The following is a 115343-nucleotide window of genomic DNA, read 5'->3' on the forward strand; positions in this document are numbered from 1 at the left end:
CCAGCGCTAACGCGCTGAACTGCGTGGTCGACGCCGACATCGACAAGGTGATGAAGCGCACCGCGCGCCGTCCGCTGGCTCGCGACGCAGTGCCGACCCGCAACGCCCTGTTGTTCAGCCTGACGCTCGGTGCCGGCTCGTTCATGTGGCTGTGGCGTACCACGAACTTGATTTCGGGCCTGCTGGCCACGGCCACCATCGCGTTTTACGTGCTGGTCTACTCAATGATGCTCAAGCGGCGTACCTCCCAGAACGTGGTCTGGGGCGGGGCGGCCGGCTGCATGCCGGTGGTGATCGGCTGGTCCGCGGTCACCGGCACCATCGGCTGGCCCGCGCTGGTGATGTTCTTGGTGATCTTCTTCTGGACGCCGCCGCATACCTGGGCGCTGGCGATGCGCTACAAGGAGGACTACGCGGCGGCGGGGGTGCCCATGCTGCCGGTGGTCGCCAGCGAGCACGTGGTCACCCACCGGATCGTCGTCTACACCTGGGCGACAGTGCTGGCCACGTTGGCGCTGGTGCCCGCCGCAGGCTGGCTGTATGCGGCGGTGGCCGTGCTGGCCGGCGCCTGGTTCCTGGCTATGGCCCACCAGCTGTACGCGGGCGTACGTCGCGGTGAACCGGTCAAGCCCCTGCGGCTTTTCCTGCAGTCGAACAACTACCTCGCGCTGGTCTTCTGCGCGCTGGCGGTGGACTCGGTCATCGGCCTGCCCACGCTGTTCTAGAACCCCTCGCTCCATTCGAAGCGGGTTTCCCGGCCTGCGCCGAACGCCGCGCTGATCCGCATCCGCATCCGCTCCGGCATCTCGGGCAGCGCGGTGCGCAAATACCAGCGCGCGTCGGTGCTCTCGTCGTCGGCGGGGTAGGGCTCGCCCGCTACCCAGCGCATCACGAAGACGTGGTCGAGGTACTGCGCCTGGTCGCCGTTGACATGCGTGACGGGCGGAGTGGCGTGCACCCAGGCCAGTCGCTCGGGCGCCGCGATGACAGCGGTCTCCTCGGCGACCTCACGCACGGCGGCGTCAGCCGGCTCTTCGCCGGGGTCGACGATCCCGGTCACCGGCGCCCAGATGCCATTGTCGGCGCGTTCGACCAGCAGCACCTCGTCGCCGCGGATAACCACTGCCGTCACTCCGATCAGCCACAGCGGGGAGTGGCCGACGTGCGCCCGGAGATCGACGATGAATTGCGGAATCGGCATGTGATCGATGGTGCCAGCCGCCTCGGTTCACCTCACAGCATTAGCGCAGGTAACGCGAGGGTGACACACCTTGTGCCGTGCTGGCAGCGGGTATTCAATCGACGATAATGACAATCATATTCAACAAGCTGGCGGACGTCCGGTCGTGACAGCCGCGTTGCCGGTGTGGATGGCATCTCCGCCGGAGGTGCACTCGGCGTTGCTGAGCGCCGGAGCGGGGCCGGGTCCGCTGCTGGCCGCCGCTTCCGCGTGGTCGGCGCTGGGAGTCCAGTACGCCGACGCCGCTGACGAACTGCGGGCGCTGCTGGGGTCCGTGCAGGCCGGGGCGTGGCAAGGTCCGAGCGCGCAGGCGTACGTCGCGGCTCATTCGCCCTACTTGGTGTGGTTGACGCAGGCGAGCGCCGACAGTGCGGCGGCCGCAACCCAATACGAGACGGCCGCCGGGGCATACGTCAGCGCGCTGGGCGCCATGCCGACGTTGCCGGAGCTGGCCGCCAATCACGCCACCCACGGCGTACTGGTGGCCACGAATTTCTTTGGGATCAACACCATTCCGATTGCGCTCAATGAGGCCGACTACGTGCGGATGTGGGTGCAGGCCGCGGCGACGATGGCGACGTATCAGGCGGTCAGTGGTGCGGCGGTGGCTTCGGTGCCACACACCGCGGCGGCACCCCCGATCCTCAAGGTCGATGCGCAACCCGCCGATGACGACGAGGGCACCGATCCCACCGTCAATGATTGGCTGGATCAGCTGATCGCCAAGATGCTGCAGACCGCTAGCAACGGGCAGATCAACTGGGACCCCGCTCACGCGATGATGAACGGGATTCCCTATGACGAGTACGTCGATCCCAATCAGCCGATGTTCTGGCTGGTGCGAGCGCTGGAGCTGTTCGAGGACTTTCAGCAGCTCGGCGTGAATTTCCAGCAGAACCCCGCACTGGCGTTCCAGTATCTGGTTCAGCTCGCCGAGTTCGACTGGCCGACGCATCTGGCCGAGATCGGTTCCTGGCTGGCCCAGTCGCCCCAGTTGTTCGCCGCCGCGGTCGGCGTGCTGGTCGCCCCGGTGGGCGCGGTGGGAGGTTTCGCCGGGCTGGCCGGATTGGCCGGCCTTCCGCAGCCGCTCGCGCCGCTGCCGCTGGACGCCGCTCCCAATGCCTTTGCCGGGGTCGGATCGGCCTCAGCGGGAGCGTCCGCGCCGGCGATGCCGACCGCGCCGGCCCCGGCGCCGGCTCCAGCGCCGGCCCCCGCGACGGCGGGTGTCAGCGGCCCCGCGCCGGCGCCGCCGCCCCCGCCGCCAGGTGCCACGCCGTTCTTCCCGCCGTATCTGCTCGGCCCGCCCGGCATCGGTACCGGCTCCGGCATGCCCGCCGGCGCGGGAGCGTCGCGCAAGGCCTCCGAGCCGCGCGGTTCGGAGGCTGCCGCTGCGGCAACCGCGCCCGAGCGCGACCAACAGCGGGCCCGACGTCGCCGGCGCGCCAAGCTGCGCCGGCCCGACGACGCCGTCATGGACCTCAACGTCGAGGTGACACCGGATTGGGCTGATCCGGCCGACCCGGGCGTGACGGCGTCGGCGCGCGGCGTGACCGGATTCGCCGGGACGCTGGCTCGCGACCACGCACGGGCCGGGGGACTGGCGGTGTCGTCCGGCGGCACCTTCGACGACACGCCGCGCATGCCCTTGCTGCCGGGCGGCTGGCAGGACCAAAAAGGGTAGGAGTTCGGGCACCCGAAACTATGGATTCGCTAGAGTGAATTCTCGTGTTCGGGCCTATCTGGATGGCGTCTCCGCCTGAGGTGCATGCGACGCTGCTCAGTTCCGGTCCCGGTCCCGGACCGCTGCTCGCTGCCGCCGGCGCCTGGTCGTCACTGAGCACGGCATACGCCGCAGCGGCGCAGGATCTGACCGCACTGCTGGCATCGGTTGCGGCGGGATTGTGGCGCGGTGTCGCCGGTGAGCAGTATCAGGCGGCGCATCTGCCGTATCTGGCGTGGCTATCTCGGGCCGGTGCCGACAGTGCCCGGATGGCGGCCGAGCATGAACAGACGGCGGCGGCCTATGCGGCCGCGCTGGCGGCGATGCCCACGTTGCCGGAGTTGGCCGCCAACCACGCCACCCACGGGGTATTGGTGGCGACGAATTTCTTTGGGATCAACACCATTCCCATCGCGCTCAATGAGGCCGACTACTTCCGGATGTGGGTGCAGGCTGCCACCACGATGGCGACGTATCAGGGGGTCAGTGAAGCCCTGGTCGCGTCGAGCCCTCAAGCCATGGCGGCGGCTCCGATTCAGAACCCGGCCGAAGACTCATCACAGCCCCCTTCGTGGCAAAATCCGTTGCAAGGACTCCTGGATTTTCTCGAGCCGATTCTGAAGGCCCTGGGCATCCAAGACGGTGTGACCGCGCATGATCCGATGGTCTCCAACGCCTTGACCACGGCCGTCTCGAATTTTCTGCAGAACTTCGGGATCAATTGGAATCCCGCCGCCGGCACTCTCAACGGTCAGGTCTACGACTTCTACGTCAACGCCGCGGACCCAATGTGGTACATGGCCAGATCCCTGGAGCTGTTCGAGGATTTCCTTTACATCAGCCAGGACCCCAGCCAGATCATTCCGGCGCTGCAGTACTTCGCGGCGCTGGCGCTCTTCGACTGGCCGACCCACATAGCCCAGTTGGCGACGACGATCAGTCAGTCGCCGGCGCTGTTCGTCGCCGCGGCGGGTGCCGTGGTCGCTCCCGCCGGCACACTGGGCGGCCTTGCCGGTCTGGCCGGGCTGGGTCTGCCGGCGCCCGGGCCGGCTGCGGCCCCGGCGCCGCCGGCTTTGGTCGCCGACGTGCCGGGCGCCGCGGTCGGTTCACCGGTGATGGCGCCACCGACCGGCCCGCCTGCCGGACCGCCGGCGTCCGCCCCGGCCGGTGCAAGCCCGCCGGCACCGGCACCCGCGCCACCGGCGCCCGTGCCCGCGAGCGCGCCGCTGATGCCCTACCTGATCGGCGGCGGGCCGGGGATCGATTATGGATCGGGTCTCGGCGCACACGTCGGGGCGCCGGCCGCTGCCAGCAGGAAGTCGCCCACTCCGTCCGCCGCTTCAGCGGCGGCGGCAGAGGCCGCTCGCCGGTCCAAGCGCGCGCGCCGGCGCAAGACCAGGCCGGGCCACGACGACGCGGTGATGGATCTGACGGTCGGAGTCTGCCCGGATTGGGGGCCGACACCGGCTTCGGATCACGGAGCCGGTGAGCTGGGACGCGCCGGGGTGGCACGCACCGACTTATCCGCGCCGACCGGGCTGATCCGGTTGACGGGTGCCGAGTTCGCCGACGGTCCGCGGGAGCCGATGTTGCCCGAGACCTGGGGTGCCGGTTAGGCCGAACCGCTGGGCCGACGGCGGCGACCCGCTGCGCCCGGCTCCGCCGCGCTTGCGATCGCCGCTGGGCCGACGGCGGCGACCCGCTGCGCCCGGCTCCGCCGCGCTTGCGATCGCCGCTAGGCGTCCAGCACGATCGAGCCCACGGTGTGGCGGCCCTGCAGATCGCGGTGGGCTTGGGCCGCCTCGGCCAGCGGATAGTGCCGACTCACCGTCACCGTGATCGTGCCGTTGCCGATCGCTTCGAACAGTTCGCCCGCGCGCCAGGTGAATTCCGGTGCGGTACGGGTGAAGTGAGCCAGATTGGGGCGTGTCAGGTAAACCGAGCCCGCGGCATTGAGTCGCTGCGGGTCGACTGGCGGCACCGGACCGCTGGCCGCGCCGAACAGCGCCAGGGTGCCCCGGACAGCGAGACTGGCCAGGCTGGCGTCGAACGTCGACGCACCCACCCCGTCGTACACCGCCACGACCCCGCCGTCGGTCAACTCCCGGACCCGGGCGCCGAAGGCCGCGGCGTCGTCAGACGCCGAGCCGGGATAGTCGAGCACCTCGACGGCGCCGGCTTGCCGCGACAACTCGGCCTTGGACGGATTCGACACCGTGGTGATCACCCGGGCACCGAGCGCGGTGGCCCATTGCGTCAGGATCAGTCCGACCCCGCCGGCGCCGGCGTGCAACAACACGGTGTCGCCGGACTGAACGGGATACACCGACTTGATCAGGTAGTGCGCCGTCAAGCCCTTGAGCAGCGCGGCTGCGGCCACCCCGGCCTCAACGCCGTCGGGAATAGGTGCCGTCAAAGATGCTGGCGCCGTGCAGTATTGGGCGTAGGCGCCGGTCGCGGCCGCCGTCACCACGCGATCGCCCACAGCCAGTGCGGTCACACCCGCGCCCACCTCGGTGACCGTGCCCGCGGCCTCATTGCCGACCACGAACGGCAGTGCGGCGGGGTAGATCCCGGAGCGGAAATAGGTGTCGATGTAGTTGACCCCGACGGCATCAACACGGATCAGCACCTCACCGGACGCGGGGGAGGGCTGCGGTCTGTCGACAAGGTTCAAAACTTCGGGGCCGCCGGTCGCGGCCACTTCCACGGCGTACATGGTGACTATCATCTCCGAATATGAGGTCTGCATGAAGCTGGCCCGGCCCGACATCTTCCACCCGCGCATCGTGCTGGCGGTCGATCCGCGGCGCGGCCACCACCGCGGCGGGAAGGCGACCGACGCCGATGACGACGCCGGCCTGGTCGCGGCGCTGCGTCACCGTGGGCTGCACGCCCGCCAATTGCCCTGGGACGATCCGGAGACACTGGAAGCGGACCTGGTGATTCTGCGCACGGCCGGCGGCGACCCGGCCCGGCACGCCGAATTCACGAAATGGACGACGCGGGTGGCCCATCTGCTGAACCCGCCCGAAGCGGTGGCATGGAACGCCGACGGGCGCTACCTGGCCGACCTACAGTGCGACGGGGTGCCGACGTCGGCGGGACGGCCACCGGCCGAGGTCAGCACGCTGGTGTTCTTCGGCGCCGGCCGATCGCACGCATTCGGTGCTGAAGGTTCCGATCCCGACTTCGAGCTGTGGGACGTCGGACGTGCCGCCCTGCGTTCGGCCGCCGAACGCTTGAGCATCCGGATCGAAGAGCTGCTCTACGCGCGCGCCGACGTAGCCGGAACCGGCGCCGATGCGCGCCTGGTCAGCTTGGATCTGATTGCGCCGCAACTGGGTTTCAGCGAGCTCGACGCCGACGAACGAGACCGGGCGCAGCGCCGCTTCGCCGTCGAGGTCACCGCGGCGCTAGAGCGACTCGGGTTGGGTCCGCTGGCGCAGCGACGCCCATAGTGCCGCGGTCGCGCCGGTGACCAGCACCGCGCCCGCCACGTGCAGGGTGACCAGCACGGCGGGAACGCCGGTGAAGTACTGGACGACCCCGATCAGCCCCTGAGCCAAGGTCAGCACGGTCACCACTGCCAGCCGGCGGATCACCGGCTGGGCCGCCTGTACCGCAGCCAACCCGAAGGCCAGGCCCACCAGCAGTCCAAGGAATCCAATCAGCAGCGACTCGTGCAGATGGGCGAGTGTGGCAACCTCCACCTTGAGGCGGGCCACCGTGCGGGTCGCGCTCTTGTCGCCGGCGTGCGGTCCGGCGGCGGTCACCAGGGTGCCGGTCACCAGTACCGCAGCCAGCGTGACGGCACACAGCGCGGTCAGCCCGCGTAACGGCGTCGGGACCCGGTAGGTCACCACCGCCGACTCGTCGTCGGTCTGGCGGACCTTCGCGTAGAACTGCACCGCCAGCCACACCATCAGCATGGAGACCAGCAGGTGCACGGCCACCGTCCACCACGCCAGCCCGGTGCGTACGGTGATCCCGCCGATCACCGCCTGCAACACCGTGGAGCCGGGCATCAGCCAGGCATAGACCAGGACTTCAGTACGCCGCCGGGCCCGAATCACGGCCAGCACGGCCAGCGCCGCCGTGATCACGACCGCGAAGGTGACCATGCGGTTGCCGAACTCGATGGCCTGATGAATCCGCGGAACTTCCGAGACCGCAACCGGGACGTAGCTGCCCGGGAAGCACTGCGGCCACGTAGGGCAGCCCAGTCCGGACGCGGTGACCCGCACGATCGCGCCGGTGACCGAGATGAATCCCTGGGTGAACACGACCGCGGCAGCCAGCCATCGCTGGGTCCGCAGGCCCGGTTCGGGCAGCAGGTCCACCAAGCGCATCAGGAACCGTCCCACGGGCCTGATCGTAGAGGATCGGTAACTACATTCCGTAGTAGGTCAGCTGAACCGGAACCACCGCACCGCACCGACGGCGGCCAACACACCCCACACCGCCACCACCGCGATACCGAACCAATCAATCGAGACGCCCAGCGCCTGCGCCAGCGCCTCGGTGAGCGCCCCCGAAGGGGTCAGCCGGGCGAGCCAGCGGACTGTGCCGGGTACCAGGTCGGTCTCCACCGTCAGCGCGGAGAATCCACCGAACACGAACCACATCAGGTTGGCTCCGGCCAGCACGATCTCGGCGCGCAGGCTGCCACCGAGCAACAGGCCCAACGCCGCGAAACAGGCGGTTCCCAGCGCGATGACCACCGCACCCAGGCCGAGGCCGGCCAGTGTCGGCCGCCAGCCCAGCGCTGCGCCGATCGCCCCGAGCAGCACGGACTGCAGCAGAACGACCGTGGCGACCGACAGAGATTTGCCGGCGATAACGCCCCAGACCGGGAGAGCCGTGGCGCCCAGCCGTTTGAGCGCCCCGTAGCGCCGGTCGAATGCCACGGCGATCGCCTGGCCGGTGAACGCGGTGGCGATCACCGCCAGCGACATGATCACCGGCAGCACGGTGGTCGCGCGTTCGGCGTGTCCCTCGCCGAACGGTCCCAGCGGCAGCACCGTCAGGCCGATCAACAGTGTGATCGGAATGAACATCGTCAGCAGCAGCTGCTCGCCGTTGCGCAACAGCAGGGTCAGCTCCAACCGGTATTGCGCGGCGAGCATCGCCGGCACGCTGGCCGGACGAGGGTCGGGGGTGAAGGTGCCGGGAGCGAAGACCTGTTGGTTGCTCATGCGCGTAGCTCCCGTCCGGTCAGCTCCAAGAACACGTCCTCCAGGCTGCGCTGCTCGACCCGCAGTGCGGTGGCCAGCACATCCATGCGCGCGCACCAGGCGGTCACGGTCGCCAGCACCTGGGGGTCCACCGTTCCTTCGACGAGGTATTCGCCGGGCATAACCTCGCTGGCCCGATAGCCCTCCGGCAACGCCATGATCAGCAACGACAGGTCGAGTCGCGGCGGTGCGGTGAACCGCAGCTGCCCCTGGGCTCCGCTACGGGTCAACTCCGCAGGCGTGCCGGCGGCGACCACCGCGCCGTGGTCGATGATCAACAGTCGGTCTGCCAGCTCTTCGGCCTCGCGTAGGTGGTGGGTGGTGAGCACCACGGTCACGCCGTCGCGGCGCAACGCGTCGATCAGCTCCCACACCAGCAAGCGGGCGTGGGCGTCCATGCCCGCGGTCGGCTCGTCGAGGAACACCAGCTCGGGCCGGCCGACCAGGGCACAGGCCAAGGCCAGCCGCTGCTGCTGCCCGCCGGAAAGCCGCCGATAGGTGGTGCGTGCCGCGTCGGTCAGGCCCAGGGTGTCCAGCAGCCACTGCGGGTCCAGCGGGTTGGCCGAATAGGACGCCACCAGCTTGAGCATCTCCCCGGCGCGTGCGGCCGGGTAGCCGCCGCCGCCCTGCAGCATCACCCCGATGCGCTCCCGAAGCCGGTCATTGTCGGCGACCGGGTCCAAGCCGAGCACTTCGATGGTTCCGGAGTCCGGGCGGACGAAGCCCTCGCACATCTCGACCGTGGTCGTCTTCCCGGCGCCGTTGGGGCCGAGGAGGGCGAACACTTCGGCGGTCTGGACGTCGAAATCGAGGCCGGCGACCGCTTCGACCGCAGACGGACCGGTCCCGTAACGCTTGCGCACCCCGCGTAAGCGCACCGCGACAGCTGAGTTCACGGAGAATCAGCGTAAGCGTCGGTGGCGGCGGCCGGCCGTTGGGTGGGCTCCTCGGCCGGTGCACCGCCCGTCGGGTGGTCAGCTTCGGCCGGCAACTCGCGCCACGGCAGCCGTCGATAGGTCAGCAGGAACAACCCCGCCACCACCACGGCGCTCGCCAGGGTGGCGTCCACGATCTGGAACAGGGCAAAACGGTCGCCGTTGGCGGTCGGGCCGAAGATGCCCACCACCAGCGTCACCGCGATCACCGCGACCCGGAACTGCGGTCGGGTGGCCCAGGCGGCGAGCGGGATGATCGCCCACAGCAGGTACCACGGCTGGACCACCGGGAACAGCAGGACCGTGATGCCCAGCGCAACGCCGAGACCGCCGACCGGATGCAAGCGGCCGTTGAACACCACCAGCAGCAGCCACACCACCAGCACCGCGATGATCAGGACACCGATGGCGCGGGTCAGCGACAGCACCGCGGTGGTGTGATCACCCAGGCCCAGCAGGATCCCGACCTGGCCGGTGCCCAGGGCGATCAGCGTCGGGGGCGACATCCAGCTGCGCACCACGTTGGCCGTGCCCAGGGTGAAGACCCACCCGAAGCCCAGCCCGCTGGCCCACCCGATCAAGCCCGTCACAGCTGCGGCCAGAGCGGCCATGCCCGTGCCGGCCAGCAGAAATGCCTTCACATCGCCGCCCCAGCGCCAGCCCAGCGCCATGGCGACGAAACCAAGTGCCAACAGTGATGGCAGTTTGACCTGCGATGACATCGTGATCAGCACGGCGCCGGTGAGCAGCTCGGCCAGCGGTGCCCAATCCCGGCGGTTCAGCGAGGCTCGACGAAGGAGAGGTGAAGCTGGGACCGCCGCATGATCCTGCCGGTGCGGGCGCGGGCGCAGCGACGGCAGCAGGGGCTTCGCCGCGGTGACCCCGCGCAACGCGAACTCCGTGCCGGTCAGCATGAGTCCGAGCATCAGCGCCTCGTTATGGATGCCGGCGACCAGGTGCATCAGCAACAGCGGATTGGCCGCACCGAGCCACAGGGCGCTGACCTCGGCGACCCCGCAGCGCGCGGCCAGGCGCGGCACCGCCCACACGATCAATCCGACCCCAAGCAACACCACCACCCGGTGACACAGCACCGCGGTGACGATGTTTTCCCCGGTCAACGCCGAGATTCCCCGGCCGATCCACAAAAACAGCGGCCCGTAGGGGGCCGGCGTCTCCCGCCACAGGCTAGGCACCGACAGGGTGAAGACATGGTCGAGGCCCAGGGCCGGGGCCGGACCCACCCGGTAGGGGTCCAAGCCCAGCCGGGAGATCTGACTCTGCGCCAGGTAGGAGTAAACGTCCTTGCTGTACATCGGCGGGGCGACCAGCAGCGGCAGCATCCACAGCAGCAGAGTCCGGTCGAGCTGGCTGCGCGACATCCGTCGCTTGCCCAGGGCAAAGCGCCCCAGCATCAGCCAGGCCAGCGCCATCATCACCGCGCCGGTGGTGGTCATGGTCAGGGCGACGGTGGCCAGCCGCGACGGCAGATTCAGCAGCCGGACCCCGAAGGTCGGGTCTTGCACCACCGGGCGCGCACCCGCGCCGAGCGCACCGATGGCCATCAGCACCGTTCCGGTCGCACCGAACAGCCGGGTGCGCCGCAATGCGACCAGCTCAGCGGCGTTGAGCGGGGAGCCGACGGTGCGCTCGTCGCCGTGCAGGTGCGCAATCGACGTGCTCAGCGAATGCCGGCGGAGGGCCATCCCAGCAGCGTAACGGCCGCTAGTTTTGCGGCCGGCGCACGCGCAGTGTGATCAGCGCAACGGCCGATCCGGGCTGAACTGAGGTAACCCTTTCTAGACCGCGCTCTGGAATTGCGTCACACTGGTGTTGTGAAATTCGAGGCCTCCGAAGTGGGGGAGGTGAAGGCCACCACCGAAGCCGCCGGGCAACGCCCCGGCGGTGCGGTTATGGCAGGCACCCCGCTGGCGGCCGAAGTCGCCAGCGGCCACGACACGCGTCATGCGGTGGTACGCCTGCTGATGGAATCCGGATCGATCACCGCGGGGGAGATCGGCGCCCAGTTGGGATTGTCGGCCGCCGGGGTGCGCCGCCACCTCGACGCGCTGATCGAGATGGGTGACGCCGAGGCACATGCGGCGGCATCCTGGCAGCAGGTGGGGCGTGGACGTCCGGCGAAGCGGTTCCAGCTCACCGATGCCGGCCGGGGCAAGCTCGGTCACCGCTATGACGACCTCGCGGTGGCCGCCATGCGCCAGCTGCGCGAGATCGGCGGCGAGGACGCGGTGGTCGACTTCGCGCGACAGCGCATCGACACCATCTTGGCCAAGGTCGCGGCCGTCGCCGCCGGCAGTGACACTGCCGACGACGGCGACCTGGAAGCCACCGCGCAGCGCATCGCCGGCGCGCTGTCGGAGGCCGGTTACGCCGCCACCACCGCGCGGGTGGACGGTGGCGTACCGGGGGTGCAGATACTGCAGCACCACTGCCCGGTGGCCAACGTCGCCAAGGAGTTCCCGGAGCTGTGCCGGGCCGAGCGGCAGGCGATGGCCGAAGTGCTGGGCACCCACGTGCAGCGGTTGGCGACCATCGCCGACGGCGGCTACGTCTGCACCACCCATGTGCCGCTGACCAACCGAAGCACCAAGGCCGCAAAGGCCGGCAAGTCCGGCGCCGCCGCGACCGCCAAAAAACAGCATTAGCAGCACCGACCGACCTTCGGCGCACACCCTGCGCCGAAGCCATCACGAAAACCGAATGGAGCGTCACCATGACACTCACGCCGGAGGCCACCGAAGCAACCGCGGAGCCGACCCAGGAAGAGACGATCGCGTCGCTGGGTCGGTACGAATTCGGGTGGGCCGACAGCGACGCCGCCGGTGCAGCCGCCCAGCGGGGTATCTCCGAGGCCGTGGTACGCGACATCTCGGCGAAGAAGAACGAGCCGGAGTGGATGCTCGAGGCTCGCCTGCGGGCCTACCGGACCTTCATGAAGAAGCCGATGCCCAACTGGGGCTCGGACTTGTCCGGCATCGACTTCGACAACATCAAGTACTTCGTGCGCTCCACCGAGAAGCAGGCCCAGACCTGGGACGACCTGCCCGACGACATCCGCAACACCTACGACCGTCTGGGTATCCCGGAGGCCGAAAAACAGCGCTACATCGGTGGCGTCGCCGCCCAGTACGAATCCGAAGTGGTCTACCACAAGATCCGCGAAGACCTTGAGGCACAAGGGGTCATCTTCCTTGACACCGACACCGCGCTCAAGGAGCACGAGGAGCTGTTCCGCGAGTACTTCGGCACGGTGATCCCGGCCGGAGACAACAAGTTCTCCGCGCTCAACACCGCGGTGTGGAGTGGGGGATCGTTCATCTATGTGCCCAAGGGCGTGCACGTCGACATCCCGCTGCAGGCCTACTTCCGGATCAACACCGAGAACATGGGCCAGTTCGAGCGCACGCTGATGATCATCGACGAAGACGCCTATGTGCACTACATCGAGGGCTGCACCGCGCCGGTGTACACCTCGGACTCGCTGCATTCGGCGGTGGTGGAGATCGTCGTCAAGCCGGGCGGCCGCTGCCGCTACACCACCATCCAGAACTGGTCGGTCAACGTCTACAACCTGGTCACCAAGCGGGCCCGGGCCGAGGCTGGCGCCACCATGGAGTGGGTCGACGGCAATATCGGCTCCAAGGTCACCATGAAGTACCCGGCGGTCTGGATGACCGGCGAACACGCCAAGGGCGAGGTGCTCTCGGTGGCGTTCGCCGGCGAGGACCAGCATCAGGACACCGGTGCCAAGATGCTGCACCTGGCGCCGAACACATCGTCGAACATCGTCTCCAAGTCGGTGGCGCGTGGCGGCGGCCGGTCCTCGTACCGCGGGCTGGTGGAGATCCACAAGGGTGCGCACGGCGCGAAGTCGAGCGTGAAATGCGATGCGCTGCTGGTCGACAATGTCAGCCGCAGCGACACCTACCCCTACGTCGACATCCGTGAGGATGACGTCACCGTCGGCCACGAGGCCACCGTGTCGAAGGTCAGCGAGAACCAGCTGTTCTACCTGATGAGCCGCGGCCTGACCGAGGACGAGGCGATGGCGATGGTGGTGCGCGGCTTCGTCGAGCCGATCGCCAAGGAACTGCCGATGGAGTATGCGCTGGAACTCAACAAGCTGATCCAGCTGCAGATGGAAGGCTCGGTGGGCTAGGTGACAAGCTCCATTGCCGGTACCAACCTGACCCAGGCGGCCGAAGGCTTCCACAAGGGTATGCAGTTCACCTCGTTCGACGTCGAGGCGTTCGAGGTGCCGCACGGTCGCGACGAGGTGTGGCGGTTCACCCCGCTGCGCCGGCTGCGCGGCCTGCATGACGGCTCCGCGGTCGCCGATGCGGCCGCCGCCATCGAGGTCCTCGGCTCGGATGCCGTGCGGATCGAGACGGTGGCGCGCGGTGACGACCGGCTGGGCGCCGCGGGTGTGCCCGCGGACCGCATTGCGGCCCAAGCCTTCTCGGCGTTTCGTGAGGCGACGGTGGTCACCGTGCCCAAGGAAGTGAGCGTCGAGGAGCCCATCGGGATCACTGTCACCGGCCCGGGTGCGGGAGCCACGGCCTACGGCCACCTGCAGCTGCGTGCCGAGGAACTGTCGCGGGCGACCGTCGTGATCGACGTGCGGGGCAGCGGAACCTACGCCGACAACGTCGAATTCGTGGTCGGCGACGGCGCGCAGCTGACCGTGGTCTGGATCGCCGAAGCCGACCCGGACCTGGTGCACGTCACCATGCACCACGCGGCGCTGGGCAAGGACGCGGTGCTGCGCCACAGTGCCGTGCAGCTGGGTGGTGAATTGGTACGCCTGACCGGACGGGTCCGGTTCGACGGCCCGGGTGGTGACGCCGAAATGCTCGGCCTGTACTTCGCCGACGACGGCCAGCACCTCGAATCGCGGCTGCTGGTCGACCACGCCCAGCCCAACTGCCGGTCGAACGTGCTCTACAAGGGCGCGCTGCAGGGCGACCCGGGTTCGGCGCTGCCGGACGCCCACACCGTCTGGGTCGGCGACGTGCTGATCCGCGCAACCGGCGTCGGCACCGACACCTTCGAGGTGAACCGCAACCTGGTCCTGGCCGACGGCGCCCGGGCCGACTCGATTCCCAACCTGGAGATCGAGACCGGTGAGATCGTTCAGGCCGGCCATGCCAGCGCGACTGGACGGTTCGACGATCTCCAGTTGTTCTACCTGCAGGCGCGCGGCATCCCCGAAGAGCAGGCCCGGCGCCTGATCGTGCGCGGATTCTTCGGCGAGATCATCGCCAAGATTCCCGTTGCGGCCGTACAGGAACGCCTCGCCGAGGCCGTCGAGCGTGAACTCGCGGTCACCGAGAACCGATAAAACCGAACGCATCATCTAAGGACACGAATCAGCAATGAGCACATTGGAAATCAAGGGCCTGCATGTGAGTGTGTCGCCCGCCGGCGACGACGGCACGGCCGACATCCCGATTCTGCACGGTGTCGACCTGACGGTGAACTCCGGTGAGACACATGCCCTGATGGGCCCGAACGGGTCCGGCAAGTCCACGCTGTCCTACGCGATCGCCGGGCACCCCAAGTACACCGTGACGTCCGGGTCGATCACCCTTGACGGCGAAGACGTGCTGGCGATGAGCATCGACGAGCGTGCGCGCGCGGGCCTGTTCCTGGCCATGCAATACCCGGTCGAGGTGCCGGGGGTGTCGATGTCGAACTTCCTGCGTACCGCGGTGACTGCCGTGCGCGGTGAGGCGCCGAAACTGCGGGCCTGGATCAAGGAACAACGTGCGGCGTTCGCCGACTTGGGCATCGACTCCGGATTCGCGGAACGCAACGTCAACGAGGGCTTCTCCGGCGGGGAGAAGAAGCGCCACGAGATCTTGCAGCTGAGCCTGCTCAAGCCGAAGATCGCGGTCCTCGACGAGACCGACTCCGGCCTGGATGTCGACGCACTGCGGGTGGTCAGCGAAGGGGTGAATCGCTATCAGGAGGCCGAGAACGGCGGCGTGCTGGTGATCACCCACTACACCCGCATCCTGCGCTACATCCAGCCGCAGTTCGTGCACGTCTTCGCCGGTGGGCGGATCGTCGAGTCGGGCGGGCCGGAGCTGGCCGACGAGCTGGAGGAGAACGGCTACGAGCGCTTCACCGCCGAGGCGGCAGTGGCGGAGGCCTAGAACATGACACTGTCGGTCAGTCGTCCGGCGGGGCCGGACCTCGACGCGATTCGGGCGGACTTCCCGATCCTGAACCGTGTCATGCGCGGCGGAAGCCGGCTGGCCTACCTGGATTCGGGTGCCACCTCGCAGCGTCCACTGCCGGTGCTCGACGCGGAGCGGGAGTTCCTGCTGACCTCCAACGGCGCGGTGCACCGCGGGGCGCACCAGCTGATGGAGGAGGCCACCGACGCCTACGAGGACGGCCGGTCCGCGATCGCGCGCTTCGTCGGGGCCGAACCGGACGAGCTGGAGTTCACCAAGAACGCCACCGAGTCGTTGAACCTGGTGTCCTATGTGCTCGGCGACGACCGTTTCGCGGGGGCGGTCGGGCCCGGCGACGTCATCGTCACCACCGAACTGGAACACCACGCGAACCTGATTCCCTGGCAGGAGCTGGCGCGCCGCACCGGTGCGACGTTGCAGTGGTACGAGGTGACGCCCGACGGGCGCATCGACCTGGACTCGCTGCAACTCGACGAGCGCGTCAAAGTCGTTGCGTTCACCCATCACTCGAACGTGACCGGCGCGCTGGCGCCGGTGGACGAGCTGGTGTCAAGGGCCCGCGCGGTGGGCGCGCTCACCGTGCTGGACGCCTGCCAGTCGGTGCCGCACCAGCCCGTCGACTTCCACGGATTGGGTGTGGACTTCGCGGCGTTCTCGGGTCATAAGATGCTGGGGCCCAACGGGATCGGGGTGCTGTACGGCCGGCGGGAGCTGTTGGCTACGTTGCCGCCATTCCTCACCGGCGGATCGATGATCGAGACGGTCACGATGGCTTCGAGCACCTACGCGCCGGCACCGCAACGTTTTGAGGCAGGCACGCCGATGACCTCGCAGGTCGTCGGGCTGGCCGCGGCCGCCCGCTACCTCGATGCGATCGGCATGGACGTGGTGGCAGCCCATGAGCGTGAACTGGTGGCCGCCACACTCGAGGGACTCGCCGGCATTCCCGGGGTGCACATCGTGGGGCCCACCACCATGATCGACCGGGGCTCGCCGGTGTCGTTTGTCATCGACGGGGTGCACGCGCACGACGTCGGTCAGGTGCTCGACGACGACGGTGTCGCGGTCCGGGTGGGCCACCACTGCGCAATGCCGTTGCACCGCAAGTTCAATGTGGCTGCCACCGCCCGAGCCTCGTTCGCGGTGTACAACACCCACGAGGAGGTGGAGCGCCTGCTGGCGGGTGTTCGCCGGGCCATGGAATTCTTCGGGGGAGTGTGAGACGTTGCGTCTTGAGCAGTTCTATCAAGAGGTGATCCTCGATCACTACAAGCATCCGCAGCATCGTGGGCTGCGAGAGCCCTACGGCGCGCAGGTGCACCACGTCAACCCGACCTGCGGTGACGAACTGACCCTGCGGGTGGCGCTGTCGCCCGACGGCACGCAGATCGCCGACGTCTCCTATGACGGGCAGGGGTGCTCGATCTCGCAGGCGGCGACCTCGGTGCTGGCCACCCAGGTGATCGGCGTGTCGGTGGAGCAGGCCTTGACGACATTCGATGCATTCCACGAAATGGTCTCCTCACGCGGCACTGTGGAAGGCGACGAGGAGGTGCTCGGTGACGGCATCGCGTTCGCCGGGGTGGCCAAGTACCCGGCACGGGTGAAGTGTGCGCTGCTCGGCTGGATGGCGTTCAAGGATGCGTTGGCGCAGGCACTGGCGAAGACAGAGGAACCAACGCTGGCATCAGTCAGTGGGACAACCCAGGAGATGAATCGATGAGCGAATTGGGACCGGACGAGCTGCTCGCCGAAGTCGAGGAATCGATGCACGACGTCATCGACCCCGAGATCGGCATCAACGTGATGGACCTGGGCCTGGTGTATGACCTGTCGATCCGGCAGGACGAGGACGGTGCGGCCGCGGTCGTCACCATGACCCTCACCTCGCCGGCCTGCCCGCTGCAGGACATGATCGCCGAGCAGGTCGAGAACGCCACCGTGGGCGCCGGTCTGGTCAAGAAGGTCGACCTGTCCTGGGTCTGGGAGCCGGCCTGGGGACCGGACAAGATCACCGATGAGGGCCGCGAAATGATGCGCGCAGTCGGTTTCACGGTCTGACCGTGCCGGCATCCGAGTTCTGGCTCTGCCGGACCTGCGGTGTCGAACACGAGGCGACACCGCAGGTGTGCGCCATCTGCGCCGATGATCGGCAATGGGTGCCGCCGGACGGCCAGCACTGGGCCACCTTGGACGGCTTGGTCGCCGAAGGCATGCAGTCCTACGCCTTTGAACTGGAACCCGGGCTGATCGGGATCGGCAGCAATCCGCCGCTGGGTATCGGTCAACTGGGCAAGCTGGTGTGCACGCCCAGCGGCAACATCCTGTGGGATCCATCGGGATTCGTCGATGACGCCGCGGTCGCCGCAGCGCTCGAGCACGGTCCGGTGCTCGGCGTCGTCGCCAGCCACCCCCACATGTTCGGCGCCCAGGTGGAATGGGGCCGACGACTCGGCGGGGTACCGGTGTACGTCAACGCCGCGGACAAAGAATGGGTGATGCGTCCGGACCCGGCGATCCGGTACTGGTCCGGGCGGCTGGAGCTCGCACCCGGTTTGACCGTGATTCAGGTCGGCGGCCACTTTCCGGGCAGCTGTGTCGCGTGCTGGGACGCCGGTGCCGACGGGCGCGGGGTGCTGCTGGTCGGCGACACCGTCTTCCCGAACCCTGACCGGCGCACGGTGGCCTTCCTGCGCAGCTATCCGAATCGGATTCCGCTGTCGGCGGCTGTCGCCCAGCGGATGGCTGCAACGTTGGAGGAGTTGCGCTTCGACCGCATGTACGGGTTGCACACCAACACCATCGACACCGATGCGGTGGCCGCGGTCAGATTCTCGGCGGACCGTCACGCAGCGTGGGCGCGCGGCGACCACGACGACCTCACCTAGCGCGGGACCGGTCAGCGTTGTCATGTGTCCCGGCCGGCAGCCCGGGGGACGGGCGCTGCCATACTCGTCGCGTGACTGTGACGGAAAACGAGCGGACACGGTGACGACGAGCAGGCGACGGTTTATGGCCGGGATGGCGGCTGCGGCGGCGGGCACAGCTGTTGGCGGGCTCGCGGCGTGCGGATCGCGGGGGCCGGGGGCCGACACCATTTTCATCGGTGGCCCGGTGGTGACGGTGGCGCCGGGCGCTCCGGAGGCCGAGGCGCTCGCGGTCACCGCTGGCCGGATCAGCCGGGTCGGCACCGCCGACGAAGTGCTACGACTGCGGGGCTCGGGGACCACCGTCGTCGACCTGCGCGGCCGGGCGCTGCTGCCGGCATTCGTGGAGCCGCATGGTCATCCCTTCGAGATGGGCTCCACCCTGGCTCCGCCGGCCATCGATGTGCGTCCCTTCACCGTCCCCACCGCCAGCGGGGTGTTCGCGAAGCTGGCCGAGGCCGTGGCGGACACGCCCAAGGGGCAGCCGATTCTGCTCAACGGGGTGGATCCGCTGCTGCAGACCGGGCTGCAGCCCTTCACCCGCAACGAACTGTCCCGGCTTGCGCCGAACAACCCCGTGGTGATCATTTCCAACAGCGGCCACGCCGCCTATGGCAACACGGCCGCATTCACCGCGGCCGGCATCACCAAGACCACCCCCAACCCGGCCGGGGCGCAGTACATCCACGGGCTCGACGGCCAGCTGACCGGCGAGGTGCGCGAGGCGGCGGCGGTGATGGCGTTGGTGGCGCCCTTCTCCGGTGCGATCATGGCCAACGCCGGCGACAATCTGCGCTGGGCCTACTCCCAACTCGCCCGCGCGGGAATCGCCACTGCCACCGAACATTCCTATGATGCGCGTGCGCAATCCGAGGTGTTCGGCAAGCTCGCTCAGCAGGCCGACTGTGCGGTGCGGGTCCGTGCCTACGAGATCGGCACCGCAGACCTGGCCGCGGACACCAAGAATGTTCGTGGCAAGCGGGCCCGCGCCGACGTCCTGTTCGACAAGATCGGGATGAAGATGTGGGCGGACGGTTCGCCCTGGCAGGGCAACATCTTCACCACCTTCCCGTATCTGAGTAACGCCACCACCGCGGGCATGGGCCTGGGGCCCGACCACCGCGGCCGGATGAACTACTCGCCCGAACAGATCCAGGAACTGACCAAGGCCTTCGTCGATCAGCATTGGCAGGTCTCCTGCCACGTCCACGGTGATGCCGCGATCGACGTGGTGCTGGACGCCTTCGAACAGGCGCGCACGCCCCCGGCGCTGCGACCCCGGATCGAACACGTCGGAGCCATGCGACCCGATCAATTCGCGCGGGCCGCGCAGCTGGGAATCACCCCCAGCCTGTTCATCGAACACATCTATTACTGGGGAGATGTGTTGGTGGACAAGCTGTTCGGTGCGGACCACGGCTCGCACTGGATGTCGGCGCGTTCGGCTCTGGACGCCGGGCTGCGGCTGTCGTTCCACAATGACGGCACCGTCACCCCGCCCAACCCGATCGGCAACATCGCCACCGCGGTGAACCGCATCGCCAAGGGCAGCGGCCGGGCGCTGGCACCCGAACAGCGCATCGGCGTGGATGCGGCGATCAAGGCGCAGACACTCAACGCCGCCTGGCAACTGCGGCTGGACACCGAGATCGGCAGCCTGGAGCCCGGCAAGTACGCCGATCTGGTCGTACTGTCCCACAACCCTCGCCGCGTGCCGCCTGCGGAGCTGCGTGACGTGGCCGTGGAGGCCACCTACCTGATGGGCCGGCAGACCTACGGAAAGGTGCTGGGGTAGCGGTTGCGGTGCCGCCGAGGCCCGCTACGCGGGCGGCTCGGGGCAGTTGCCGTCGCCGGCCCACACGGTGACCCGGGCCGCCTGCAGCACGCCGTCGCCGTCCGTGGTTCCACCGGCAGCGACGCACTTGCCAGCGCTGATCGACGGTGCGCTGACGGTGACCATCCGGCGGAAGTGGGTGCTGTCGTTGACCGTGACCGTGGTCGGCCCGGACGGGCCACTGATGGTGAGGGTGTCACCGGAGACCGACTCGACCACGCCGCGCACGCCACGGTGCGGCTTCGGGGGAGCCGGGGCGTCGGCCGCGGCGGGTCGCTGCGGGCACTTGCCGTCGACGGTGGTGCTGATCGCCACGAACTTCGCGGTGATGGCGCCGCTGTCGGCGGGGGCGCTGTCGCCAGTGGCGCCGACCTTGATGCAGGTGCCGGCGGTGATCTCGGCGCGTTGTGCGGGTACCGACTCGAAGATCCGCGTGCCGTCGGTCAAGGCCACCGTGGTGGTGCCGGACGAGCGGGCCACCTCAAAGATGTTACCCGACACCGAGGAGACCGAACCCATCACGTGGTCGCCCTGGGCGTGTGCCAATGCGGGGAAAATCATTGCGGTGGTTCCGGTTACCGTGAAAACAGCGAGAGCTGTGCGACAACGGGCAGACATCAACATGCTCCAATCGTGGACTTAGCTGGTGCGCTTGTCCTGGTTTTAGGTCATCTCACCGTCGGCGGTACAGCTGTCCACGACCTTGCTCTGAGCTGTGTGTGGGCTGTGTATGCGCCGGAACCCTGCCGCAGAGGGTCCGAGCCCCTCTTACGACTCGCCGCCGGTGTTGGTTTCCGGCACCTGTCTCTGCTGCCGGCGTGGCGAGATGCCAACTGCCGGAGTGCATCTACGGGGCGGCAAGGTTCCAGAAATGAGCGGCGTGTCGGCCGGGCGGATTGAAATCGGTTTGCCAGTGCCGCAAAGCGGGCATACCTCCTGCCAGCACGACTCACGAGTCAGACCATCGCCACCAGGCTGAGGCTGGCGTGGGCGTCGCCAGGAAGACGGGTAACCGCCATGATCACCCTCGGAGTCATCCTTATCGTTCTCGGGCTCGTCCTGCCCGCCCTGGCCCCAGCCTTCGTTTACGCGAACGTCTTGTTTTCCATCGGTGTCGTCCTCTTGGTTGTCGGCCTGATCCTGATGTTCGCCGGTAGAGCGGGCCACGCGGTCGGCGGTCGTCGCCACTACTACTAGCAGCGGCGGCGCCGCCGGAAACTCGTCGCTGCCAATTCCGCCGCAATCGGCATGAATCTATGACTTCCTGCACCCGGAAACGGGTGCAGGCTGACGGCAACGCCGACGGCGCAGTCGTAACACGGTCGGCTGCAGTGTGCAGTTGACCACCAATTGAAGGGACAACTCCCCATGGGAATCGTCGACAAGGCTAAGAATGCCGTGCAGAACGCGAGCGGCAAGGTCAAGGAACAAGCCGGCAAGGTCACCGGTGACACGGACACCGAAGCTGAAGGCAAGAAGGATCAGCTGAAGGCCAACGTCAAGAAGACCGGCGAGAGCATCAAGGACACGTTCCGCTGACCTCTGCCGTGAGAGAGAGTCGCCGCCGTAGCTACGGCGGCGACTTTCGTTTCGCGGCCACACCAGCGCGGGTGCCCAGCCGGGAACACCGCGGCGTATCCGGGCGTTAGGCCAATCATGGCAACTCAAGACCTCACCGCAGCGAAATTCGAAGAAACCATCGCCGACAACGACATCGTGCTCGTCGACTTCTGGGCGTCCTGGTGCGGGCCGTGCCGATCGTTCGCGCCGACGTTCGCGGCAGCCTCCGAGAAACACCCTGACGTGGTGTTCGCCAAGGTCGACACCGAAGCCGAGCAGCAGTTGGCCGCTGCCGCCCAGATCCGTTCCATTCCCACCCTGATGGCGTTCAAGAAGGGCACGCTGGTGTTCAACCAGGCCGGTGCGCTGCCCGCTCCGGCGTTGGAGAACCTGGTCCAGCAGGTCAAGGACCTCGATGTCGAGGCGGCGTTGGCCGAGCAGGCCGCTGCAGGCAAGCCCGACCAGGTCTGAGGGCACGCACGCGATAGCGTGCATCCGTGTCTTCCGAATCCGAATTCATCCTGGTCGAACGTCCCCGTCCGCACGTCGCACTGATCACGCTGAACCGCCCGGAGCGGATGAACTCCATGGCGTTCGACGTCATGGTTCCGCTACGCGATGCGCTGGCCGAGATCAGCTACGACAACTCGGTGCGGGTGGTGGTGCTCACCGGGGCGGGCCGAGGGTTCTCCTCGGGCGCCGACCACAAGTCCGCGGGTTCGGTGCCGCACGTGGCCGGGCTGACCCGCCCCACCTTCGGCCTGCGCTCGATGGAACTGCTCGACGACATCATCCTGGGGCTGCGGCGGCTGCACCAGCCGGTGATCGCCGCCGTCAACGGGGCGGCCATCGGTGGCGGACTGTGCCTGGCGCTGGCGGCCGACATCCGGGTCGCCGCGTCCGGGGCCTACTTTCGGGCGGCCGGCATCAACAACGGGCTGACCGCCAGTGAGCTGGGGCTGAGCTATCTGTTGCCCCGGGCGATCGGGGCGTCGCGAGCGTTCGAGATCATGCTCACGGGCCGGGACGTCGATGCCACCGAGGCCGAGCGAATTGGCCTGGTCTCGCGGGTCGTGGAGCAGCCGGACCTGCTGGACACCTGCTACGACATGGCCGAGCGGATCGCCGGTTTCTCTCGCCCCGGGGCCGAATTGACCAAGCGGACGCTCTGGAGCGGACTTGACGCCGGTAGTCTGGAGGGGCACATGCAGGCCGAGGGGCTCGGGCAGCTCTACGTGCGCCTGCTGACCAGCAACTTCGAGGAAGCCGTCGCTGCGCGCGCCGAGAAGCGCCCACCGGCCTTTACTGACGATAAGTAGCAATAACACGACAGGAGTACGCGCGCGTGATTACCGCAACGGGCCTGGAGGTCCGCGCCGGAGCGCGCACCCTGCTCGACTCGGTGGACTCGGTGCTGCGGATACAGCCCGGAGACCGGATCGGACTGGTCGGCCGCAACGGCGCCGGCAAGACCACCACGCTGCGCATCCTGGCCGGTGAAGGTGAGCCGTACGCGGGCACCATCACCCGCACCGGCGAGGTCGGCTACCTGCCGCAGGACCCCCGGGAAGGCAACCTCGACGTGCTGGCTCGCGACCGGGTGCTCTCGGCGCGTGGCCTGGACACGATCCTGACCGACCTGGAGAAGCAGCAGGTGCTGATGGCCGAGGTCGTCGACGACACCGAGCGCGACCGGGCCATCCGTCGCTACGGCCAGCTCGAAGAGCGATTCGCTGCGTTGGGTGGCTACGCCGCCGAGAGTGAGGCGGGCCGGATCTGCACCAGCCTGGGTCTGCCCGATCGGGTGCTGACGCAGCCGCTGCGGACCCTGTCCGGCGGGCAGCGCCGCCGGGTGGAGCTGGCCCGGATCCTGTTCGCCGCTGGCGAGGGCGGCGCTGGAGGCGCCGGTTCGGGTACCACCCTGCTGCTCGACGAACCGACCAACCACCTCGACGCGGATTCGATCGGCTGGCTGCGTGACTTCCTGAAGAACCACAGCGGGGGACTGGTCCTGATCAGCCACGACGTGGACCTGTTGGCCGACGTGGTCAATCGGGTGTGGTTCCTGGACGCGGTGCGCGGCGAGGCCGATGTCTACAACATGGGCTGGAAGAAATACCTCGACGCCCGTGCCACCGATGAACAGCGTCGCCGCCGGGAGCGCGCCAATGCCGAACGCAAAGCTGGAGCGCTGCGCGCCCAGGCCGCGAAGATGGGTGCCAAGGCGACCAAAGCCGTTGCGGCGCAGAACATGCTGCGTCGCGCTGAGCGGATGATGGCCGAACTCGACGACGAGCGGGTCGCCGACAAGGTCGCCAAGATCAAGTTCCCGACCCCGTCGGCGTGCGGGAAAACCCCGCTGATGGCCAGCGGGCTGACCAAGGTGTATGGCTCGCTGGAGATCTTCACCGGCGTCGACCTGGCCATCGACCGGGGCTCACGCGTGGTGGTGCTGGGCCTCAACGGCGCCGGCAAGACCACCCTGCTGCGGCTGCTCGCCGGAGTCGAGACCCCCGACGCCGGTCAGCTGGAGCCCGGCCACGGTTGCAAGATCGGCTATTTCGCCCAGGAACACGACACCATCGACAACGCTGCGACGGTGTGGGAGAACATCGTTCATGCGGCCCCCGACACCTCCGAGCAGGATCTGCGCGGGCTGCTGGGCGCCTTCATGTTCACCGGGCCGCAGCTGGAGCAACCGGCCGGCACGCTGTCCGGCGGTGAGAAGACCCGGCTGGCGCTGGCCGGCCTGGTGGCATCCACCGCGAATGTGTTGTTGCTCGACGAACCGACCAACAACCTCGACCCGGCCTCGCGTGAGCAGGTCCTCGACGCGCTGCGCAGCTATGCCGGCGCGGTGGTGCTGGTCACCCACGACCCGGGCGCGGCCGAGGCACTTGATCCCCAGCGCGTGGTGTTGCTGCCCGACGGCACCGAAGACCACTGGTCGGCGGACTACCGCGACCTGATCGAGCTGGCCTAGCAAGCGAGGCTGAGCCGGGCCCGGCGGCCCCGCTGTCCCGATTCCCCTGTATTTCAGCCAAACCCGCCCGATCGCCACGTCGGCTTCCTACGCTGAAGCCGTCAAGGCGGCGAGGGGATGGTGAGGGGACGTGGCGACGACGACGAAACCGAACAAGCAACGCGATCGTCAACTGGTCGAGTTGCGCAGCGCCTATGAGGGCGGGGCGAGTATCCGGACTTTGGCGGCGTCGACCGGCCGATCGTACGGATCCGTGCACAGCATGCTGCGGGAGTCGGGCGCGGCGATGCGCAGCCGCGGTGGGCCCAACCACCGCACCCGATCGCGTTAGCGCAACTCCGTGCATCTCGCCGAGCGTGTACTGAGGGCGAGATTTCGGCAAGATATCCGTCCTGAGTGCACGCTCGGTACCAAAATTGCCCTCTAGTGCGGCGAAATCAGCTGTGCCGCACCGAATCCTCGACCAGGTCGAGGACCGCAGACAATCGCTGCGGGTCTTCTCCTGAGGCCAGTCGCGCGACCAGGCCGTCGAGCACCAGATCCAGGTAGCAGTGCAACACCTCAGCGGGGACGTCATCGCGCAGCCGGCCGGCCCGCTTCTGGCGGCGCAGCCGATCCACTGTGGCAGCGGTCAATTCGGCTGAGCGTTCCGCCCAGCCGCGGCTGAATTCCGGGTCGTGGCGCAGTTTGCGGGCGATCTCCAGCCGGGTGGCCAGCCAGTCGAACTGCTCCGGGGCCGCCAGCATGTCGCGCATCACGCCGATCAGGCCCTCGCGCGAGGCGACATCAGCCATCCGCTGCGCGTCTTCGCGTGCCAACTCGAAGAACAGCGTGTCCTTATCGCGGAAGTGATGGAAGATCGCCCCGCGCGACAGCCCGATCATCTGCTCCAGTCGCCGCACCGTCGCCTGGTCGTAGCCGTAGGCGGCGAAGCAGCGCCGCGCGCCATCGAGGATCTGGCGGCGCCGGGCCGCCAGGTGATCCTCGCTGACCCTGGGCATCAGGTGATCGCTGTCTACGCGGTCTTGGACGACTTCAGCATGTTGCGCAGCACGTACTGCAGGATGCCGCCGTTGCGGTAGTAGTCGGCCTCACCGGGGGTGTCGATGCGCACCACCGCGTCGAATTCGACCTTCTCTCCACTTTCCTTGGTGGCGGTGACCTTGACCGTCTTCGGCGTCTTGCCCGCGTTGAGTTCTTCGATACCGACGATGTCGAAGGTCTCTGTGCCGTCCAGGCCCAGCGTCTTGGCGGTCTCGCCGGCCGGGAACTGCAGCGGGATCACGCCCATGCCGATCAGGTTGGAACGGTGGATGCGCTCGAAGGACTCGGTGATCACGGCCTTGACGCCCAGCAGCGTGGTGCCCTTGGCCGCCCAGTCACGCGACGAGCCGGAGCCGTATTCCTTGCCGCCCAGCACGACCAGCGGGATGCCGGCCTTCTGGTAGTTCATGCAGGCGTTGTAGATGAACTCCTGCGGGCCACCCTCCTGGGTGAAGTCCCGGGTGTAGCCGCCCTGGGTGCCTTCGAGGCCGATGGTGTCGAGCACCCGATTCTGCAGGCGGATGTTGGCGAAGGTGCCGCGGACCATGACCTCGTGGTTGCCGCGACGGCTGCCCAGCGAGTTGTAGTCCTTGCGCGCCACACCGTGGGCGTCCAGGTAGTCCGCCGCCGGGGTGCCGGGCTTGATCGGGCCGGCCGGGCTGATGTGGTCGGTGGTCACCGAGTCGCCCAGCAGCGCCATCACCCGAGCGCCCTTGATGTCGGAGACCGGTTCGGGCTCCATTCCCATGCCGTCGAAGTACGGGGCCTTGCGCACGTAGGTCGACGCCTCGTCCCAGGCGAAGGTGTCACCGTCCGGGGTCGGCAGGTTGCGCCAGTTGTCGTCGCCCTTGAACACGTCGGCGTAGGACTTGCGGAACATGTCCTGGTTGATCGCGGACTTGATGGTGTCGTCGATCTCCTGGGCCGACGGCCAGATGTCGCGCAGGAAGACGTCGTTGCCGTCGGTGTCCTTGCCCAGGGAATCGGTTTCGAAGTCGAAGTCCATGGTGCCGGCCAGTGCGTAGGCGATCACCAGCGGCGGGGATGCCAGGTAGTTCATCTTGACGTCGGGGGAGATGCGGCCCTCGAAGTTGCGGTTACCCGAGAGCACCGCGGTGACGGTCAGGTCCTCCTCGTTGACCGCCTTGGAGATCTCCTCGGGCAGCGGGCCGGTGTTACCGATACAGGTGGTGCAGCCGTAACCGCCCAGGTAGAAGCCGAGCTTCTCCAGGTAGGGCCACAGGCCAGCCTTCTCGTAGTAGTCGGTGACGACCTGGCTGCCCGGGGCCATGTTGGTCTTCACCCACGGCTTGGACGACAGGCCCTTCTCGACGGCGTTGCGCGCCAGCAGGGCCGCGCCGATCATCACCGACGGGTTGGACGTGTTGGTGCACGAGGTGATACCCGCGACGGCGACGGCGCCGTGGTCGAGGATGAATTCGCCGCGCTCGCCCTTGACGCGGATCGGCTTGCTCGGCCGGCCGTCGGAGCCGTTGGCGGCGGACTGCACGTCCACCGCACCGTCGTCGGCGAAGCTCAGCTTGGCCGGGTCGGAGGCCGGGAAGGACTCCTCGATGGCCTCGTCGAGCTGGGTGTGCGGCGTCGGGAGCTGCTCTTCGACGTAGTTGTGGATGTCCTTGCGGAAGGCGATCTTGCTCTCCGACAACAGGATCCGGTCCTGCGGACGCTTCGGTCCGGCGATCGACGGGACCACGGTGGACAGGTCCAGCTCCAGGTACTCGGAGAAGGCCGGCTCGCGGTCCGGGTTGTGCCACATGCCCTGGGTCTTGGCGTAGGCCTCGACCAGCGCGAGCTGCTCGTCGGTGCGGCCGGTCAGGCGCAGGTAGTTGATGGTCTCTTCGTCGATCGGGAAGATCGCGCAGGTCGAGCCGAACTCGGGGCTCATGTTGCCCAGGGTGGCGCGGTTGGCCAGCGGCACCTCGGCCACGCCCTTGCCGTAGAACTCGACGAACTTGCCGACCACGCCGTGCTTGCGCAGCATGTCGGTGACGGTGAGCACCACGTCGGTGGCGGTGACGCCCGGCTGGATCTCGCCGGTCAGCTTGAAGCCGACGACCCGGGGGATCAGCATCGACACCGGCTGGCCCAGCATGGCCGCCTCGGCCTCGATACCGCCGACGCCCCAGCCCAGCACACCCAGGCCGTTCTGCATGGTGGTGTGACTGTCGGTGCCCACACAGGTGTCGGGGTAGGCCTGGCCGTTGCGCACCATCACGGTGCGGGCCAGGTACTCGATGTTGACCTGGTGCACGATGCCGGTGCCCGGCGGGACGACCTTGAAGTCGTCGAAAGCGCCTTGGCCCCAACGCAGGAACTGGTAGCGCTCGGCGTTGCGCTGGTACTCCAGCTCGACGTTGCGCTCGAAGGCGTCGGCGGTGCCGAAAACGTCGAGGATCACGGAGTGGTCGATGACCATCTCGGCGGGCGAGAGCGGGTTGACCTTGTTGGGGTCGCCGCCCAGGGCGGTGACGGCCTCACGCATGGTGGCCAGGTCGACGACGCAGGGCACACCGGTGAAGTCCTGCATGATCACCCGCGCCGGGGTGAACTGGATCTCGATGCTCGGCTCGGCGGACGGGTCCCAGTTGGCGATCGCGTTGATGTGATCTTTGGTGATGTTCGCGCCGTCCTCGGTGCGCAGCAGGTTCTCGGCCAGCACCTTGAGGCTGTAGGGGAGTTTCTCGGTGCCGGGGACGGCATCGAGGCGGAAGATCTCATAGTTCGTGTCACCCACGGTCAGGGTGTCGCGGGCTCCGAACGAATTCACCGAATCTGTGCTGGTCACTTCAACTCCCGAGATCGAGTTCTCATCCATCGACGGGTCCGCGCCGACGGGCGACATAACCCTAACAGTACGATTGTCCTGTATAAAGTAAGGTTCACCTCACTTGGCCGGGGTTGATACCGTCATCAACCGTGACGATCCAGCACCCGCCGGCCTACATTCCTGGCGAGCTCTGCATCACCGTCGGCCTCGACCCGGCCACTCCGCCCGACGACTGCATGGCGCTGGTCAAGGTTGCCGTCGCCGCCGACGGGGTGAGCGCACCGGCGGCCGATGTGCCGGCGCTGCGCGAGGTGGTGGCCCAGGCGGGCCGCGACGGCATCGACCTCAAGATCGTCGAGGTCGCCCGAAACCCCGGGATGGACACCGCGCTGCGTGACGTCGCCACCGTGGTCGGCTACGACTATCCGGATTCGACCGTGCTGGTCGTCAGTACGAACTATGTCGGCAGCTATAGCGGCCAGTTTCACCGGTCCAAGCTGGAGGCCGCCGAGGACCACGCCAAAACCGGCGACCCGGTGACCTCGGCGCAGAATTTCCTGCATGAATTGACCACTCCGGATCTGCCCTGGACGGGCCTGACGGTGGTGCTGCTGGTCGGGGTGGCGGCGGCGGCTGTCGGCACCCGCTTCCTGCAGCGACGCAGCAAACGGGCTGCCGAGCGCTCCGACGTCGCGAACTAGCGGCCTTACCTCCGAAAACCCGGAAATTGGGCGATCAATTGTCGCCCAGTTGTGGGCTGCCGCAAATAATTAGGTCACCGAATGGTCACAAGCGGCTTAATTACACAAACGTAGTTTGTTACGAACGTTTCTCCAGTGACTGATGTGACGTATGGTCTCAAAAGGCGCAGCTGTTGTAACTGTTGTTTCTGTGCTTTTGCCACCGGCCGAAGCGCGGCGCCGCCTGCTGAGAGTCCGAGGAGATCCAAGCCGAATGAGACGCATGCGCTGTGGCTCCGATGGCTCTGTTTCCCGACTGGCGACCCGGTTGGCCCAACCCGCGACGGTGTCGGTGCTCAGCGCCGCGATGCTGCTGGGCACCCCGGGACTGGCGACGGCCCTACCCGGGCAGGACCCCGACGGCATCGCCGCGCTGATCGCCGACGTCGCCGACGCCAACCAGCAGCTGCAGAACCTGGGCGCGCAGATCGCCGAGGAGAAGGAAGGGGTCAACAAGGCCCTGGTGGATCTGCAGACTGCCCGCGAGGACGCGGCCGCCGCCCAGCACGAGGTGGAGGCCGGTCGGCAGGCGATCGTCGACGCCGATGCCGCGATCGCCGTCGCGCAGCGCCGGTTCAACACGTTCGCCGCGTCGACCTACGTCAACGGGCCCTCGGACAGTTACCTGACCGCGGCAAACCCCTCGGACATGATCGCCACGGCTGCGGCCGGGCAAACCTTGGCGCTCTCCTCCCAGCAGGCGCTGGACGGCCTCAAGCGAGCCCGCACCGAACAGCTGAACAAGGAGTCGGCCGCCCGGTGGGCCAAGCAGAAGGCCGACCAGGCCGTCGCCGACGCACAGTCCAGCCAGGACGCCGCGGTGGCCGCGCTCACCGATACCCAGCGCAAGTTCGGCGAACAGCAGGGCGAGATCGACAGGCTGGCCGCACGACGCAACGAGGCGCAGGCCAAACTCGCCGCCGCCCGCGGCCACGATCAGCCCCAGCAGGGGCCAGCGCCGGCCGGTCCCGCAGGCGGTGATCGGTGGGGGAACCCCACCGGACCCGCCGCCGGTCCGGTGGCCGCCAAGGAGCCCGCGAAGTGGGACGGTCCCTGGGACCCGACCCTGCCGATGATCCCCAGCGCCGACGTGCCCGGTGACCCGATCGCCGTCATCAACCAGGTGCTCGGGATTTCCCAGACCTCGGCGCAGGTGACGGCGAATCTCGGCCAGAAGTTCCTGCAGTCGATCGGGCTGGCCCGCCCCGACGACACCGGCATCAACAACGGCAAGATTCCGCGGGTCTACGGCAGGCAGGCCTCCGAATACGTGATCCGGCGTGCCCTTTCGCAGCGCGGCGTGCCCTACTCCTGGGGTGGGGGCACCGCTGCGGGGCCCGGCCGCGGGATCGGCTCCGGTTCGGGCACCGTCGGATTCGACTGCTCCGGGCTGATCCTCTACGCCTTCGCCGGGGTCGGCATCAAGCTGCCGCACTACTCGGGTTCGCAGTACAAGATGGGGCGCCAGATCCCGTCGGCAATGGCGCGTCGCGGCGACGTCATCTTCTACGGACCCGGTGGTAGCCAGCACGTGACGCTCTACCTCGGCAACGGTCTGATGCTGGAGGCCCCGGACGTGGGCCAAACGGTGAAGGTGTCACCGGTACGCAAGAGCGGCATGACGCCTTACGTAGTCCGATACATCGAGTACTGACGGCGGTGCAATGCAACTGAGTTCATTACGTCTTTCGCGCCTCATCGGGTCGCTGCTGGTGGCGATCCCGGTGATGGTGGGCCTGGCCGGACCGGCCGAGGCGGACCCGGGGTGGGACCCCACCCTGCCGGCGACGATCAGCGCCGGGGCGCCCGGTGACCCGTTGGCGATCGCCAACGCGTCGCTGCAGGCCACCGCCAATGCCACCCAGACCACGATGGACCTGGGCCGCAAGTTCCTCTCCGGCCTCGGTTTCAACGTGGGCGATGAAGCCGCCGGCAACGTGTCACCCGGCCAGCGGGTGCACGGCAAGCAGGCCATCGAGTACGTGATCCGTCGCGGTGGTGCGCAGATGGGTGTGCCCTACTCCTGGGGCGGCGGTTCGCTGACCGGTCCCAGCAAGGGTGTCGACTCCGGCGCGGGCACGGTCGGTTTCGACTGCTCGGGCCTGATGCGTTACGCCTTCGCCGGCGTCGGCGTGCTGATCCCGCGATTCTCCGGTGACCAGTACAACGCCGGTCGGCATATTCCGCCCAATCAGGCCCGCCGCGGCGACCTGATGTTCTACGGCCCCGGCGGTGGCCAGCACGTCACCATGTACCTGGGGGGCGGCAAGATGCTGGAGGCCTCGGGCAGCGCCGGGAAGGTGGTCGTCAGCCCGGTGCGGACGTCGGGGATGACGCCGTATCTGACCCGGATCATTGAGTACTGACGCATTCGGGACGGGCCTTACGTCGACGGATGCTGCTAACCCTGGAATAGTGAAACGAGGGCACAACGCTGCCCCTCGGCCGTGCGCCGTGCAAGCAGTTGTGTCTGACCGACCTTTGTGGAGGATTTGTCGATGACGTCATCGGATGGGACGCCCGCGGGCGCCAGCGGTTTCCCCGGCTCGGCCGGTGCCGAGACAGGCACAGTCGGCGGTAGCGGGCTCGCCGCCGACGTACACGCGCTGGAGCGGGCCATCTTTGAGGTCAAGCGCGTCATCGTCGGCCAGGACCAGCTCGTCGAGCGCATCCTGGTCGGCCTGCTCGCCAAGGGCCACGTGCTGCTCGAAGGCGTGCCCGGCGTCGCCAAGACCCTGGCCGTGGAGACCTTCGCCAAAGTGGTCGGCGGGTCCTTCGCGCGCATCCAGTTCACCCCGGACCTGGTGCCGACCGACATCATCGGTACCCGCATCTACCGGCAGGGCCGCGAGGAGTTCGACACCGAGCTCGGCCCGGTGATGACCAACTTCCTGCTGGCCGACGAGATCAACCGTGCACCGGCCAAGGTGCAGTCGGCGCTGCTGGAGGTCATGCAGGAGCGCAAGGTCTCCATCGGTGGCAAGAGCTTCGCGCTGCCCAACCCGTTCCTGGTGATGGCCACCCAGAACCCGATCGAGCACGAGGGCGTCTACCCGCTGCCCGAAGCGCAGCGCGACCGCTTCCTGTTCAAGATCAACGTCAGCTACCCCTCGCCCGAAGAAGAGCGCGAGATCATCTACCGGATGGGCGTCACCCCGCCGGAGCCCAAGCAGATCCTCGGCACCGGCGACTTGGTGCGACTGCAGACGCTGGCGGCCAACAACTTCGTGCACCACGCCCTGGTTGACTACGTCGTCCGGGTGATCACGGCCACGCGCCACCCCGAACAGTTCGGCATGCCGGACGTGAAGAACTGGCTGTCGTTCGGTGCGTCGCCGCGTGCCTCGCTGGGCATCATCTCCGCGTCCCGGGCGCTGGCCCTGGTGCGAGGTCGCGACTATGTGATCCCGCAGGACGTCATCGAGGTGATCCCGGACGTGCTGCGCCACCGCCTGGTGCTGTCCTACGATGCCCTCGCCGACGAGATCACCTCGGAGATCGTGATCAACCGGGTGCTGCAGACGGTGCCGCTGCCCCAGGTGAACGCCGTTCCGCAGCAACAGCATTCGTCGGCACCGGGTGCCCCGACCGCGGCGGCAGTGGCCGGCGGTCGGTGAGCGACCCCGACACCGGGGCTGAAACGTCTCAGGCGCCCGGAACCAGTACCGCACCGCCGTCGATGCTGCGCGGAGGAATCCGCGACCCCAAGCTGGCCGCGGCGCTGCGGACCCTGGAGCTGACGGTCAAGCGCAAGCTCGACGGGGTGCTGCACGGGGACCATCTCGGCTTGATCCCCGGCCCGGGCTCCGAGCCCGGCGAGTCCCGGCTGTACCAGCCCGGCGATGACGTACGCCGGATGGACTGGTCGGTCACGGCCCGCACCACCCATCCGCACGTCCGCCAGATGATCGCCGACCGCGAGCTGGAGACCTGGCTGGTGGTCGACATGTCGGCCAGCATGGATTTCGGCACCGCCACCTGCGAGAAGCGTGACCTGGCGGTGGCGGCGGCCTCGGCGATCGTCTACCTCAACAGCGGCGGCGGGAACCGGCTGGGCGCACTGGTGGCCAACGGTGAGCGCGTCGTGCGGGTCCCGGCCCGCTCCGGGCGCAACCACGAGCAGACCCTGCTGCGCACGATCGCCACCATTCCGCGGGCCCCCGTCGGGGTGCGGGGCGACCTGGCGGCGGCCATCGACGCGCTGCGCAGGCCCGAACGCCGGCGGGGGATGGCGGTCATCATCAGCGACTTCCTCGGACCGATCAACTGGATGCGCCCGCTGCGAGCGATCGCCGCCCGCCATGAGGTGCTGGGCATCGAGATCCTCGACCCGCGTGACGTCGAGTTGCCCGACGTCGGCGACGTGGTGCTGCAGGACACCGAATCCGGGATCACCCGCGAATTCACCATCGACGCCAAGCTGCGCGACGATTTCGCCCGGGCCGCGGTGGCCCACCGCGCCGACGTCGCGCGCGCGTTGCGCAGCTGCGGCGCGCCGATGCTGGGATTGCGGACCGACCGGGACTGGATCGCCGACATCGTCCGATTCGTCGAGTCACGCCGGCGCGGCGCGCTGGCGGGGATGCCGTGAACTCGACCCGTAAACAGACAGGTCTGCTATGACATTGCCGCTGCTTGGGCCGATGACGCTGACGGGCTTCGCGCACCCGTGGTTCTTTCTGTTCCTGTTCGTGATCCTGGGCCTGGTCGCGCTCTACATCCTCATGCAGGTGGCGCGGCATCGGCGGATCCTGCGGTTCGCCAATATGGAGCTGCTGGAGAGCGTGGCGCCCAAATCGCCGACGCGCTGGCGGCACCTGTCGGCGATCCTGCTGATCACCTCGTTGCTGCTGTTCACCGTCGCGATGGCCGGCCCCACCCACGATGTCCGGATCCCGCGCAACCGCGCGGTGGTGATGCTGGTGATCGACGTCTCCCAGTCGATGCGGGCCACCGATGTGGCGCCCAGCCGGCTGGCGGCCGCGCAGGAAGCCGGCAAGCAGTTCGCCGACGAACTGACCGCGGGCATCAACCTGGGCCTGATCGCCTACGCCGGCACCGCGACAGTGCTGACCTCGCCGACCACCAACCGCGACGCGACCAAGGCCGCGATCGACAAGCTGCAACTGGCGGACCGCACCGCCACCGGTGAGGGCATCTTCACCGCATTGCAGGCGATCGCCACCGTGGGCGCCGTCATCGGCGGCGGCGACACCCCGCCACCCGCCCGCATTGTGCTGCTCTCCGACGGTAAGGAGACGGTGCCGTCCAACCCCGACAATCCCAAGGGGGCGTTCACCGCGGCTCGCACCGCCAAGGACCAGGGCGTGCCGGTCTCGACGATCTCGTTCGGCACGGCCTACGGCTACGTCGAGATCAACGAGCAGCGTCAGCCGGTGCCGGTCGACGACGATTCGCTGAAGAAGATCGCCGATCTGTCCGGCGGCAGCGCCTACACCGCGTCCAGCCTGCAGCAGCTCAAAGAGGTGTACTCCACGCTGCAGGACCAGATCGGCTTCGAGACCATTCGCGGCGACGCGAGCACCGGCTGGCTGCGGCTGGGAGCGTTCATCCTGGCGCTGGCGGGGTTGGCGGCGCTGCTGCTGAACCGCCGTCTACCCGCGTAGGTCCCACCCCACCCGTTGACTCTGCGCTCACGGCGCAAAAGTGCGAGTAGCCCGCGCCCTCAGCGCAGAGTCAACGTGTCGATTCGATAGGTTATGCCGGTGACAGACAGCGAAGCCCCCGCAGGAAAGCCCGCATTTGTGTCCCGTTCGGTCCTCGTCACCGGTGGAAACCGGGGCATCGGGCTGGCGATCGCGCAGCGACTGGCCGCCGACGGCCACAAGGTGGCGGTGACGCACCGCGGATCCGGTGCCCCCGAGGGACTGTTCGGGGTCGTGTGCGATGTCACCGACAACGACGCCGTCGACCGCGCCTTCACGCAGGTCGAGGAGCACCAGGGCCCGGTGGAGGTGCTGGTGGCCAACGCCGGTATCTCCAAAGACGCCTTCCTGATGCGGATGACCGAGGAGCGTTTCGAAGAGGTCATCAACGCCAACCTCACCGGCGCCTTCCGGGTCACCCAGCGGGCGTCGCGCAGCATGCAGCGCAAGCGCTTCGGCCGGATCATCTACATCGGATCGGTCTCGGGCATGTGGGGCATCGGCAACCAGGCCAACTATGCGGCCGCCAAGGCCGGCCTGATCGGCATGGCCCGCTCGATCTCGCGCGAGCTGTCCAAGGCCGGCGTCACCGCGAACGTCGTTGCGCCGGGCTACATCGACACCGAGATGACCCGGGCCCTCGACGAGCGGATCCAAGAGGGCGCCCTGGACTTCATCCCGGCCAAGCGGGTGGGTACCGCCGAAGAGGTCGCCGGTGCGGTCAGCTTCCTGGCGTCTGAGGACGCGAGCTACATCGCCGGCGCGGTCATCCCCGTCGACGGCGGCATGGGCATGGGCCACTAGCGACTCGTTCAGTTCAAGATAGGGGACTTTTCATGGCAGGCATTCTCGAAGGCAAGCGGATCCTGGTCACCGGGATCATCACCGACTCCTCGATCGCGTTCCACATCGCCAAGGTGGCGCAGGAGGCCGGCGCGCAGCTGGTGTGCACCGGCTTCGACCGGCTGCGGCTGATCCAGCGCATCATCGACCGGCTGCCGGAGCCGGCTCCGCTGCTCGAGCTCGACGTGCAGAACGAGGAGCACCTGGGCTCGCTGGCCGAGCGTGTCACCGAGGTGATCGGCGAGGGCAACAAGCTCGACGGCGTGGTGCACTCCATCGGCTTCATGCCGCAGACCGGCATGGGCATCAACCCGTTCTTCGACGCCCCCTACGAAGATGTCGCCAAGGGCATCCACATCTCGGCGTACTCCTACGCCTCACTGGCCAAAGCGGTACTGCCGATCATGAACCCCGGCGGCGGCATCGTCGGCATGGACTTCGACCCGACGCGGGCGATGCCCGCCTACAACTGGATGACGGTGGCCAAGAGTGCCCTGGAGTCGGTGAACCGGTTCGTGGCGCGCGAGGCCGGCAAGGTCGGTGTGCGGTCGAATCTGGTTGCGGCCGGCCCGATCCGGACGCTGGCGATGAGTGCCATCGTGGGCGGTGCCCTGGGCGAGGGCGCCGGCGAGCAGATCCGGCTGCTGGAGGAGGGCTGGGACCAGCGGGCCCCGATCGGCTGGGACATGAAGGACCCGACGCCGGTGGCCAAGACCGTCTGCGCGCTGATGTCCGACTGGCTGCCGTCCACCACCGGAACGGTCGTCTACGCCGACGGTGGCGCTCACACCCAGTTGCTCTAAATGGAGCTAGACGCCGTCCTGCTGCTGTCTTTCGGGGGACCCGAAGGCCCGGAGCAGGTTCGGCCGTTCCTGGAGAACGTCACCCGGGGACGTGGGGTGCCGCCGGCCCGGCTCGACGCGGTCGCCGAGCACTACCTGCATTTCGGCGGGGTATCGCCGATCAACGGGATCAACCGTGCGCTGGCCGACGCTTTGCGTGCCGAAATGCCGGGCCTGCCGGTATATTTCGGCAACCGCAACTGGGAGCCCTACGCCGAGGACGCCGTCGCGGCGATGACCGCCGACGGTGTCCGACGCGCCGCGGTGTTCGCGACCTCGGCCTGGGGCGGGTATTCGGGCTGCGACCAGTACGCCGAGGACATCGCCCGGGCGCGGCGGGCGGTGGGGGAGCAGGCGCCGGAGCTGGTGAAACTGCGCCAGTACTTCGACCACCCGTTGTTCGTGGCGATGTTCGCCGAGGCGATCGCCACCGCCGCCGACAGCCTGCCGGCCGGCCTGCGGGACACCGCCCGGCTGGTTTTCACCGCGCATTCCATCCCGGTGAGCGCCGACGCGCGCTACGGCCCACAGCTTTACAGCCGCCAGGTCGCCTACGCGACCAGGCTGGTCGCGGCAGCCGCGGGCTACCACGACTACGACCAGGTGTGGCAGTCGCGCTCGGGGCCCCCGCAGGTGCCCTGGCTGGAGCCCGACGTCGAAGCGCACCTGGCTGCCCTGGCTGAGAACGGCGTGCGCGCGGTGATCGTCTGTCCGATCGGCTTTCTCAGCGACAACATCGAGGTGGTGTGGGACCTCGACAACGAAGTCCGCTCTGCGGCGCAGGCGGCCGGGATCGCCTACGCGCGCGCGGGCACCCCGAACGCCGATCGACGGCTGGCCCGTCTGGCCCGCGGCCTGATCGAGGAACTGCGCACCGGCAGCGCACCCGAACGCATCGCCGGGCCGTCCGCGCTGGGCTGCGGATTCGGGGTCAACGGGGCGCCGTGCGGGTCGTCGCACTGCACCGCGATCGTGGTGCCGGCCAGCGGGTCGCCGCTATAGGGCCGAAGCCGGCTCGCTGCCGAGGGTCAGTTCTGCCAGGCCGAGTGCAGGATCGCCGTCACGGCGGCGCTGCGTGCCGAGCGCACCACCGTCGTCAACGGCGCAACCGTATCCACGGCGCGCCGGACCGCGGCCGATGTTTGAGCGCTCGCGGTCAGCAGATCGGCGCTGACGGTGATGATCGCCTCGACGTGGGCGGCGCTCTGCAGCACGCGCACCGCACGGCTGGGTGCATGATCCGGAATCCGGTGCAAGAGCGTGGCTTCCATCATCTGCTCCACGCGCAACCGCGGATCCTCCACGCCGTAGTCGGCCCAGCGCGAACCGGTGGAGCCCAATGCTTCGGCCGCCGTTCGCACCGCCGACCGCAACGAGTACTCGGCGTCGCCCAGATCGTGCTGTTCGCTCGTCGGCATGCTGGTCAGCGGGAACACGGTCCAGCACAGCTCGGCGGCGTAGTCATCGTTGGCGTCCTCGGAGTACGCCGGAACCAGCCCGATCGGAGCTGAGGCGTTCGACGATCCGATCAGGACGGCCTCACCGGCGAGGATCGCCTCCTGGGAAAAGGCCGTTCCGGCCGGCAGTCCGCGGACATCGCCGGGTACCGGAAACACCGGTCGAATGCCGTCCCCAGCGGCCGCCAGCCCGGCGCCACGCACCAACTGCAGCAGTGCGGTTGCGCCGCCGTCGCAGGCGTCCGGCCATGACAGGCCGATGCTGCTCGCGACGACCGCATCGTGGGCGGCCACCGATTGCACTGGCGCCCAGGCCGATAGTGCGTCCAGCACGTCATCGGGTGCGGCCCGGCCGGCAAGCCAGGCGTTGGCCCACACCGACAGGGAAGTACTCGGGCACCACATGATGCAAGGCAGTGTAGTTGCCCGCGCTGTCCCGGCCGGACCGCACAGGTTCGCGCGGTTCTCGGGCTATCCTGGCCGCATGCCGACTGCCCTGATCTGGTTGGTCTTCGCACTCGGGCTCGCAGGAGCCGAGGCCCTCACCGGTGACATGTTCCTGCTGATGCTCTCCGGTGGTGCGCTGTCGGCGGCGGCAACCAGCGCTCTGACCAGTTGGCCGCTCTGGACGGACGGGGCGGTGTTCCTGGTGGTGTCGGTGCTGCTGCTGGCATTGGTGCGCCCCGCGCTGCGCCGAAGGCTGTGGGCCGGCACCGGCGGCGAAACCGGGGTGCTCGCGCTGCAGGGCAAGACCGCGCTGGTGCTCGACCGCGTCGAACAGCACGGTGGCCGAGTGAAACTGAACGGCGAGGTGTGGACCGCCCGCCCGCTCACCGACGGCGACGTCTTCGAACCGGGTGAGCAGGTCACCGTGATGCACATCGACGGCGCTACCGCGGTGGTCGGCAAGATCCTGTAACGAAAGGAATCGTCATGGAAGGCGTCACAACCGGGCTGCTATTGCTGGCCGTTTTGGTGGTGTTCGCGATCATCGTGGTCGCCAAGTCGGTCGCGCTGATCCCGCAGGCCGAGGCGGCGGTCATCGAACGGCTGGGCCGCTACAGCCGCACCGTCAGCGGTCAGCTGACCCTGCTGGTCCCCTTCATCGACCGGGTACGGGCCCGCATCGATCTGCGTGAGCGGGTGGTGTCGTTCCCGCCGCAACCGGTGATCACCGAGGACAACCTGACGCTCAACATCGACACCGTCGTCTACTTCCAGGTCACCAACCCCAAAGCCGCGGTGTATGAGATCAGCAACTACATCGTCGGTGTGGAGCAGCTGACCACCACCACGCTGCGCAACGTGGTCGGCGGGATGACGCTGGAGCAGACGCTGACCTCCCGTGAGGTGATCAACAGCCAACTGCGCGGGGTACTCGACGAGGCGACCGGTCGGTGGGGGCTGCGGGTGGCCCGAGTGGAGCTGCGCAGCATCGACCCGCCGCCGTCGATCCAGGCGTCCATGGAGAAGCAGATGAAGGCCGACCGCGAGAAGCGGGCCATGATCCTGACCGCCGAGGGCCAGCGCGAGGCCGCCATCAAGCAGGCCGAGGGTCAGAAACAGTCCGAGATCCTCACCGCCGAGGGCGCCAAGCAGGCGGCGATCCTGGCCGCTGAGGCCGACCGGCAGTCCACGATGCTGCGCGCCCAGGGTGAGCGGGCCGCCGCCTACCTACAGGCCCAGGGGCAGGCCAAGGCCATCGAGAAGACGTTCGCGGCGATCAAGGCCGCCCGGCCCACCCCCGAACTGCTCGCCTACCAGTATCTGCAGGTGCTGCCGGAGATGGCTCGCGGCGAGGCCAACAAGGTGTGGGTGGTGCCCAGTGATTTCGGCTCCGCACTGCAGGGCTTCACCAAACTGCTCGGCGCCCCCGGTGAAGACGGTGTTTTCCGCTATCAGCCGTCGCCCGACGACGAGCCCCGGCACCGGTCCGAGGACGACAGTGAGGAAGTTGCCGACTGGTTCACCACTCAGACCGATCCGGCGATCGCCCAGGCGGTCGCCAAGGCCGAGGCGGATGCGCGGAAGCCCGTCGAGGGCGTGTTGCCGGCGCAGCTCGATCCCGGTCTGGCGTGAGCGCACTGACGGCACGGCCAACCTACGTGGCGTTGGCCGCGTTTCTGGCTGGGGACGCCGTGGCGTCGGCGATCCCGGTGCCCTATGTCGCCAAGAACATGGATGCCATGCGGATTCCCGCCGAGGTCCGCTGGGCGGTCCCGGTGGCCAAAGCCGCTACCGCGCTGGGCCTGGCATCGGTGTTCCGCTTCCCGGGCGTCGCCCGGCTCACCACCGGGTTGTTGACGTTGTATTTCGCCGGGGCGCTGGGCATCCACCTGCGGGTGCGCAACCGGGTCGCCAACATCGTGCCCGCGGTGCTGCTGCTGATGGTGTTCGCCGCGATGACGGTCCAGGGCCCGCACACCGCCGGGGGCGGGGTACGGGCCCTGGAGTCGTAGTTCCTAGCTCCTGCGGGAGGAGGCGGCAGTGTGCTCGTCGAGGTTGGTCGCCTTGTAGGCGTAGGCGGCCACGACCGCGCCGAGCAGCTGGGCGATCAGGTAGACCCAGAGGAACTTCCAGGCGAAGATCCCCGACAGCATCAAGCCGAAGGTGATGGCCGGGTTGAACGCGCCGCCGGAAATGGCGCCGACCGCCACCACGCCGACGGTCACCACGAATCCGATCGCCAGGCCGTAGAAGCTGTTGCCGGCACTGTCTTTGCTCGTCGCGGTGTGCAAAACGACATAACACAGCGCGAATGTGAATACCAATTCGGCCAGGAATGCAGGCCAGACGGTGCCGGTCAGATCAAGTGTTCCGGTCGCGTACTTGTCGTGCCACAACCCGAATCCCACACCGAAGGCGGCGAGCGCACCGACCAACTGGGCAACGATGTAGGGTCCGAGATCACCCAATGGCAGTGCGCCCCGCAAATAGGCGGCCACTGAGACGGCCGGGTTCAGGTGGCCGCCCGAGATGTGCCCACTGGCGTAGACCATGACCATCAGCACTGAGCCGATACCCAGCGCGGTGGCGGCTACGCATTCGGTGCCGGACAAGACGATGCCGAGCACAGCGAACATGAATACGAACGTGCCGATCATTTCGGTCAAATATTTGCGCACCGCGGCATTCCGATCAGCCATTGATCCGGTCCCTTCACTCCGTCGAGCACCTGTCCAATTTGTGCTGTGCCAGCACATGGCACTAACGAATACTGTAACGGCGTGAAGTCTTCGGTCTGCTATTTGCGGACCGTTTTTCACCGAATTGTTGCTGGATTAACGAGGGCGTCGTGTTGTTTGCCTATGCGTTTTCCGCAGTTTCGGTGTCGGGCGCGCAGCTCGGGGAGGCGGCGCTATCGGTCCAAGCGTAATTCGACCATCGGCAGTGCTGTGTTGGGCGGCGTCACCGGTTCGCCCAGCGTCTGCTCGAGCACCGCGCTGAACTTCGCCCAGGCGCGGGGGTGGCCTTCGATGTAGTGGCCCAGCACGCGGTCGGCTTCGGACTGGTCCAACACCCTGGCGGTAGCCGGAGCCGACGCCCTGCTCCCGGCGTAGACCCGCACCCGGGGGTTGGCGGTGATGTTGCGAAACCATTGGGCGCGGTCGCCGAAACCCGATGCCACCACATAGCTGTCACCGGCGGCGTGGTCGATGACTTCCAGGACGACACGGCGGCGCGCGCCCGTCTTGCGTCCGATGTGCTCGAGCATCAACAGGCGCGGTCCGAGGAGGCCGCCAAGTCGCGCGCGGTACAGCCAGATCGGGGCGCGCATCAGCCGTCGCGATCGCAACAGTCGGCTGAACGTGTCGGCCAAGGGCGGCATCTTCTGCAGGTTACCCGCGGCGCGGCCGGGACGCCGGATCACTCGTCGCCCGGGTGAACAACGTCAACAGGGCCTTGCCGACGGACCCGGCAGCCGACGGGCGGTCCACCGACACCGAGACCTGGTCGCCGAACCGGCGGCGAAGCTCGCATTGCAGCCGGTCATAGAGCGTCGATTCGGACGCGGGGCAGCCGTGGCAGGCACCGGACATCCGCACCCGCACCTGGTTGCCGGTCACCTCGACCAGCTCGATCGCCCCGCCGTGGGATGCGGCGATCTCGCCGATCGGCCCGTCGAGCAGTTCCTGGACCGCCCGCGTCAGGTCGCCGGCGTGTTCGATGGGGGCGATACTCCACCCGGTCGGCTCCCGGAGCGCGTCGGCGAGCGCGACGCGGATCTCCTCGCCGCGATCTCGCCAACTCTGGCGGGGGCTCAGCGTGATCGCGATCTCCGACCCGGCCACCGTCAGCTCGTCGATCACGCCGTCGTCCTGCAACTCACCCAGCCGCCCCGGGGCATGCCGTACCCGCCCGGCGGCGGGCATGCGCTCGTGGCCGATCACCCATCGCACCCGTTGCGGGTCTTCGGTCGCGACAGCGTGCATGGGGATCATGCGCCCAGGCCTGCCGCGATCGACCGGGCGGCGAATGCCATCACCCAGGCCAACACGAACATGTAGCCAAACGCGAAGGCCGGCCATCGCCAGGAATTGGTCTCCCGGCGCATCACCGCCACGGTGGACATGCACTGCAGCGCGAACATGAAATACACCATCAGCGCGATGACCGTCGGTGCGGTGAACACCGGCCGGCCGTTGTCGTCGGTCATCGACACCAGGGCCTGATGCGGGGTGGTGGGGTTGGTGGCCGCCGACACCTGGCCGAGCGTGGACACGAACACCTCCCGCGCCGACAGCGACCCGACCAACGCAATGTCGGTACGCCAGTCGAAGCCCAGGGGCGCGAAAACCGGCTCGATCGCCCTGCCGATCCCGGCGGCGTAGCTGTGGTCCAGCACGTAGGCGTTGGCGTCGGGTGGCGGGAGCGCTGCGGTCTCGGCGTCGCGGGTGGGCAGATTCATCAACACCCACAGCACCAGTGACGTGGCCAAGATGACGGTTCCGGCTTTGCGCAAGAAGATCTTCGCCGCATTCCACATCGCGACGAGAACGGCCGTGGGCGAAGGAAATCGGTACGGCGGCAGTTCCATGGTGAATGGCAGCAGGTCGCTGCGCAGAATGGTGGACTTGAACAACGAGGCGGCCAGCAGCGCCGACGTGCCGCCGCCCAGATACAGCAGGAACATGGTGATGCCCTGCGCGCTGAAGCCCCACCAGCGGGCCTGCGGTGCCACCAGGAGCCCGACCAGCAGGGTGTAGACCGGCAGTCGCGCTGAGCACGTCATCAACGGCGCACTGATGATGGTGGCGATCCGATCCCGCGACGACGGCAATGTGCGCGTTGCCATGATGCCGGGGACCGCGCAGGCGAACGAGGAGAGCATCGCCACGAACGCGCGCCCCTCCAGCCCGGTTCTGGCCATGACCCGATCCATCAGGAACGCGGCCCGCGACATGTAGCCGACGTTCTCCAGCAGTGCGATCAGCAAGAACAGCAACACAATCTGGGGAAGGAACTGCAGCACGGTGCCGACACCGCCGATGACACCGTCGCCGATCACACCGCCGAGCACCGTGCCGCCGAGCCGGCTGTCGACCTGCGATCCCAGCCAGTCGAGGGCAGTGGCGATCCGGTCCTGCAGTGGGGCGGCCAGGGTGAAGATGATCTGGAAGAACCCGAACATGACCGCGAAGAAGATGGCGACGCCCCAGAGTGGGTGCAACACCCACCTGTCGATCCGGCCGGTCCGCAGATCCGGGTGCGGGGAAACGTAGTCAGCGGCGGTCAGCACGGAGGTGCCCCAGGCGTCGAGCGCCTCGGGCTCTTCAGGCGGCAGCACCGCAGGCCGCGACCAGGCGTCGCTGCGCCCCAACAGCGTGCGCAGGCCCTCGATGCCCGAACCGCGGTTGGCGATAACGGCAACGACCGGCACGCCCAACGCGCTGGCGAGAGCTTCCGCATCGATTCCGCCTCGGCGCGAACATAATTCATCGGTCATAGTGAGTACCAGCGCAGTGGGGAGGTCCAGGCGCAGGACCTGGCCCACCAAGGTGATCGAGCGGCGCAGCGTCGTGGCGTCGGCGACCAACACGATCGCTTCAGGGCAGTCGATCCCGTTGATTCCGCCGGCCAACACGTCGGCAACAACCTGTTCGTCCGGACTGATCGGGTCCAGGCTGTAGGTGCCGGGCAGGTCTTCGACCGCCACATCGACATCACCGACGGTCATCAGCCCGACGCTGCGCCCCACCGTGACGCCCGGGTAGTTGCCGGTCTTGGCACGCAACCCGGTCAGGTGATTGAACAGGCTGGTCTTTCCCGCGTTCGGGCTGCCGACCAGCGCTACCCGTCGCGCCGGTGTCACGTCGACGGTGGTGGCGGCGCCATCGTGGCAGTCGGTCATTGCCGACCACCGCCGATGCCGTCGATCTCGATCAGCCGGGCCTCCCGGCGCCGCAGACACAGTTCGGTGTCCTGCACGCGGTAGATGGTGGGATCGCCCAGCGGCGCCCGGCGGATCACGTCAACGCGGGCGGCCGCACGGAATCCGAGCTGGCGCAGCCGGTTTGCCACCGCCTGCGGGGCGTGCACCGCGGCACCGGTGATGGTGGCCTGCTGGCCCGGAACCAAGTCGGCGAGCACGGTCGCCGATTCGGTTCGATGCGGCGATCGCCGCCGCCACCTGCGCATCAGACGCCCTAACGTTAGATCGGCTTACTGCCTGAAAGGTACGCCTGATTCGCCGGGTACGTCATCGGCCGATTCGCCGCGCTCAGCCGATGGTCACCGATTCGGCCGGGTCGATCTCGGGGGTTTGCCGACCGGCCTCGGGCCGGTGCGCCCGATGGGAGCGGACTTCGTAGGCCAGCAGTGCCACCCCGACTGCGGCGGTGCACGCCGATACCGCGAACAGCACCGGGCTCACCTCACCGGTGAGGGCGTCGCCGAGCACTACCACCGCGGCCGTGCCTGGCAGCAGCCCGACCAGGGTGGCCACCGTGTACGGCACCAGTCGCACCGCCGACGCGCCGGCGGCGTAGTTGATCACCGAGAACGGGATCGCCGGAATCAGCCGCAGCGAGATCACCGCCGGCCATCCGCGCTGGCGCAGGCGCTCATCCAGTGAGTCCAGCCGCGGATGACGTACCACCCGGCTCAACTGCCAGCCGAACACCCGCATCAGGACCAGCACGCCCACGGCGCTGAGCGCACTGGCCACCACTGCCAGCAGGACTCCCAGCCACGGGCCGAACAGCAAGCCGGCGGCCAACGTGAACGCGGTCCGCGGGAAGGGGAACACCGTGACGACGGTGTGCGCCACCAGAAAGGCCAGCGGAAACCACGGCCCCAATGTCTGCGCCCAGTCCCGCAGCTGTACGGCGGTGGGAACGGGGAACAGCAGCGCCACCGCGATCAGGCTTCCGGCGACCGCGGTCGTAAATGCCAGCCGACGGAGGGCCACCTGGCGTGCGGTGGCGATGAATGCCGACCAGGCGCCACGCAGTACGCGCGGAATTCGGGTCGCGGCGGCCATCACGGCACTCAAGACTACGGGCCGGGGGTTAACACTTTGCGTCACGCAGAGGGAGTTGCTTCGCTCGGCACACCTCAACCGTGCCTGCCGATCGCCATCATTTAGCCTGGTTGACACATATCGAGTAGCGATTCAACGGCTACTCGCGAGTAACCACAGGAGTCGCCGGTGTCCATCGACGTGTCCGCCGAACCCGCCGGCATCCAGCAGGCCCGGGCCCGCTGGCGTGCCGCCGTGGCCGGGGTGCTGGCCAAGAGCGCACGCCGCGAGCCGGCCGATATCACCGCCGAGACCGACGGTGAGCCCGAGCGGCTGCTGGACACCCCGGTGGAGGGGTTGGCGGGACAGGGCGGATTCGCCGTTCGGGCGCTCTACACCGCGTTGGACGCGCTGCCGGAGCCGCCGTTGCCGGGCCAGTGGCCCTACGTGCGCGGCGCCGACGCCCGGCGTGACGTCAACACCGGCTGGAAGGTCGCCGAGGTCTTTCCCATCGCTGGTCCGGGTTCGGCCGCCGACGCCAATGGCGCCGTCCTCGGTGCCCTGACCGACGGCGTCAGCGCGCTCACCCTGCGGTTGGGAGACGCGGGCGTGCCGGCCGCCGAACTGCGGCGAGTGTTCGACGATGTCTACCTGGACCTGGTTCCGGTGCTGCTCGACGGCGCGGGTGCCGGCGACTACACCACCGCCGCCGAGACGATGCTGACGCTGGTGGACGCGCTCGACCCGGAGAACCGCGCCAACCTCTCGGTCGATCTGGGTGCCGACCCACTGACCGCACCGTTGACGGACGGTGCGGCACCGTCGCTCGACGAGGTGATCGCGGTGGCGACACGTGCCGTCGGCCACCCGGGGGTGCGGGCCATCGCCGTCAACGGCCCGGCCCTGCACAACTTGGGCGCCGGCGCGTCAGGGGAGTTGGCCGCTGGGCTGGCCGCGGCCGTGGCCTACCTGCGGGTGCTCACCGACGCCGGCCTGTCGGTGGCCGACGCTGCACGCCAGATCAGCTTCCGGATCGCCGCCGACGATGACCAGTTCATCACGATCGCCAAGATCCGGGCCGCGCGGCAACTCTGGGCGCGGGTCACCGAGGTCGCCGGTGCACCAGAGGCCGGCGCCGCTGTCGTCCACGCCGAGACGTCGCTGGCGATGATGACGCAGCGTGACCCGTGGGTGAACATGCTGCGCACCACGCTGGCTGCCTTCGGCGCCGGTGTCGGTGGGGCAGACACCGTGCTGGTGTGGCCGTTCGACACGGTGATTCCCGGTGGGCAGCCCGGCACCTCGGCAACGTTCTCCCGGCGGATCGCCCGCAACACCCAACTGCTGCTGCTCGAAGAGTCGCACCTGGGTCAGGTGCTGGACCCGGCCGGCGGATCCTGGTTCGTCGAAGACCTCACCGAACAGTTGGCGCAGCAGGCCTGGGGGCAGTTCCAGGAGATCGAGGCGCTGGGCGGATTCGAGGCCGCCCGCGAGCACATCGGTGAGCGGATCGCAGCGGTGGCCGCCGCTCGGGCCGGGGAGATCGCGCATCGGCGCAGCGCAATCACCGGGGTCAACGAGTACCCGAACCTCGATGAGTCGCCGCTACCGCCGTCCGCGACTCAGGCTGCCCCGGCCGGCCTGCGGCGCTACGCGGCGCAGTTCGAGGCGTTGCGGGACCGCTCCGACGCCTACCTGGCGCGCACCGGTGCCCGGCCGCAGGTGCTGCTGCTGCCGCTGGGGCCGATCGCCGAACACAACGTTCGGACCACCTTCGCCGCAAACCTGCTGGCCTCCGGTGGCATCGCGGCGATCAACCCCGGCACGTTGGGCGCCGAGCAGGTGGCAGCGGCCGTCGCGGAGGCCGGCTCACCGAGTGCGGCGGTGCTGTGTGGCAGCGATGCCCGCTATGGCGCCGAAGCGGCCGCGGTCATCGGGGCGGCTCGTACCGCCGGACTCGACCGGGTCTACCTGGCGGGGCCAGCCAAGGCTTTAGCCGGTAGCGCCGACACCGATCCGAAGCCGGACGACTACCTGACCATGAAAATCGATGCCGTGCAGGCGTTGTCGGACTTACTGACCCGATTGGGGGCCTGAGAGCCATGACCACGAGCACCTCACACGGCACACTCGGCAGCTTCGCCGAGGTGGCGCTGCACGGCGACCGCGTCGCCGAACCGGTGACCGAGAGCGCCGTCGCCGCACACGTCGCGACCGCCGCGGCCGCGCACGGTTACACACCCGAACAGCTCGAATGGCACACCCCCGAGGGGATCGCGGTCAAGCCGGTGTACACCGCCGCCGACCGCTCCGCCGCGGTTGCCGAGGGCTACCCGCTGGACAGCTTCCCCGGCGAGGCCCCGTTCGTGCGTGGGCCGTATCCGACGATGTACGTCAACCAGCCCTGGACGATTCGCCAGTACGCCGGGTTCTCGACCGCCGCAGACTCCAACGCGTTCTACCGCCGAAACCTCGCCGCCGGGCAGAAGGGTCTGTCGGTCGCGTTCGATCTGGCCACCCACCGCGGCTACGACTCGGATCACCCCCGGGTGCAGGGCGATGTCGGCATGGCCGGGGTGGCGATCGATTCCATTTTGGACATGCGGCAACTGTTCGACGGGATCGACCTGAGCGCGGTCAGCGTCTCGATGACCATGAACGGTGCCGTGCTGCCGATCCTGGCGCTGTACGTGGTGGCCGCCGAGGAGCAGGGGGTGCCGCCGGAGAAGCTGGCCGGCACCATCCAGAACGACATCCTCAAAGAGTTCATGGTGCGTAACACCTACATCTATCCGCCGAAGCCGTCGATGCGGATCATCTCCGACATCTTCGGCTACACCAGCGCCAAGATGCCCAAGTTCAACTCGATCTCGATCTCGGGCTACCACATCCAAGAGGCCGGTGCCACAGCCGATTTGGAGTTGGCGTACACCCTGGCCGATGGGGTGGACTACATCAAGGCCGGCCTGGACGCCGGCCTGGACATCGACAAGTTCGCGCCCCGGTTGTCGTTCTTCTGGGGCATCGGGATGAACTTCTTCATGGAGGTCGCGAAGCTGCGCGCGGGCCGGCTGCTGTGGAGCGAGCTGGTCGCGAAGTTCGACCCCAAGAGCGCGAAATCGCTGTCGCTGCGCACGCATTCGCAGACCTCCGGGTGGTCACTGACCGCCCAGGACGTCTTCAACAACGTGGCGCGTACCTGCGTCGAAGCGATGGCCGCCACCCAGGGCCACACCCAGTCGCTGCACACGAACGCCCTGGACGAGGCGCTGGCGCTGCCCACCGACTTCTCCGCCCGCATCGCCCGCAACACCCAGCTGCTGCTGCAGCAGGAGTCGGGCACCACCCGGCCGATCGACCCGTGGGGCGGCTCCTACTACGTGGAGTGGCTGACCCATCAGCTGGCGCAGCGGGCCCGGGCCCACATCGAAGAGGTCGAGGCGCACGGCGGCATGGCCCAGGCCATCAGCGAGGGGATCCCGAAGCTGCGCATCGAGGAGGCCGCCGCGCGGACCCAGGCGCGGATCGACTCCGGGCGTCAGCCGCTGATCGGCGTCAACAAGTACCAGGTCGCCGAGGACCAAGAGATCGAGGTGCTCAAGGTCGAGAACAGCCGGGTGCGGGCCGAGCAGCTGGCCAAACTCGAGCAGTTGCGCGCCGAGCGCGACGAGGCGGCCTGCCAGGCCGCGCTGGCCGAGCTGACCCGGGCAGCCGGCGCCACCGGACCGGCCGGGGACGACGGACTGGGCAACAACCTGCTGGCGCTGGCCATCGACGCCGCCCGGGCCAAGGCCACCCTCGGGGAGATCTCGGACGCGCTGGAGAAGGTCTACGGTCGCCATCAGGCCGAGATCCGTACGATCTCTGGCGTCTACCGTGACGAAGTCGGGAAGGGCAGCAACATCGCTAGCGCAACCGCCCTGGTCGAGAAGTTCGCCGAGGCCGACGGCCGTCGGCCCCGCATCCTGGTAGCCAAGATGGGCCAGGACGGGCACGACCGTGGCCAGAAGGTGATCGCCACCGCATTTGCCGACATCGGCTTCGACGTGGACGTCGGCGCCCTGTTCTCCACCCCCGATGAGGTGGCCCGCCAGGCCGCCGACAACGACGTGCACGTGGTCGGGGTGTCCTCGCTGGCCGCCGGGCACCTGACGTTGGTACCCGCCCTGCGTGACGCGTTGGCCGCGGTGGGGCGGCCCGACATCATGATCGTGGTCGGGGGAGTGATCCCGCCCGGCGACTTCGACGAGCTCTATGCCGCCGGGGCGACCGCGATCTTCCCGCCCGGCACGGTAATCGCCGATGCTGCGGTGGACCTGCTGAAGACCCTCGCGTCGCGGCGAGGTTACGAGCTCGCCGAGCAGGCAGAACCGGCGGCAGACCAGAAATAGATGGCCGACAACGTGTCTGACACCGTTGCCGAGTTGGCGGCGGCGGTGCGCTCCGGCGACCGCTCCGTGCTGCCGCGGGCCATCACCCTGGTCGAGTCCACCCGCGCCGACCACCGCCAGCAGGCGCAGGAACTGCTGCTGGAGCTGTTGCCGGACGCCGGCGGGGCTCGCAGGGTGGGTATCACGGGGGTTCCCGGCGTGGGCAAGTCGACCACCATCGAAGCCCTCGGAATGCATCTCATCGAGCAGGGCCACCGCGTCGCGGTACTGGCGGTCGACCCGTCCTCGACGCGCACCGGTGGTTCGATCCTGGGGGACAAGACCCGGATGCAACGGTTGGGCACGCACGAACGCGCCTACATCCGGCCGTCGCCCACGTCGGGCACCCTGGGCGGGGTCGCCAAGGCCACCCGCGAAACGGTGGTGCTGCTGGAGGCCGCCGGCTTCGATGTCATCCTGATCGAGACCGTCGGCGTCGGCCAATCCGAGGTCACCGTCGCCAACATGGTCGACACCTTCGTGTTCTTGACGCTGGCCCGCACCGGCGATCAGTTGCAGGGCATCAAGAAGGGTGTGCTGGAACTGGCCGACATCGTGGTAGTCAACAAGGCCGACGGCAACCACCTGGCCGAGGCGCGAATGGCCGCACGGGAGTTGTCGACCGCGATTCGACTCATCTATCCGCGCGAAACCCTTTGGCGACCACCGGTCTTGACGATGAGCGCGATCGAGGGCACCGGGCTGCCGGAGTTCTGGGAAACCGTCGAGCGGCACCGGCAGACGCTGATCGATGCCGGGGAGTTCGACGCCCGCCGACGCGCACAGCAGGTGGACTGGACCCGGCAGTTGGTGCGTGACGCGGTGCTCGAACGCGCGCTGTCGGACCCGGCGGTGCGTGAGGTGCGCACCGAGGTGGAACAGCAGGTACTCAGCGGAGAACTGACCCCCGCGCTGGCCGCCCAGCGAATCCTCGGGGCCATTTGGAATTAATGGCACGCGCGTGCGGTAATCCGACTTATGTCGGCCGGTCGGCGCGGTAGATTCCCCACCATGACACAGCATCTCGAGGTTCGTCGGGCACAGCTTCCGGCGAACGTGCACGGCGCGGCCGACCCGAATTTCTCGTGTGCTGTGCGCGCTTTCGCCGCGATGTTCCCGGGCCGCCGCTTTGGTGGCGGGGCGTTGGCGATCTACCTCGATGGACAGCCCGTGGTAGACGTGTGGACCGGGTGGTCCGACCGGGCGGGGCAGGTGCCGTGGTCGGCTGACACCGGGGCCATGGTGTTCTCGGCAACCAAGGGTGCGGCGTCGACGGTCATCCACCGGCTGGTCGACTCCGGACTCATCGACTACGACGTGCCGGTGGCGCAGTACTGGCCGGAGTTCGGCGCGAACGGCAAGACCGAGATCACCGTTCGCCAATTGTTGGGGCACCGGGCAGGGTTGACCCACCTCAACGGTGCCAGCAGGGCAGATCTGCTGGACCACGTGACGATGGAAGCCCGGATGGCCGCCGCGGCGCCCGGACCCGAACGCGGCAAACCCGCCTATCACGCGCTGACCTACGGCTGGCTGGTGTCTGGGCTGGCCCGAAGTGTCACCGGCGTCGGCATGCGTGAGTTGTTCCGCACGGAGCTGGCCGGGCCGCTCGGTGTCGATGGTCTGCACCTGGGCCGCCCGCCCGCCGACGCGCCGACCGTCGCCGCGGAGATCATCATGCCCCAGCGCAGCCGACGCAACGTCGTAGTGGACCTCCTGGCGCCCAGGGCCGCCGCGGCGCAGCGCTACGGGGGCCTGGGCGCCTTCTACTTCCCGGGGGTGATGGACACCGTCCGCGGCGGCATCCCGTTCCTGGACACCGAGGCCGCCGCCCTCAACGGGGTGGCCACCGCTCGTGGGCTGGCCCGCCTGTACGGCGCACTGGCCAACGACGGGCAGATCGACGGGACCCAATTCCTGTCGCCCCGGCTTGTGGCGGGCCTGACCGGTCCGCACACCCTCGAACTGGACCGCACCATCGGGGTTCCGCTGGCGTTCCACCTGGGCTATCACGCGATCCCATTTGGGCCGGTGCTGCCCGGATTCGGTCACGTCGGCCTGGGCGGTTCCATGGGCTGGGCGGATCCGGCCTCCGGGCTGGCGATCGGCTTTGTGCACAACCGCCTGTTGACCCCGTTCGTGGCGCTCGACCATGCCGGTTTCGTCGGTACGGCCGCGCTGATCCGCCGGGGCGTGGCCCGGGGACGCCGGCAGGGCTACACCCCGATCCCGCAGTTGGGGGAGCCGTTCGCCGCGCCGGATGCCGCGGCCGGCTAGCGCTGCTGCGCCGCTGTGCCGATGGCGGTGACCCGCTTCACCCGGCTCCGCCGGGTTCGCGATCGCCGCTGTGCTGAATGGCGGTGACCCGCTTCACCCGGCTCCGCCGGGTTCGCGATCGCCGCTAAGGTTGCCGAGTGACTGACCGTACGCCGAAGCTCTACATCTTCCCGCATGCCGGCGGATCGCCGCAGTACTACGTTCCGTTCTCCAAGACCTTCACCACCGATGTCAAACGCATCGGCGTTCAATACCCGGGTAAGGGCGGAACCCACGACCTCGGCGCCTTCACCAGCATCGAAGACCTCGCCGACCAGGTCTGCAAGACCGTCGTAGCGCCGGCGCCGTCCGACGGACCGGTCGCCTTCTTCGGTCACAGCATGGGTGCGCTGTTGGCCTTCGAGGTGGCACGCCGGTTCGAGGCGGACGGACATCGGATTGCCGCGCTGTTCGTGTCGGCGGCGGGCGCACCGGGACGAGCCGGGTACGACAACATTCCCGAGTCCGATCGCGGCCTGCTGGACGCCGTCAGCAGCATGACGGGAGTCAACCCCGAATTCTTGGAGAATGAGGAGTTCGCGGCCAAGATTCTGCCGACGCTGCGCGGCCTGAAAGCCATCGCGAACTACGACTGCCCGCCCGAGGCGAGGGTGTCCTGTCCGATCTTTGCGTTCCATGGTGACGAAGATGACGTCGCCACCGACGAAAAGGTGGGTCCCTGGGCGGAGCGCACCACCGCCGAATTCAGCGCGCGGGTGTTCACTGCGCCCGGCCACCACTTCTACCTCACCGAACACCTGCCGGAGCTGGTCGGAGATATCGAGAAGAAAATCGCGCAGCACTGCCAAGGATGACGCGCCTGGCCACCCCGGAATGTGAATGGGCACTTGGTGCCGAAGTTACTCGTGATGCGCGTAATTGACTTCTCCGCTACTATGGCGGATCTGCTGCGTTTGCGCTGTACGCGGGCCATAAATTGCCTGTCAGCAGCGCGTCCGTGGTAGCCTCCGCGGAGGGAAACGCCTGGGATGTCGGGGTCCAAGGAGTTTTAGCGCAGGTTCAAACATCCAGAAGGGGTACCCGTGTCGTTGGTCGAATCCTCCGCACCGGCCGTGTCGGCCGGGCGATCTCGGCGCTCGGAGGTCCCCGCCCCCGTCTTTACCCGGCACGGCGAGCAACCGACGTGCGCTGAGGCTGAAGTATTCAGCTGAGCAACTCCGCTGGGGGTGCCCGCAAGCTCTGATCCCGCGGGGGAACCGTCCCAAATGTCGCTAATCCAATTGCATACCTCCGCTGTGCAGGGACCTTGCGCAGCGAAACCGTCAGCTCGGACAGCAAGCGCAACGACTCTCGACGGGGCCGAAGTACTCAGCAGGTGAGGTCCACGGACCTGACAGCACAAGGAGAAAACAACGCAATGTCGGTAACTGAAACGCACATCCCGACCCTGTTGGCGAACCTGGAACGGGACCAGCCGGACCAGCCTGCGTACACGTTCATCGACTTCGACGTCGACCCCGCCGGCTACCGCGAGACCGTCACCTGGTCGCAGTTGCGCAACCGGGTGAGGGTCGTGGCGGCCGAGTTGGCCACCTGCGCCTCGCCGGGAGACCGGGTGGCCATCCTGGCCCCACAGAGCCTCGAGTACATCGTCGGGTTCTACGGCACGCTAGAGGCGGGCATGATCGCCGTGCCGCTGCCGGTGCCGATGTTCGGCGTACACGACGAGCGCGTGTCGGCGGCGCTGCGGGACAGCTCTCCTGCCGCGATCCTGACGACGTCGGCGGCTGTCGGTGACATCGCCAACTCGATCAAGGGCCTGGGCGGGAAGCCGCCGGTGGTCATCGAGGTCGACGCCCTGGATCTGGACTCCGAGCCGGCTTCGGCACCCACCGCGACCGCGCAGACCAAGGTCGCCTTCCTGCAGTACACGTCCGGCTCTACTCGGACCCCTGCCGGCGTCATGGTCACCCACACCAACGCCGTCTCGAACATGCGGCAGATGGCCGACGACACCTTCGAGCTGACCGGCGGGAACCCGCCGGAGGGGCTCCACATGGTGTCGTGGATGCCGTTCTACCACGACCTGGGCCTGCTCGGCACCGTCATCTACCCGCTGGTTTTGGGCGTGCCCACGGTGCACATGAGCCCGATGGCGTTCCTCGCCAAGCCTGCCCGCTGGATGCAGGAACTCGCCAAGGCTCCCATCGGCTTCACCGGTGGGCCGAACTTCGCCTATGAGCTGGCCGTGCGGCGTACATCCGATGAGGACATGGCTGGGCTCGACCTGGGCAACGTGCACACCTATTGCTTCGGCGCAGAGCGGATTCACGCCGCGACGCTGCGACGCTTCGTCGACCGGTTCGCCAAGTTCAATCTGAACCCGGCCGCCCTGCGGCCCGGTTACGGGCTCGCCGAGGCCAGCGTTTACCTCACTTCGAACACCCCCGGCACACCGCCGCCGACCGCACGCTTCGACTACGCCAAACTGGCCGCCGGCACGGCCGAGCCGAGCGGGGCCGAAGGCGGCGTCGAGCTGGTCAGCTGTGGTGTCCCCCGGGCCTGCACCGTGCGTATCGTGGACCCGGAAACCCAGACCGAGAACCCGGAAGGCAAAGTCGGCGAGATCTGGACGCACGGCCCCAACGTCGCGGCGGGCTACTGGCACAACCAGCAGGCCACCGAGGCCACCTTCGGCGGCAAGCTGGTCGACCCGACCCCCGGCACGCCACAGGGGCCCTGGCTCATGACCGGCGACCTCGGCGTCATCTCCGGTGGAGAGCTCTACATCGTCGGCCGGATCAAGGATCTGCTGATCGTCGACGGGCGCAACCACTACCCGGACGACATCGAGGCCACCGTTCAGGAAATCACCGGTGGGCGTGTCGCCGCGGTCTCGATCCCGAACAGTCAAGCAGAGCAGCTTGTTACGATCGCTGAGTTCAAGAACAAGGGGGGGTCCGATGAGGAGGTCCTGGACAGGCTGACCGAGGTACGTCGCAAAGTGACGGCCGCGTTGTCCAAGGCGCACGGTCTGATGAGCGGAGACCTGGTCCTGGTGTCGCCGGGTGCCATCCCGATCACGACCAGTGGCAAGATTCGCCGCTCCAGCTGTGTGGAGATCTATCAGCGTGACGGGTTCGACCGACTGGATGCTACTGCTCGGTCTGTATGACAGATGACGAGCTGCTCGCGCGGCTCTCGGGGAGGTTGAGTTGAGCGAGAAGAGTGCTGCGCCGGTCGGGGGGCCGGATCGTCGGGCGATTGTTGCTGAGGCGCTGCGCAAGATTGATGATCTGACGGCGCGGTTGGCGGTGGCTGAGGCCGGTGATACTGAGCCGATTGCGGTGGTGGGTTTGGGGTGTCGTCTGCCTGGTGGGGTGGATGGTCCGGCTGCGTTGTGGCAGTTGTTGTGTGATGAGGGTTCGGGCATTGTGCGGGTTCCGGCGGATCGCTGGGATGCGGATGCGTTCTATTCGTCGGATCATTCGGTTCCGGGGACGATTTGTTCTCGTGAGGGCGGGTTTTTGACGTCGTGGCAGCCGGCTGAGTTTGATGCGGAGTTTTTTGGTATTTCGCCGCGTGAGGCCGATGCGATGGATCCTCAGCAGCGGTTGTTGATGGAGGTGGCCTGGGAGGCGTTGGAGCATGCCGGGATCACTAAGGAGGCGATCCGGGGCACTGCGACCGGCGTCTTCGTCGGCATGACCACCAACGATTACACGCTCAATATCATCGGCAAGATTCGCGAAGAAGAAATCGACCCCTACGTCCCCTTTGGGAATGCGCCGAATTTTGCGGCGGGGCGGTTGTCGTATTTCTTGGGTGTGCATGGTCCGGCGATGATGGTGGATACGGCGTGTTCGTCGTCGTTGGTGACGATTCATTTGGCGTGTGCGAGTTTGCGGCGTCGGGAGTCGGATCAGGCGTTGGCGGCTGGGGTGAACCTGATTTTGACCCCGCAGAACAGTATTGCGACGTCGCGGTGGGGGATGTTGGCCCCCGATGGGCAGTGCAAGACCTTCGATGCGGCTGCTGACGGTTACGTTCGTTCTGAAGGCGCTGGGGTGGTGGTGCTCAAGCGTTTGTCGGATGCGCAGCGTGATGGTGATCGGGTTCTGGCGGTGGTGCGGGGTTCGGCGGTGAATCAGGATGGGCCGTCGTCGGGTCAGACGGTGCCGTCGGGTCCGGCGCAGCAGAAGGTGGTGCGGGCGGCGTTGGCGTCGGCGCGGTTGTCGCCGGCGGATATCGATTATGTCGAGGCGCATGGCACGGGGACGGCGTTGGGTGATCCGATTGAGTTGGATGCGCTCGCGGCGGTGTTTGGTGAGCGTGCTGGGTCGGCGCCGTTGGTGTTGGGGTCGGTGAAGACCAATCTGGGGCATTTGGAGTCGGCTTCGGGTGTTGCGGGGTTTATTAAGACGGTGTTGTCGGTGCAGCAGGGGTTTGTGCCGCGGCATTTGAATTTTTCGGAGTTGACGCCGAATGCGGGTGTGGGGGCGTCGAAGTTTCAGGTTGCGGGTGCGGCGATGGACTGGCCGGTGGTGTCGCGGCCGCGTCGGGCGGGGGTGTCTTCGTTTGGGGTGTCGGGCACTAATGCGCATGTGATTGTGGAGCAGGCTCCCGATGTTGAGGTTGTTCCGGGGGCTGCTGGGGTGCCGGTGAGCACGTTGGTGGTGTCGGGGAAGTCGCCGGCGCGTATCGCGGCAACCGCGGGAGTACTCGCACAGTGGATGGCCACCGACGGCGCCGAGATCGCCCTGCCCGATATTGCACATGCGCTCAACCATCACCGCACCCGCCATCAGAAGTTCGCCACCGTCGCCGCCCGCGATCACGAGCACGCCATCGCGGGTTTGACGGCGCTTGCCGCCGGCGACGCTGCGCCGGGTGTGGTGGAGCCCGCTGCGGCGCTGCCCGGGCCTGGCACGGTGTTTGTGTTTTCGGGTCAGGGTTCGCATTGGGTGGGGATGGGTCGTCGGTTGTTGGCCGATGAGCCGGTGTTTGCCGATGCTGTTGCTGAGTTGGAGCCGGTTTTTGTTCGGCAGGTGGGTTTTTCGCTGCGTGAGGTGATTGCGCAGGGCGTTGAGATTTCTGGTGATGCGCAGGTGCAGCCGGTGATCATGGGGTTGCAGTTGGCGTTGGCTGCGTTGTGGCGGTCGTATGGGGTTGTTCCGGATGCGGTGATTGGGCATTCGATGGGGGAGGTGTCTGCGGCGGTGGTGGCCGGGGCGCTGACGCCGGAGCAGGGTTTGAAGGTGATCGGGGTGCGGTCGGCGTTGATGTCGCGTCAGGCCGGTCAGGGTGCGGTGGCGTTGTTGGAGTTGGATGCCGCCGCGGCCCAGGAGTTGTTGGTGGGTTATCCCGGTGTTGAGGTGGCGGGGTATTTGTCGCCGCGGCAGACGGTGGTGGCGGGTTCGCCGGCGGATGTGGATGCGGTGATTGCTGCAGTGGCTGCCCAGGAGCGGTTTGCGCGGCGGGTGAATATGGAAGTGGCTTCCCATACCGCGTTCATGGATCCGATCCTGGATGAGCTGCGTGCCGAGTTGGCCGACCTGACCCCACAAATGCCGCAGATCCCATTCATTTCCACCGTGGTCGATCCGGCCGGACCCACCCCGGTGCTCGACGCCGGCTACTGGGCCGACAACGTGCGTCAGCCGGCCCGGGTGAACCAGGCGGTTGCCGCCGCAGGGGACAAGTACGGCACGTTCATCGAGATCAGCCCGCACCCGATCCTGACCCACACCATCGACGAGATCCTGGAGGCGGTGCCGCACTGCAGCGTCGCCACTCTGGTGCGCGACGGTGACGACACCGTCGTCTTCCATCAGCATCTCAACAGCGCGCACCCGGTGAGCCCTCGCGAACTACCGCACGCGTGCGGTCCGTACCCGGTGCTGCCGACCACCCCGTGGCGGCACACCCACCACTGGCTTGACGTCGAAAACTCCATCACTGCAGCGGAATCCGCGCCGCGGCCGGGTCTGCTGCTGGGCACTCATATCAAGATCGGCAGCACACCGGCCGTCCATCTGTGGCAAGCGCGGCTGTCGCCGGAGACCAAGCCGTACCCGGGCAGCCACCGCAACAATGGGGTGGAGCTGGTCCCGGCGTCGGTGCTGCTGCAAACGCTGTCCGACGCCGCCTTCGAGGTGAGCGGGCACTCGACGGTCCGCGACATCCGTTTCGAACACCCCGTCATCGTCGACCGGCCGCGGACCATCCAGGTGCTTGCCGATGCCGAGTCGGTGACGGTGTCGTCGAAAGCGGTGACCGACGACCCGGCCGCGCGCTGGGTCAAGCACCTGAGCGCCCGCATCGCACCACGTGACGACACCGCCTGGCCGGCCGCCGACCCCACGTTCACCAACGGGCACAGTGGAACGGAGTTCGATGACGACGCGGTGACCTCGCTGTGGCTCACCTGGGGCAGTGAGGGGCGCCCGTTCGAGTGGTCACTGGCCTCCGGCCGGTCCACCGCGACGGTGTTGCGTGCCGATGTCACATCGGCACAGTCTGGGACGGCTGCGTTGCTCGACGCTGCTCTGCATGTTGCACGCCTGGTGGACGAGGCCAACCCCGAGCTGATGGTGCCCGCGTCGGTCGACGACGTCCGTTTCGGCGAAGCACCCGCAGACGGCCGGGCCGGAGTCACTGTGCACCGGCGCGACGGCGGTGAGGGCGAACTCGTCGTCGACATCGCCGTGACCACACCGGGCGGCGCCCGGTGCGTCGAGGTCCGCGGACTGCGCTACACGGCCCTGGGCTCGGCCACCTCGGCCGATGACCCGAGCGCCATTGCCCACGCGATCGACTGGCAACCCTGGGATGGTGCGCCGCAAACCCCGGGCCAGCCGGGAACCCTGACGGTGGTCGGGGACAGTGCGGCCGCCGATCGGTTGCGTGACGGACTGAACGCGGCCGGTCACCACAGTGTCGGGATCACCGACGCCCAGACCGTCGTCTACGTCGCCGACCCCGGCCTTGCCGGCGAATCGGACCTGGATTGCGCGTCCCGGCTGGTCGGCGAGGTGGCCGACCTGGTGGCCACGCTGGCGCAACGCGACACCCACCCGCCCGCCCTGTGGATCATCACGCACGGTGTCCACGAGGCCACCTCCGAGGCCGCGGTGCGTCAAAGCTGCCTGTGGGGCCTGGCCGGTGTGATCCGGGCCGAGCAGCCGCAGTTGTGCGGCGGTCTGGTCGACCTGCCCAGCGATGACACCGCCGGTGCGGCCGATTGCGCGGCGACGCTGTCGGCCATCCTGCGCACGCCGGCCAAGTCGATCCTGGTTCTGCGCGACGGCCAGTTCCTGACGCCGGGATTCACCCCGATCTCCGGCCCACCGCAGCGCGAGCCGATGGTGTGCCAGCCCGACGGCGCCTACCTCATCACCGGCGGTATGGGAGCGCTTGGCCTGCTGATGGCCGGCTGGCTGACCGATCGAGGTGCCCGGCGCCTGGTGTTGGCCGGCCGCAGCGCCCTGCCGCCTCGGCGCGATTGGGACTCCGAAGAGATCGAGGCCAGCGTCCGCCACAAGATCGCCGCCATTCGGGCGCTCGAACGGCGCGGTGTCACCGTCGACGTGGCCGCTCTCGACATCGGATCCCGGGCCGCGGTGACCGACCTGTTGGCTCGCCGCGACGCAGCCGGCGCCCCGCCGATCCGTGGCATCATCCACGCGGCCGGCATCACCGAGGGCCAGCTGCTCACCGAGGTGGACGCCGACCGGCTGCGCGACACCATGTGGCCCAAGGTCGCGGGTGCCCAGGTGCTCGATGAACTCTTCCCGCCGACAAGCCTCGACTTCTTCTTCATGACCGCCGCCGCCGGCGCGGTGTTCGGTGTGCCCGGCCAGGGTGCCTACGCGAGCGCCAACGCCTACTTGGACGGCCTGGCCCGTGCCCGCCATCAGCGTGGCTGCCACAGCGTCAGCCTGGACTGGGTGGCGTGGAAGGGCCTCGGTTTCGGGGCCGAAGCGCACGTCGTGCTGCACGAACTCGAGCGGATGGGTTCGCGGCCCATCACCCCGGCGGAAGCCTTCGCAGCCTGGGATCACGTCGAGCACTACGACGTCGCGCAGGCCGTGATGGTGCCGCTGCCCAGGGAAGGAAAGCCCGGGGAGTCCGCTTCCGATGCCGCCGGACCGGTCCGCGACTGGGCGCTGCTGCCTGCCGATGAGATACTGAGCGAGCTGGAAATCGGGTTGCGCGGCATTCTGGCGCGCGAGCTTCGCATGTCGGAGGCTGAACTGCAGCTGGACCGGCCGTTCGCCGAACTCGGTCTGAACTCGGTGATGGCAATGGCGGTCCGGCGCGACATCGAAGCGCTGGTCGGCTTGGAGTTGTCAGCCACCATGCTGTGGAACCACCCGACGACTGCGGCACTGGCGGCGCACCTGACCGGCAAGCTGCTGCCGCAGGACGATGCCGGAGACGACGCGGCGGCCACCGGCGGTGAGCTGCCCGAGTCGGCCGACAGTGTGTTGAATGAGCTGTTCGACAGCGTGGAATCGGCTCCGGCCGGATGGGACGGGATCTAGTGGGAATTGAGTTCCCCGCATGACCGCAGCATTTGACGAAGAAGCACTGCGCCACTGGCTGGCCGACTATCTGGTCACCAACATCGGTTGCAGCCTCGAGGACATCGATTTCAACGCGTCCCTCAACGACCTGGGCGTCGGGTCCCGCGACGCCGTGGTGCTCTGCGGCGAACTATCGGAGCTGCTCGGCCGCAAAGTCTCACCTGTCGAACTCTGGCAGCACCCGTCGGTCGCCGAACTGGCCCGATTCTTGATCGAGCCCGATTCCGCAGACGAAGAGTCGGCACCCGAGCCCGGTCGCTTCGGCACCGACGAGCCCATCGCGGTGATCGGTCTGGGTTGCCGCTTTCCCGGTGACATCAACTCACCGGAAGCGCTGTGGCAGTTCCTGATCGACGGCGGCAACGCGGTGACCGAAGTGCCGGCCGATCGGTGGGCGCCCTTCGACGACGGGTCGACGGAGACCGGCAACGCGATCGCTCGCACCACCCGGTGGGGCTCGTTCCTGCGCGACATCGCGGCTTTCGACGCCGATTTCTTCGAGATCTCCAGCCGCGAAGCGGTCAAGATGGACCCCCAGCAGCGACTCCTGCTCGAAGTGGCGTGGGAAGCCTTGGAGCACGCGGGAATTCCGGCGACATCGTTGCGGCGATCGCAGACCGGCGTTTATGTCGGGGCCAGCATCACCGAGTACGGCTGCCACGCGTCCGCCGATCTTCCCAACGTGGACGCCTGGAGCAATGCCGGTGGTGCCCTGAGCATCATCGCCAACCGGCTGTCGTACTTCTTGGACTTGCGTGGTCCGTCGGTGACGGTCGACACCGCGTGCTCGTCGTCGTTGGTCGCCCTGCACCTGGCTTCGCGCAGCCTGCGTACCGGGGAGTGCGAGACCGCGATTGTCGGCGGGGTGAATCTGCTGATGTCTCCGGCGGTTTTCCGCGGCTTCGATCAGAGCGGGGCATTGTCGCCGACCGGCGCGTGTCACGCGTTCGACGCCGACGCCGACGGATTCGTTCGCGGTGAGGGCTGCGGTGTCGTGGTACTCAAGCGCCTGTCGGACGCCCGGCGGGACGGCGACCGGGTGCTGGCGGTGGTGCGCGGATCGGCGATTAACCAGGACGGGCACTCCAACGGTCTGCTGGCGCCGAACCCGGCCGCCCAAATGGCGGTGCTGCGGTCGGCCTACGCCGATGCGGGAGTAGCACCGCAGGAAGTCGACTACGTCGAAACCCATGGAACCGGCACCCTGTTGGGTGACCCGATCGAGGCCAAGGCGCTGGGCACGGTGCTTGGCCGAGGCCGTTCCGCTCAGGCACCGCTGCTGCTCGGGGCCGCCAAGTCGAACCTCGGCCATCTCGAGGCCGCCGCAGGCATGGTCGGCTTCATCAAGACGGTGCTGGCGGTGCAACGCGGGCGAATTCCGAAGAACCTGCATTTCAACACCCCGAACCCGCACATCACGTTCGACCAGATGCGTTTGAAGGTCGTTGCCGAACACCAGGAGTGGCCTTCGTCGGATCACCCGCGGCGGGCCGGGGTCTCCTCGTTCGGATTTGGCGGCACCAACGCCCACGTGGTCATCGAGCAGGCGCCGCCCGCCAAGGTCACTGCGCGCGAAGCCGACCCGGCGGTGACCACCCTGGTGGTCTCCGGGCGGACCCCGGAACGAATCGCCGCAACAGCCCGCGACCTGGCCGACTGGCTGGATGGCGACGGTGCAGGGGTGGAATTGGCCGACGTCGCCCACACCCTCAATCACCACCGTGCCCGGCAGTCACTGTTCGGCAGCGTGTGCGCCCGCGACCGGGGCGCGGCGATCAGCGGCCTGCGGGCGCTGGCGGCCGGTACCTCGGCCGATGGCCAGGAGTGCGGAGTCATCGGGCCGCACGACGGCCCGTGTGGTCCGGGCACCGTGTTCGTGTATTCCGGCCAGGGCTCGCACTGGGTCGGCATGGGGCGTCAACTGCTCACCGACGAGCCTGCTTTCGCCCGGGCGCTGGCCGTGCTGGAACCGGCGTTCGTCGAACACGTCGGGTTCTCGTTGTGGCAGGTGATCTCCGGCGGCGAACCGGTCAGCGGCGATGCGCAGGTACAGCCCGTCCTGATGGGGCTGCAGCTGGCACTGACCGAGCTGTGGCGCTCCTACGGGGTGCACCCCGACGCCGTCATCGGTCACTCCATGGGTGAGGTCACCGCCGCGGTGGTGGCCGGCGCCCTGAGCCCGGCCGATGGGTTCGCGGTTATCGCGGCTCGTTCGCGGCTGATGTCGCAGCAGGCCGGACAGGGCGCGGTGGCGTTGCTGAACCTGGACGCCGAAGCGACCGAGACGCTGCTCGCCGATTACCCGGATGTCAGTGTGGCGGGCTACCTCTCGCCGAAGCAGACCGTCGTGGCCGGCCCGGTGTCGCCCGTGGATGCGGTCATCGCCGTGGTGAGCGGTCAGAACAAGTTCGCCCGGCGGGTCAACATGGAAGTGGCCTCGCACACCGCGTTGATGGACCCGATCCTGCCGGAGTTGCGCGCGGCACTGGAGGGCCTGACGCCCGAAGTCGCCACCATCCCGTTTTTCTCGACCGTGACCGAGGCGGCCATGCCGGCCGGCGGCATGCCGATGCTGGACGCCGAGTACTGGGTGAACAACGTTCGCCAGCCGGCGTTGCTGACGCAGGCGGTCCGTGCGGCGGCCGGCGAGTACACCACGTTCGTGGAGGTCAGCGCCCACCCGATTCTCACGCACGCGATTGCCGACACCGTGGAAGCCCTCGGCGGTCACCACCACAGCGTCGGGACCCTGGTGCGCGACGCCGACGACGCGGTCAGCTTCCACACCAACCTCAACCGCACGCACACCACCCAGCCTCCGCAGACTCCGCACCCGCCCGAACCGCACCCGGTGTTGCCCGCCACCCCGTGGCAGCACAGCACCTATTGGATCGAGACCACGGCCGTCCGTCATGCCGGCGCCCCGGCCGGTGCCGCAGCGCAACCGGCCGCCGGCAACCCGGGAGCGGTGCCTGCGGACTGGTGGTGCGAGCTGACCTGGCCGACTGCCGAAGCAGAGGCCGGCGACATCGGCACCGAGCAGTCCTGGCTGGTCATCGGGGACAACGGCCTGAGTTCCGAGATCGGCGCGAAGCGCGGTGGCGCCGTGACGGCGCTGGACGTCGACGCCGACCCTGCCGCACTGGCTGCGGCGCTGGCCAACGCCACACATGTCCTCTACGCGCCGCCGACGGACGCGACGGACCTGCGCGCAGAACCGGCCTACGCGGCGTTCAACGCAGCACGGCGGCTGGCCACCGTGATGGCCGAGCAGACATCGAAGCCGGCGACGCTGTTCCTGTTGACCCGCAACGCCCAACCCGTCGGTGACGGGGACCGGGCCAACCCCGCGCATGCCGTGCTCTGGGGGCTGGGCCGCAGCTTGGCCCTGGAGCACCCCGGGATCTGGGGCAGGGTCATCGACGTCGACGAGTCGGTGCCCCCGGCCGTGGTCGCCGGGTACCTGCTCGCCGAGGCGGGCGCTGCCGACAACGAGGACCAGGTCGTCTACCGGGCCGGCATCCGCCGGGTGCCCCGCCTGCTCGGTGGCCGCCCCACCGGTGCCGCGCCGGTCGAATTCGACGCCGACAGTTGCCATCTGGTGATCGGCGCGACGGGCAACATCGGTCCACAGCTGGTGCGGCAACTGGCGGCCAGTGGGGCCAAGACCGTCATCGCCGTATCCCGGCACCCCGGTTCACGGCTCGACGATTTGACGGCCGAGTTGGCTTTGGCCGGAACGACACTGGTGACGGTGCCTGTCGACGCCGCCGACGAGACCGCGATGAGTGCGTTGTTCGATCGGTTCGGCGCCGACCTGCCGCCGCTGGAAGGCATCCACGTGGCCGCCTTCGCGGGCGGCCCGGTGACATTGCGCGACATGACCGACGACGACGTCACCACCATGTTCCGCCCGAAACTCGACGTGGTCGCGGTGCTGCACAAGCTGTCGCTGCGGCAGCCGGTGCGCTACTTCGTGTTGTTCTCGTCGATCTCCGGTATCACCGGATCGCGGTGGCTTGCGCACTACACCGCAACCACCACCTTCCTGGACACCTTCGCCTACGCCCGCCGGGCGGCCGGGTTGCCTGCCACCGCGATCAACTGGGGGCTGTGGAAGTCGTTGACCGACACCCAGTCCGACGCCGAACGCCAAGTGACCGTCGACTCCGGGCTGGAGCCGATGGCCGACGACGTCGCGATCGGGGCGTTGCCACTGGTGATCGGCGCGCGGAGCGCGGTACGGCACACCGTCGTCGCGGCGGACTGGCCACGGCTGGCCACCGCCTACCGCACTCGGGCCGCGCTGCGCATTGTCGATGACCTGCTGGTCGCCGACACGCCGGCTGACGGCGCGGCGACGCAGAGCACCGAGTTCCGCCGAGCTGTGACCGAGGCGGAACCCGAACAGCGCCTGGAGCTGCTGCGCGAACACGTCACCGATCAGGTCGTCGCGGCCATGGGCCTGGCGTCGCGCCACGCCCTGGATCCGACTGCGGGATTCTTCCAATCCGGCATGGATTCGCTGATGAGCGTCACCCTGCAGCGGGCCCTTTCGGACAGTCTCGGCGAAACACTGCCTGCCGCAGTGGTGTTCGACTACCCGACAATCGACGCGCTGACGGGGTACCTGGCAACGATCCTGCCCGAGGTGGCAGAGGCCGCCGAGCAGGACAGCGCCGACGCCTACGACGACATGAGCGATGACGAGCTGCTCGCGCGGCTCTCGGAGAGGTTGAGTTGAGCGAGAAGAGTGCTGCGCCGGTCGGGGGGCCGGATCGTCGGGCGATTGTTGCTGAGGCGCTGCGCAAGATTGATGATCTGACGGCGCGGTTGGCGGTGGCTGAGGCCGGTGATACTGAGCCGATTGCGGTGGTGGGTTTGGGGTGTCGTCTGCCTGGTGGGGTGGATGGTCCGGCTGCGTTGTGGCAGTTGTTGTGTGATGAGGGTTCGGGCATTGTGCGGGTTCCGGCGGATCGCTGGGATGCGGATGCGTTCTATTCGTCGGATCATTCGGTTCCGGGGACGATTTGTTCTCGTGAGGGCGGGTTTTTGACGTCGTGGCAGCCGGCTGAGTTTGATGCGGAGTTTTTTGGTATTTCGCCGCGTGAGGCCGATGCGATGGATCCTCAGCAGCGGTTGTTGATGGAGGTGGCCTGGGAGGCGTTGGAGCATGCCGGGATCACTAAGGAGGCGATCCGGGGCACTGCGACCGGCGTCTTCGTCGGCCTCACCACCAACGACTACACCATTCTCGCGACAGAGCAGACCAGCCCGCGCGACATCGACCCCTACCTCTCGTTCGGCAATGCGCCGAATTTTGCGGCGGGGCGGTTGTCGTATTTCTTGGGTGTGCATGGTCCGGCGATGATGGTGGATACGGCGTGTTCGTCGTCGTTGGTGACGATTCATTTGGCGTGTGCGAGTTTGCGGCGTCGGGAGTCGGATCAGGCGTTGGCGGCTGGGGTGAACCTGATTTTGACCCCGCAGAACAGTATTGCGACGTCGCGGTGGGGGATGTTGGCCCCCGATGGGCAGTGCAAGACCTTCGATGCGGCTGCTGACGGTTACGTTCGTTCTGAAGGCGCTGGGGTGGTGGTGCTCAAGCGTTTGTCGGATGCGCAGCGTGATGGTGATCGGATTTTGGCGGTGGTGCGGGGTTCGGCGGTGAATCAGGATGGGCCGTCGTCTGGTCAGACGGTGCCGTCGGGTCCGGCGCAGCAGAAGGTGGTGCGGGCGGCGTTGGAGTCGGCGCGGTTGTCGCCGGCCGATATCGATTATGTCGAGGCGCATGGCACGGGGACGGCGTTGGGTGATCCGATTGAGTTGGATGCGCTCTCGGCGGTGTTTGGTGAGCGTGCTGGGTCGGCGCCGTTGGTGTTGGGGTCGGTGAAGACCAATCTGGGGCATTTGGAGTCGGCTTCGGGTGTGGCGGGGTTTATCAAGACGGTGTTGTCGGTGCAGCAGGGGTTTGTGCCGCGGCATTTGAATTTTTCGGAGTTGACGCCGAATGCGGGTGTGGGGGCGTCGAAGTTTCAGGTTGCGGGTGCGGCGATGGACTGGCCGGTGGTGTCGCGTCCGCGTCGGGCGGGGGTGTCCTCGTTTGGGGTGTCGGGCACTAATGCGCATGTGATTGTGGAGCAGGCTCCCGATGCTGAGGTTGTTCCGGCAGGTGCTCCTGTGCCGGTGAGCACGTTGGTGGTGTCGGGGAAGTCGCCGGCGCGTATAGCGGCAACCGCCGGAGTACTCGCACAGTGGATGCAGACCGATGGTGCTGGTGTGTCCCTGGCCGACGTCGCAGTGACCCTGCAGCAGAACCGAAGCCGCTTCAAATACACCGCGGGTGTATGCGTTCGCGACCGCGCCGCCGCGGTGGCCGGCCTGACGGCGCTGGCTGCTGGCGAGTCCGCGCCCGGCGTCATCGAGCCCCGGCCGCGTCCGGCGACATCTCGGCCGGTGTTTGTGTTTTCGGGTCAGGGTTCGCATTGGGTGGGGATGGGTCGTCGGTTGTTGGCCGATGAGCCGGTGTTTGCCGATGCTGTTGCTGAGTTGGAGCCGCTTTTTGCCCGGCAGGTGGGTTTTTCGCTGCGTGAGGTGATTGAGCAGGGCGTTGAGATTTCTGGTGATGCGCAGGTGCAGCCGGTGATCATGGCGTTGCAGTTGGCGTTGGCTGCGTTGTGGCGGTCGTATGGGGTTGTTCCGGATGCGGTGATTGGGCATTCGATGGGGGAGGTGTCTGCGGCGGTGGTGGCCGGGGCGCTGACGCCGGAGCAGGGTTTGAAGGTGATCGGGGTGCGGTCGGCGTTGATGTCGCGTCAGGCCGGTCAGGGTGCGGTGGCGTTGCTGGAGTTGGATGCCGCCGCGGCCCAGGAGTTGTTGGTGGGTTATCCCGGTGTTGAGGTGGCGGGGTATTTGTCGCCGCGGCAGACGGTGGTGGCGGGTTCGCCGGCGGATGTGGATGCGGTGATTGCTGCGGTGGCTGCTGCGGAGCGGTTTGCGCGGCGGGTGAATATGGAAGTGGCTTCCCATACCGCGTTCATGGATCCGATCCTGGATGAGCTGCGTGCCGAGTTGGCCGACCTGACCCCACAAATGCCGCAGATCCCGTTCATATCCACGGCGGTGGATCCTGCGGGGCCCACGCCGCGTTTGGACGCGGACTACTGGGTGGCCAACGTGCGCAAGCCCGCGTTGGTCAGCCAAGCCGTGACCGTGGCGGTCGCGGAGCACGACACGTTCATCGAGATCAGCCCCCACCCGTTGCTGACCCACTCGATCACCGAGACGGCCGAAGCCGCCGCCGCCGAACCGGTGACCGTGGCCTCGACCCTGCGCCGGGGCGACGACGAAACCCTGAGCTTCCATGTTCAGCTCACCGAACTCGGCCGGCATGCCGGCGACACCAACGCTGCCAATCCCTCCCAGGCCGGCGGATTCGCCGAACTGCCGACCACCCCCTGGCAGCACAGCCGGCATTGGCTCGCCCCGCGTGGACCAGCTACTCAGGCCCAGGACGTGCATCCACTGCTCGGTGTGCACGTCGAGATGCTCAGCGGCGGCGACCACATCTGGCAGAACGATCTGAGCACCGAGACGATGCCGTGGCTGGCCGAGCACCCGGTGCACGGACAGTCCGTGGCGCCGGCGGCGGCGCTGATCGAGATGCTGGTGGCAGCGGGCAGCGAGGCGCTCGGCCGACCCACCGAGTCGATCGCGGTGACCGGCATACAGATCGAACAGCCGCTGGTGCTGGAGCGCGGGATGCAGGTCACCACCCAGCTCAGCGGCAGCGAGGGGCAGACCCGGGTCGAGATCCACGCCCGCGCGGCCGGCGAAGCATGGTCCCGGCATGTGGTCGCCGACATCTCGCCGGCACCGGCCGAGCGGGACGGTTCGGCGTCCCAAGAGGACTCCGCGCACAGTGTGCTCACGTTGCCCGACAGCGTGGCCACCCATCCCGCCTACCGCCTGCACCCCGCATTGCTCGATGCCGGGCTGCGGCAACTGGCGGCGGCTATCTCGGCCGAGGGGATCAGCTACGTGCCGACGGCGGTGGCCGCGGTACGGGTGTTCGCCCCGGCTGGGCGCCAGGTTGGTTGCCACGCCGAAGTGACCAGTCACGAAGACCAGGTGGCCGTTGGCCGGGTCGTCCTGAGCGATGAGGCGGGCGCCGTCCTTGCAGAGCTCACCGGCATCGAGCTGCGCCCGCTCGATCCCCGGTCCCTGCGGGTGCCGCTGGATCAGAAGCTCTTTGCCACCGAGTGGGCTCTGTCGCCTGCACCCGACGCCGCCGGGGCTGCCGACGGCAGCTGGCTGGTGCTGTCCGAGCCGTCGGCCGGTGAACTCGCCGCGCAGTTCGGGGCACGCCTGGGCGGCCCGAATCGCAAGGTTGTGACCGGCCCGTTCGCCGACGAACCGGCCCTGACTGAAGCGGTTGCACGTGCCGCCGCCGACCCCGCGCATCCGCCGGCCGGCATCGTGGTCTTCCTGGACCGGCGCGGATTCGACGGGTCCGACCCGGAAGGCGCACTGGCTCGCGCCCGCGAGCTCGTCTGGACGGCTTCATCGACGGCTCGCGCAGCGGTCCAGGGCTGGCCGGCTGCGACCGGAGCCAACAAGCCGCGGTTGTGGCTGGTCAGCCGCGGCGGGTTGGCCTTCGGCGATCGTGAGCCGCATGAGCCGGCTGACCCGGCTATCGGCGCGCTCAAAGGTGTGGTCCGTACCTGGCGCTTCCCCGGCGAACTCGCCCGGGTGCTGGCCGATGAGCCCGACCTGGGCGCCACCCTGGTCGACCTGGACGCCTCGGCGGACACCGCGGCCCTGGCCGACGCCCTGCTGGCCGAACTGGGCGCCCCGCTGCGCGACGACGTGATCGCCTGGCGCGGCGGACAGCGCTACACCGAACGGCTCACCCGAGCCACCCTCGACGGTGCCGAGACGATCCAGGCCCCGCAGGCCGAGGTGCGCGCCGACGGCTCCTACCTGCTCACCGGTGGTCTGGGCGGTCTGGGCATCGTGGTGGCCCGCTGGCTGGTGGCCCGCGGCGCCGGCCGAATCGTGCTGAACGGCCGCAGCGAGCCTGCCGAACAGCAGCGCGCCGTGCTGGACGAACTGGCCGCCGGAACCGACGTGGTCTTTGTCGCCGGCGACATCAGTTCACCGGGAGTGGCCGACGCTCTGGTGGCCGCCGCGCAGGAGACGGGCAAGCCGCTGCGCGGTGTCGTGCACGCCGCCGGTGTGCTCGGAGACGGGCTGGTGACGGCCGTGACCCGCGAGAGCCTGGAGAGCGTCTGGTCCGCCAAGGCCGTCGGCGCCGCCCGGCTGCATGCGGCGACCGCAGCCACCCAGCTTGACTGGTGGGTGGGTTTCTCCTCGATGGCAGCGCTGCTGGGGCTGCCCGGCCAGCTCGGCTACGCCACCTCCAACGCCTGGCTGGATGCGCTGATGGCGTGGCGGCACGCCTCTGGCCTGCCCGCGACCGCGATCAACTGGGGTCAGTGGTCCGATGTGGGTCTCGGACGGTCGATGACGCTCAGCGTCCTCGACCCGATCAGCCCCGACGAAGGCATCGAGGCACTGGATGCCGTGCTGGGTGCCGACGCCGGCCGGATCGGGGCCCGGATCGGGGTGGGACGCCTGCGCATCGACCGTGCGGTCGCCACCTCGCCGGAATTCCGGGAGCTGACCTTCTTCGAGGACCTCGTCGGTGAGGCAGATGTGACGCTCGGTGCTACTGCGACCAGTGAGCAGTCCGGCGCCGCTACCTCGGCAGCAGGCGTTCCGGACTGGTCGACCATCCCCGCCGACCAGCGGCACGGGGAATTGGTGGTCAGGCTGCAGGCTATTCTGGCCCGCGAACTTCGAACATCTGCGACAGCGGTCGATGTGGATCAGCCGTTCCCGGAGATGGGGCTCGATTCCATGATCGCGATGACGGTCCTGAAAGAGACACAACAGCTGGTAGGGGTGGATTTGTCGGCGTCGATGCTGTGGAATCACCCCAGCATCTCAGCGTTGGCAACGCACCTGGTGGGACTGCTGGCGTCACGTTATGTGGAACCGGACACCACAGCGGGGCAAGGCGACGATGATTTGGGGTTCGGCTCATCCGGCGGTGTGCTGGACGAGTTGTTCGATCAGGTCGAGTCGGCTTCGACCGGTAGCGAGAGCGGTATTTATTGATGACGACGATCTTCAACAGGATGTCGGCCATGGGCGCCGACAAGCGGGGGGCGCTGACCGAGCAGTTCGACAAGGCGTCGCGGATCGCCGCCGCCGAACCGATTGCGGTCGTCGGGATCGGCTGCCGCTTCCCGGGCGGGGCCTCGGGCCCGGACGCCTACTGGGAGCTGTTGGAGACCGGGCGCGACGCCATCACCGAAATCCCCTCGGATCGTTGGGACGCCGACGAGTACTACGACCCGGATCCGCTGGCCCCGGGCCGGATGTCGTCGAAGTGGGGTGGCTTCATCTCCGACGTGGCCGGCTTCGACGCCGACTTCTTCGGAATCTCTCCGCGCGAAGCCGAGGCGATGGACCCGCAACAGCGTCTGATGCTCGAGGTTGCTTGGGAGGCCCTCGAACACGCCGGGCTGTCGCCGGAAACCCTGTCGGGCATCCGGTCCGCGGTGATGATGGGTGTGTATTACACCGAATACCAAGGGATTTCAGCAGCCAATCCAGATGCGATCGACGGCTACTCGGCCACCGGTAACGCCCACGCCGTCGCCGTCGGCCGAATCGCCTACCTGCTGGGACTGCGCGGTCCCGCGGTCGCGATGGACTCGGCATGCTCGTCGTCGCTGGTCACGATCCACATGGCCTGCCAGAGCCTGCGCATGCGGGAGAGCGACCTGGCCCTGGCCGGCGGTGTCAGCCTCATCCTGCGGCCGGAAACACAGGTCGCCATGGCCAAGTGGGGAATGCTGTCACCGCGCGGCCGATGCCACACCTTCGACGCCGGAGCGGACGGATTCGTGCGCGGCGAGGGCGCCGGGATCGTCGTACTCAAGCGCCTCACCGACGCCATCCGTGACGGCGACCGGGTGCTGGCGGTGGTGCGCGGCTCGGCGGTCAACTCCGACGGCAAGTCCAACGGGCTGACCGCGCCGAACACCATCGCTCAGATCGACGCGATCAGCCGGGCGCTGCGTAGTGCCGACGTTACGGCCAATTCGGTGAACCTCATCGAGACGCACGGCACCGGAACGGCTTTGGGTGACCCGATCGAGTTCGAGGCGCTCGCAGACGTCTACGGCCGCGGCGCCGACAAGTGCGCCTTGGGTGCGGTCAAGACCAACATCGGGCACCTGGAGGCGGCGGCCGGCATCGCCGGCTTCATCAAGGCCGCGTTGTCTGTGCAACACGGCCAGATTCCGCCGAACCTGCACTTCTCCAAGTGGAACCCGGCGATCGACCCGTCTCCGACGCGGCTGTTCGTCCCCACTGAGATGACGCCTTGGCCGGCGGCCGAGGGGCCGCGCCGGGCCGCGGTGTCATCGTTCGGGCTGGGTGGAACCAACGCGCACGTGGTGCTCGAGCAGGGACCGGACCCGGTACCGGCACCGGCGTCGGCCGAACCGGTCGCCACGCTGGTGATCTCGGGCAAAACCGAAAAGCGGGTGGCGGATTGGGCCGCCACGTTGGCTGACTGGATCGCGGGCCCGGGCGCCGCCGTACCGCTGGCAGACGTCGCCAACACCCTCAATCACCACCGCAGCCGGTACGCCAAGTTCGCCACCGTCTGCGCACGCGACACCGAGCAGGCGCTGGCCGGGTTGCGGGCGGTCGCCGGCGGATACCCGGCTCCCGGAGTGGTCGGCACGCGTGCCACGTTGCGCGGCAAAGGAACCGTGTTCCTGTACTCGGGCCAGGGATCTCAGTGGGCCGGCATGGGCCGCCAACTGCTGATCGATGAGCCGGCGTTCGCCGCCGCCGTGGACGAGCTGGAGCCCGATTTCGTTGCGCAGGTTGGGTTCTCGTTGCGCCAGGTTCTCGAATCCGGCGAGCCGGTGGTCGGCATCGATCGCATCCAGCCGGTGTTGGTGGGCATGCAGCTGGCACTGACGGCGCTGTGGCGATCCCACGGAGTCGAGCCGGACGCGGTGATCGGCCATTCGATGGGGGAGGTGGCCGCGGCCGTGGTGGCCGGTGCGCTGAGCCCCGCGGACGGCCTGAAGGTGATCGCCACCCGGTCGAGACTGATGGCCCGATTGAGCGGCCAGGGCGCGATGGCGCTGCTGGAGCTCGATGCCGACGCCGCCGAAAAGCTGGTCGCCGAGCACCCGGACATCACCGTGGCGGTGTACGCAGCGCCGCAGCAGACCGTGATCGCCGGACCGCCCGACCAGGTCGACGCCGTCGTCGCGATCGTCGACGCCCAGGGCAAACTGGCCCGCCGCGTCGAGGTGGACGTGGCGTCGCATCACCCGACCGTCGACCCGATCCTGGGCGACCTGCGGAGCGCGCTGGCTGACCTGAGGCCGTCCGCGCCGAAGATTCCGCTGATCAGCACCGTCGGTCAAGAAGGAACCGGCGTGCCGGCTTTCGATGCGGACTACTGGGTGCACAACCTGCGCAACCCGGTGCGGTTCGCCCAGGCCGTGACTGCGGCCGCCGCTGGGCACGCCACCTTCATCGAAGTCAGCCCGCATCCGTTGCTCAGCCACGCCATCAACGGCAACCTTGAAACCGCGCGGCCCGCCGGCGACAGCGTGGTGACCGGCACCCTGCTGCGCGAGCAGCCCGAGGCGCTGAGCTTCCACACCAATCTGGCGACAGTGGCACCGCCGCCTGCCGACGCACCGCAGCCCGACGGCGGGATCGGCCGCGCCGATCTGCCGCCGCGGCCGTGGCAGCACGTCCGCTATTGGGCCGCGCCGGTCGCCGCGAACCGTCACAGCGCCGATGCACATCCGCTGCTGGGTATCCACGTCGAGCTGCCGTCGGGCCACGGCCACGTCTGGCAGGCCGACGTGGGCACCGACCTCGTGGCGTGGATGGCCCACCACAAGGTGCACGGCCAGGTCGTGATGCCCGCGACCGGCTTCGCCGAAATGGCGTTGGCGGCGGCGGGTGAGGCCTTGGGTCTGCCGCCGTCCGCCGTCGCGGTGGATCGGGTCGAGGTCGAGCAGATGCTGCGCGTCGACGAGCGGACCGAAGTCACCACCCGGTTGCTGCACGACGCCGACGGTTCCGACGAACTGCGCATCGAGATCCATTCCCGCCCGGCCGGCGGCAGCTGGTCCCGGCATGCCGTGGCCCGCGCTGCGGCGGCACAACCCGCCGCTGCGGCGCAACGCCCGGCACCCACCGGCGGCGGCACCGCGCTCTCACCGGCCGACCTCTATACGGCGCTGCGCCGTACCGGCCTGCAGCACGGGCCGGCGTTCGCCGCGCTGACCCGGATCGTGCGCAAGCCCGGCGGCGCCTCGGAGGCCGAGATCGTGCTGCCCGACGAGGCCACCGCGCACCGGGGTTACCGGATTCACCCGGTGATGCTCGACGCGGCCCTGCAATGCCTGGCCGCGGCGCTGCCCGACGAGTCGTTGATGGGTTCGGCCGGGATGGACGAGGCCACCTATCTTCCGGTGGCGGTCGAGAACATCCGGATCTTCGGCGACGTCGGCCGCCGGGCCCGTGGGCACGCCGAGCTGGTCAGCCATGACGACGGCGGGATCCTGGGCCGGGTCACCCTGACCGACGACACCGGGGCGGTCACGGCCGAGCTGTCCGGGATCTATCTGCAGCGCGTGCAGCGACGTACCGTGCCTCTGCCGTTGACCCAGAAGATCTTCGACACCGAGTGGATCGACACGTCCGTCCCCGCGCAGCCGCCGGCAGCTCCCGATGGCAGCTGGCTGGTGCTCACCGACGGTGCCGAAACCGAAGCGCTGGCAGCCGATTTCGCCGGTCGCTTCGGTTCGGACACCCGCCGGGTGATCACCGCAGACCTGGCCAGCGAACCCGCCGTGCGGGAGGCGTTCGCGCAGACCGCCGACGACCCGGACCGGCCTCCGGTCGGGGTGATCGTGTTGGCCGCTCAAGGTGCCTTCGACGGCACCGAGGTCGGCGATGCGCCGGCACGCGGTCGTGACCTGGCCTGGTCGGTCGCCTCCACGGTGCGCACCATCGTCGGCGGCTGGCACGGCGCCACGCCGCGGCTGTGGCTGGTGGGCCGCAACGGCCTGACCGTGGGGGACGAGCACGGCGACCCGTCGATCAGCGCCCTCAAGGGGCTGGTGCGGGTGCTGGCCTACGAGCACCCGGACCTGCACACCGGCGTGGTCGACCTGGACGCTTCGGCGGACCCGGCGGCGGCCCTGATCACCGAGCTGGGGCTGGCGAGCACCGACGACGTGGTGGCCTGGCGCGGGGAGCACCGCTACGCCGAACGTCTCAAGCGTGCGAACGTGACCCCCACCGGTGTCCCGACCGTGCGATCCGACGGCGCCTACGTGCTGACCGGCGGCCTGGGCGGTATCGGGCTGGTCGTCGCCCGGTGGCTGATCGACCACGGCGCCGCGCGGATCGTGCTCAACAGCCGCTCGCAGCCATCGGAGGAGCAGCGCGCCGTGCTGTCCGAGCTCGAGGCGCGGGCCCAGATCGCGGTCGTCTCGGGCGATCTCGCCGCACCGGGTGTGGCCGAGAGCCTGGTCGCCGCGGCGGAACAGACCGGGCTGACACTGCGCGGTGTCATCCACGGCGCCGCGGTCATCGATGACCAGATCGTGGTCGGTATCGACAAAGAGACGCTGGGCCGCGTGTGGGCGCCCAAGGCCGCGGCCGCGCTGCGCCTGCACGTCGCGACCGTCGGCAAGGAGCTGGACTGGTGGGTCGGGTTCTCCTCGACCTCGTCGCTGCTGGGGGCACCCGGCCAGGCGTCCTACGCCGCGGCCAGCGCCTGGCTGGACGGCCTGGTGGCGTGGCGGCGGGCCGCCGGGCTGCCGGCGATCACCATCAACTGGGGCCAATGGTCCGGAGTCGGTGTCGCCCAGGAACTCAAGTTCAGCGCACTGGACCCGATCAACCCCGACGAAGGCATGGAGGCCCTCGAGGCCATCCTCGGCGGCGATCTTTCCCGGATCGGTGTTGCCCGGCTGCGCCTGGACCGGGTGGCCGCGGCCTTCCCGGAACTGCAGCAACTCGGGTACTTCGCGACCCTGGCCGAAGAACTCGACCTCGACGACGAGGACGACGACTGGCCCGGTCCGGAAGGGCTCAAGCAGCTCAGCGCCGCCGAGGCCACCAAAGCCGTTGTCGCACGGTTGGGTTCGCGGATCATGGCGATCATGGGCTACCCCAAGGGCAGCGTCATCGACCCGGCGAGGCCGTTGACCGAGCTCGGCATGGATTCACTGATGGCAGTGCGCATCCGCAACACCGTCCGGGGCGACTTCGGCGCGGAGCCCCCGGTGGCACTGCTGCTGCAGGGTGCCTCACTGACCGACCTGGCCGCCGACCTGGCCCGCCAACTCGGCCTCGCCGAGCCGGAGGGGGCGGACGGCGCGGGCGACGTCGGCGGTGTTCGGAGCCGGGCCCAGCAGCGTGCCGCGGCGCGTCAGCGGGCCGCGGCACGGCGAAAAGTAGGAGATCGTTCGTGACCAACAATGAAGTGCCGCCCAACGCGATCGCGGTTGTCGGCATGGCGGGGCGCTTTCCGGGTGCCCGCACGCTGACCGGATTCTGGAACAACCTGCGCAACGGCACCGAATCCATCGTCACGTTGTCCGAGGACGAGCTGCGCGCCAGCGGTGTGAGTGACAAGGCGCTGGCGAACCACAACTATGTGCGGCGGGCCGCGCTGCTGGACGGCATCGACGAGTTCGATGCGGGCTTCTTCGGCTTCACCCCGCTGGCTGCTCGCACCATGGACCCGCAGCACCGGCTGTTCCTGCAGACCGCCTGGCACGCCCTGGAGGACGCCGGCTACCGGCCCGGCGAGATCGAGGGATCGGTCGGCGTCTACGGGACCAGCACCACCAGTGGCTACCTGCTGCACAACCTGATGTCGCACTACGACCCGAACCTGATCATCGGCCAGGGCGTCAGCTTCGAGATGGTCAACCTGTCGTTGCAGAACGACAAGGACTATCTGGCCACCCGGGTGGCTCACCAGCTCAACCTGCACGGCCCGGCACTGTCGGTGCAGACGGCCTGCTCGTCGGCGTTGGTCGCGCTGCACCTGGCCTGCCAGAGCATCCTGGGCGGCGAATGCGACATGGCGCTGGCCGGTGGTTCGTCGCTGCGGGTTCCGCACCACGTCGGGTACTGGCACGAGCCGGGCTCGATGGTCTCGGCGAGCGGGCATTGCCGGCCGTTCGACGTGCGCGCCGACGGCACCATCTTCGCCAGCGGTGTCGGTGTGGTGGTGCTCAAGTCGCTGGATGCGGCCGTCGATGACGGTGACCAGATCCACGCGGTGATCCGGGGTTCGGCGCTGAACAACGACGGCGGAACCAAGATGACCTACGCGGCGCCCACCGCGGCCGGGCAGGCCGACGTGATCGCCGAGGCGCACGCGGTCGCCGAGGTCGACGCGTCCACCATCAGCTACATCGAGTCGCACGGCACCGCCACCCCGCTGGGTGACCCGATCGAAATCGAAGGCCTGCGACAGGCTTTCGCGGTCTCCGAGGAACAGCGGTCCGGCCCCTGCTATGTGGGCTCGGTGAAGTCCAACATCGGCCACCTGGAGTCGGCGGCAGGTATCGCCAGCCTGATCAAGACCATCCTGTGCCTCAAGCACCGGGCTATTCCCGGCACGCTGCACTACACCAGCCCGAACCCCGAACTGCACCTCGAAGACGGGCCGTTCCGGATCCGCGGCGAATACGGGCCCTGGGAGTCCGACGGCATCCGGCGCGCCGGGGTCAGCTCGTTCGGCGTCGGCGGCACCAACGCCCACGTCATCGTCGAGGAGTGGCCGCAAGAGGAGACCGCCGGCGCCGCGCCCAAGCCCGGCCCCGAGGTGCTGTTGCTGTCGGCGCGTACCGCCGAAGCACTGGCGCAGGGACGCATCGATCTGGCTGCTGAGCTGTCCGGCGGTGACGACGCCGAGGCGCCCAGCCTCCCGGATGTTGCGTACACGCTGGCCAACCGGCACCCGCACAACCTGCGGCTGGCCGCGGTCGTCGCCGACCGCGCCGACGCGGCGGCGGTGCTGGGCGCCGAAGAGAGCGAGAACGTCTTCATCGGCGAGGGCGTGGACCTCAAAGAGGTGGGCGACGCCGCCGACCGGGTGGTGTTCCTGTTCCCGGGCCAGGGTGCCCAGCACATCGGAATGGCCCGCGGGCTCTACGACAACGAGCCGGTGTTCGCCGAGTACTTCGACCGCTGCGTCGCCGGCTTCGAGGCGGAGCTGGGCTACGACCTGCGCGCGATGATCTTCGAGGGCACCTCGCGGGACCTGGAGCGCACCGACCGTACCCAACCGGCCCTGTTCACCGTGGAATACGCGCTGGCCAAGCTGGTCGAGAGCTACGGTGTGCGCCCGGCGGCGCTGGTCGGCCACAGCATCGGCGAATACGCCGCCGCCACCGTTGCCGGTGTCTTCGACCTCGACACCGCAATCAAGGTGGTGGCGATGCGCGCCCGATTGATGCATGCCGCACCGCGGGGCGTCATGGTGGCCGTACCGATCAGTGCCGACGCGGTCGGCGCCTACCTGACCGAGGGTGTCGACCTGGCCGCGGTCAACGACCCGGACGGCTGCGTGGTCGCCGGAACCGAAGCCGACATCCGTGAATTCTCCGACGCGCTCAAGCAGGCCGGGATCAACGCGCGCCGGGTCCGGACCTCGCACGCATTCCACTCGCGCCTGATGGACTCGATGATCTCGGAGTTCACCGCGTTCCTGTCCCGGCAGACGCTGCACGAACCGCAGATCCCGCTGCTGTCGAACCTGATCGGTACCTGGCTGGCGCCCAGCGAGGCGACCAATCCTGCGACGTGGGCGCGCAGCGTACGGGCCACCGTACGGTTCGCCGACGAGATCGATACGGTGCTGAACGACCCGCACCGCGTCCTGCTCGAGGTCGGCCCGGGAGCCACCCTGACCGCGTCGGCGGCCCGCAACCCGAAGTTCGCGGGTGGGCATCGGGCGGTTCGACTGATGCGTCACCACGCGCAGAACCGCGACGACCGCGACACCTTCTTGCTGGCCCTCGGCCAACTCTGGGCTGCAGGTGTCGAGGTGGACTGGTCGGCGTTGCGCGGCGATTACCATCCCAAGCACGTAACTGTTCCCGGTTACCCCTTTGAGCGCCAACGGCATTGGCTTGAACACAATTCCGGCGCCACCTGGGTGTCCGGCTCGGGCGCCGGAAGCGGCGCCGCCGGCGGGCAGAGCAACGGTAGCGGCAGTGGCGGCTCGGCCGGGTCTTCGATCGAAGCGACGCTGCAACGCATCTGGGCGCTGTGCCTGGGTGTCGGCTCAGTGGACCGCACGGCCAACTTCTTCGACGTCGGCGGTGACTCGCTGGTGGCGATCAGCGTCGCCATGGCCGCCTCCCACGAGGGGCTGGACCTCACCCCGCAGGACCTCTATGACAACCCGACGGTGGCGGCGCTGGCCAAGGCGCTGACCGCCCGATACACCGCCGGCGGGCTGGGGCGCCAATCGCTCGGCGAGGTCGAGCACCCGCCCGTGCCGCCGAACATCACCTACTTCCTGGAAAACGGTGTCCGCGAACACGGTCGCTGGCGTATCCCGCTGATCCTGCGGTTGCGGCCGGACGTCTCGGTCGATGACGTGCGCGCCGTGTTGACCGCGGTGGTCAACCACCACGACGCGCTGCGGTTGCGCATCACCGAGCGGGCCGGTACCTGGGAGCAGCGGATCGTCGAACCCGGCGATTTCGGGGAGATCAGCACCCACTCGCTGCCCGAGGGGCTGACCGCCGAACACGACGCGGTGCGCACGCTGCTGGCCGAGCACATCCGCGACCAGGACCTCTCCGGACCGCCGCTGACTGCGCTGTACATCCGGGGCGCGTCGGGTGATCTGTGCTACCTGGCGCTGAGCCTGCACGCCGGAGTCGGTGATGAGGCGTCCCGCGACATCCTGCTGACCGACATCTTCACGGGCTTCGGCCAGAAGCTGGCCGGCAACGACATCGAGCTGCAGCCGGTCGGGGTGGGCTGGACCGAGTGGTCGCAGCGTTGCGCCGGACTCGCGACCCACCCGGCGGTGCTGGAAAGCCGCGAGTTCTGGTTGAAGGCAACGCAATCAGCGACTCTGCGGCTGGCCGCGGATGTCGCCGAACCCCCGGCCGCCGCTGACCTGTCCAAGCTCACCACGACGCTGCCTGCCGCCGACACCAGCGAGATCGACGACGCGCGCCGGCGGCTGCGGTTGCCGATCAACGAGATCCTGTTGGCCGGCCTGAGCCGGGCGGTGGCATCGGTGGTCGGCGAGGGCACCGTGGCCGTCGACATGGGGGGTGCGGGCCGTTCGGTGCTCAAGCCCGACGTCGATCTGCGCCGTACCGTGGGCTGGTTCACCACGCTCTACCCGGTCGCGCTCGGCTGCTCCACCGAGGGCCAGGTAAGCGCCCGGCAGCTGCTGGACTCGGTCCACGAAGCGCTCGACGGCGTACCGCATTACGGGATCGGCTACGGCCTGCTCCGCTACCTGTACGCACCGACCGCGCGACTGTTCGGCTCGATTCCTCCCGCGGATATTCATTTCGACTACGTCGGCGCGATTCCCGAGCCGCCATCGCTCGGCGACGCGCCCGTGCAGTTCGACCCCGATACCGCGATGCCGGTGCGTGAGGCGATCCCGGGGCTGGGGCACGCACTGGAGCTGCGGGCCTATCGCACGGGAGGTGTGCTGTACCTGGATTGGTGGCACGACAGCCGCCGGATCGAGGAGTCCGTGGTGCGCGCGATCGCCGACGGCTTCTCCACGGCGGTGATGGACCTGGTCCGCGCGGCCCTCGCCGAAGAGGACATGGCCTCGCAGGGCGAGGACGAAATGACCTTGGTCGAGTTGTCGTAGGCCTTTGATTTAGGAGAGAACCGAAAGTGTTTGCCACGTCGGTCATTCGGAAGCTGGCGATCAGTGAGGAGATGCTCGCCGAGACCCACAATTTTGTGGGTCTCGCCGCGCACGTCACCGGTCCGGTCGACATTGATCTGCTCTCGGAGGCCTACGAGGCGCTGCTGGAGGCGCATCCGATCCTCACCGGGCGGCTGGAGCGACTGCCCGATGGACGCCACCAGTTCGTCACCGACGACCTGATGCCCGACGGTATCGAGGTCATCGAACTCGACGGGCCCGACGCGCAGCCGCCCACCCCGCGCTTCGATCAGACGGAGTCACTGGTGGCGATGCGGGTGATCATCCGCGATGGGCAGGCCCAGCCGACGCTGTACGTGCACCATGCCGTGGCCGACGGTCACCACATGTATGCGCTGATCGAGGAGATGCTGTCCTTCTATACCGACTTGGTCACCATCGGCCGGATCGGTGCGATCAACGTTGAGCCCGCTCCGTTGTCCATCGAGGCGGTGCTGGCCGATCGGGGGATCGCGAAGCAGCAGCGTTCCGGGATCGAGCGGTTCATGCCGGCACTGTTCGCCTACGACCTGCCGCCCACTCGGCGGGCTGTCGGGCAAGAGACGCCGTCGTCGCCGGTGCTGGTGCCGATGGCGTCGTGCCGGTTGACCGAAAGCCAGACCGACAGCGTGGTCGCGTTCGGCCGGGCACACGACCTGAGTCTGCACGCGGTGTTGTCCGCGGCGGTGCTGATCGCCGAATGGCAACTGCGCGGCAAGCTGAGTATCCCGGTGCCCTACGTCTATACGGTCGACTTGAGATACTTTCTGTCACCGCCGGTTTCGGCTACCGGATGCACCAATCCGATCGGACTGGCCACCTATCTCGCCGAGATCGACGCCAAGACCGACCTGGTCGAAATGGCGCGCGATATCGCCGCGAACTTCCAGAAAGACCTCGACGAAGGCGTCATTCAACAGTCCCGGCTGCACTTCAGCCCGCAGTATGTCGGAAACCCACCGGGACTGCCCGACGTTGTCGTGCTGAGCAACAACGGTCTGGTTCCGCCGGTGCGGACACCACCGGGCGTCGAGGTGACCACGACACACGGCGAGCTGTATTTCGCCGTGAGCGCAGGCATCGACATCTACTTCACCCAGATCTTCTCTGGGCAGCTCAATATCGAATATCACTCACACGGTCCGGCGCCGGAGCGCTCGGTGGAGGCGATTCGCGCGCTGCTGTGCGACATCGCCGAGCAGCACGCCGGCGTCAGCTGACCGGACCGAAGGCGTAGCGGTGGTACTGCAGCATTCCGCGCAGCGGCCCCACCGCACGAGCCAGGCGGCTGGATCGCCGGAATCCGGCTGGGACCCGACCGAAGGTCTCCGCGTCGAAGAAATTCGCGGCAGCCAACAGCCGAATACCGGTGACCTTGTCCAGAATGTCGCTGGGGCCGTTGACCGCCCAGTGCAACGTGGCGCCGGACTGTCGTTGCAGCCGATGGGTTTTCTGGCTCTTGATACCGAACCAGTTGTAGAAGTCGATCTGCAGTTCGCCGGCCGGGAAGCGGTCGACGATGCTCTGCAGCAGTGCCACACCGTCGGCTTCGGCCAGGTACATGCTGATGCCCTCGGCCAGCAGCAGGACCGGGCGATCGGTGGGAATGTCGTCCAGCCACGACGGGTCCGTCGCCAGCGTCGCCACCAAGTGGTAACCCGGGCGGTCGGGGTAGACCTGCTTGCGCAACGCGATCACCGGCGGTTGGTCGACGTCGTACCAGGCCACCGCGGGACCGGGATCGATCCGGAAGACCCGGGCGTCCATCCCGCAGCCGAGATGAATGACGGTCGCGTCCGGGTGGGCGGCCAGGAACTGACGCGCCCAGATGTCGTATTGCGCGGTGCGCACCGTCACCAGGGGCGCCCAGCGGCCGTTAGCCTTGAGGCCATCCCAGTCGAAGTCGATACGCTCGACCGCCGCTCTGGCGTACCGATCGCCCAGCACCGGCTGGTCGAAATCGGCGTCGAGGGCCTTGAGGTAGAGCGTCGTCAGCATGGTTGCCGCGGCGCCGTGCAGGTCGACGGGGATCTTGTCTGCCACGTCGGCGAGCCTAATACGCTTGCCGGAAAGTCGATGCACCGCACGGTCGGACCCGGCGGTTCAGCGAGGCTCGACGGAGGAGAGCCGAAGCTGGGACCGCCGTATCAACCCGGCGGTTCAGCGAGGCTCGACGGAGGAGAGCCGAAGCTGGGACCACCGCATGAATCAGGAGGCACAGATGGCGGTTCAGGCCAGCGAGCGCAACGGACGAGCGCCGCGGATCCTGTTGTTGTACTACAGCTTCTCCGGGCAGTCGCTCAAGGTGCTCGAGGCCGCCGGCGAGGTGTTCGCTCAGCGGGGCTGCGAGGTGGTCAAAGCCGGCATCGAGTTCACCGACCCGCGCTACTCGCAGCGTTTCGCGCAGTTCCCGCTGCGCCGGGTCTGGCCGGACATGCTCAGCGTGCTCAAGGCACAACAGCGGGGCGAAACGGGGGAGATCCGCACGCCCGACGCGGTGCGCGACGGTGAGTACGACTTGATCTGCATCGGCTCGCCGACCTGGTGGAAGGCGCCCGCCATGCCGATCAGGTCGTTTCTGCAGACGGACGAGGCGCGAAAGCTTCTGGACGGCAAGCCGTTTGTGGTGTTCACCGTGTGCCGCGAGTTCTGGCAGGAGAATTACGCCGAGGTCTGCCGGCTGGCCGAGGAGTGCGGCGGTCGCTATCAGGACGAGATTCACCTCAGCTATCCCGGCGACCCGCTGCGCTCAATGCTGGCGTTGACCAGCTACCTGGGCAGCGGCCGCTACCGGCAGCGCTACCTGGGCCTGCGGCTACCACCCACCAACGTCCAGCCCGAGCAGCTCGACCGGGTCCGCAAGTTCGCCGCGGGCCTGGTGAGCCGGTTGTTCGGCAAGTGAGAGGTCAGCGTTAATGCCCCGTTCCTTTGAGGTGACGTTCTCCTCGCCGGCATCCGTCGAGCAGGTCTATGGTGCCTTCGGGAACCGCTCTTATTGGCAGGCCCGGCTGGAGGCCTTCGGCGGAAGCAAGACCCTCGATTCCCTCGACGTCGATGCGGACGGCCGGATCCGGGTCGTGGTGACTGAGGACCTGCGCCACGGCGCGTTGCCCGGGATGTTGGCCAAGGTGTACCGAGGTGACCTCAACATCGTCACCACTGAGGTGTGGACGCCGGCCGGTGACGGACGGGTCGACGGGGAGATCACTGTCGCGGTGACCGGCGCCCCGGGATCGGGGACAGGCGCCGCGGTTCTCCAACGCGACGGCGCCGGCTCGAGGCTGGAGCTGAACGGCACGATCCGTTTCAAAGTGCCATTGGTCGGTGGCCCGATTGAGAGCTTCCTTGCCCGTGAATTCGCGCAAGGCATTCCGGAGATCCAACGCTTCACAACGACTTGGCTGGGTGAAAATGCCTGAATCAGAATTCACTTACACTCATGTGCCGACAGCGGCCGCGGCGTTGGCCCGGCTGGACATGCCGCTGGCCGAGGCCATGATGACGCAGCGCGCGATACGTCGGGTGTACTCCGATCCGGTCGATGACGCGGTCGTGCTCAAGTGCATCGAGCTGGCGCTGCGTGCCCCGACCGGAAATGACGGGCAGAATTGGGAATTCATCGTTGTGAAGGACCGCCGCGTCAAAGAGGAATTGGCTAAGCGTTATCGGCAGGCGTGGAAAATTCAGCGCGGTGTGGTGTTGCGGCGAAAAATCAAAACCGACGAGTCGATCGCCGGTATTGCCCGGGCGATGGAGTGGCAGATCGACCATTTCGCCGAACTCCCGGTGCTCGTGGTGGCCTGCCTGCGACTGGGCGCACGGGAGGGCCGCTTGCCGGTGGTGCGCATGCCGCACATCGCCGAGTCGGCCTACTGGGGGTCGATCTACCCCAGCGTTCAGAATCTGCTGCTCGCTGCCCGTGCCATGGGCTTGGGCGCGTCGCTGATCACCCTGCCGCTGTGGAATCAGCGCGCCGTGCGGCGCATCCTGCGCCTGCCGCATGCGGTCACGCCGTGTTGCATCGTGCCGCTCGGTTGGCCCCGTGGGCGCTACGGTCCGACCACCCGCAAGCCGGTCGGGGAGGTGGCTCATCTTGACGGCTATGGCGATCTCGCGTGGCGCGATAGCTGAATGGGAGCTTAAGATCAGCCTTTGACGAAGTTTACGTGGAACTTAGCGGAAAACATTCCCCACGTGATGTAAGTTAATGACTGCTCGCTTAGACACCCGGCTGTGACACCTATATGCTGTCACGGTTCGTGGGGGACACAAGGGGGATTTGTGATTGGTGGGGGGACGCGTCAGCGTCGATACGCAACAGGCGGAGCGCATAGAGCGGTTCCGCAGCGTCGATTCGCGATTGCCGGGGGGCCTGTAGCCGTCCCGCAGGGTCGATCTGCGACTGCCGGGGCGCATCGCGCAGCGCCACAGCGTCGAGCCGTGACTGCCGGTACACGCGTAGTGGCGCCGCCGCGCCGGTACACGGCAGCAGGCGCCGCCGTCGCGGCCGCGACAGCCGTAGCTGCGGTCACTCCGGTCTCGCCGGTCGCACCCTGGATTACGGATCTGACCGCGGCCGAGCGCGCGGTGCAGCTGGCGGCCGAGGCGTCGTTGCTCAATATTCCGTTCAACCTGTTCCAGGACATCGTCAACATCCCGTTCAACGAGGTGTCGGCCACCAACGTGCTGGCCAACTCCTTCTTCTTCACCGGCAACTGGTTCACCCCCAGCGCCACCAATATCTGGGGTGAGGACCCGGGCGACCCGGGCCACTTCATGGCCGTCATGGACTACATGCTGCCGTTCGCCCCGCAGCTCTCCGGCCTGTACGACCCGACGATCGACCCGGATGCGTTGGCCAACGGCACCGCGGGCTGGGGCCAGCAGTTCGCGATGTTCGCCGCGGCCCTGCTGCCGATCAGCGCGTCGTGTGACTCGATTCAGTGCTACCCGATGTCTCCGGTCGAGCCGATCACCGGGATCACCGGCTTGGACGCGGCGCTGAACTTCTTCCTGAAGTTCACCAACTTCCCGAACGACGACAATCAGCTGGACCTGTTCAAGTACTGGCTCAAGGTGCCGATCCAGGACATGTTGAACGGTTACAAGTTCCCCGACAGTCCGTGGAGTGACCCCGATAACCCGACCTCCGGCGGCATCGCCAACCCGGACGCCGGCGTCGGCCCGGGCGGGGCGGTGCCGGGCGGACCCATGTACGGCGGGGCGCCATGGTCCGGTGAGGCTCAGCCCGGGTTCGGCTACCCGGGCACCCACCCACTCCTCGACGAGAACGGCGACCCGGTCCTCGACGAGTACGGGAACCAGGTCAACCTGATGCCGTGGGCGGGTCTGACCTTCAAGCTGGACCCGTTCGGGCCCCTCCAGCGGTGGTTCGACAGCCTGATGCAGCCGGTCGACTTGAGCGTCAACGGCGACGACCCGCTCACCGGCTTCCACTTCGCCGGCCCGGACGAGATCTTCCAGGCCATGAAGGCGCTGATCGCCGGAATGGTGGTCGACTTCAACCCCTACGTCGCCGGCAGCCCGATGTGCCCGGGACTGTGCAACATGCCGCCGGTCTCTCCGCCGTGGGGGGTCACCAGCCTGGACCTCGTCAAGTCGATTCAGGCCATCGGCGCCCCCAACCCACTGATTCAGCAGTGGATCGACCTGACCGAACAGGAAGGGGAGAATGCCGTCGGCAATGCCAACGGCGGGACCGACGAGCAGATCCTGGCCGGTATCTCTGCCCTGCAGACCGGCATGTTCACCTTCGACGCGGACACCCACAACCAGATCATCGACATGCTCGCGGACATCAACCCGTACCTGCCGGCCCTGGCCGTCAACGGCGGGATCTTGACCGACCCGGGCCTGCTGGGGCCGTGGCCGATCAACCCCGAGACCGGCTACTACATGCCGCCGACCTGGAACCCCGACCTGCCGCTGGACGAGCAGGAGATCGGCGACTTCGGCGGCAAGAACTCGCTGCTGCTGTGGGACGATTTCCTGCGGTTCCTTGACCCGAGCGGCGGACTCGTCACCGATCTCGACTCGCTGTGGAGCGAACTCGCGAGCTGGTTCCCCTTCTAGATCGACTCTGCGTCTGCGCGACCTCGCGGCAGCCCGGCCCGTTCATACGGCCGGGCTGCCGTGCGTTCTGGGGGCGCCGCGCTCCCGCCCCTACGGTTCTCACAGCAAATACAGCGCATACATCTCGATTGCCAACATGTGACTCTCGATTTGCGCTCAGGTAACACTTTGGTAGATTCATGAACCGCACGCGGCTGTGCCGCTTTCAGTAGTTACCTTAGCTTGTTGGAGGACCCCGGGATGGTTTCAGCCTTGCGTTCGTACTTCTCCGCGGGGCTGGTCGTCACCACCGCCGGACTCATTGCCGTCGCTCCGATGGCGTCCGCGATTCCCGAGCTGCCCACGGTTCACCTGGATACGCAGCTCAGCGCCGGTGAGTCACTGTTGAATGTTCCGCTGAACCTGTTCCAGGCGCTGGTCAACATTCCGGCGAACGAGATCCACGCGATGGACACGCTGGCGAAGTCGCTGTTCTACAGCGGCCCGTGGATGGCCGGAAGCCCGACGAACGCCTGGGGCGAGGACCCCGGCGACATGGGGCACTTCGAGGGCATCCTTCAGATGATGTTCCCGTTCCCGGAGATCTCCGGCGCCGGCCATGAAGGGGACCGATTCTTCCCCGGCCTCGGACAGCAGCTGTCCATGCTGGCCAATGTTCAGATTCCGATCGACCTGAGCTGTGCGGGCCTGGACTGTCTGCCGGTCATGCCGACCAGCCCGATCACCGGCTTCACCTGGATCGACCAGTCCATCTGGAGCGTGCTGATCGCCCTGGGCCTGCAGAACTTCCCGCTGATCCAGAACTGGTTCCAGATCCCGTTCTCGGACATGATGGACGGCAACGAGTTCTACTTCGACCCCAATGGGCCTGGCATGGTCAACATCGGGTACGCCAACGACATGTACTACTGGGAGGGCACTCGCACCCTCGCGGAACTGGGGTTGAACCCCGAGGACTACCCCAACATCGACCCGGACGCCCCGCTGATGCCGTGGGCGGGCAGCTACTACGCGATGGACTTCACCACGCCGTTCACGAACTTCTTCGACAGCCTGATGCAGCCGTTCGATGTCGACAAGTTCAACCTGCCGGACCCGATCGAATTCGCGCGCGCGCTGCAATCCCTTTTCGCCTCGTCCCTGCTGGCCTTCAACCCGTTCATCCCGGGTAGCCCGCTGTGCCCCGGGCCGTGCCTGCTTCCCGAGCCCGGCGGCAACATCTTCAACCCCGAAGACTGGAACACACCCAGCTACTACTGGCTGGTGAAGATCATGGACGACCTGTGGCCGGGCAACCCCGTCATCGGTGAATGGATGGACGCCTACGACGAGGGCACCGCCAACGTCTCCAACCCGGAGATGATCGAGACGCAGGCGTGGTTGTGGCGCCTGGGCACCGTGTTGCTCGACATCAAGAACCCGCTGCCGGACGACCCGTTCATCGACACCTCCGGCTTCCTGCCCACCCCGGAGCAGCTCCAGGAGTTCTTCGGCGACTACTGGTACAACATCTTCGACAACTCCGGCATCATCGGGCCCTTCGATATCCAGGGCCTGTGGGACGCCATCTTCAACATCACCCCGGAGTAGACACTCGCTGGCGACCACGTGTCGGACACGTCCGGCACGTGGGACGGTGGAGTGTTCAACTGCGTTGGGATCCAACGGTTTTGAGCTGATTGACAGTCAGCTTCGTCCGGTAGATTTCTCCATCGCGTGCTACGTGCCGATCAGGCCCGACAGGTCCGGCAGGTAAGGGTAGAGGTCCGGCAGCGCGGACTCCGGCAGCATGCCCAAGTCCACCTGGGCGGCCGTCCAACCCTGTTCCATGCCGAGTTGGATGTTGCGCGACACCAGGTCCCAGTCGATGCCCGGCATGCTCCACGACATCGGTGTGGTGACGTCGGCGGGATCAGAGCGGTCGTAGCCCAAGTCGATCAGTACCCTTAGCGCGGGCTGGATCAGGTCGGCCATCGCCGGCCCGAACAGCGGGAACTGTCGTAGGGACTCGAGCAACGGCAGGTTCATGGTGGGGATCAGGTAGATCGAGGTGTCGCCGTCATAGCCGTCGGACATGGGCAGCTTCACCGCGTCGGCCATCGCACTCGGGTCCCACGAGCTGGGGTAGCCGGTGATCAGGTACGGATGCAGATAGACGTACCCCGCCATCGAATTCGCCAGCGCCAGCATGTTCAGCGGGTATTTGGGGAAGTCGGTGGCGCCGCTGTACTCGAAGTTGTAGATGTCGGTGGTGTACGGCGTATCGACGGGGGTGGGCGGAAGGCTCCCGAAGTCCAGCGGAAAGCGCGTGAAGATACCGCCGTTGGGCGTGTTCAGATCCTCGACCAGCACGAAATGAAGATTCGCCGGGTCGGGTGCACTTGCGCCGGCCTGGGCGAGGTCGATCATTGCCTGCGTAGCGATCGCCGTGGTCGAGGAGACGCCGAACACCGTTACCGGTCCATCCTGCAAGTGCCGGGCAATGTCCTGGTTCAGGGTCTTGGCGGCGTCGAGAAGGCTCTGTTGGTAATCGGAGGGATTCAGCGGCTCGACGACCGGGGTGTAACCCGGATATACCGACTGGCCCGGAAACGGGTTGGCGGGGTTGATGAACAGATCCATCACCCGTTGGTTGTAGACGGCACCGGGATCGGGCGTCAGCACATAACCCATGATCAACGCCGTGCCGTTGCTCTCCCCGAAAGCGAACGATGCGTTGAACATCGAGGTCAGCCCCATCAGGCCGGCACAGCCCCCTGCTAAGACACCGGCCGTCAACCATCGATAGCTGGAATGCGTCATCTGATCCCCCATTTATCTCAGACACATGCTCGCGTCAGCGTACACAGGAGTTCGGCCCAGCGTGCGCAGAGGCGGCCAATACGGCCAATACTCGCCACTCGACAGGCGCGGGTCCGCTGGTCGTCGACGACACGCGGGATAGGGTGAGCACGTGGTTCTACCAGGTCCGGGAGACGACCGCGCGGCGATCGTGACCGGCGCATCGTCGGGGATCGGTGCGGCGGTGGCCCGCGAACTCGCGCGGCGCGGCCACCAGGTGATTCTGGTCGCGCGCAGCGCCGATCGATTGCACGCACTGGCCGGCGAACTGAGCACGCTGCGACCGGGACCGGTGCACGTGTTGCCCACGGACCTGTCCAGCCCCACCGAGCGAGCCGCATTGCCCGGCCGCGTCGCCGATCTGGGTGTGGTGCCGGATGTGCTGGTCAACAACGCCGGCGTGGCGATGGTGGGGCTGGTCGCGAAAACGGAGCCGGAACGGCAGCTGGGCCTGATCGAGGTCGACGTGGCCGCCGTCGTCGACCTGTGCACCCGGTTCCTGCCCGGCATGGTCGAGCGAGGACGCGGCGCGGTGCTCAACGTGTCCTCGGTGGCTGCGTTCGGCCCGCTGCCCGGTCAGGCCAGCTACGGCGCCGCCAAGGCATTCGTGGCGTCCTACACCGAAAGTTTGCGGAGCGAGCTGCGGGGCACCGGCGTCACGGCCACCATGCTGTGCCCCGGGCCGGTCGACACCGGCTTGGATGTCGCTGCCGGGTTCCGTGCGGGCGAACGCCGGCGGGTGCTGCCCGCGGTGATGTGGAAGCCCGTGGACCACGTTGCCCGGGCGGCCGTTGACGGCCTGGCCAAAGGTAAGGGACGGGTGACGCCGGGGTGGGCGAATCGCCTGCTGGTGGACGTATACCGTGCTGTGCCGCACGGCCCACTGCTACCGTTGCTGGCACGGCGCACGCCGCTGTCGACGCGCAAAGCCGGGACGGGGAAGGCCGGGCTATCGTCGAAGTCAGTCAGGGGCAGGTCGCTGGACAGGGGGAGCAGTGTCGTGCTTGAGGTGATCGACAAGGGCTGCGTCAGCGACGCCCATCCTGTCCCTTTGCTGTTCGTCCATGGCGCATGGCATGCCGCGTGGTGCTGGGACGAGAATTTCCTCGGCTACTTCGCCGATCTGGGCTACCGCGCGCTGGCCGTCAGCTTCCGCGGCCATGGCAGCAGTTCCAACGACAAGCCGCTGCGAACCTGCAGCGTGGAGGACTACGTCCAAGACGTCCGATCGGTCGCCGACGAGCTGCCGGTGCCCCCGGTGGTGATCGGCCACTCGATGGGTGGGCTGATCGTGCAGAAGTATCTCGAGAGCCGGCCGGCGCCTGCCGGGGTCTTAATGGCCTCCATTCCCCCGCAGGGCAATTACGGGTCGAGTCTGCGCTGGCTGCGCAACCGGCCGTGGCATGCCATCAAAATGGCGGTCACCGGCAAGTCACTGCCCTACATCAACACGCCGGAGCTGGCCCGCGAGAAGTTCTTCTCCGAGACCACTCCGGAGCACGCGGTGCTGGAATGCGCGGCGCGGCTTCAGGAAGACAGCGCACGGGTCAGCGTCGACTGCTTGATGCTCAACCTGCCGCATCCGAAGCGCGTGAGTACCCCGCTGCTGGTGCTGGGCGCCGAAGAGGACGGCGCGCATACCTGTAAAGAAGTGCGGGCCACTGCCAGTGCCTACGGCACCGAGGCCGAGTTCTTTCCGGGCATGGGCCACAACATGATGCTCGAACCGGGCTGGGAGGCCGTGGCCGAGCGCATCCACAACTGGCTCGGCGCCCGGGGCCTATAAAGGCCGCCAGAGGCAAGCCAGCGGGCCTACTGGGCCCTCCGCTCAGTCTTTGGTGAAGCAGTACAGGCGGTAGACGAACTCGCCGTTCTTCAGGGCGCCGTTGAAGGTCCAGTCGGTCGCGGCGCTGGCGAAGCGGGCCAGACCGCCGTGGTGGGCGATCATGTCCTGCTTGCGGGCCAGGTTCTTCTCGTTTCCGCGCAACACGTCCATGCTGATGTCCTCCTGCGACACCAGTCGCAGCCCCGTGTCGGCCAGCTCCGCATCCCAGCGGGCCAGCTCACTGCGGCGGCGGAAATCGGTGTAGAGGAAGTGTCCGCCCGGCGCCAGCACCCGTGCCGCGCCGTTGAAGAACTTGGCCGGGTGCGGGTACAGGTGTGATGCCTCCACCTGGAACACCACGTCGAACGAGCCGTCCTCGAAGGGCAGGTTCTCGGCGTCGCCCTGCACGAAATCCATCCCGGGCAGCTGGTGGCGCTCCCGGCAGAACTCGATAGCGGTCTCGTTGAGGTCCAGGCCGGTGTAGGAGGCGGGCTTGAAGGTGCGGGCCACATAGGACGCGCCGCCCCCGTGGCCACAGCTCACCTCAAGCACCTTCTTGCCGGCCATGTCAGCCAGGGCGGCGGTGCGGTGGTACTGCTGGATGAAGAACCGGTTGGGCTCGTCGGAGGCCTCCAGCGGCACCGCCATCGGCGGATCCTCTTCGTAGCCGTAGTTGAGGAACAGCCAGTCGTCGCCGCTGAGCATCTTGGTCTGGGTCGAGAACCGCTTGGTCACAAACGAGGTGAACAGCAGGTGATAGACGAACGGGTTCGTCATGACGCGGTGGGACACCGGATTGAAGATCAGGCGGTTCATCGTGACCATCGAAAAAGTATCTCACGATTCTGGAGACCCCGCCCTGCCCGGGTCGCCGACAGCGGCGAACTCAGTCGTGTAGACCGCGCATGAGGATTCGATCCCACATCCGATCGGTCAACACGGCACGCGCCAGCACGGTGGCCTTGCCGGAGAGTCCGACCACATAGCGGGGACGAGGATTCCTCGACCGGACCACGCGGAGCACGGCACGGGCGACCACGTCGGGTTCGATCATCACCCCGCGCTGGGCGGAGAGCTGGCGGGTGTTCTCGGCGTAACGGATCTTGAAGCCGCCGTAGGGATCATCATCGGTGTAGGACGGTCGCGCCTCCTGTTGGGAGATGACGAACGGAGTCCGCACCGCGGTCGGGTCCAGCAGCACCACCCGCACTCCGAACGGCGCGACTTCGGCGCGCAGCGACAGCGACAACGCCTCCATGCCGTACTTGATCACGTGGTAGCCGCCAGCGCCCGGGCTGGCGAAGCGCCCGCCGGTACTGCCGATGTTCACGATGACGCCGGACCCGCGGCGACGCATCTCCGGCAGGACTGCCTGGGCCAAGTGAAGTGTCGCAACCACATTGGTCTCGAACAGGCCGCGAAGGTCATCGAGAGGCAATTGCTCAAGCGGACACGTGAGCGGATATCCCGCGCTGTTGACCAAGACATCAACCCCAGCGTGTTCCGCGTCGATCTCCGCGATGAGCCGATCCACCGCGGCTTCATCGGTGACGTCGAGGGCGCGAGCCGTCAGCCCGCGTGATGTAAGGCGTTGCAGCGCTTCGGGATTGCGTCCCACCGCAAAGACGCGATAGCCGGCTGCCTGCAGCCGATCGGCGGTCGCTTCGCCGATCCCGCTTGTCGCTCCGGTGACCAGCGCTACCGGCTGGGTGCTCATCGGGTGCCGGTGTTCCCGGACGGCACGGGCGCGGAGTCCACACCGGATTCGGCGGGCACCAACTCGACGGGCAGGTGCTCGAGGCCGCGCATGGTCGCATTGACCAGGTAGCGGTAGTCCCCGGCCAGCCGGATCTCCTTGACATGGGGGATCAGCTGCGTGAGTACCCGGCTGACTTCGATGCGGGTCAGGTGGGTGCCGAGGCAGTAGTGCGCGCCACCGCCGAACGCGAGGTGGTCGGTCGGATTGCGGTCCAGGTCGAAGGTGTCGGGATCCGGGTAGTGCTGCGGATCGCGATTGGCGGCCGCGTACAGGATCAACACCCGGGCTCCGGCCGGGATGGTCTGGTCGCCGACCCGGTAATCGCGGGTCGCGGTTCGGTAGAAGCCCTGAACGGGGGAGACCAGCCGCAGTTGCTCTTCGATGGCTGCCGGGATCAATTCGGGGTGTTCGCGCAGCCGGCTGTAGACGTCCGGACGCTGTGCCAGTGTCAGAAACAGGCCCGAGATCAGGTTCGTGGTGGTCTCGCTGCCCGCGCCGACGAGCATCGAGGCGGTCCAGAACACCTCGTCATCGGAGAGGGTGTCCTCACCGCTCGGTGCCGCAAGCATCGAGATCAGGTCATCGCCGGATTCGGCGCGGCGCGCCTTGATCATCGGATCGAGACTGCGGTGCATCGCGATGACCGCCTGACTCGAGCGCATGTTCATCGCCATCCCACGCAGGGTCAGCGGTGCGAACGCAGCTTCATTGATGGTGTCCGCCCATTCCAGGAACTGGTGGCGGTCTTCCTGCGGAATCGCCAGCATCATGGTGATCAGCCGGTTCGGCAGGGGCTTGGCCAAATCGGCCACGATCTCGACTCGTCCGCGCGTGATCATCGCGGCGACCAGTTCGTCGGCCGCGCGGTTGATATTGATCTCCCACGACTTCATCGCGCGGGGCGTGAATGCCCGAGACACCGACCGGCGCAGCCGGGTGTGCACAGGCGGATCGGTGGCGTTCATGGTCTGCAGGCGGACCCGGAAGCGGGCCTGGCTCTGCGCCGAGGACAACGCCTCGTCGTCGCGCAGCGCCTGCCGGACTTCGTCGTAACCCGGGATGATCCAGATGCCGCGCTTGCGGCTGTACCAGACCTTCGGACCGGACAGCAGCGTGCGATAGCCCGGATAGGGATCATGCATCGTCTCGGGCGCGAACGGGTCGAAGTCGGTCAGCGGTGCGGTTTCGCGTCGGGTCAGGGCGTAGCGGTAAGCGGTTGCCCGGTCGCGGACCACGCCGATAAGCCCGTCAGTGCCGATCTTGAGCAGGCTGGCGCGAAACCGAAGCCGACGCGTCAGTTCCTTCTGATCCATCTGGCAAGCCCCTCGTCACGATTGTCGGGTGTGGAGCGCGATTGTGGCCCGGTGCCGGGCCACGGTTGGCCTGCGATCAGGCTAGCCGCCACCCTAACCGGCTGCCTCGGTCGCCTGAAGGGACGTCGGTCACCAAAGAAGCGCCGGAGCGCCGGGACGTCAGTCCCGATCGCTCCGCCGCTTCGATGCAGTTTCCTCAGTCTTTGACGAGGTCGAAAATGCGGTAGGTGATCTCGCCGCGGTCCAGGTCGCGGTAGAACAGCGACCCCTCCACGACGGCGAATTCCCGAGCGAAGCGGCGCAGGAAGAACGGCATCCGCTCGTTGATCAGGTCGTTGGAGCGCGGCGAGTTGGCGGCCAGGCCACGAACGACCTCGCGGCTGATGTCGCGCTCGTTGACCAGCCGCAGCGGCGGGGTGGCCAGGGTCTGCTGCCAGGACTCGATGTCCTCCTTGGCGCGGAAGTCGGTGTGCAGGAAGTGTCCGCCCGGACGCAGCACCCGTCCCACCTCGCGAACGAACTGCGCGAAGTCGGGGTAGATGTGCGAGGCCTCGACATTGACGACCGCGTCGAACGAATTGTCCGGGAACGGCAGGTTCAGTGCGTCACCCTGCACGAAGTCCAGGCCGGGCACCTGGTGGCGCTTCTGACAGAAGACGACACCGTCCGGGTTGAAGTCCAGTCCGGTGTACGAGGCGGGCTTGAGGGTGCGGGCCAGGAAGGAGGCGCCGCCGCCGTGCCCGGAGCTGACTTCGAGCACGTTCTTGCCGGCCAGATCGATCTGGGTGGCGGTCTGGTGGTAGAGCTGGATCGAGTACCGGTTCTCTTCGTCGGCCTCGTCGAGCTTCAGGCCCAGCGGCGGGTCCTGCTCATAACCCCAGTTGAGGAAGACGACGTCGTCGTGTCCCATTCGCTTGGTCATGAACGGGTACCAGTATTTGAAGGCCTTCTTGTACAGCGGCATCGCCGAGATGCGGTACACCAGATCGGCGCCGACTTTTTCCAAGGTCTCAGATGGGGAACGCACCATACCGAAAGTATGGCACAGCGCAGAGCGGGCTTTAGACCTCGGTGAGTTGCACCGGCAGCTGCGCGCGTTGCGGCTCGCCGCGATACCGCGACGGCGCTCCGTCGATCTTGCAGATGCGCCACATCAGCCGCGCGGCCGGATTCATCAGCCCGAGTTCGTGGCAGACCATCCGGACATCGGAGAACATGTCCCGCCAGGTCTGGCGTGCGTCCGGGGTGCCGAAGAACCACTGCTTGCGCGCGGACTTCGGAACACCGAACTCGCGGAAGAACTTACGGGGCGGCACGATCATCGCTTGGCCGAGCATCCGCATGACAACGGGCACGTACAGCGAGAGCATGAATCGGCTGCTCCACCACAGCCGAGGCACCCGTCGCTCCAGGTACTTGTGGGCGAACGAGATGTGGCGCGCCTCTTCGGCGACGTGGATGCCGATCATCCTCCGCACGATTGCCGGCACGCTGTCCTCTTCGCGCAGGGCAAGGGTCTGCAGGTAGTCGAACGGGACCTCGCCCGCCAGGACTCCGAAGAAGAACGAGTTCGGCAACGGCCCGGCGTAGAGCGGCACGATCGGGGAGAGCAGGCGCAGCCACCGCGGCATGCCGGGGACATCGACGCCGATGCGGTTCACCAACTCCTGGAACATCAGGGTGTGGTTGCATTCCTCGATGCACTCGTGCAGGCAGTAGCGGTACTCCGGCGAGCCGTTCGGCACCCAGAACGTGTAGTGCATGAGGCCGCGCACCAGGATGCCCTCGAACTGCACGCCGACCTTGGCCATGTTGGCCTGGCGCCACATGCCCATCGCGATCTTCTTTTCCAGGGGCTGCGCCCGGTACCAGGGGTGGCGGCCCAGCGGGTCCGCTCCCGAAAGCACCCAGCGGGCGTCATCCGTCTTCACCGCGAGTTCGGGATCATTCCAGTCGATGTCGACGTACGGGTTGAAGTTGCGTCGCACCGAGCTTTCGGACAGCGTCGCCAGCGTTTCGCCGTAGGCGGCGTCGCCGCCGACATACATCGCGTTCTTCAATCGCCGGAAGAAGTAAAAAAGGGCATAGGGCACCGCGGCGACGGCAATCATGCCGGCCAGCAACCAGCAGATGACGATCACAACGGTCGGCATACGGGCCCATCCTCAATTTCAGGCCCGCACCGCCATGGGGCGTAGCCGAGCCGAAGCTTACCGTCAAGTTTGGCAAAACAGTAAGGTTTAACCGTTCACTTGAGTGTGATCGGCATCATCTTGGTACCGGGCGGCGTCCATTACTTTATCTCTGCGCCGCGGACCGCCTCACACCGGGCTGACCTGCACGTACGGCGATATATTGCGGCGTTGGGGTAGCGTGTTCACCTTATGGGGACCCAGCAATACGACGCCGTCATCGTGGGGGCGGGCTTCGGCGGCATCGGTACGGCCATCCAACTGACCAAGCTGGGCTACGAGAACATCGTGATCGTGGACCGCCTGGACGGTCTCGGCGGAACATGGCGGGTCAACCACTATCCGGGGCTCTCCGTCGACCAGCCCTCTACTACTTATTCCTACTGGTTCGAACCCAACCCCTACTGGTCGCGGCTGTTCGCCCCCGGTAACGAGGTCCAAGCCTATGCCGAGCATGTGGCGGACAAATATGACGTGACGCGCTTCATGCGCTTCAACACCACGGTTGACGGCGCCCAGTGGGACGAGGACGCAAAGCTGTGGCGGACGTCGCTGGCCGGCGGTGAGACGCTGACCTCGCAGTTCCTCATCGTCGCGACCGGCTTCCTGTGCCAGCCGAAGATTCCCGACATCCCCGGCATCGACACCTTCGCCGGCCATGTCGTGCACACCGCCGAGTGGGACCACGATTACTCGATGGCAGGCCGGCGGGCGGCGGTCATCGGAACCGGGTCCACCGGGATCCAGGTGATCCCCGAGCTGGCCAACGAGGTCGCCGATCTGACGGTGTATCAGCGCACCCCGATCCTGGTGACGCCCAAGTCCGACGTGGTGTTCCCGCCGGCGGTGCAACGGATGTTCGCCCGGGTGCCGTTCACCCAGCGTATTGTCCGGTGGCTCACCGACAACACCACGGACTTCATGATGGTGCTGACCATGTGGCGCTACCGGCGCTTCAAGTTCCTCAACAAGGCGATGGCGGCCCAGTCCGCGCGCCATCGGCGGCGCTCGGTGCGCGATCGTGAGCTCGCGCGCAAGATGGCGCCCGATTTCGACTTCGGCTGCAAGCGTCCGTCGATCTCCAACAACTACTACCCGACATTCGCCAAGCCGAATGTGCACCTGGTGACCGAGGGGATCGAGCGGATCGAACCCGACGGCATCGTGGCGTGTGACGGCACGAAGCGTGAGATCGACACCCTGGTGCTGGCAACGGGATACGACGTCTGGGAGGGCAACCTGCCGGCGATCGAGGTGATCGGTCGCGGCGGTCGCAACCTGGGCAAATGGTGGCGCGAGACGCGTTTCCAGGCCTACCAGGGCATGACCGCCCCGCAGTTCCCGAACTTCATCAACATGGCCAGCCCGTTCTCCTGGGTCGGGCTGTCCTGGTTCAACACCGTGGAATACCAGACCCGCCACATGAACCGGCTGTTCGGCGAGGTGCAGCGGCGCCAGGCGCAGACGTTCGAGGTCACCGAGGAGGCCAACACCCGGTTCTACGAGCGGATGATGGGCCTGCTGGACAGCTCGGTATTCCACCTCGGTAACTGCGCGACGTCGAATTCCTATTGGTTCAACCAGAGCACCGGGGAGGCCCCGCTGTTCCGGCCGACCTCGGTGCGCAGCGCTGTCAAGGAGCAGGACCACTTCCCACTCTCGGACTATCTGATCGGATAGTTTCCGCCGCTACGGTCCTGAACAGGGGGTTACAGTGATCGTTTGGGCACATTGTCAGGTGAGGGGCCTCGGACAGTGACACATACACACCGCCCGAGCCACGACCGGTCGTCCGCGGCCGCATTCGTTCGCCGATTCGCGTTGCCGATCATCCTGGGCTGGATCGCCCTCACCGCGTTGGTGAGCGTCGCCGTGCCGCCGCTGGAGCAGGTCGCCAAGGAACACCCGGTGTCGTTGAGCGCCAAAGACTCCCCGTCGATTCAGGCGATGGCACGGCTTGGGCACGACTTCGCCGAGTCCAACACCGACAGCGCGGCAATGATCGTCATCGAAGGCGATGAGCCGCTCGGTGACGCCGCGCACCACTACTACAACGAGCTGATCGCCCAGCTCAATGCCGACACCAAGCACGTTCAGCACATCCAGGACTTCTGGGGAGACCCGCTGACCGCGGGGGGCGCCCAGAGTTCTGACGGCAAGGCCGCATTGGTGCAGCTGAACCTCGCCGGAAACCAGGGTGAGGCGCTGGCCAACGACTCGGTCGAGGCGGTCCGCGACGTCGTGGCGCGCACGCCGGCGCCCGCCGGGGTCCGGGCCTACGTCACCGGCCCGGCGCCGATGGTCACCGACATGAACGCCAGCGGCGACCGAGCGGTGCTCAAGATCCTGGTGGCGACCGTCTCGGTGATCTCGCTGATGCTGCTGCTGCTCTACCGATCCTTCAGCACCGTCGCGTTGCTGCTGGCCGTGGTCGGGGTCGAACTGGCGGCGGCACGCGGAATCGTCGCGTTCCTGGGGCACTACGGCCTGATCGGGCTGTCCACGTTCGCGATCAACATCCTGGTGACGTTGGCGATCGCGGCCGGCACCGACTACGGGATCTTCTTCATCGGCCGCTACCACGAAGCCCGCCATGCCGGCGAAGACCCGGAGACGGCCTACTTCACCACCTATCGCGGTGTCGCCCACGTGGTGCTGGCCTCGGGCCTGACCATTGCCGGTGCCACGTTCTGCCTGAGCTTCACCCGGTTGCCGGTGTTTCAGACCATGGGTGTGCCGTGTGCGGTCGGCATGCTGGTCGCGGTGGCGATCGCGCTGACACTGGTTCCGGCGGTGCTGGCGATCGCCACGCGCCGCGGACTGCTCGAACCCCGGCGCAAGATGTCCGATCGCGGCTGGCGCAAAGTGGGCACGGCGATCGTGCGCTGGCCCGGCCCCATCTTCGTGGCCGCCTGCGCGATCGCGCTCATCGGCCTGCTCGCCCTGCCCGGCTACAAGGTGAGCTACAAGGACCCGTCGTTCATCCCGCAGGACACGCCGGCCAACCTCGGCTGGGCGGCCGCGGCGCGGCACTTCCCGGAATCGCGCCTGCTTCCGGAAGTGCTGCTGATCGAATCCGATCACGACATGCGCAATTCCGCGGACTTCCTGGTACTCAACAAGCTGGCCAAGAGCGTCTTTGCGGTCGAGGGCGTCGCCATGGTGCAGGGGGTGACCCGGCCGGAGGGCACCCCGCTCGGTCACACCTCGATTCCATTCCTGCTCAGCATGCAGAGCGCCGGGCAGATGCAGAACCTGGACTTCGTCAAGAGCCGGGTGGCCGACATGCGCCAGCAGGCCAACGATCTCGAGGGGACCATCACCTCGCTGCAGCGGATGTACGGGCTGATGCAGCAGATGGCCGCCAACACCCATCACGCGGTCGGCGTCTCGGACGAGGCGAGGGACCTGGCCACGCAGGTGCGCGGCAACATGGCCGATTTGAACGAGAACTCCAAAGCGTTGCGTGAATCGGTCGAAGGGAAGGATTGTCGCGGCGACACCACTTGTCTGTCACTGCGGGCGGCGTATGCGTCGATGGACGGCACCACCCTGCTCACCGAAAAACTCGACGAGCTGGCGCCCGACATGAGCAACATCGACGCGGTGACGCCGCAGCTGCTGGAGATGATGCCGGCGCAGATCGCCGCGATGCGCAGCCTGCAGACCATGATGCTGACGTTGCACAGCACCATGTCCGGGATGATGGCGCAGATCGAGGAGGTCGGTGGTGACTCGGCCGCGATGGGGCAGGACTTCGACGCGGCGAAGAGCGACGACTCGTTCTACCTGCCCCGGGAAGCCTTCGACAATCCGGACTTCAAACGTGTGATCCAGCTGTTCTTGTCGCCGGACGGGCACGCGGCGCGCTTCTTCATCACCCACGACGGCTACCCGGCGACGCCGGAGGGCATGGCGCGGGTCAACCTGATCAAGAAGGCCGCCACCGAGTCGTTGAAGGGCACCCCGCTGTCGACCGCCAAGGTGTACGTGGCCGGCACCGCCGCGCTCTTCAACGACTTGCAGGGCGCCGCCGACTACGACCTGCTGATTGCCGGAATCACCTCGCTGGCAATCATTTTCATCATCATGCTGCTCATCACTCGCAGCTTCATCGCCTCGGTGGTGATCGTCGGGACGGTGTTGGCGTCGCTGGGCGCGTCGTTCGGGCTGTCGGTACTGCTGTGGCAATACATCTTCGGCATCAACCTGCACTGGCTGGTGATGGTGATGTCGGTGATCATTCTGTTGGCGGTGGGCTGTGACTACAACCTGCTGCTGGTCGCCAGGTTCAAAGAGGAGATGGGCGCCGGACTGAAGACCGGCATCATCCGCACCATGGGCGGCACCGGCAAGGTCGTCACGGCTGCCGGGCTGGTGTTCGCCTTCACCATGGCGTCCATGCTCGTCAGTGATCTGCGGGTGGTGGGCCAGGTTGGCACCACGATCGGGCTCGGTCTGCTGTTCGACACGCTGGTGGTGCGCTCGTTCATGATGCCCTCGATGGCGGCACTGCTGGGGCGGTGGTTCTGGTGGCCGCTGAATGTGCGGGAGCACCCGGCTCGTGCGGTGCCGGTGGCTGCCCCGGCTGCCACCGCTCCCTCGGCTGCCACGGACGGCAAGCCCGACGCGAATGACCGGACCTTCGAGGACATGGTCGCCACGGCGTTCCCGGAGCTGTCCGCTCGTCAGGCGACGCCGGCGGACCAAGACCGGCCCACCGAGGTGCTGGCCACGATTCAGCCGCCGGAGGAAGAGGCCGACAACTGAGCCCTGCGCCGGCCCTGGTCAGCGTGCCACCGCATGGGCTAGATTTAGACAATTCGTGATTGTGTAAATTATTTGTAGCGTCTGACGTGGGGATTCGACGGTGTCAGTCAGGTCGTCGAACCGGTCTGAGGGGAGCGCCGTACATGTCCGATGAAGCCCTTTCGGCCGCCTTGGAGCGTGAGCATCAGCAGATCGAGGCCGGAATCGGCGCCTTCCTGGAGGGCCTCGAGGGCGGCAGCGCCGACGTTGACGGCTTGCGCGCAACGCTGGCTGTGCTGCGCCGCCACATCTACCTGGAGGAACAGCTGCTGTTCCCGCCGATCAGCAGGGGCGCGCACATGATGGCGGTCTTCGGGATGATCCGAGGCCATGGCGAGATCTGGCGCACCATGAACGCGCTCGACGACCTCTCCCGTGCCGGCGCGGACCATGCGACGCTACGGGGCGCCTGCTGCCGGCTGCTGGAGCAGCTGGCCGACCACAACAAGGTGGAGGAGCCGGTGATCTACCCGGCCGCCGACACCGGCCTGGCGCCGGAAGTGGCCGCAGAAGTGACCGAGTTCCTAGCTGCCGGCCGGATGCCCGACGGGTGGACCTGCGCGCGGGGAGCGGCCTGAACCCGCTTGAAACCAGCGATCAGGCTTCGGCGGCGATGAGCGCCGAGAGGCCGGCGTGATAGGCGGCCAGGCTGTGCCGCCAACCGATGTCGACGGCCCCACCGCTGTCCACGGCGATTTCGGCACCCGCGTGCACATAGGGCGCGGGCGGCACCAGCGGGACGATGTCGAGGAAATTCACCACGCGATAGCAGCATTCGATGGCGGCGTCGAACGCGGCCTTGAAGTCGGCCACGCCGACTCGCGGGCCGCCGAACGTGGTCAGCCGCGGCTCGATGGTGTTCGGGGGCATCCCGTGCGCGACATCGGGTGCGGCCAGCATGGCCAAGGCGCCCCCGAGGCTGTGCCCAGTGATGAGGATCTGACTGCACCCGGCGGTCGCGGTGGGCAGGTTGGCGGCGATGGAGGCACGGACACAGCCGTAGACGTCCTGGAAGCCGGCATGCACCTGGCCGAAACCCGCCACCGGCGAATACGGCGCCGGGAAGAAATCGAAATCGGCGATCCAGTCCGCCACATCGGAGCTGCCGCGAAAGGCGATGAACGCGGTGCCACTGGCGGTGTCACGGCCCATCAACCCAAAGATGTTGGTGTCCTTGGCCATCGCCGTCGCAGGATGCTGCGCGGGTAGCTCGGCCAAGTGTGCCCGGTCAGCTTTGATCAGGGCGGTCTGGCTGAAACCGGTAGGCAGTGTGGGTGCAGCGCCGGACATCACGGCGTAGGCCGCCGATGCCAGCGGCAGTACCACGTCGCGGGCGTAGGACGGGCTGAATGCCACGTCGAACAGTCTAGGAGCCTCAAAGTTGTCAACGAGCCTCGAAGTTGTCAACAAGTTGGCAACGTTTAAACTTTGACTCAACGGCTTTGAACCGGCCATCACCGGGGAGCCTTCGGAAGAACAGTCGGACCATTCCCACGGGCCGACTCACTAGAACCGAACGGGACGGCCCGTCACAGCCCTACATCGAGCGGTCGTGCCCCGCAGGCGGGAGTGCGGCAAGCGGGGTGGTACCGCGGCGCTCGCGCAACCGCGCGGCGTCGTCCCCGGGCCGGGCCCTTGGGAGACGACACAGACGTGAGCGAACGCAGCTATCCGAAGCCGGCCGCCGGCGCCCCCGACTTCCCGGCGGCCGAAGCCGCCGTCCTGGATTACTGGGCCGCAGATGACACCTTCCGGGCCAGCATCGCCCGCCGCGACGGCGCGCAGGAGTACGTGTTCTACGACGGGCCGCCGTTCGCCAACGGCCTGCCGCACTACGGACATCTGCTGACCGGCTACGTCAAGGACATCGTGCCGCGTTACCGCACCATGCGCGGCTACAAGGTGGAGCGCCGGTTCGGCTGGGACACGCACGGGCTGCCCGCCGAGCTCGAGGTGGAGCGCCAGCTCGGCATCACCGACAAGTCGCAGATCGACGCCATGGGCATCGCCGCGTTCAACCAGGCATGCCGGGAATCGGTGTTGCGCTACACATCCGAGTGGCAGGCCTACGTCACCCGCCAGGCCCGCTGGGTGGACTTCGACAACGACTACAAGACCCTGGACCTGCCGTTCATGGAGTCGGTGCTGTGGGCGTTCAAGCAGCTCTGGGACAAGGGCCTGGCCTACGAGGGCTACCGGGTGCTGCCGTACTGCTGGCGCGACGAGACCCCACTGTCCAACCACGAGCTGCGGATGGACGACGACGTCTACAAGAGCCGGCAGGACCCGGCGCTGACTGTCGGCTTCCGGATCGTCGGTGGGGGACCCGCCGGTGAGCTCGAGGGCGCTCACCTGTTGGTGTGGACCACCACTCCGTGGACACTGCCGTCCAACCAGGCGGTGGCGGTCAACCCGGATGTGACCTATGTAGTGGTCGCGGCGGGGGAGCGGCGATACCTGATGGCCGAGGCGCGGCTGGGTGCCTATGCACGCGAGCTCGGCCTGGGCGAGGGCGAGGAGCCTCAGGTGCTGGGCAGCTACCGCGGCTCGGAGCTGCTCGATGTGCGCTATGCGCCGCCGTTCCCGTACTTCATGGACTCGGCGAATGCCTTCCGGGTGCTCGCCGCCGATTTCGTGTCCACCGAGGACGGCACCGGCATCGTGCACCTGGCGCCCGCCTACGGTGAGGACGACAAGAACACCACCGACCCGGCCGGCATCGTCCCGGTCACTCCGGTGGACGCCAAGGGCCGCTTCAATGTCACTGTGCCGGACTATGCCGGCCAGCACGTCTTCGACGCGAACAAGGCGATCATCGCCGATCTGAAGAACGGCACCGGCCCGGCTGCCGCCAACGGCGCGGTGCTGGTGCGGCACGAGACCTACGAGCACCCCTACCCGCACTGCTGGCGATGCCGCAACCCGCTGATCTACAAGGCGGTGTCGTCGTGGTTCGTCCGCGTCACGCAGTTCCGGGACCGGATGGTGGAGCTGGGCGAGCAGATCACCTGGTACCCCGAGCACGTCAAGGACGGGATCTTCGGCAACTGGCTTCGTGGTGCGCGAGACTGGTCGATCTCCCGAAACCGCTACTGGGGCACCCCGATTCCGGTATGGAAATCCGACGATCCGGCTTATCCGCGGATCGACGTCTACGGCAGTCTGGATGAGCTGGAGCGCGACTTCGGGGTGCGGCCGGACAATCTGCATCGCCCCTACATCGACGAGCTGACCCGGCCCAACCCCGACGACCCGACCGGCCGTTCGACGATGCGACGCATCTCCGACGTGCTGGACGTGTGGTTCGACTCGGGCTCGATGCCCTATGCCCAGGTGCATTACCCCTTCGAGAACTCCGAATGGTTCGACGGCGGCGGGGGACAGGCTGCCCACTACCCGGGCGATTTCATCGTCGAATACATCGGCCAGACCCGCGGCTGGTTCTACATGATGCATGTACTGGCGACTGCGCTGTTCGACCGTCCGGCGTTCAAAACCTGTGTGGCGCATGGCATCGTGCTGGGCAGCGACGGGCAGAAGATGAGCAAGTCGCTGCGCAACTACCCGGACGTGAGCGAAGTGTTCGACCGCGACGGCTCCGACGCCATGCGCTGGTTCCTGATGGCCTCGCCGATCCTGCGCGGCGGAAACCTGATCGTCACCGAGGCGGGCATCCGCGAGGGCGTACGCCAGGTGATGCTGCCGCTGACCAACGCCTACACCTTCCTGACGCTGTATGCCCCGAAACCCGGTGTCTGGCGCACCGACTCGCAGCACGTACTGGACCGCTACATCCTGGCCAAGCTGGCGTCGCTGCGCGACGACCTGACGCGAGCCCTGGATGTGTGTGACATCTCCAGTGCCTGTGAGCAATTGCGACAGTTCACCGAGGCGCTGACCAACTGGTACGTGCGCCGGTCCCGGCAGCGGTTCTGGGACGAGGACGCCGACGCGATCGACACCTTGCACACCGTGCTGGAGATCACCGCGCGACTGGCCGCGCCACTGCTGCCGCTGACCACCGAGGTGATCTGGCGCGGGGTCACCGGGGAACGCTCGGTGCACCTGACCGATTGGCCCGAGGCCGCCGATCTGCCCGCCGACACCGAACTGGTGGCGGCGATGGATCAGGTCCGCGAGGTCTGTTCCGCGGCGTCGTCGGTGCGCAAGGCGCACCAGCTGCGGGTCCGGTTGCCGCTGCCCAAACTCACCGTCGCCGTCGACGAGCCGCAGCGGCTGGCACCCTTTACAGACCTGATCGCCGACGAGCTCAACGTCAAGGCCGTCGAGCTGACCGACGACATCGCTCACTACGGGCGATTCGATCTGGCGGTCAACGCGAAGGTGGCCGGTCCCCGCGTGGGTAAGGATGTCCAGGCCGCGATCAAAGCGGTCAAGGCCGGCGAGGGCGTCGTCAATCCCGACGGGACCCTGAGCGCGGGGCCGGTGGTGCTGCTGGAGGGCGAGTACACCTCCAAGCTGGTGGCCGCCGACCCGGAATACACCGTGGCGCTGCCCGAAGGCGCCGGCCTGGTGGTGCTCGACAGCGCGGTGACGCCCGAGTTGGAAGCCGAGGGCTGGGCCAAGGACCGGATCCGGGAGCTGCAGGAGCTGCGTAAAACCAGTGGCCTCGAGGTCTCCGACCGGATCAGTGTGGTGATCGCGGTACCCGAGCAGCGGCTGGAATGGGCGCAGAATCATGCCGAGTTGATCGCCGGAGAAATCTTGGCGACCAGTTTCGAATTCGGTGACCCGGCCGACCCCGTGGAAATCGGTGACGGTGTGCGGGTGTCCATCGCCAAGGCCTGAGGATTCAGTCGGCGAAATTTCCGGTTTCGGCCAGGACCGACTTTCTCGCGCCCAGATTCTTATGGTCGACGGCGGCCCGCGGACGGGGCCTACGCCGTCCGTCGTTGGCAGCTCGATCACGGCATTTATGCAGTTTGTGGTGGTAAAAAACCCGTCCGTGGGCGCGGGCAGGTAGCACCGCTGAGGTAGGTGAAACACCGGCGAAACAGCCCTGAACTGCCACGTCGGCGACTTCAGGGGCCGTTCGTCCCCGATTAACCTTCAGGCCATACGAACAGTTGTCTGCGGTTGGTTCTGACCCACCCGAATTGCCAGGAACCTGGCAAGCCGTTGCGCGACGCAACTCGGGTGGGTCGGTTCATTACTTGGCTAGAGGGGCAGGGGATTCATGGATTTCGGGGCACTCCCGCCAGAGGTCAACTCCGCGCGAATGTATGCCGGTCCGGGCTCGGCACCGTTGCTGGCGGCCGCGGCGAACTGGTCGGCCATGGCGACCGAGCTGCACTACACCGCCACGTCGTATGCCGCGGTGATCGCCGACCTGGCGGACTCGGCGTGGCAGGGCCCCTCGGCGGCATCGATGACGGCAGCGGCGGGCCCGTACGCGGCGTGGCTGAAGGCCACCGCCGTCGGCGCTGAGGAGACGGCGCTGAAGGCCACGGCAGCAGCCGGCGCCTATGAGGCCGCTTACGCCGCCACCGTGCCGCCGCCGGTGATCGCCGCCAACCGCACCCTGTTGGCCACGCTGGTGGCAACCAACTTCCTCGGACAGAACGCACCGGCGATCGCGGCGACCGAAGCGCAGTACGGCGAAATGTGGGCGCAGGACGCGGCCGCGATGTACACCTACGCCGGTTCGTCGGCGACGGCCACCCAGCTGAGCCCCTTCAACAAGCCGCCGGAGACCACCAACTCCACCGGGGACATCAGCCAGCCGGCGGCAGCCACCAATGCGGTGCAGAACGCGGCCGCCTCCAACGCCGGGACGCTGCCCGGAGGGGTCACCCAGATCTTGGACGACTACCAGGCAATCGTGAAGACACTGACGAATGTGATCAGCACCGCGAACGGACCCTACGGTATTAACGCCCTCAGCTCGGCACGAAGCGTCTACCAAATGGCCATCAGTATCCCGTCGGTGGCCACTGCGCTCGGAAACCTGACCAACACTCTGAACCCTAAGCCGATCGTCGGCGCCTTGGCACCCCTGCTGTCCAGCCCACTGCTCAGCGGTTCGCACTCCGTCCCGGCGGCAGTGTCGGGGGCCGTGGGCCGAGCCGGCCTGATCGGGTCGCTGTCGGTGCCTTCCACCTGGGCCAGCGCCGTTCCGGCAGTCAAGACCGCCACCGTGGCGCTGCAGGCAAGCGTGCTCGAGGCCGCTCCGGCGCTCGCCGCAAACGGTGAGGGTGTGCTGGCCGGCCAGATGGCGCTGTCGAGCCTGGCCGGGCGCGCGATCGGGACACCGATACGGCAGGCCGCGGGTGCCACCGCCACCCGGGCGATCAGTGCGATCAGCCACGTCACCAACAGCCAGACGGGGCCGGATATCGCCACCACCGCCACCGTCATCGTCATCCCGCCGATCGCGAAATAACGGAAGTAGGTCGCGTTCATGGTATTTCAGAGCTTCGCAGCGCAGCCCCCGGAGATCATCTCCGGCCAGTTGTATTCGGGTCCAGGTGCCGACCCGCTGTTCGCCGCGGCGGCGGCCTGGTCGGGGCTGGGCGCCGAGTTGCATGCCGCCGCGTCCTCCTACCAGGCGGCGCTGGCAAGCCTTAGCGGCGGCTGGCAGGGGCCGGCCGCGGCGGCGATGGCGTCCGCCGCCGCTCCGTACGTGACCTGGCTGACGACCACGGCGGCGCAGGCTGAGCAGACCGCCGCCCAGGCGTCTGCCGCAGCTGCCGCCTATGAATCGGCCTTCGCCGGGATCGTGCCACCGCCGGCGATCGCGGCCAACCGCAGTCAGCTGGCATCGTTGGTGGCCACGAACATTCTCGGGCAGAACAGCACCGCGATCGCCGCTGTCGAAGCGGAGTACAGCCGAATGTGGGCGCAGGATGTCGCCGCCATGCTCGGCTACGCCGGCGCTTCGGCGCAGGCAACCAATCTTTCCTCATTCACCGCGCCCCCGCCGACCACCAAGGGCGACGCGGGGAGCGCGCAAGCGGGCGCGGCCCCGACGACTGAACCCGACTTGATTCAGCAGATCACCCAGCAGATCAACTCGTGGACCTTGGCCTATAACACCGGCTGGCAGAACCTGATCGACGGTGCCACCGGCACCACCTACACGCATAACTTGTGGGAGAGCCAGCTCTCCCTGGTGAACGGAGTCAGTGGCCAGACCGGGTGGGTCAACGCCGTCCATGCCAGTACCAACATGGGCATCACCCAATTCCGGAGTGGATATACGGCGGTGGTGCCGGCAATCCCGAAGTCGGCGCTCGGCGGCCTGCACAGTTCCGGGTTGACTTCGGGCGCTGGTCTGACCAGGGCTGCCGGGGCCGCTGCGGGCAGCGCGATGCGCGTCGGAGCGCTGTCGGTGCCGCCGAACTGGGCTAGTGCCACCTCGGCGATCCAGCTGGCCTCCACCTCGCTGCCGCAGACGGCGCTGGGCGCTGCTCCCGCGGCAGGATCGGTGCCGGGCATGCTCGCCCCGGCGGCCCTGGGCAGTGCGGCCGGTGGTGCATTGGGTGCGCCGGCCACTCGGACGGTGGCCCCGGTGGCCCGCGTGGTGTCGACCAACATCAAGGATCGCGAGGCGCCGGTTCCACTCGATCAGGTGATCGCGCAATTGCAGCAGACGCCGGATGTGGTGCAGCATTGGAACGTCGATCAGGCCGGCCTCGATGAACTTGTCGCGAAGCTGTCCCTGAAACCAGGCATCCACGCGGTGCACGTCCTCGACGACGAGGACATCGCGCTCGCCGGAACGAAGTCCGCGCTCGGCTGACGTGCCCCCGATGCCGCACGACTTCGGCCGCCCCAGGAGGAGCCCTATGAAGCTGTTGTTCGTCCCGCTTGTCGCCGCCGCCGCGGTTGTTCTTGCCGCCCCTGGGCACGCCGATCCCAATGTGGTTGAGGTGAGCACGGTCGACAGTACGGAATTCATCACCTCGCTTCGGCAGGTCGGGATCGTCTTCGACGACCCGGCCCAAGCCGTGGCCGCCGCCGAAGCGCTCTGCGGGTTGGCGGCAAACGGTGAATCAAGTCTCGAACTGCTCAACGACATCACCGAAGCCAACCCCGACCTGACCGTCGCCGACGCAGCGCGGTTCGCGGCGATCGCAGCGAAAACCTATTGCCCGCACCAGCTCAAAAAGGGCGGCGGAGGGTCGAAGTAGCGCCGGGGTCAGGGTTTGACGGCCAGCCAGCGCTGCTGACCGGCCGCGGTGATCACCTCTACATCGCGGAAACCTATGCCGCGCAACCGGTCCGGTAACGCATCGGGTGAGACCGGGTTGTAAGTATCGCGGAAATGCATCAGCTGGAACATCGCCGAGTGCACCCCGTCGCTGCCGGCGAAGACTGCCCCGGGCCGCAGTACGCGAAAGGCCTCGGCGAACAGTTGGTCCTGCAACGCCGGCGTCGGAACGTGGTGCAGCATCGTGAAACACACCACGGAACTGAATTCGTCCGAGGGCAGCCCCGTATCGGTGCCGTCGCCGTTGATGATGTGGGCACGTGAGCCGTATTTCGCCTGCAGGCGCCTGGTCATCGGGGGGTCGATCTCGACGGCAGTCAGCCGGGGCGTCATATCCACCAGGCACCGCATGTTGGCGCCGTAGCCCGGCCCGAACTCCAGGGTGTTCTCGCCGAGGTCGACGTCCGTCAGCGCCCACGGCAGAAGTTTGCGTTCGACGCTGCGCGCCCAGTACCGCGAGCTGCAACACAGTCGGTGCAGCAGATTCATCGCCATCGTCACGACAGTAGTCGGATGCGGCCGCGAGGAGCAGTGCCCAATAGGCTTAACCCCGTGGACGCCCGATGGGTCCTGCACCTGGATATGGACGCCTTCTTCGCGTCCGTCGAGCAATTGACCCGCCCGACGTTGCGTGGACGGCCGGTACTGGTCGGCGGGCTCGGTGGCCGCGGCGTGGTGGCCGGGGCCAGCTACGAGGCGCGGGTTTTCGGCGCCCGCTCGGCGATGCCGATGCACCAGGCGCGGCGGCTGGTGGGGGCCCCGGCCGTGGTGCTGCCGCCGCGTGGCGCCGTGTATGGCATGGCCAGCAGACGGGTTTTCGAGACCGTGCGTGCGGTGATCCCGGTCGTCGAGCAGCTCTCCTTCGACGAGGCATTCGGGGAACCGGTCGAGCTGGTGGACGCAACCGCTGCGGAGGTCCTGCGGTTCTGCGAACACCTTCGCCGGCGGGTGCTCGACGAGACCGGTTTGGTGGCGTCGGTCGGGGCGGGCTCGGGCAAGCAGATCGCCAAGATCGCCTCCGATCTGGCAAAGCCGAACGGGGTACGGGTCGTCAGCCGCTCCGAGGAACGGCTGTTGCTGGACGGGCTGCCGGTGCGCCGGCTGTGGGGAATCGGTCCGGTCGCCGAGGAGAAGCTGCACCGGCTGGGCATTGACACCATCGGCCAGCTCGCCGCACTGACCGACCGTGAGGTCGCCGACATTCTCGGCGCCACCATCGGTCCCGCGCTGCACCGGTTGGCCCGCGGGATCGATGATCGGCGGGTCGCCGAACGCGCTGAGGCCAAACAGATCAGCGCCGAATCGACCTTCGCCGCCGACCTGACCACCTTGGAGCAGCTGCGGGCTGAGATCGGTCCGATCGGCGAACACGCCTACCGCAGGCTGCTGCGGGACGGGCGCGGCGCTCGCACCGTGACGGTGAAACTCAAGAAGGCCGACATGAGTGTGCTGACCCGCTCGGCCACGCTGCCCTATGCGACCACCGACGTCGCCGCACTCACGTCGGCGGCCGGCCGGTTGCTGCTCGATCCGCAGGAGATCGGTCCGATCCGGCTGCTCGGCGTGGGCTTCTCCGGTCTGACCGATGTCCGCCAGGAGTCGCTGTTCCCGGATCTGGAGTTTTCAGAAATCGGCGCCGTCTCGCCGGAAGTTACTGCGCGAGAATCGGTTTCCCCGACAGTTGCGGCGTCGTGGCGCGTCGGCGATGACGTCACCCACTCCGACCTCGGCCACGGCTGGGTGCAGGGGGCCGGCCACGGGGTGATGACGGTGCGCTTCGAGACGCGCAGCTCAGGCCCCGGTCCAGTGCGGACATTCCCCGACGACGAGCCAGGAATCAGCCGCGCCGACCCGGTGGCCAGCCTGGACTGGCCCGACTACGTCGCCCGCCCGGAGGAACACAGCTAGCTCGTCACGGGAGTGCCTGCACCACCGGATCGTGCAGCACCGGGAAGTTGACGGAGTTGGCGATAAAGCAGATTCGGTGAGCGTCGGAATGCAATGCCAAGGCCCGCTCCACCATCGCCGCATCGCCGACTTCGATGTGCGGCTGCAAGACAACACTGGTGAAGTGCCCGCCCTCGGTGTTCTCGATCATCGTGCCGACCGGCCGGTCTTGGTAGGAGACGACCACCACGCCGTTGACCGAACACAAATACAGGTAGGACAGCATGTGGCATTGCGCCAGCGCAGCCAACAGCAGCTGTTCGGGATTCCACCGGGTCGGATCACCACGGAATGCCGGGTCGGCGGAGCCGAGAATGGCGGGACACCCCTCGGCGGTCACCTCGTGCTCTCGCCCGTAGCCGCGATAGTCACTGGTCCCGCTGCCGTGATTGCCGGTCCAGCTGACATCCACGGTGTAGGTGTGTTGGGTGGACACGCGGCCTCCACGGGCTAGGGGTGGTGCGGGCTCGTCACCACAGCACACCGTAGACGCTGGAGAGCGTAAAACCATGGTGGCCATAGCCCTTGCAGGTCACCGTGCCCTGGTAGCCGACCGCACAGCTAGAACCCCAGTTCTCCAGCCGATAGCCCTCCGGCAGCACATCCACGTCCCGGGTGAACGATGCGATGTGGGAGTGGCGGTAGGCCGCGGGCACCCCGCCGGCTTCGAGCACAGTCTGGGTGGCGCCGGCGGGAGCATCCGTTGGCACCGCATCGCAGCCGATCGGCCCGCCGTTGGGGCCGATGCCGCAGGAGCGGCCGTCCGGCGTTTTGAAGAAGACCCAGTAGAAGTCGGTCGGCGACGAGTAGCGGCCGGTGGCGACCGGGTAGTCGTCGCCAGCGTCCGCCCCGGGCGGCGGCTCGGCATGGGCCGCCGCGGCGGTCCCGGCTGCGAGAACAGCGGCGCCGATGAGGGCGAGGATCCTGGCCATCGGTCAGCCCCACCGGTCGATGACGTCGCCGACCGGCTGCCCGGCCGCGAGCGCCATCATCAGCAGGATCCGCGCCTGCGGCGGCCTCAGCCGCGGCACCATCACCGCGCCCGCATCCACCAGGGCCCGGCCGGGGCCGTAGTCCGCCTCGATGTGCCCGTCCGGAACTCGGCTGGACACCGCGACCACGAGCCCGGATTCGCAGTGTCGGCGCACCCCGTCGATCACCGCCGTCGGGGCGTTGCCCGACCCGAGAGCGGCCAGCACCACCCCTCGCGCACCAGCGGCGGCGCAGGCATCCAGGGCGACCGTGTCAGCGCCCCCGTAGAGCGCCACGACATCGACCCGCGGCGCGGCGGCCGGCGCACCGAGGTAGGGCCGAGTCTTCTCGCCAGACAGCGTGACCCGGCCATCGGCGACGCCGCCCAGGACCGGACCGGTGAAGCCGGTCAACCCGGTGATGGTGGCCTTCTGCAGACCCAGCGGGGCCAGCACCCGGCCGGCGAAGCACATCAGCACCCCCAGCCCCCGAGCGGCCGGATCCGCGGCCACGGCCAGGGCGTCGCGCAGGTTGCCCGGCCCGTCGGCGTCGGGGGCGTCCGCACCGCGCTGAGCCCCGGTAAGTACCACCGGCGCATCCCCGGTGTAGCCGAGCTCCAGCCAGAGCGCACCCTCTTCGCAGGTGTCGGTGCCGTGGGTGACGACCACCCCGTCGGCGCCGCCGTCCACCGCGGCATTGACCGCGGCGAGGAGCGCAGCCCAGTCGGCCGGGCCCAGTTCGGAGCTGTCCCGCGCCATCAGGTCCACCACGGTGAGGTCCGCGGCGCCTGTGTCGGCGACCAGGTCTGAGCCGCTGCGGGCCGGCCGCAAGGCCCCGTCGCCTTGGGTGCTGCAGGAGATAGTCCCGCCGGTGGTGATGACGGTGAGGCGCTTGGACAGCATGCCGCGATCATGCCGCACCTGGGTTAAGGGATGATGGGAGCGTGACTGACGAGACAACCGACTCGACCGAGACGGAGGTGGACCCGGCCCCGGCCCCGCAGACAGCGCCGGCCGCCCCGCCCCGCCGGCTGGGACTGCTGCTGTCGGTGGCCTCGGTGGTGCTGATGGCCGACGTCGTCACCAAGGTGCTCGCGGTGAAGATGCTGACCCCCGGCCAGCCCGTGCCGATCATCGGCGACACCGTGACCTGGACGCTGGTCCGCAACTCCGGGGCCGCGTTCTCCATGGCCACCAGCTACACCTGGGTGTTGACGCTGATCGCCAGCTCGGTGGTGCTCGGCATCATCTGGATGTCGCGCCGTCTGGTGTCGCCCTGGTGGGCGATCGGGCTGGGGATGATCCTCGGCGGGGCCTTGGGCAACCTGGTGGACCGGTTCTTCCGGGCGCCCGGGCATCTGCAGGGCCACGTGGTCGACTTCCTGTCGATCGGCTGGTGGCCGGTGTTCAACGTCGCGGACCCGGCGGTGGTGGGCGGCGCCATCCTGCTGGTCGCGTTGTCGGTGTTCGGCTTCGACTTCGACGCGGTGGGCCGTCGCCGCGCCGACGACGATGTCGACGCTGAGCAGCGCCGTGACAACAGTGCCGGTGACGGCGACGGCGACGGCGAGCAAGCCTGATGCGGCTGTGACCGAACGATCCATGCCGGTCCCCGAGGGCCTGGCCGGCATGCGCGTCGACGCCGGGCTGGCCCGCCTGTTGGGCCTGTCGCGCAATGTTGTCGCGACGCTGGCCGAAAACGGCGACGTGGAACTCGACGGCGTCGCTGCAGGCAAGTCCGATCGGCTCATCGCGGGGGCGTGGCTGCAGGTGCGGCTGCCCGAAGCGCCGCCGCCGCTGGAAAACACCCCGACCGAGGTCGAGGGCATGACGATCTTGTACTCCGACGCCGACATCGTCGCCGTCGACAAACCTGCCGGGGTCGCCGCGCACGCCTCGGTGGGCTGGAGCGGGCCCACGGTGCTGGGCGGCCTGGCCGCTGCCGGCTACCGGATCACCACGTCCGGAGTTCCGGAGCGTCAGGGCATCGTGCACCGCCTGGATGTCGGAACCTCCGGGGTGATGGTGGTGGCGATCTCCGAACGCGCCTACACCGCACTCAAACGCGCGTTCAAGGCGCGCACCGTGGAGAAGCGTTACCACGCCCTGGTACAGGGCCATCCGGATCCGTCCAGCGGCACCATCGATGCACCGATCGGGCGACACCACGGACCGGAGTGGAAATTCGCCGTGACCGCCGACGGCCGGCACAGCATCACGCACTACGACACGGTGGAGGCGTTCGTCGCCGCGAGCCTGCTCGACGTACACCTGGAAACCGGCCGCACCCACCAGATCCGGGTGCACTTCTCGGCCCTGCGGCATCCGTGCTGCGGTGATCTGACCTACGGTGCCGATCCGACCCTGGCGCGCAAGCTCGGGCTGGAACGCCAGTGGTTGCACGCCCGTTCATTGGCGTTCGCACACCCCGGCGACGGACGGCGCATCGAGATCACCAGCGAGTACCCCGCCGACCTGCAACACGCCTTGGACGTGCTGCA

86 protein-coding genes and 2 pseudogenes (2 of these 88 only partly in view) are annotated in these 115343 nt (G+C 67.7%); 60 read left to right on the forward strand and 28 right to left on the reverse strand.

What is annotated here, in order from left to right; all coding sequences use genetic code 11:
• On the forward strand, window positions 1-725 hold the 3' portion of the coding sequence (locus ACJH5R_RS05455; RefSeq protein ID WP_406781450.1) for a heme o synthase. Its footprint begins 199 nt before the window's first position; 725 of the gene's 924 nt are visible here — the last part of the coding sequence; the start codon falls outside the window, past its left edge; its stop codon occupies window positions 723-725.
• Here ACJH5R_RS05455 and ACJH5R_RS05460 read toward each other — a convergent pair.
• Window positions 722-1201, reverse strand: coding sequence for an NUDIX hydrolase (locus ACJH5R_RS05460; protein WP_406781451.1), 480 nt, complete (start codon window positions 1199-1201; stop codon window positions 722-724). The genes ACJH5R_RS05455 and ACJH5R_RS05460 overlap by 4 nt on opposite strands.
• A gap of 169 nt (window positions 1202-1370) precedes the next feature.
• On the opposite strand from ACJH5R_RS05460, the gene ACJH5R_RS05465 reads away from it, so the two are divergent.
• Together ACJH5R_RS05465 and ACJH5R_RS05470 are read left to right on the forward strand one after the other, a co-directional pair.
• Entirely contained in the window at window positions 1371-2921 is a 1551-nt protein-coding gene (locus ACJH5R_RS05465) for a PPE domain-containing protein (RefSeq protein WP_406781614.1), read from the forward strand.
• A 62-nt stretch (window positions 2922-2983) separates the two neighbouring features.
• The gene (locus ACJH5R_RS05470; RefSeq protein ID WP_406781452.1) at window positions 2984-4576 is read left to right on the forward strand and encodes a PPE family protein; all 1593 of its coding nucleotides are present in this window, start codon (window positions 2984-2986) and stop codon (window positions 4574-4576) included.
• 119 nt (window positions 4577-4695) lie between these two features.
• Here ACJH5R_RS05470 and ACJH5R_RS05475 read toward each other — a convergent pair whose 3' ends face one another.
• Window positions 4696-5679 (reverse strand): quinone oxidoreductase family protein, encoded by a 984-nt coding sequence (locus ACJH5R_RS05475; protein WP_406781453.1) that lies wholly within the window; start codon window positions 5677-5679, stop codon window positions 4696-4698.
• Between the two features lie 31 nt (window positions 5680-5710).
• Between ACJH5R_RS05475 and ACJH5R_RS05480 the strand changes: the two genes are divergently transcribed.
• The gene (locus ACJH5R_RS05480) at window positions 5711-6421 is read left to right on the forward strand and encodes a hypothetical protein (RefSeq protein ID WP_406781615.1); all 711 of its coding nucleotides are present in this window, start codon (window positions 5711-5713) and stop codon (window positions 6419-6421) included.
• Here the strand turns inward: ACJH5R_RS05480 and ACJH5R_RS05485 are convergent.
• From ACJH5R_RS05485 to mptB, 4 genes are read right to left on the reverse strand one after another with little or no spacing between them, the layout of a single operon-like run.
• Window positions 6377-7312 (reverse strand): COX15/CtaA family protein, encoded by a 936-nt coding sequence (locus ACJH5R_RS05485; RefSeq protein WP_406781616.1) that lies wholly within the window; start codon window positions 7310-7312, stop codon window positions 6377-6379. The genes ACJH5R_RS05480 and ACJH5R_RS05485 overlap by 45 nt on opposite strands.
• Before the next feature lie 57 nt (window positions 7313-7369).
• A complete protein-coding gene (locus tag ACJH5R_RS05490; RefSeq protein ID WP_406781454.1) occupies window positions 7370-8158 on the reverse strand; it encodes an ABC transporter permease in 789 nt (262 codons plus the stop codon).
• Window positions 8155-9093: an ABC transporter ATP-binding protein gene (locus tag ACJH5R_RS05495; protein WP_406759338.1), complete on the reverse strand. Its 939-nt coding sequence runs from the start codon at window positions 9091-9093 to the stop codon at window positions 8155-8157. Before ACJH5R_RS05495 ends, ACJH5R_RS05490 begins: the two co-directional genes overlap by 4 nt.
• Complete coding sequence (mptB, locus tag ACJH5R_RS05500) at window positions 9090-10838, reverse strand: polyprenol phosphomannose-dependent alpha 1,6 mannosyltransferase MptB (RefSeq protein WP_406781455.1); 1749 nt, start codon at window positions 10836-10838, stop codon at window positions 9090-9092. The genes ACJH5R_RS05495 and mptB overlap by 4 nt, the downstream gene beginning before the upstream one ends.
• A gap of 207 nt (window positions 10839-11045) precedes the next feature.
• Between mptB and ACJH5R_RS05505 the strand changes: the two genes are divergently transcribed.
• From ACJH5R_RS05505 to ACJH5R_RS05545, 9 genes are all read left to right on the forward strand, one after another.
• Window positions 11046-11798, forward strand: a complete 753-nt coding sequence (locus ACJH5R_RS05505) for a helix-turn-helix transcriptional regulator (protein WP_406781617.1) — start codon at window positions 11046-11048, stop codon at window positions 11796-11798.
• A gap of 68 nt (window positions 11799-11866) precedes the next feature.
• Entirely contained in the window at window positions 11867-13312 is a 1446-nt protein-coding gene (gene sufB / locus ACJH5R_RS05510; protein ID WP_308483282.1) for a Fe-S cluster assembly protein SufB, read from the forward strand.
• A 60-nt stretch (window positions 13313-13372) separates the two neighbouring features.
• The gene (sufD, locus tag ACJH5R_RS05515; protein ID WP_406781618.1) at window positions 13373-14494 is read left to right on the forward strand and encodes a Fe-S cluster assembly protein SufD; all 1122 of its coding nucleotides are present in this window, start codon (window positions 13373-13375) and stop codon (window positions 14492-14494) included.
• Between the two features lie 34 nt (window positions 14495-14528).
• Window positions 14529-15311 carry a Fe-S cluster assembly ATPase SufC gene (gene sufC, locus ACJH5R_RS05520; protein ID WP_406759340.1) on the forward strand — a complete coding sequence of 261 codons (783 nt, stop codon included), beginning with the start codon at window positions 14529-14531 and terminating at the stop codon, window positions 15309-15311.
• A 3-nt stretch (window positions 15312-15314) separates the two neighbouring features.
• Window positions 15315-16577: a cysteine desulfurase gene (locus ACJH5R_RS05525; protein ID WP_406781456.1), complete on the forward strand. Its 1263-nt coding sequence runs from the start codon at window positions 15315-15317 to the stop codon at window positions 16575-16577.
• Window positions 16540-17079, forward strand: a complete 540-nt coding sequence (sufU, locus tag ACJH5R_RS05530) for a Fe-S cluster assembly sulfur transfer protein SufU (protein ID WP_406759342.1) — start codon at window positions 16540-16542, stop codon at window positions 17077-17079. Before ACJH5R_RS05525 ends, sufU begins: the two co-directional genes overlap by 38 nt.
• Window positions 17076-17417, forward strand: coding sequence for a metal-sulfur cluster assembly factor (locus tag ACJH5R_RS05535; protein ID WP_024443391.1), 342 nt, complete (start codon window positions 17076-17078; stop codon window positions 17415-17417). Before sufU ends, ACJH5R_RS05535 begins: the two co-directional genes overlap by 4 nt.
• A gap of 2 nt (window positions 17418-17419) precedes the next feature.
• A complete protein-coding gene (locus ACJH5R_RS05540; RefSeq protein ID WP_406759343.1) occupies window positions 17420-18244 on the forward strand; it encodes an MBL fold metallo-hydrolase in 825 nt (274 codons plus the stop codon).
• Between the two features lie 100 nt (window positions 18245-18344).
• Window positions 18345-20078, forward strand: coding sequence for an amidohydrolase (locus ACJH5R_RS05545; RefSeq protein WP_406781457.1), 1734 nt, complete (start codon window positions 18345-18347; stop codon window positions 20076-20078).
• Window positions 20079-20102: 24 nt separating this feature from the next.
• Here ACJH5R_RS05545 and ACJH5R_RS05550 read toward each other — a convergent pair whose 3' ends face one another.
• Window positions 20103-20678 (reverse strand): DUF5666 domain-containing protein, encoded by a 576-nt coding sequence (locus tag ACJH5R_RS05550; RefSeq protein ID WP_406759345.1) that lies wholly within the window; start codon window positions 20676-20678, stop codon window positions 20103-20105.
• Between the two features lie 456 nt (window positions 20679-21134).
• On the opposite strand from ACJH5R_RS05550, the gene ACJH5R_RS05555 reads away from it, so the two are divergent.
• The 6 genes from ACJH5R_RS05555 to ACJH5R_RS05580 all read left to right on the forward strand — a co-directional run bounded on the left by ACJH5R_RS05555 (window position 21135) and on the right by ACJH5R_RS05580 (window position 24991).
• Window positions 21135-21314, forward strand: a complete 180-nt coding sequence (locus ACJH5R_RS05555) for a DUF6131 family protein (protein ID WP_406759346.1) — start codon at window positions 21135-21137, stop codon at window positions 21312-21314.
• Between the two features lie 171 nt (window positions 21315-21485).
• Complete coding sequence (locus tag ACJH5R_RS05560) at window positions 21486-21656, forward strand: CsbD family protein (protein ID WP_406759347.1); 171 nt, start codon at window positions 21486-21488, stop codon at window positions 21654-21656.
• 117 nt (window positions 21657-21773) lie between these two features.
• Window positions 21774-22148, forward strand: coding sequence for a thioredoxin (trxA, locus tag ACJH5R_RS05565; protein ID WP_406759348.1), 375 nt, complete (start codon window positions 21774-21776; stop codon window positions 22146-22148).
• 26 nt (window positions 22149-22174) lie between these two features.
• A complete protein-coding gene (locus ACJH5R_RS05570) occupies window positions 22175-22996 on the forward strand; it encodes an enoyl-CoA hydratase (protein WP_406759349.1) in 822 nt (273 codons plus the stop codon).
• Window positions 22997-23022: 26 nt separating this feature from the next.
• Window positions 23023-24660, forward strand: coding sequence for an ABC-F family ATP-binding cassette domain-containing protein (locus ACJH5R_RS05575; RefSeq protein WP_406759350.1), 1638 nt, complete (start codon window positions 23023-23025; stop codon window positions 24658-24660).
• 130 nt (window positions 24661-24790) lie between these two features.
• On the forward strand, window positions 24791-24991 hold the full coding sequence (locus tag ACJH5R_RS05580) for a helix-turn-helix domain-containing protein (protein ID WP_046282993.1): 201 nt from the start codon (window positions 24791-24793) through the stop codon (window positions 24989-24991).
• A gap of 106 nt (window positions 24992-25097) precedes the next feature.
• Here ACJH5R_RS05580 and ACJH5R_RS05585 read toward each other — a convergent pair whose 3' ends face one another.
• Entirely contained in the window at window positions 25098-25661 is a 564-nt protein-coding gene (locus ACJH5R_RS05585) for a TetR/AcrR family transcriptional regulator (protein ID WP_406759351.1), read from the reverse strand.
• 14 nt (window positions 25662-25675) lie between these two features.
• A complete protein-coding gene (gene acnA / locus ACJH5R_RS05590) occupies window positions 25676-28510 on the reverse strand; it encodes an aconitate hydratase AcnA (RefSeq protein WP_406759352.1) in 2835 nt (944 codons plus the stop codon).
• A gap of 131 nt (window positions 28511-28641) precedes the next feature.
• Between acnA and ACJH5R_RS05595 the strand changes: the two genes are divergently transcribed.
• From ACJH5R_RS05595 to ACJH5R_RS05635, 9 genes are all read left to right on the forward strand, one after another.
• Window positions 28642-29193: a DUF6676 family protein gene (locus ACJH5R_RS05595; protein ID WP_406781458.1), complete on the forward strand. Its 552-nt coding sequence runs from the start codon at window positions 28642-28644 to the stop codon at window positions 29191-29193.
• 262 nt (window positions 29194-29455) lie between these two features.
• Entirely contained in the window at window positions 29456-30886 is a 1431-nt protein-coding gene (gene ripA, locus ACJH5R_RS05600) for an NlpC/P60 family peptidoglycan endopeptidase RipA (RefSeq protein ID WP_406781619.1), read from the forward strand.
• A 10-nt stretch (window positions 30887-30896) separates the two neighbouring features.
• On the forward strand, window positions 30897-31598 hold the full coding sequence (gene ripB / locus ACJH5R_RS05605) for an NlpC/P60 family peptidoglycan endopeptidase RipB (RefSeq protein WP_406759354.1): 702 nt from the start codon (window positions 30897-30899) through the stop codon (window positions 31596-31598).
• 132 nt (window positions 31599-31730) lie between these two features.
• Entirely contained in the window at window positions 31731-32849 is a 1119-nt protein-coding gene (locus ACJH5R_RS05610; protein WP_308483268.1) for a MoxR family ATPase, read from the forward strand.
• 62 nt (window positions 32850-32911) lie between these two features.
• Window positions 32912-33823 carry a DUF58 domain-containing protein gene (locus tag ACJH5R_RS05615; RefSeq protein ID WP_406759393.1) on the forward strand — a complete coding sequence of 304 codons (912 nt, stop codon included), beginning with the start codon at window positions 32912-32914 and terminating at the stop codon, window positions 33821-33823.
• A gap of 28 nt (window positions 33824-33851) precedes the next feature.
• Window positions 33852-34859 (forward strand): VWA domain-containing protein, encoded by a 1008-nt coding sequence (locus tag ACJH5R_RS05620; RefSeq protein WP_308483267.1) that lies wholly within the window; start codon window positions 33852-33854, stop codon window positions 34857-34859.
• Between the two features lie 99 nt (window positions 34860-34958).
• Window positions 34959-35702 carry a 3-oxoacyl-ACP reductase FabG1 gene (gene fabG1 / locus ACJH5R_RS05625; RefSeq protein ID WP_406781459.1) on the forward strand — a complete coding sequence of 248 codons (744 nt, stop codon included), beginning with the start codon at window positions 34959-34961 and terminating at the stop codon, window positions 35700-35702.
• A gap of 32 nt (window positions 35703-35734) precedes the next feature.
• On the forward strand, window positions 35735-36544 hold the full coding sequence (gene inhA, locus ACJH5R_RS05630) for an NADH-dependent enoyl-ACP reductase InhA (protein ID WP_067973144.1): 810 nt from the start codon (window positions 35735-35737) through the stop codon (window positions 36542-36544).
• Window positions 36545-37585 (forward strand): ferrochelatase, encoded by a 1041-nt coding sequence (locus ACJH5R_RS05635; protein ID WP_406781460.1) that lies wholly within the window; start codon window positions 36545-36547, stop codon window positions 37583-37585.
• A 26-nt stretch (window positions 37586-37611) separates the two neighbouring features.
• Here the strand turns inward: ACJH5R_RS05635 and ACJH5R_RS05640 are convergent, their stop codons facing one another.
• Window positions 37612-38445, reverse strand: coding sequence for a hypothetical protein (locus ACJH5R_RS05640; protein WP_406781461.1), 834 nt, complete (start codon window positions 38443-38445; stop codon window positions 37612-37614).
• Window positions 38446-38524: 79 nt separating this feature from the next.
• Here ACJH5R_RS05640 and ACJH5R_RS05645 point away from each other — a divergent pair, with 79 nt between their 5' ends.
• Genes ACJH5R_RS05645 through ACJH5R_RS05655 form a run of 3 tightly spaced genes read left to right on the forward strand, consistent with a single transcriptional unit; the run spans window position 38525 to window position 40499 of the window.
• Window positions 38525-38959, forward strand: coding sequence for an NfeD family protein (locus tag ACJH5R_RS05645; protein WP_406759357.1), 435 nt, complete (start codon window positions 38525-38527; stop codon window positions 38957-38959).
• A gap of 14 nt (window positions 38960-38973) precedes the next feature.
• Window positions 38974-40119 (forward strand): SPFH domain-containing protein, encoded by a 1146-nt coding sequence (locus tag ACJH5R_RS05650; RefSeq protein ID WP_406759358.1) that lies wholly within the window; start codon window positions 38974-38976, stop codon window positions 40117-40119.
• Window positions 40116-40499, forward strand: coding sequence for a DoxX family protein (locus tag ACJH5R_RS05655; protein WP_406759359.1), 384 nt, complete (start codon window positions 40116-40118; stop codon window positions 40497-40499). Before ACJH5R_RS05650 ends, ACJH5R_RS05655 begins: the two co-directional genes overlap by 4 nt.
• 3 nt (window positions 40500-40502) lie before the next feature.
• Here the strand turns inward: ACJH5R_RS05655 and ACJH5R_RS05660 are convergent, their stop codons facing one another.
• From ACJH5R_RS05660 to ACJH5R_RS05685, 6 genes are all read right to left on the reverse strand, one after another.
• Complete coding sequence (locus ACJH5R_RS05660) at window positions 40503-41186, reverse strand: MIP/aquaporin family protein (protein WP_406759360.1); 684 nt, start codon at window positions 41184-41186, stop codon at window positions 40503-40505.
• Window positions 41187-41398: 212 nt separating this feature from the next.
• The gene (locus ACJH5R_RS05665) at window positions 41399-41869 is read right to left on the reverse strand and encodes a nitroreductase family deazaflavin-dependent oxidoreductase (protein ID WP_406759361.1); all 471 of its coding nucleotides are present in this window, start codon (window positions 41867-41869) and stop codon (window positions 41399-41401) included.
• A gap of 10 nt (window positions 41870-41879) precedes the next feature.
• A complete protein-coding gene (locus tag ACJH5R_RS05670; RefSeq protein ID WP_406781462.1) occupies window positions 41880-42482 on the reverse strand; it encodes a NifU family protein in 603 nt (200 codons plus the stop codon).
• Window positions 42479-44392 (reverse strand): ferrous iron transporter B, encoded by a 1914-nt coding sequence (locus tag ACJH5R_RS05675; protein WP_406781463.1) that lies wholly within the window; start codon window positions 44390-44392, stop codon window positions 42479-42481. Before ACJH5R_RS05675 ends, ACJH5R_RS05670 begins: the two co-directional genes overlap by 4 nt.
• On the reverse strand, window positions 44389-44679 hold the full coding sequence (locus tag ACJH5R_RS05680; RefSeq protein WP_406781464.1) for a ferrous iron transport protein A: 291 nt from the start codon (window positions 44677-44679) through the stop codon (window positions 44389-44391). The genes ACJH5R_RS05675 and ACJH5R_RS05680 overlap by 4 nt, the downstream gene beginning before the upstream one ends.
• Before the next feature lie 82 nt (window positions 44680-44761).
• A complete protein-coding gene (locus ACJH5R_RS05685; protein WP_406781465.1) occupies window positions 44762-45523 on the reverse strand; it encodes a TVP38/TMEM64 family protein in 762 nt (253 codons plus the stop codon).
• A gap of 168 nt (window positions 45524-45691) precedes the next feature.
• On the opposite strand from ACJH5R_RS05685, the gene mutA reads away from it, so the two are divergent.
• The 12 genes from mutA to ACJH5R_RS05745 all read left to right on the forward strand — a co-directional run bounded on the left by mutA (window position 45692) and on the right by ACJH5R_RS05745 (window position 82079).
• The gene (gene mutA, locus ACJH5R_RS05690) at window positions 45692-47599 is read left to right on the forward strand and encodes a methylmalonyl-CoA mutase small subunit (RefSeq protein WP_406781466.1); all 1908 of its coding nucleotides are present in this window, start codon (window positions 45692-45694) and stop codon (window positions 47597-47599) included.
• Window positions 47600-47604: 5 nt separating this feature from the next.
• Complete coding sequence (gene scpA, locus ACJH5R_RS05695; RefSeq protein WP_406759366.1) at window positions 47605-49893, forward strand: methylmalonyl-CoA mutase; 2289 nt, start codon at window positions 47605-47607, stop codon at window positions 49891-49893.
• Window positions 49894-50883 (forward strand): methylmalonyl Co-A mutase-associated GTPase MeaB, encoded by a 990-nt coding sequence (meaB, locus tag ACJH5R_RS05700; protein ID WP_406759367.1) that lies wholly within the window; start codon window positions 49894-49896, stop codon window positions 50881-50883.
• Window positions 50884-50943: 60 nt separating this feature from the next.
• On the forward strand, window positions 50944-52209 hold the full coding sequence (locus ACJH5R_RS05705; protein ID WP_406759368.1) for a serine hydrolase domain-containing protein: 1266 nt from the start codon (window positions 50944-50946) through the stop codon (window positions 52207-52209).
• Window positions 52210-52346: 137 nt separating this feature from the next.
• The gene (locus ACJH5R_RS05710; RefSeq protein WP_406781467.1) at window positions 52347-53063 is read left to right on the forward strand and encodes a thioesterase II family protein; all 717 of its coding nucleotides are present in this window, start codon (window positions 52347-52349) and stop codon (window positions 53061-53063) included.
• Window positions 53064-53626: 563 nt separating this feature from the next.
• Window positions 53627-55384, forward strand: coding sequence for an AMP-binding protein (locus ACJH5R_RS05715; RefSeq protein ID WP_406759370.1), 1758 nt, complete (start codon window positions 53627-53629; stop codon window positions 55382-55384).
• Between the two features lie 40 nt (window positions 55385-55424).
• Complete coding sequence (locus tag ACJH5R_RS05720; protein WP_406781468.1) at window positions 55425-60755, forward strand: beta-ketoacyl synthase N-terminal-like domain-containing protein; 5331 nt, start codon at window positions 55425-55427, stop codon at window positions 60753-60755.
• A 19-nt stretch (window positions 60756-60774) separates the two neighbouring features.
• Window positions 60775-65541, forward strand: a complete 4767-nt coding sequence (locus tag ACJH5R_RS05725; RefSeq protein ID WP_406781469.1) for an SDR family NAD(P)-dependent oxidoreductase — start codon at window positions 60775-60777, stop codon at window positions 65539-65541.
• The gene (locus tag ACJH5R_RS05730) at window positions 65538-70979 is read left to right on the forward strand and encodes an SDR family NAD(P)-dependent oxidoreductase (RefSeq protein ID WP_406781470.1); all 5442 of its coding nucleotides are present in this window, start codon (window positions 65538-65540) and stop codon (window positions 70977-70979) included. Before ACJH5R_RS05725 ends, ACJH5R_RS05730 begins: the two co-directional genes overlap by 4 nt.
• Window positions 70979-76399 (forward strand): type I polyketide synthase, encoded by a 5421-nt coding sequence (locus tag ACJH5R_RS05735; protein ID WP_406781471.1) that lies wholly within the window; start codon window positions 70979-70981, stop codon window positions 76397-76399. The genes ACJH5R_RS05730 and ACJH5R_RS05735 overlap by 1 nt, the downstream gene beginning before the upstream one ends.
• Window positions 76396-80799 (forward strand): type I polyketide synthase, encoded by a 4404-nt coding sequence (locus ACJH5R_RS05740; protein ID WP_406781472.1) that lies wholly within the window; start codon window positions 76396-76398, stop codon window positions 80797-80799. Before ACJH5R_RS05735 ends, ACJH5R_RS05740 begins: the two co-directional genes overlap by 4 nt.
• Before the next feature lie 26 nt (window positions 80800-80825).
• Window positions 80826-82079 carry a phthiocerol/phthiodiolone dimycocerosyl transferase family protein gene (locus ACJH5R_RS05745; RefSeq protein WP_406756934.1) on the forward strand — a complete coding sequence of 418 codons (1254 nt, stop codon included), beginning with the start codon at window positions 80826-80828 and terminating at the stop codon, window positions 82077-82079.
• Here ACJH5R_RS05745 and ACJH5R_RS05750 read toward each other — a convergent pair.
• Window positions 82072-82902, reverse strand: a complete 831-nt coding sequence (locus ACJH5R_RS05750) for a class I SAM-dependent methyltransferase (protein ID WP_406781473.1) — start codon at window positions 82900-82902, stop codon at window positions 82072-82074. The genes ACJH5R_RS05745 and ACJH5R_RS05750 overlap by 8 nt on opposite strands.
• A 160-nt stretch (window positions 82903-83062) precedes the next feature.
• Between ACJH5R_RS05750 and ACJH5R_RS05755 the strand changes: the two genes are divergently transcribed.
• From ACJH5R_RS05755 to ACJH5R_RS05775, 5 genes are all read left to right on the forward strand, one after another.
• The gene (locus tag ACJH5R_RS05755) at window positions 83063-83761 is read left to right on the forward strand and encodes a flavodoxin family protein (protein ID WP_406756936.1); all 699 of its coding nucleotides are present in this window, start codon (window positions 83063-83065) and stop codon (window positions 83759-83761) included.
• A gap of 13 nt (window positions 83762-83774) precedes the next feature.
• Window positions 83775-84278, forward strand: a complete 504-nt coding sequence (locus ACJH5R_RS05760) for a DUF2505 domain-containing protein (protein WP_406781474.1) — start codon at window positions 83775-83777, stop codon at window positions 84276-84278.
• Window positions 84271-84990, forward strand: coding sequence for a nitroreductase family protein (locus ACJH5R_RS05765; protein ID WP_406757242.1), 720 nt, complete (start codon window positions 84271-84273; stop codon window positions 84988-84990). The genes ACJH5R_RS05760 and ACJH5R_RS05765 overlap by 8 nt, the downstream gene beginning before the upstream one ends.
• A gap of 309 nt (window positions 84991-85299) precedes the next feature.
• A complete protein-coding gene (locus ACJH5R_RS05770) occupies window positions 85300-86952 on the forward strand; it encodes a hypothetical protein (protein WP_406781475.1) in 1653 nt (550 codons plus the stop codon).
• Window positions 86953-87192: 240 nt separating this feature from the next.
• On the forward strand, window positions 87193-88542 hold the full coding sequence (locus tag ACJH5R_RS05775; protein ID WP_406756939.1) for a hypothetical protein: 1350 nt from the start codon (window positions 87193-87195) through the stop codon (window positions 88540-88542).
• Window positions 88543-88671: 129 nt separating this feature from the next.
• On the opposite strand, the gene ACJH5R_RS05780 is transcribed toward ACJH5R_RS05775, so the two are convergent.
• On the reverse strand, window positions 88672-89754 hold the full coding sequence (locus ACJH5R_RS05780; RefSeq protein WP_406781476.1) for a PE-PPE domain-containing protein: 1083 nt from the start codon (window positions 89752-89754) through the stop codon (window positions 88672-88674).
• Between the two features lie 151 nt (window positions 89755-89905).
• Between ACJH5R_RS05780 and ACJH5R_RS05785 the strand changes: the two are divergent.
• Together ACJH5R_RS05785 and ACJH5R_RS05790 are read left to right on the forward strand one after the other, a co-directional pair.
• A pseudogene (locus ACJH5R_RS05785) lies at window positions 89906-90706 on the forward strand (SDR family NAD(P)-dependent oxidoreductase); the annotation flags it as partial.
• A gap of 87 nt (window positions 90707-90793) precedes the next feature.
• A complete protein-coding gene (locus tag ACJH5R_RS05790) occupies window positions 90794-91579 on the forward strand; it encodes an alpha/beta hydrolase (RefSeq protein WP_406781620.1) in 786 nt (261 codons plus the stop codon).
• Between the two features lie 42 nt (window positions 91580-91621).
• Here the strand turns inward: ACJH5R_RS05790 and ACJH5R_RS05795 are convergent, their stop codons facing one another.
• The 5 genes from ACJH5R_RS05795 to ACJH5R_RS05815 form a co-directional block, all read right to left on the reverse strand.
• Entirely contained in the window at window positions 91622-92434 is an 813-nt protein-coding gene (locus tag ACJH5R_RS05795; RefSeq protein ID WP_406757244.1) for a phthiotriol/phenolphthiotriol dimycocerosates methyltransferase, read from the reverse strand.
• Window positions 92435-92504: 70 nt separating this feature from the next.
• Complete coding sequence (locus tag ACJH5R_RS05800; RefSeq protein ID WP_406781477.1) at window positions 92505-93335, reverse strand: SDR family NAD(P)-dependent oxidoreductase; 831 nt, start codon at window positions 93333-93335, stop codon at window positions 92505-92507.
• On the reverse strand, window positions 93332-94690 hold the full coding sequence (locus ACJH5R_RS05805) for a cytochrome P450 (protein WP_406756942.1): 1359 nt from the start codon (window positions 94688-94690) through the stop codon (window positions 93332-93334). Before ACJH5R_RS05805 ends, ACJH5R_RS05800 begins: the two co-directional genes overlap by 4 nt.
• 196 nt (window positions 94691-94886) lie before the next feature.
• Window positions 94887-95654, reverse strand: a complete 768-nt coding sequence (locus ACJH5R_RS05810; RefSeq protein ID WP_406757245.1) for a phthiotriol/phenolphthiotriol dimycocerosates methyltransferase — start codon at window positions 95652-95654, stop codon at window positions 94887-94889.
• Window positions 95655-95751: 97 nt separating this feature from the next.
• Window positions 95752-96801 carry a diiron oxygenase gene (locus tag ACJH5R_RS05815; RefSeq protein WP_406757246.1) on the reverse strand — a complete coding sequence of 350 codons (1050 nt, stop codon included), beginning with the start codon at window positions 96799-96801 and terminating at the stop codon, window positions 95752-95754.
• 273 nt (window positions 96802-97074) lie between these two features.
• Here ACJH5R_RS05815 and ACJH5R_RS05820 point away from each other — a divergent pair, with 273 nt between their 5' ends.
• The 3 genes and pseudogenes from ACJH5R_RS05820 (at window position 97075) to ACJH5R_RS05830 (ending at window position 102269) form a co-directional block, all read left to right on the forward strand.
• A complete protein-coding gene (locus ACJH5R_RS05820) occupies window positions 97075-98562 on the forward strand; it encodes a flavin-containing monooxygenase (RefSeq protein ID WP_406756943.1) in 1488 nt (495 codons plus the stop codon).
• A gap of 75 nt (window positions 98563-98637) precedes the next feature.
• Window positions 98638-101484 (forward strand): annotated as a pseudogene (locus tag ACJH5R_RS05825) (RND family transporter); the annotation flags it as partial.
• A gap of 311 nt (window positions 101485-101795) precedes the next feature.
• Window positions 101796-102269 carry a hemerythrin domain-containing protein gene (locus ACJH5R_RS05830; RefSeq protein WP_406781478.1) on the forward strand — a complete coding sequence of 158 codons (474 nt, stop codon included), beginning with the start codon at window positions 101796-101798 and terminating at the stop codon, window positions 102267-102269.
• A 19-nt stretch (window positions 102270-102288) separates the two neighbouring features.
• Here the strand turns inward: ACJH5R_RS05830 and ACJH5R_RS05835 are convergent, their stop codons facing one another.
• Entirely contained in the window at window positions 102289-103047 is a 759-nt protein-coding gene (locus tag ACJH5R_RS05835; RefSeq protein WP_406781479.1) for a lipase family protein, read from the reverse strand.
• Between the two features lie 297 nt (window positions 103048-103344).
• Here ACJH5R_RS05835 and ileS point away from each other — a divergent pair, with 297 nt between their 5' ends.
• The 4 genes from ileS to ACJH5R_RS05855 all read left to right on the forward strand — a co-directional run bounded on the left by ileS (window position 103345) and on the right by ACJH5R_RS05855 (window position 109844).
• Window positions 103345-106500 carry an isoleucine--tRNA ligase gene (gene ileS / locus ACJH5R_RS05840; RefSeq protein ID WP_406781480.1) on the forward strand — a complete coding sequence of 1052 codons (3156 nt, stop codon included), beginning with the start codon at window positions 103345-103347 and terminating at the stop codon, window positions 106498-106500.
• 388 nt (window positions 106501-106888) lie between these two features.
• Complete coding sequence (locus ACJH5R_RS05845; protein WP_406756948.1) at window positions 106889-108094, forward strand: PPE family protein; 1206 nt, start codon at window positions 106889-106891, stop codon at window positions 108092-108094.
• Window positions 108095-108112: 18 nt separating this feature from the next.
• Window positions 108113-109453 carry a PPE family protein gene (locus tag ACJH5R_RS05850; RefSeq protein WP_406781481.1) on the forward strand — a complete coding sequence of 447 codons (1341 nt, stop codon included), beginning with the start codon at window positions 108113-108115 and terminating at the stop codon, window positions 109451-109453.
• 46 nt (window positions 109454-109499) lie between these two features.
• Entirely contained in the window at window positions 109500-109844 is a 345-nt protein-coding gene (locus tag ACJH5R_RS05855; RefSeq protein WP_406781482.1) for a DUF732 domain-containing protein, read from the forward strand.
• 8 nt (window positions 109845-109852) lie between these two features.
• Here the strand turns inward: ACJH5R_RS05855 and ACJH5R_RS05860 are convergent, their stop codons facing one another.
• Window positions 109853-110419 carry a class I SAM-dependent methyltransferase gene (locus ACJH5R_RS05860; RefSeq protein ID WP_406781483.1) on the reverse strand — a complete coding sequence of 189 codons (567 nt, stop codon included), beginning with the start codon at window positions 110417-110419 and terminating at the stop codon, window positions 109853-109855.
• Window positions 110420-110506: 87 nt separating this feature from the next.
• Here ACJH5R_RS05860 and ACJH5R_RS05865 point away from each other — a divergent pair, with 87 nt between their 5' ends.
• Window positions 110507-111832, forward strand: coding sequence for a DNA polymerase IV (locus tag ACJH5R_RS05865; RefSeq protein WP_406757247.1), 1326 nt, complete (start codon window positions 110507-110509; stop codon window positions 111830-111832).
• Between the two features lie 4 nt (window positions 111833-111836).
• On the opposite strand, the gene ACJH5R_RS05870 is transcribed toward ACJH5R_RS05865, so the two are convergent.
• From ACJH5R_RS05870 to ACJH5R_RS05880, 3 genes are read right to left on the reverse strand one after another with little or no spacing between them, the layout of a single operon-like run.
• Window positions 111837-112307 (reverse strand): OsmC family protein, encoded by a 471-nt coding sequence (locus ACJH5R_RS05870; protein ID WP_406781484.1) that lies wholly within the window; start codon window positions 112305-112307, stop codon window positions 111837-111839.
• A 34-nt stretch (window positions 112308-112341) separates the two neighbouring features.
• Window positions 112342-112803 carry a hypothetical protein gene (locus tag ACJH5R_RS05875; RefSeq protein ID WP_406756953.1) on the reverse strand — a complete coding sequence of 154 codons (462 nt, stop codon included), beginning with the start codon at window positions 112801-112803 and terminating at the stop codon, window positions 112342-112344.
• A 3-nt stretch (window positions 112804-112806) separates the two neighbouring features.
• The gene (locus ACJH5R_RS05880; RefSeq protein ID WP_406756954.1) at window positions 112807-113745 is read right to left on the reverse strand and encodes an asparaginase; all 939 of its coding nucleotides are present in this window, start codon (window positions 113743-113745) and stop codon (window positions 112807-112809) included.
• A 41-nt stretch (window positions 113746-113786) separates the two neighbouring features.
• On the opposite strand from ACJH5R_RS05880, the gene lspA reads away from it, so the two are divergent.
• Window positions 113787-114422 carry a signal peptidase II gene (gene lspA, locus ACJH5R_RS05885; RefSeq protein WP_406756955.1) on the forward strand — a complete coding sequence of 212 codons (636 nt, stop codon included), beginning with the start codon at window positions 113787-113789 and terminating at the stop codon, window positions 114420-114422.
• Between the two features lie 7 nt (window positions 114423-114429).
• On the forward strand, window positions 114430-115343 hold the 5' portion of the coding sequence (locus ACJH5R_RS05890) for an RluA family pseudouridine synthase (protein ID WP_406756956.1). 7 nt of this gene lie beyond the right edge of the window; the window shows 914 of its 921 coding nt (coding positions 1-914); the start codon lies at window positions 114430-114432; the stop codon falls past the right edge of the window.

It is taken from the genome of Mycobacterium sp. SMC-19, from assembly GCF_045310815.1.
Classification (GTDB): Bacteria; Actinomycetota; Actinomycetes; order Mycobacteriales; family Mycobacteriaceae; genus Mycobacterium.

Coding starts and splice junctions, on each gene's coding strand:
- ACJH5R_RS05480 (WP_406781615.1), top strand. CDS start 5,711: ATGAAGCTGGCCCGGCCCGACATCTTCCACCCGCGCATCGTGCTGGCG.
- ACJH5R_RS05815 (WP_406757246.1), bottom strand. CDS start 96,801: ATGATTGCCGTCGCCGCGGTGCCCTATGCCCTTTTTTACTTCTTCCGG.
- ACJH5R_RS05635 (WP_406781460.1), top strand. CDS start 36,545: ATGGAGCTAGACGCCGTCCTGCTGCTGTCTTTCGGGGGACCCGAAGGC.
- ACJH5R_RS05760 (WP_406781474.1), top strand. CDS start 83,775: ATGCCCCGTTCCTTTGAGGTGACGTTCTCCTCGCCGGCATCCGTCGAG.
- ACJH5R_RS05485 (WP_406781616.1), bottom strand. CDS start 7,312: ATGCGCTTGGTGGACCTGCTGCCCGAACCGGGCCTGCGGACCCAGCGA.
- trxA (WP_406759348.1), top strand. CDS start 21,774: ATGGCAACTCAAGACCTCACCGCAGCGAAATTCGAAGAAACCATCGCC.
- ripA (WP_406781619.1), top strand. CDS start 29,456: ATGCGCTGTGGCTCCGATGGCTCTGTTTCCCGACTGGCGACCCGGTTG.
- ACJH5R_RS05715 (WP_406759370.1), top strand. CDS start 53,627: ATGTCGGTAACTGAAACGCACATCCCGACCCTGTTGGCGAACCTGGAA.
- ACJH5R_RS05585 (WP_406759351.1), bottom strand. CDS start 25,661: ATGCCCAGGGTCAGCGAGGATCACCTGGCGGCCCGGCGCCGCCAGATC.
- ACJH5R_RS05810 (WP_406757245.1), bottom strand. CDS start 95,654: ATGCCGCTGTACAAGAAGGCCTTCAAATACTGGTACCCGTTCATGACC.
- ACJH5R_RS05505 (WP_406781617.1), top strand. CDS start 11,046: ATGGCAGGCACCCCGCTGGCGGCCGAAGTCGCCAGCGGCCACGACACG.
- ACJH5R_RS05865 (WP_406757247.1), top strand. CDS start 110,507: ATGGACGCCTTCTTCGCGTCCGTCGAGCAATTGACCCGCCCGACGTTG.
- meaB (WP_406759367.1), top strand. CDS start 49,894: ATGGCCGACAACGTGTCTGACACCGTTGCCGAGTTGGCGGCGGCGGTG.
- ACJH5R_RS05880 (WP_406756954.1), bottom strand. CDS start 113,745: ATGCTGTCCAAGCGCCTCACCGTCATCACCACCGGCGGGACTATCTCC.
- inhA (WP_067973144.1), top strand. CDS start 35,735: ATGGCAGGCATTCTCGAAGGCAAGCGGATCCTGGTCACCGGGATCATC.
- ACJH5R_RS05805 (WP_406756942.1), bottom strand. CDS start 94,690: ATGGATCAGAAGGAACTGACGCGTCGGCTTCGGTTTCGCGCCAGCCTG.
- ACJH5R_RS05755 (WP_406756936.1), top strand. CDS start 83,063: ATGAATCAGGAGGCACAGATGGCGGTTCAGGCCAGCGAGCGCAACGGA.
- scpA (WP_406759366.1), top strand. CDS start 47,605: ATGACCACGAGCACCTCACACGGCACACTCGGCAGCTTCGCCGAGGTG.
- ACJH5R_RS05555 (WP_406759346.1), top strand. CDS start 21,135: ATGATCACCCTCGGAGTCATCCTTATCGTTCTCGGGCTCGTCCTGCCC.
- sufB (WP_308483282.1), top strand. CDS start 11,867: ATGACACTCACGCCGGAGGCCACCGAAGCAACCGCGGAGCCGACCCAG.
- ACJH5R_RS05680 (WP_406781464.1), bottom strand. CDS start 44,679: ATGCGCAGGTGGCGGCGGCGATCGCCGCATCGAACCGAATCGGCGACC.
- ACJH5R_RS05820 (WP_406756943.1), top strand. CDS start 97,075: ATGGGGACCCAGCAATACGACGCCGTCATCGTGGGGGCGGGCTTCGGC.
- sufD (WP_406781618.1), top strand. CDS start 13,373: ATGCAGTTCACCTCGTTCGACGTCGAGGCGTTCGAGGTGCCGCACGGT.
- mptB (WP_406781455.1), bottom strand. CDS start 10,838: ATGGCCCTCCGCCGGCATTCGCTGAGCACGTCGATTGCGCACCTGCAC.
- ACJH5R_RS05685 (WP_406781465.1), bottom strand. CDS start 45,523: ATGGCCGCCGCGACCCGAATTCCGCGCGTACTGCGTGGCGCCTGGTCG.
- ACJH5R_RS05860 (WP_406781483.1), bottom strand. CDS start 110,419: ATGGCGATGAATCTGCTGCACCGACTGTGTTGCAGCTCGCGGTACTGG.
- ACJH5R_RS05735 (WP_406781471.1), top strand. CDS start 70,979: ATGACGACGATCTTCAACAGGATGTCGGCCATGGGCGCCGACAAGCGG.
- ACJH5R_RS05475 (WP_406781453.1), bottom strand. CDS start 5,679: ATGTACGCCGTGGAAGTGGCCGCGACCGGCGGCCCCGAAGTTTTGAAC.
- ACJH5R_RS05650 (WP_406759358.1), top strand. CDS start 38,974: ATGGAAGGCGTCACAACCGGGCTGCTATTGCTGGCCGTTTTGGTGGTG.
- ACJH5R_RS05640 (WP_406781461.1), bottom strand. CDS start 38,445: ATGTGGTGCCCGAGTACTTCCCTGTCGGTGTGGGCCAACGCCTGGCTT.
- ACJH5R_RS05705 (WP_406759368.1), top strand. CDS start 50,944: ATGACACAGCATCTCGAGGTTCGTCGGGCACAGCTTCCGGCGAACGTG.
- ACJH5R_RS05615 (WP_406759393.1), top strand. CDS start 32,912: ATGCTGCGCGGAGGAATCCGCGACCCCAAGCTGGCCGCGGCGCTGCGG.
- ACJH5R_RS05460 (WP_406781451.1), bottom strand. CDS start 1,201: ATGCCGATTCCGCAATTCATCGTCGATCTCCGGGCGCACGTCGGCCAC.
- ACJH5R_RS05560 (WP_406759347.1), top strand. CDS start 21,486: ATGGGAATCGTCGACAAGGCTAAGAATGCCGTGCAGAACGCGAGCGGC.
- ACJH5R_RS05765 (WP_406757242.1), top strand. CDS start 84,271: ATGCCTGAATCAGAATTCACTTACACTCATGTGCCGACAGCGGCCGCG.
- ripB (WP_406759354.1), top strand. CDS start 30,897: ATGCAACTGAGTTCATTACGTCTTTCGCGCCTCATCGGGTCGCTGCTG.
- ACJH5R_RS05875 (WP_406756953.1), bottom strand. CDS start 112,803: ATGGCCAGGATCCTCGCCCTCATCGGCGCCGCTGTTCTCGCAGCCGGG.
- ACJH5R_RS05470 (WP_406781452.1), top strand. CDS start 2,984: ATGGCGTCTCCGCCTGAGGTGCATGCGACGCTGCTCAGTTCCGGTCCC.
- ACJH5R_RS05660 (WP_406759360.1), bottom strand. CDS start 41,186: ATGGCTGATCGGAATGCCGCGGTGCGCAAATATTTGACCGAAATGATC.
- ACJH5R_RS05795 (WP_406757244.1), bottom strand. CDS start 92,434: ATGAACCGCCTGATCTTCAATCCGGTGTCCCACCGCGTCATGACGAAC.
- ACJH5R_RS05645 (WP_406759357.1), top strand. CDS start 38,525: ATGCCGACTGCCCTGATCTGGTTGGTCTTCGCACTCGGGCTCGCAGGA.
- ACJH5R_RS05550 (WP_406759345.1), bottom strand. CDS start 20,678: ATGATTTTCCCCGCATTGGCACACGCCCAGGGCGACCACGTGATGGGT.
- ACJH5R_RS05850 (WP_406781481.1), top strand. CDS start 108,113: ATGGTATTTCAGAGCTTCGCAGCGCAGCCCCCGGAGATCATCTCCGGC.
- ACJH5R_RS05845 (WP_406756948.1), top strand. CDS start 106,889: ATGGATTTCGGGGCACTCCCGCCAGAGGTCAACTCCGCGCGAATGTAT.
- ACJH5R_RS05490 (WP_406781454.1), bottom strand. CDS start 8,158: ATGAGCAACCAACAGGTCTTCGCTCCCGGCACCTTCACCCCCGACCCT.
- ACJH5R_RS05775 (WP_406756939.1), top strand. CDS start 87,193: ATGGTTTCAGCCTTGCGTTCGTACTTCTCCGCGGGGCTGGTCGTCACC.
- ACJH5R_RS05855 (WP_406781482.1), top strand. CDS start 109,500: ATGAAGCTGTTGTTCGTCCCGCTTGTCGCCGCCGCCGCGGTTGTTCTT.
- ACJH5R_RS05830 (WP_406781478.1), top strand. CDS start 101,796: ATGTCCGATGAAGCCCTTTCGGCCGCCTTGGAGCGTGAGCATCAGCAG.
- ACJH5R_RS05535 (WP_024443391.1), top strand. CDS start 17,076: ATGAGCGAATTGGGACCGGACGAGCTGCTCGCCGAAGTCGAGGAATCG.
- ACJH5R_RS05465 (WP_406781614.1), top strand. CDS start 1,371: ATGGCATCTCCGCCGGAGGTGCACTCGGCGTTGCTGAGCGCCGGAGCG.
- ACJH5R_RS05620 (WP_308483267.1), top strand. CDS start 33,852: ATGACATTGCCGCTGCTTGGGCCGATGACGCTGACGGGCTTCGCGCAC.
- ACJH5R_RS05525 (WP_406781456.1), top strand. CDS start 15,315: ATGACACTGTCGGTCAGTCGTCCGGCGGGGCCGGACCTCGACGCGATT.
- ACJH5R_RS05725 (WP_406781469.1), top strand. CDS start 60,775: ATGACCGCAGCATTTGACGAAGAAGCACTGCGCCACTGGCTGGCCGAC.
- sufC (WP_406759340.1), top strand. CDS start 14,529: ATGAGCACATTGGAAATCAAGGGCCTGCATGTGAGTGTGTCGCCCGCC.
- ACJH5R_RS05670 (WP_406781462.1), bottom strand. CDS start 42,482: ATGATCCCCATGCACGCTGTCGCGACCGAAGACCCGCAACGGGTGCGA.
- ACJH5R_RS05800 (WP_406781477.1), bottom strand. CDS start 93,335: ATGAGCACCCAGCCGGTAGCGCTGGTCACCGGAGCGACAAGCGGGATC.
- ACJH5R_RS05675 (WP_406781463.1), bottom strand. CDS start 44,392: ATGACCGACTGCCACGATGGCGCCGCCACCACCGTCGACGTGACACCG.
- ACJH5R_RS05665 (WP_406759361.1), bottom strand. CDS start 41,869: ATGCCGCCCTTGGCCGACACGTTCAGCCGACTGTTGCGATCGCGACGG.
- ACJH5R_RS05610 (WP_308483268.1), top strand. CDS start 31,731: ATGACGTCATCGGATGGGACGCCCGCGGGCGCCAGCGGTTTCCCCGGC.
- ACJH5R_RS05780 (WP_406781476.1), bottom strand. CDS start 89,754: ATGACGCATTCCAGCTATCGATGGTTGACGGCCGGTGTCTTAGCAGGG.